At 46.3% G+C, this 90,159-nt stretch carries 82 protein-coding genes and 1 tRNA gene; 35 read left to right on the top strand and 48 right to left on the bottom strand.

Annotation, left to right across the window (positions count from 1 at the left end):
* Positions 1–195 precede the first annotated feature (195 nt).
* The 7 genes from T538_RS0107315 to T538_RS0107285 form a co-directional block, all read right to left on the bottom strand.
* Positions 196–849 carry a hypothetical protein gene (locus tag T538_RS0107315; RefSeq protein WP_031532951.1) on the bottom strand — a complete coding sequence of 218 codons (654 nt, stop codon included), beginning with the start codon at positions 847–849 and terminating at the stop codon, positions 196–198.
* Positions 850–1,290: 441 nt separating this feature from the next.
* The gene (locus T538_RS17095) at positions 1,291–1,713 is read right to left on the bottom strand and encodes an FMN-binding protein (protein ID WP_031532949.1); all 423 of its coding nucleotides are present in this window, start codon (positions 1,711–1,713) and stop codon (positions 1,291–1,293) included.
* Positions 1,714–1,752: 39 nt separating this feature from the next.
* The gene (locus tag T538_RS0107305) at positions 1,753–4,605 is read right to left on the bottom strand and encodes a M16 family metallopeptidase (RefSeq protein ID WP_031532947.1); all 2,853 of its coding nucleotides are present in this window, start codon (positions 4,603–4,605) and stop codon (positions 1,753–1,755) included.
* 2 nt (positions 4,606–4,607) lie between these two features.
* Positions 4,608–6,350, bottom strand: a complete 1,743-nt coding sequence (locus T538_RS0107300) for a hypothetical protein (RefSeq protein WP_031532946.1) — start codon at positions 6,348–6,350, stop codon at positions 4,608–4,610.
* 34 nt (positions 6,351–6,384) lie between these two features.
* Entirely contained in the window at positions 6,385–7,929 is a 1,545-nt protein-coding gene (locus T538_RS0107295) for a DUF6850 family outer membrane beta-barrel protein (RefSeq protein ID WP_031532945.1), read from the bottom strand.
* 7 nt (positions 7,930–7,936) lie between these two features.
* The gene (locus T538_RS0107290) at positions 7,937–9,244 is read right to left on the bottom strand and encodes a DUF4876 domain-containing protein (RefSeq protein ID WP_031532944.1); all 1,308 of its coding nucleotides are present in this window, start codon (positions 9,242–9,244) and stop codon (positions 7,937–7,939) included.
* A 6-nt stretch (positions 9,245–9,250) separates the two neighbouring features.
* Positions 9,251–11,989, bottom strand: a complete 2,739-nt coding sequence (locus tag T538_RS0107285) for a TonB-dependent receptor (RefSeq protein WP_231497080.1) — start codon at positions 11,987–11,989, stop codon at positions 9,251–9,253.
* Between the two features lie 423 nt (positions 11,990–12,412).
* On the opposite strand from T538_RS0107285, the gene T538_RS0107280 reads away from it, so the two are divergent.
* Positions 12,413–13,498 carry an acyltransferase family protein gene (locus T538_RS0107280; protein ID WP_155993053.1) on the top strand — a complete coding sequence of 362 codons (1,086 nt, stop codon included), beginning with the start codon at positions 12,413–12,415 and terminating at the stop codon, positions 13,496–13,498.
* Here the strand turns inward: T538_RS0107280 and T538_RS0107275 are convergent.
* The gene (locus T538_RS0107275; RefSeq protein WP_031532938.1) at positions 13,495–13,992 is read right to left on the bottom strand and encodes a 3'-5' exonuclease; all 498 of its coding nucleotides are present in this window, start codon (positions 13,990–13,992) and stop codon (positions 13,495–13,497) included. The genes T538_RS0107280 and T538_RS0107275 overlap by 4 nt on opposite strands.
* A 170-nt stretch (positions 13,993–14,162) precedes the next feature.
* On the opposite strand from T538_RS0107275, the gene T538_RS0107270 reads away from it, so the two are divergent.
* The 10 genes from T538_RS0107270 (at position 14,163) to T538_RS0107225 (ending at position 19,549) form a co-directional block, all read left to right on the top strand.
* Positions 14,163–14,762, top strand: coding sequence for an outer membrane beta-barrel protein (locus tag T538_RS0107270; RefSeq protein WP_031532937.1), 600 nt, complete (start codon positions 14,163–14,165; stop codon positions 14,760–14,762).
* Positions 14,763–14,902: 140 nt separating this feature from the next.
* Positions 14,903–15,976: an acyltransferase gene (locus T538_RS0107265; protein ID WP_031532936.1), complete on the top strand. Its 1,074-nt coding sequence runs from the start codon at positions 14,903–14,905 to the stop codon at positions 15,974–15,976.
* 82 nt (positions 15,977–16,058) lie between these two features.
* Positions 16,059–16,526, top strand: a complete 468-nt coding sequence (locus tag T538_RS0107260) for a PaaI family thioesterase (RefSeq protein ID WP_031532935.1) — start codon at positions 16,059–16,061, stop codon at positions 16,524–16,526.
* 6 nt (positions 16,527–16,532) lie between these two features.
* Entirely contained in the window at positions 16,533–16,892 is a 360-nt protein-coding gene (crcB, locus tag T538_RS0107255; RefSeq protein ID WP_197025762.1) for a fluoride efflux transporter CrcB, read from the top strand.
* A gap of 10 nt (positions 16,893–16,902) precedes the next feature.
* Positions 16,903–17,406, top strand: a complete 504-nt coding sequence (locus T538_RS0107250; RefSeq protein ID WP_031532933.1) for a hypothetical protein — start codon at positions 16,903–16,905, stop codon at positions 17,404–17,406.
* A gap of 3 nt (positions 17,407–17,409) precedes the next feature.
* Positions 17,410–17,718 (top strand): TIGR04076 family protein, encoded by a 309-nt coding sequence (locus tag T538_RS0107245; RefSeq protein ID WP_031532931.1) that lies wholly within the window; start codon positions 17,410–17,412, stop codon positions 17,716–17,718.
* 7 nt (positions 17,719–17,725) lie between these two features.
* Positions 17,726–18,130 carry a pyridoxamine 5'-phosphate oxidase family protein gene (locus T538_RS0107240; RefSeq protein WP_031532929.1) on the top strand — a complete coding sequence of 135 codons (405 nt, stop codon included), beginning with the start codon at positions 17,726–17,728 and terminating at the stop codon, positions 18,128–18,130.
* The gene (locus T538_RS0107235; RefSeq protein WP_031532927.1) at positions 18,130–18,855 is read left to right on the top strand and encodes a DUF5131 family protein; all 726 of its coding nucleotides are present in this window, start codon (positions 18,130–18,132) and stop codon (positions 18,853–18,855) included. The genes T538_RS0107240 and T538_RS0107235 overlap by 1 nt, the downstream gene beginning before the upstream one ends.
* Before the next feature lie 3 nt (positions 18,856–18,858).
* Complete coding sequence (locus tag T538_RS0107230) at positions 18,859–19,197, top strand: MmcQ/YjbR family DNA-binding protein (protein ID WP_031532926.1); 339 nt, start codon at positions 18,859–18,861, stop codon at positions 19,195–19,197.
* A 43-nt stretch (positions 19,198–19,240) separates the two neighbouring features.
* The gene (locus tag T538_RS0107225) at positions 19,241–19,549 is read left to right on the top strand and encodes a nitrous oxide-stimulated promoter family protein (RefSeq protein ID WP_031532925.1); all 309 of its coding nucleotides are present in this window, start codon (positions 19,241–19,243) and stop codon (positions 19,547–19,549) included.
* 243 nt (positions 19,550–19,792) lie between these two features.
* On the opposite strand, the gene T538_RS0107220 is transcribed toward T538_RS0107225, so the two are convergent.
* The 3 genes from T538_RS0107220 to T538_RS0107210 all read right to left on the bottom strand — a co-directional run bounded on the left by T538_RS0107220 (position 19,793) and on the right by T538_RS0107210 (position 23,935).
* Complete coding sequence (locus T538_RS0107220; protein WP_031532923.1) at positions 19,793–22,054, bottom strand: TerD family protein; 2,262 nt, start codon at positions 22,052–22,054, stop codon at positions 19,793–19,795.
* Positions 22,055–22,532: 478 nt separating this feature from the next.
* Positions 22,533–22,605, bottom strand: a tRNA-Phe gene (locus T538_RS0107215).
* 157 nt (positions 22,606–22,762) lie between these two features.
* Complete coding sequence (locus tag T538_RS0107210) at positions 22,763–23,935, bottom strand: RtcB family protein (RefSeq protein WP_031532922.1); 1,173 nt, start codon at positions 23,933–23,935, stop codon at positions 22,763–22,765.
* A 706-nt stretch (positions 23,936–24,641) separates the two neighbouring features.
* Between T538_RS0107210 and T538_RS0107205 the strand changes: the two genes are divergently transcribed.
* The 6 genes from T538_RS0107205 to T538_RS0107180 all read left to right on the top strand — a co-directional run bounded on the left by T538_RS0107205 (position 24,642) and on the right by T538_RS0107180 (position 30,151).
* Positions 24,642–25,685 carry a helix-turn-helix transcriptional regulator gene (locus T538_RS0107205; protein WP_031532920.1) on the top strand — a complete coding sequence of 348 codons (1,044 nt, stop codon included), beginning with the start codon at positions 24,642–24,644 and terminating at the stop codon, positions 25,683–25,685.
* 10 nt (positions 25,686–25,695) lie between these two features.
* On the top strand, positions 25,696–26,523 hold the full coding sequence (locus T538_RS0107200; RefSeq protein ID WP_231497079.1) for a hypothetical protein: 828 nt from the start codon (positions 25,696–25,698) through the stop codon (positions 26,521–26,523).
* A 99-nt stretch (positions 26,524–26,622) separates the two neighbouring features.
* Entirely contained in the window at positions 26,623–27,570 is a 948-nt protein-coding gene (locus T538_RS0107195; RefSeq protein ID WP_031532917.1) for a helix-turn-helix transcriptional regulator, read from the top strand.
* Positions 27,571–27,705: 135 nt separating this feature from the next.
* The gene (locus T538_RS0107190) at positions 27,706–28,209 is read left to right on the top strand and encodes a hypothetical protein (protein ID WP_051655942.1); all 504 of its coding nucleotides are present in this window, start codon (positions 27,706–27,708) and stop codon (positions 28,207–28,209) included.
* 113 nt (positions 28,210–28,322) lie between these two features.
* Entirely contained in the window at positions 28,323–29,495 is a 1,173-nt protein-coding gene (locus T538_RS0107185; protein ID WP_197025761.1) for a serpin family protein, read from the top strand.
* A gap of 83 nt (positions 29,496–29,578) precedes the next feature.
* On the top strand, positions 29,579–30,151 hold the full coding sequence (locus tag T538_RS0107180) for a flavin reductase family protein (protein WP_031532913.1): 573 nt from the start codon (positions 29,579–29,581) through the stop codon (positions 30,149–30,151).
* A gap of 56 nt (positions 30,152–30,207) precedes the next feature.
* Here the strand turns inward: T538_RS0107180 and T538_RS0107175 are convergent, their stop codons facing one another.
* The gene (locus T538_RS0107175) at positions 30,208–30,945 is read right to left on the bottom strand and encodes an MBL fold metallo-hydrolase (protein ID WP_034538934.1); all 738 of its coding nucleotides are present in this window, start codon (positions 30,943–30,945) and stop codon (positions 30,208–30,210) included.
* 461 nt (positions 30,946–31,406) lie between these two features.
* Between T538_RS0107175 and T538_RS0107170 the strand changes: the two genes are divergently transcribed.
* The 3 genes from T538_RS0107170 to T538_RS0107160 all read left to right on the top strand — a co-directional run bounded on the left by T538_RS0107170 (position 31,407) and on the right by T538_RS0107160 (position 32,850).
* Positions 31,407–31,871, top strand: coding sequence for a hypothetical protein (locus T538_RS0107170; RefSeq protein WP_031532911.1), 465 nt, complete (start codon positions 31,407–31,409; stop codon positions 31,869–31,871).
* 22 nt (positions 31,872–31,893) lie between these two features.
* Complete coding sequence (locus T538_RS0107165) at positions 31,894–32,118, top strand: hypothetical protein (protein WP_031532910.1); 225 nt, start codon at positions 31,894–31,896, stop codon at positions 32,116–32,118.
* 75 nt (positions 32,119–32,193) lie between these two features.
* Complete coding sequence (locus tag T538_RS0107160) at positions 32,194–32,850, top strand: hypothetical protein (protein ID WP_031532909.1); 657 nt, start codon at positions 32,194–32,196, stop codon at positions 32,848–32,850.
* A 335-nt stretch (positions 32,851–33,185) separates the two neighbouring features.
* On the opposite strand, the gene T538_RS0107155 is transcribed toward T538_RS0107160, so the two are convergent.
* From T538_RS0107155 to T538_RS0107135, 5 genes are all read right to left on the bottom strand, one after another.
* Complete coding sequence (locus tag T538_RS0107155) at positions 33,186–36,617, bottom strand: DUF5107 domain-containing protein (RefSeq protein ID WP_031532907.1); 3,432 nt, start codon at positions 36,615–36,617, stop codon at positions 33,186–33,188.
* A gap of 13 nt (positions 36,618–36,630) precedes the next feature.
* The gene (locus T538_RS0107150) at positions 36,631–37,926 is read right to left on the bottom strand and encodes a sugar porter family MFS transporter (protein WP_031532905.1); all 1,296 of its coding nucleotides are present in this window, start codon (positions 37,924–37,926) and stop codon (positions 36,631–36,633) included.
* Between the two features lie 134 nt (positions 37,927–38,060).
* Entirely contained in the window at positions 38,061–38,969 is a 909-nt protein-coding gene (locus T538_RS0107145; RefSeq protein ID WP_031532904.1) for an AraC family transcriptional regulator, read from the bottom strand.
* 21 nt (positions 38,970–38,990) lie between these two features.
* The gene (greA, locus tag T538_RS0107140; RefSeq protein ID WP_031532902.1) at positions 38,991–39,455 is read right to left on the bottom strand and encodes a transcription elongation factor GreA; all 465 of its coding nucleotides are present in this window, start codon (positions 39,453–39,455) and stop codon (positions 38,991–38,993) included.
* Positions 39,456–39,570: 115 nt separating this feature from the next.
* Positions 39,571–40,383, bottom strand: a complete 813-nt coding sequence (locus T538_RS0107135; protein ID WP_031540948.1) for a hypothetical protein — start codon at positions 40,381–40,383, stop codon at positions 39,571–39,573.
* A 172-nt stretch (positions 40,384–40,555) separates the two neighbouring features.
* Here T538_RS0107135 and T538_RS0107130 point away from each other — a divergent pair, with 172 nt between their 5' ends.
* Both T538_RS0107130 and T538_RS0107125 read left to right on the top strand, forming a co-directional pair.
* The gene (locus T538_RS0107130) at positions 40,556–41,104 is read left to right on the top strand and encodes an NADPH-dependent FMN reductase (protein WP_031532899.1); all 549 of its coding nucleotides are present in this window, start codon (positions 40,556–40,558) and stop codon (positions 41,102–41,104) included.
* An 11-nt stretch (positions 41,105–41,115) separates the two neighbouring features.
* The gene (locus T538_RS0107125; RefSeq protein WP_051655940.1) at positions 41,116–42,462 is read left to right on the top strand and encodes a glycoside hydrolase family 5 protein; all 1,347 of its coding nucleotides are present in this window, start codon (positions 41,116–41,118) and stop codon (positions 42,460–42,462) included.
* Between the two features lie 91 nt (positions 42,463–42,553).
* Here the strand turns inward: T538_RS0107125 and T538_RS17670 are convergent, their stop codons facing one another.
* From T538_RS17670 to T538_RS0107050, 15 genes are all read right to left on the bottom strand, one after another.
* On the bottom strand, positions 42,554–43,462 hold the full coding sequence (locus T538_RS17670) for a YqhA family protein (RefSeq protein WP_051655939.1): 909 nt from the start codon (positions 43,460–43,462) through the stop codon (positions 42,554–42,556).
* 63 nt (positions 43,463–43,525) lie between these two features.
* A complete protein-coding gene (locus tag T538_RS0107115) occupies positions 43,526–46,612 on the bottom strand; it encodes a cation-translocating P-type ATPase (protein WP_031532894.1) in 3,087 nt (1,028 codons plus the stop codon).
* A 17-nt stretch (positions 46,613–46,629) separates the two neighbouring features.
* Positions 46,630–47,661 (bottom strand): PrsW family glutamic-type intramembrane protease, encoded by a 1,032-nt coding sequence (locus T538_RS0107110; protein WP_031532892.1) that lies wholly within the window; start codon positions 47,659–47,661, stop codon positions 46,630–46,632.
* A 46-nt stretch (positions 47,662–47,707) separates the two neighbouring features.
* Positions 47,708–49,192, bottom strand: coding sequence for a helix-hairpin-helix domain-containing protein (locus T538_RS0107105; RefSeq protein ID WP_031532891.1), 1,485 nt, complete (start codon positions 49,190–49,192; stop codon positions 47,708–47,710).
* Between the two features lie 17 nt (positions 49,193–49,209).
* On the bottom strand, positions 49,210–50,676 hold the full coding sequence (locus tag T538_RS0107100) for a PP2C family serine/threonine-protein phosphatase (protein WP_031532889.1): 1,467 nt from the start codon (positions 50,674–50,676) through the stop codon (positions 49,210–49,212).
* Positions 50,677–50,680: 4 nt separating this feature from the next.
* A complete protein-coding gene (locus tag T538_RS0107095; protein ID WP_031532888.1) occupies positions 50,681–51,727 on the bottom strand; it encodes a TerY-C metal binding domain-containing protein in 1,047 nt (348 codons plus the stop codon).
* Positions 51,728–51,766: 39 nt separating this feature from the next.
* Positions 51,767–52,336, bottom strand: coding sequence for a VWA domain-containing protein (locus tag T538_RS18030; protein ID WP_197025760.1), 570 nt, complete (start codon positions 52,334–52,336; stop codon positions 51,767–51,769).
* Positions 52,309–52,992 (bottom strand): AIM24 family protein, encoded by a 684-nt coding sequence (locus T538_RS0107085; RefSeq protein ID WP_031532886.1) that lies wholly within the window; start codon positions 52,990–52,992, stop codon positions 52,309–52,311. Before T538_RS0107085 ends, T538_RS18030 begins: the two co-directional genes overlap by 28 nt.
* Positions 52,993–53,001: 9 nt before the next feature.
* Positions 53,002–53,370, bottom strand: a complete 369-nt coding sequence (locus T538_RS0107080) for a hypothetical protein (protein WP_051655938.1) — start codon at positions 53,368–53,370, stop codon at positions 53,002–53,004.
* A 22-nt stretch (positions 53,371–53,392) separates the two neighbouring features.
* The gene (locus T538_RS0107075; protein WP_031532884.1) at positions 53,393–54,031 is read right to left on the bottom strand and encodes a vWA domain-containing protein; all 639 of its coding nucleotides are present in this window, start codon (positions 54,029–54,031) and stop codon (positions 53,393–53,395) included.
* Between the two features lie 106 nt (positions 54,032–54,137).
* The gene (locus T538_RS0107070; protein ID WP_031532883.1) at positions 54,138–54,776 is read right to left on the bottom strand and encodes a vWA domain-containing protein; all 639 of its coding nucleotides are present in this window, start codon (positions 54,774–54,776) and stop codon (positions 54,138–54,140) included.
* Positions 54,777–54,830: 54 nt separating this feature from the next.
* A complete protein-coding gene (locus T538_RS0107065) occupies positions 54,831–55,553 on the bottom strand; it encodes a TerD family protein (RefSeq protein WP_031532882.1) in 723 nt (240 codons plus the stop codon).
* Between the two features lie 18 nt (positions 55,554–55,571).
* The gene (locus tag T538_RS0107060) at positions 55,572–56,177 is read right to left on the bottom strand and encodes a stress protein (protein ID WP_031532880.1); all 606 of its coding nucleotides are present in this window, start codon (positions 56,175–56,177) and stop codon (positions 55,572–55,574) included.
* Position 56,178: 1 nt separating this feature from the next.
* The gene (locus tag T538_RS0107055) at positions 56,179–56,868 is read right to left on the bottom strand and encodes a TerD family protein (RefSeq protein ID WP_031532878.1); all 690 of its coding nucleotides are present in this window, start codon (positions 56,866–56,868) and stop codon (positions 56,179–56,181) included.
* A gap of 2 nt (positions 56,869–56,870) precedes the next feature.
* Positions 56,871–57,443: a TerD family protein gene (locus T538_RS0107050; RefSeq protein WP_031532877.1), complete on the bottom strand. Its 573-nt coding sequence runs from the start codon at positions 57,441–57,443 to the stop codon at positions 56,871–56,873.
* 543 nt (positions 57,444–57,986) lie between these two features.
* Between T538_RS0107050 and T538_RS0107040 the strand changes: the two genes are divergently transcribed.
* The 4 genes from T538_RS0107040 to T538_RS0107025 all read left to right on the top strand — a co-directional run bounded on the left by T538_RS0107040 (position 57,987) and on the right by T538_RS0107025 (position 64,276).
* On the top strand, positions 57,987–59,195 hold the full coding sequence (locus T538_RS0107040) for an esterase (protein ID WP_031532876.1): 1,209 nt from the start codon (positions 57,987–57,989) through the stop codon (positions 59,193–59,195).
* A gap of 6 nt (positions 59,196–59,201) precedes the next feature.
* Positions 59,202–61,562: a beta-glucosidase gene (locus T538_RS0107035; protein ID WP_031532874.1), complete on the top strand. Its 2,361-nt coding sequence runs from the start codon at positions 59,202–59,204 to the stop codon at positions 61,560–61,562.
* A gap of 4 nt (positions 61,563–61,566) precedes the next feature.
* Positions 61,567–62,808 carry an esterase gene (locus T538_RS0107030; RefSeq protein ID WP_051655937.1) on the top strand — a complete coding sequence of 414 codons (1,242 nt, stop codon included), beginning with the start codon at positions 61,567–61,569 and terminating at the stop codon, positions 62,806–62,808.
* Between the two features lie 277 nt (positions 62,809–63,085).
* Complete coding sequence (locus T538_RS0107025; protein ID WP_031532869.1) at positions 63,086–64,276, top strand: PD-(D/E)XK nuclease family protein; 1,191 nt, start codon at positions 63,086–63,088, stop codon at positions 64,274–64,276.
* Between the two features lie 82 nt (positions 64,277–64,358).
* On the opposite strand, the gene T538_RS0107020 is transcribed toward T538_RS0107025, so the two are convergent.
* The 4 genes from T538_RS0107020 to T538_RS0107005 form a co-directional block, all read right to left on the bottom strand.
* Positions 64,359–65,489 (bottom strand): type II toxin-antitoxin system HipA family toxin, encoded by a 1,131-nt coding sequence (locus T538_RS0107020; protein ID WP_031532867.1) that lies wholly within the window; start codon positions 65,487–65,489, stop codon positions 64,359–64,361.
* Positions 65,490–65,500: 11 nt separating this feature from the next.
* Positions 65,501–65,836, bottom strand: coding sequence for a helix-turn-helix domain-containing protein (locus T538_RS0107015; RefSeq protein WP_031532866.1), 336 nt, complete (start codon positions 65,834–65,836; stop codon positions 65,501–65,503).
* Between the two features lie 231 nt (positions 65,837–66,067).
* Positions 66,068–67,459 (bottom strand): tRNA uridine-5-carboxymethylaminomethyl(34) synthesis GTPase MnmE, encoded by a 1,392-nt coding sequence (gene mnmE / locus T538_RS0107010; RefSeq protein WP_031532864.1) that lies wholly within the window; start codon positions 67,457–67,459, stop codon positions 66,068–66,070.
* Between the two features lie 21 nt (positions 67,460–67,480).
* Positions 67,481–68,239, bottom strand: a complete 759-nt coding sequence (locus T538_RS0107005; protein WP_031532862.1) for a PP-loop family protein — start codon at positions 68,237–68,239, stop codon at positions 67,481–67,483.
* A 156-nt stretch (positions 68,240–68,395) separates the two neighbouring features.
* Between T538_RS0107005 and T538_RS0107000 the strand changes: the two genes are divergently transcribed.
* The 7 genes from T538_RS0107000 to T538_RS0106965 all read left to right on the top strand — a co-directional run bounded on the left by T538_RS0107000 (position 68,396) and on the right by T538_RS0106965 (position 74,876).
* Positions 68,396–69,475, top strand: coding sequence for a bifunctional hydroxymethylpyrimidine kinase/phosphomethylpyrimidine kinase (locus T538_RS0107000; RefSeq protein WP_031532860.1), 1,080 nt, complete (start codon positions 68,396–68,398; stop codon positions 69,473–69,475).
* Positions 69,476–69,644: 169 nt separating this feature from the next.
* Positions 69,645–70,517 carry a pyridoxal 5'-phosphate synthase lyase subunit PdxS gene (gene pdxS / locus T538_RS0106990; protein WP_031532859.1) on the top strand — a complete coding sequence of 291 codons (873 nt, stop codon included), beginning with the start codon at positions 69,645–69,647 and terminating at the stop codon, positions 70,515–70,517.
* 1 nt (position 70,518) lies between these two features.
* Positions 70,519–71,121 carry a pyridoxal 5'-phosphate synthase glutaminase subunit PdxT gene (gene pdxT / locus T538_RS0106985; RefSeq protein ID WP_031532857.1) on the top strand — a complete coding sequence of 201 codons (603 nt, stop codon included), beginning with the start codon at positions 70,519–70,521 and terminating at the stop codon, positions 71,119–71,121.
* Positions 71,122–71,413: 292 nt separating this feature from the next.
* Positions 71,414–72,421, top strand: a complete 1,008-nt coding sequence (locus T538_RS17665; RefSeq protein WP_051655936.1) for a TlpA disulfide reductase family protein — start codon at positions 71,414–71,416, stop codon at positions 72,419–72,421.
* Between the two features lie 161 nt (positions 72,422–72,582).
* Positions 72,583–73,899, top strand: a complete 1,317-nt coding sequence (locus tag T538_RS0106975) for a hypothetical protein (RefSeq protein ID WP_031540946.1) — start codon at positions 72,583–72,585, stop codon at positions 73,897–73,899.
* Between the two features lie 18 nt (positions 73,900–73,917).
* Complete coding sequence (locus T538_RS0106970; protein WP_031532853.1) at positions 73,918–74,463, top strand: hypothetical protein; 546 nt, start codon at positions 73,918–73,920, stop codon at positions 74,461–74,463.
* Positions 74,460–74,876: an FKBP-type peptidyl-prolyl cis-trans isomerase gene (locus tag T538_RS0106965; protein ID WP_031532852.1), complete on the top strand. Its 417-nt coding sequence runs from the start codon at positions 74,460–74,462 to the stop codon at positions 74,874–74,876. Before T538_RS0106970 ends, T538_RS0106965 begins: the two co-directional genes overlap by 4 nt.
* A gap of 46 nt (positions 74,877–74,922) precedes the next feature.
* Here the strand turns inward: T538_RS0106965 and T538_RS0106960 are convergent, their stop codons facing one another.
* Both T538_RS0106960 and T538_RS0106955 read right to left on the bottom strand, forming a co-directional pair.
* Positions 74,923–75,945 carry a threonine aldolase family protein gene (locus T538_RS0106960; protein ID WP_031532851.1) on the bottom strand — a complete coding sequence of 341 codons (1,023 nt, stop codon included), beginning with the start codon at positions 75,943–75,945 and terminating at the stop codon, positions 74,923–74,925.
* Between the two features lie 24 nt (positions 75,946–75,969).
* Entirely contained in the window at positions 75,970–76,323 is a 354-nt protein-coding gene (locus tag T538_RS0106955; RefSeq protein ID WP_051655935.1) for a cupin domain-containing protein, read from the bottom strand.
* Positions 76,324–76,761: 438 nt separating this feature from the next.
* Here T538_RS0106955 and T538_RS0106950 point away from each other — a divergent pair, with 438 nt between their 5' ends.
* The gene (locus tag T538_RS0106950; RefSeq protein WP_031532848.1) at positions 76,762–77,661 is read left to right on the top strand and encodes an Abi family protein; all 900 of its coding nucleotides are present in this window, start codon (positions 76,762–76,764) and stop codon (positions 77,659–77,661) included.
* A 274-nt stretch (positions 77,662–77,935) separates the two neighbouring features.
* On the opposite strand, the gene T538_RS0106945 is transcribed toward T538_RS0106950, so the two are convergent.
* The 5 genes from T538_RS0106945 to T538_RS0106925 form a co-directional block, all read right to left on the bottom strand.
* Positions 77,936–78,871: a M14 family metallopeptidase gene (locus T538_RS0106945; RefSeq protein ID WP_031532846.1), complete on the bottom strand. Its 936-nt coding sequence runs from the start codon at positions 78,869–78,871 to the stop codon at positions 77,936–77,938.
* On the bottom strand, positions 78,868–79,800 hold the full coding sequence (locus T538_RS0106940; protein ID WP_031532845.1) for a M14 family metallopeptidase: 933 nt from the start codon (positions 79,798–79,800) through the stop codon (positions 78,868–78,870). Before T538_RS0106940 ends, T538_RS0106945 begins: the two co-directional genes overlap by 4 nt.
* Positions 79,797–80,570 (bottom strand): transglutaminase family protein, encoded by a 774-nt coding sequence (locus T538_RS0106935; RefSeq protein ID WP_031532843.1) that lies wholly within the window; start codon positions 80,568–80,570, stop codon positions 79,797–79,799. Before T538_RS0106935 ends, T538_RS0106940 begins: the two co-directional genes overlap by 4 nt.
* A 3-nt stretch (positions 80,571–80,573) precedes the next feature.
* Complete coding sequence (locus T538_RS0106930; protein ID WP_031532842.1) at positions 80,574–81,272, bottom strand: alpha-E domain-containing protein; 699 nt, start codon at positions 81,270–81,272, stop codon at positions 80,574–80,576.
* Positions 81,273–81,457: 185 nt separating this feature from the next.
* Positions 81,458–82,786 (bottom strand): circularly permuted type 2 ATP-grasp protein, encoded by a 1,329-nt coding sequence (locus T538_RS0106925; RefSeq protein WP_031532841.1) that lies wholly within the window; start codon positions 82,784–82,786, stop codon positions 81,458–81,460.
* 676 nt (positions 82,787–83,462) lie between these two features.
* Here T538_RS0106925 and T538_RS0106920 point away from each other — a divergent pair.
* Positions 83,463–84,848 carry a hypothetical protein gene (locus tag T538_RS0106920; RefSeq protein WP_031532840.1) on the top strand — a complete coding sequence of 462 codons (1,386 nt, stop codon included), beginning with the start codon at positions 83,463–83,465 and terminating at the stop codon, positions 84,846–84,848.
* 81 nt (positions 84,849–84,929) lie between these two features.
* Here the strand turns inward: T538_RS0106920 and T538_RS0106915 are convergent, their stop codons facing one another.
* The 5 genes from T538_RS0106915 to T538_RS17660 all read right to left on the bottom strand — a co-directional run bounded on the left by T538_RS0106915 (position 84,930) and on the right by T538_RS17660 (position 89,970).
* On the bottom strand, positions 84,930–85,337 hold the full coding sequence (locus tag T538_RS0106915) for a hypothetical protein (RefSeq protein ID WP_031540944.1): 408 nt from the start codon (positions 85,335–85,337) through the stop codon (positions 84,930–84,932).
* Positions 85,338–85,349: 12 nt separating this feature from the next.
* Positions 85,350–86,255, bottom strand: coding sequence for a DUF445 domain-containing protein (locus tag T538_RS0106910; RefSeq protein ID WP_031532838.1), 906 nt, complete (start codon positions 86,253–86,255; stop codon positions 85,350–85,352).
* 9 nt (positions 86,256–86,264) lie between these two features.
* Complete coding sequence (gene tuf / locus T538_RS0106905; RefSeq protein WP_231497078.1) at positions 86,265–87,587, bottom strand: elongation factor Tu; 1,323 nt, start codon at positions 87,585–87,587, stop codon at positions 86,265–86,267.
* Positions 87,588–87,766: 179 nt separating this feature from the next.
* Positions 87,767–89,101, bottom strand: a complete 1,335-nt coding sequence (tuf, locus tag T538_RS0106900; protein WP_081834894.1) for an elongation factor Tu — start codon at positions 89,099–89,101, stop codon at positions 87,767–87,769.
* Positions 89,044–89,970 (bottom strand): MORN repeat-containing protein, encoded by a 927-nt coding sequence (locus tag T538_RS17660; protein WP_051655934.1) that lies wholly within the window; start codon positions 89,968–89,970, stop codon positions 89,044–89,046. Before T538_RS17660 ends, tuf (T538_RS0106900) begins: the two co-directional genes overlap by 58 nt.
* Between the last annotated feature and the right edge of the window lie 189 nt (positions 89,971–90,159).

Genomic DNA, 90,159 nt, shown 5'->3' with positions numbered 1-90,159 from the left:
CATCAAGAAAATGGCTGCCGTGATGAGAAAACAGGCACAGAACGGTCTCTCAAAGGCTGTTTTTATACCAATATACCGACTATATAACGCAAAATGCGGCTTCGTGGGTGCTTGTGACAGATTTTACATCAAAAAAGCGGCATAGAAAGAATCTTTCCACGCCGTGCCTGTAAAAAAACAAATAAGAGGATGTGCCTATTTTGACACACCCTCAAGGACATCCGTGTCCTGAAAATTTCCGGCTGCTCCTATGTTTATATCAACACCTCCCTTTTCTGTAAATGTATTGGCACATTCCACGGGGTCAAACTCTGTTCCTTCAAGGTCTTTTTCCGACATGGCATAGCGCTTTTCCAACTCTTCTGTGTCTTTGCCATACGATACGCTCTTTGAAAAATCCTTAGCGTATCTTTCGGCTCTGTCTGAATGAAAATTGTTTATTCCGCCATAATAACTCCATAGTTCATTGGCCTTTTCGGCTGTGGCAATACGGGCATATTTTTCATAAATATTCAGAATTGTCTGGGCATACATCTGTGCATGAAATCTGTCATGCTCTTCGGGATTAAGTTTGCAAAAATCATAGTCGATACAAGCTTCGGTGCCTGTGTAATAATATTTTACGCCTTTTACTTTTTTGCATCTCTCATGGGATGAAAACATGGAGGAAACTACTATGCTGGCAGTATCGGATTTTGGCTTGCCGCCCATGAAACGGTCGAGGTCGACATCGCCTTGACTCCATCCGGCAATATTATTATGATACTTGCTTTGCCAATTTTGGGCACAAACGTAGTTTGATGCAGTTAACATACCAAAGCCAAGGGCAAATGAAAAAATTTTGTTCATACAGTTAAGTTTTTCCACCCTTTCGGGCGGTAATTTATATTTTGATTTAAAATTATTTTAACGATAGCAAAGTTATACATAATTCGTGAGACATACAATATTATTTGTCAAAAAAACTGGCTGGATGCTATTCTGAAATTTTCAAATTATCTTCGCAAAAAAATGATACATGACATTTCAAGTTTCAAAAACTTCCCGAACGCATCCCGAAGGAATCCCGAACCTATCTCGATGCTATCGGCTTGCTACCCACTTTCATCATACTTCGGATATAATACATTGAAAGTTGCTATTGGGACTTTTTTCGGCATAAAGATTTACCTTTTTTGCTTATTATTACGGACTGATGCCGAACTTGCGTATTTATTTTAGTTGTATAAAAAAAACGGCAGCGCAAAAAAGCACTGCCGTCGATGTTCCTTTTCAAATTAAAGTGTTATCCTATTTCTTTCTTTTTCCTTTGCTATTCTTAGCGTTCTTTGTGTAATAGTCGAGAGCCGCTGCGATGTTCTGCTGCGTTGCGTTGGCGCTATAAGTAGCACCCGTAACGCCGTCGAGTTCGTCAACGCCGGCATTAGCGAGTTTCTTGGCTGCGCCCACCTTCTGACCGGCATACTGCGGTAGAAGTTTCTTCTTTATTCTCTCGAAGTAGCCCTTGCTCTCTTTGTTTGGCAGAGCCTCAATCTTTACAACCGTTCCGTTCTCGATATATACGAGCAGCGGCGTTGTAGCCTTGTAGCCCTTGGCAGAGCATAGTTCGGTTGTGTTAATGATGTATGTTTTGCCCTCGCGTTTCATTATGTCGTCGGCACTTGCGCAGAGCACAAAGAGCGAGAGGCATAGCGTAATTACTGTTTTTTTCATTTTTATTTTGTTTTTGAATGTAACGTACGAGGCGGTTTTTTATTGCCTCATTGTAACCTGAATTCTATTTTTTTGCGACAGCAGGAGCTTGCAGAAATCCTGTATATCGCTGCAAGTGATGTCGTTAACCTTCTTCTCGTAATCTTTTCCGAAGTCGATATTTTCTGCCAAGACATGGTAGCACAGATATTCCCACCAGCCGTTTGTCTCTACGGCACGCTTGTAATTCTTTATCTCGTACTCCTTTACTTTGTTGAGTTGCTCCTCGGTAGGGCCGTTCTGAGCCATCTTTTCGAGTTGCTCGTCGATGATTGGCAGAAGTTCGTCGAACTTGTTAGGGTCGCAGCGGAAGTTTACCGTCATCGAGATGCCCTCGGTTGGCAGTTTCCAGCCTTGGCTGCTAACCGAAACGCCGTATGTTCCGCCTTTCTCCTCGCGTACGGTCTCAGTGTAGATGCTGCGCATAATCTGAGCAAGGAAGTCGGCCTTGAGGTCGTTGTCGGCATTGTAAGCCTCGCCGTTGCTTGTGTACGAGTAGATGATGTTGGTGATTGCCGAAGGCGTCTTCTGCTTGTATGTGAACACATTCTTGTGGTCGCCGCGCTTTATGTCGAGCAGATATTTTCCGCAGCGAGGCTCGTTCTTCTTGCTTGCCTTGCCCGGAAGCGATGCAACATACTGGCAAAGAAGTTCCTCGAACTCGTCGGTGCGGATGTCGCCCGTGACGATGAGATTCATGCCTGCCATGTTTGCAAAACGCTCCTTGTAAATCTGATAGATGCGGTCGTTTGAAACGCTGTCGAGACACTCGAGCGTGATAGGCATGCTGCGCTGGGTGTTGTCATAGAGCGTTGTGCGGATTGAGTCGTTGAACACTACGTTTGGCGATGCCTCGCGGTTCTTCAGTATTGAGCGCTGACGCTCGATGATGCTGTTGAAAATCTTGTCGTCGCGGCGAGGCTGGGTGATGTAGAGATGTGCAATCTGAAGCCATGTCTTGAAGTCGGATGCGGCACAAACGCCCTTCACGCCTTCCTCCTCGCTGTCGATGAACGGAATTACGCGCAGAGCCTTTCCGGCGCGCTTCTTCTCGAGTGTGAGGAAATCGAAATCGGCTGCGCCCGATGTTCTTACAACCGTCTGCAACATTCGCAACGATGGAACATCGCTGTCGGGGTAGAGCGACTGACCGCCGGCTCTGAACATCTTTATCGTGAGGCGGTTAGGCTCAATGTCCGATGCTCTGCCATAGACTTTCATTCCGTTAGACAGAACGTATTCGGTATATCCGTTAGAGAAACTGTTCTTGGCAAGAATCTTGCCCTTTTTCGGCAGTTTCTTCATAAAAGTGCGGTCTACCGCCTTGTATTCCTTGTTTTCGTAGTCGCGCTTTTCGGCATTGGCAACCCATTGCTCAAACTGCTTTTCGGTTGGCATAACGAAAGGCTTCTTGTTCCATATCGTTGGACCGTAAACCGTAATCACTCTGTTTGATGGAGCGGTGCTTTCTGGAGCAAGAACGATTTCTTTCAGGGCATTGTTCACATCGTCGAGCGTTACGCTTTCCATCAGCGAATGTTCAATCTCAGCCTCATCTTCGATTGACATAAGGTGAGTGGCGTTGCAGAAATGGTTTATAATCTGACCAACGTATTCGCGGTTGCGCTCCTTGTCCTTGTTGTCTACGCGATGTTCGAGATTTACGTTGTGCTGAAGTTTTGCGTGTTCCAGTTCAGCCTCGGTGAAGCCGTGCTTGCGCGCATTCTCTACAACCGAGAAAACCTCGTTTATGCCCTCCTGAATACGGTCGGGGAAGAGTCCGATGTTGAGCGAGAAGGCATCTTTCTCGTCGGTGATGAAGAAACTTCCGTCGCGGCACGATGCCGAGAGCACGAGCGGATGCTCTGCCATTGTGAGGTCGGACAGTCGCTGGCGAAGAATGAACATGGCGAGGCGCGACTTGTAATCGTCGGCAAACGCCTCGCGAGTGGCTCTCTGGCTTCGCGGCGAACTGTTGCGCTTCATGTACATGCTGAAGTTGAGCGTAGGCTGCTCCTCGTCTGTCACGACATACGAAATTGTCTTCTGATTGTCGGGAACGGGGTAGTAGATGCGCTCGGCGGCATCGGGTGCGGCTGCCGGGATGTTGCCGAAAAATTTCTTGATTTTTCTTTCAACGTCGGCAACGTCGATATCGCCCACAACGATTACTGCCTGCAAGTCGGGGCGATACCATTTGCGGTAATATCGCCTTAAATCCTCGTGGCGGAAGGTGTCGACAACCTCGATGCTTCCGATTGGAAGACAATCGGCATATTTCGAGCCTTGATACATCGTTGGCATGGCATCTTCCATTAGTCGCTGAATTGCACGGTTGGCGCGTCGCGTACGCCATTCTTCGTGAATAACGCCTCGCTCTTGGTCTATTTCGTTGTCGCGCAGCAGAAGTGCATGACTCCAGTCGCTCAGGATAAGGAGGCATGTGTCTGTTACGCCCTCTTTGTTTACAGGTGCGTTGGCTATGTTGTAGAGCGTGCGCTCGATGGCTGTAGATGCGTTGAGGTCGGCTCCGAACTTTATGCCGTTGCGCTCGCACCAGTTTCGTATCGAGTTCTTTCCGCCGTTGCCGTCGGGAAAATGCTCTGTTCCGTTGAATGCCATGTGCTCGAGGAAGTGAGCGAGGCCGCGTTGCTCAGGCTCTTCGAGAATTGAGCCTACGCGGTTGGCGATGTAGAAATCGGCCTGTCCCGGAGTCTGGCTGTTGTGGCGTATGAAGTATGTCATGCCGTTGGCAAGTCTGCCTTCGGTAACCGCCTTGTCTTTAGGCAACGGCTGCGCCTGTGCCGACAGAGTCAGCGCAAGCGCAGCTATTGCAGTTACTATTTTAATCATTTTTATTTGTTCAGATATTTGCGTCCGTTAATAATCGTTATGCCCTTAGATGCTGGATTTACGCGCTGTCCGGCGATATTGTATGCCTTTGCGCTTTCGGTGTCGGCTACGGCAGTCTTTTCAATTCCGGTTGTGCCGAAGTTGAATGCGTAACTCATGTAAACAACGCCCCAGTACGACTTGCTTCCAACGGCAAGAGGACTGGTTTCGCTGCCGTTAAGAATTGTGGCTGTCTCGCCCTTTCCGCGGTTGCCCACAACGAATGTGTTGCCGTCTTGCAAAGGTGTTGCAATCATTGCAATAGAGCCGAATGTGTTGCAGACTGATATTGTCTCTTCTTTTGCGAGTGTTTCCTTGTTCAATACGGTAAACACATGGCCTACTGCTGCGTTCATGTCGTATCCGGTAGCAACAATCTTATCGCCAATCCAAGTGCCGTAGTATGCGCTGACCGACTTAGAATCGGCAAAGCAATATGATGCCTCGATGTCGCCGGTTGTTGCATCTGCCTTAAGCACGAAGCCCTTCAGCAATGTTCCGTTATTTGATGTAAAGGCTTCGCTCTTGCCATCCTCAGCAAATCCGCCGTTTACAGAACCTGTGAAGTACAACTTTCCGTCGGCAAACTTAAGGTTCTTATTCTGGATAACAAATGAGCCCTTGCTGTTTGCAACCGATGCAAGAGTCTTGATGTAGTCGACTGTCATGTCGGCTGTGCTTGCTGCGCCGTAGAACATAGTCTGGAGCGATGCGCTTGCGTTGATGGTCTTGCCGTCGAGGCTCAGAACATCGGCATCGGTAGTCTTCTTTGCATGACCGCTGAAATAGATTTTTCCGCCAGCGTATGTCATGTTATCAATGTAAGACAGTTCGCTTTTTCCGCTTGTAAGAAGTGACTTCTCGAAGAAACCGTTCTTGTTCAGTTTAACGATGAAAAGTTCGCCGGTAGCAGTCTGGGTATCTCCGCTCCACTCAGCCGTATTGCCGCAAACAAGGGTCTCTGTTGTGTTGTCGGCCTTAGGGATGTAGAGTTCTGAACGATAGTTTCCGGCAATGTAGATGTTGCCGTCTTCGTCTGTTGCCAGAGTGTTGAGGCTTGTGTTTGTAAGGCTTGGCGAGTTTGTGCGGTCTGTCAGAACCTTGCTGCGCAGAACTCTGCTCCACTCAATGCTGCCGTTGGCATCGAACTTAAGAATAACGTTTGCCGCCTCGGTGTTTGATGAACCGACGTAAAGTTCGGTGTCGAAAGCAATGTCGTAGTTATTGCCATCAGCCTGAACAACAGAGAGCAGTTTCTTGTTGTTGAAATCCTTGGCAGGAACGAGGGCACGCGCCTCGAATGTTGCAACAAATCCGCCGTCGGCAGTTGGCGACACGTGTGAGCAGCCAGAGTTGATGTATCCGTAGTTGCTGTAAACAGTCCAGAGAACGCTGCCATCGGCAGGCGATGTTTTCTGTATGAGTGCGTTTGCGCAATAACTGTTGCCTGTGTATTCGCCGCCCTTGAATGATGTTGCGGCGTTGTCGAAGTGCAGATATTCTGCACCGGCATCGGACTTAGACCCCCATTCGCTGAACACGATGTAGTTGCCGTCGGCAAGTTTGTTAATGCTGATTGGGCTGTTACCAGAAGTTGTCTGTCCTTGAACCGAGTGTGCCCAATTGAGTGTTGCTGCAAGTTGTGCGCTTGCGCTGATGCTGAGAGCCAAAAGAGCTCCGACTAAAATAGTAAATTTTCTTTTCATTGTTATTTTGTTTTGTTCTTATTTTTCTGTCCTTTCAGAAGTGGCATCCAACCGAAACAGTTATTATGTCTTGGTGATGCAACTTTCTGTAATGCTGATAATTATATTGCACTGCCGTGTATATCGAAACCTTCCTGTTGGTGTCGTATTCGACTGATGCCTCGGCACTTATTTCGCGACGGCTGTTGCCCAGATATTCGGTTCGCCAGAGCCATGCGCCGTATATCTCGTCGTTGTTGAAGTCCTGCTTTTCTCCTTCGATTTCGTTCTTCAAACCCGACAGAAATCTGGCTTCTGCGCCGATGCTGTACATCATTCTGCCACGGATGTGGTTTCCGCCAACGGCGAGGCGAGTCGACAGCATATCGGCGTTGAACCGTCGGCTTGGCGATGATTCGTATTTCTCTTCTTTGGCGATGTTGCCGATGTCTACCGATGCGTAGAGCGACCCTTTGCTGTAGCGGTGCTGAACGGTCGCGCTCAGATTTGTTTCGAACGTGAAATCGCCGTACATCTGCTGTTGTGCAATCTGCGGATAGATGTTGTCCTGTGCGCTTCCGAATATGTTTTCCGTGCCTTTGGTGTTCTTTATCTTGGCAGATGCCGCCACGCCCCACTCGGTGCGCTCGTCTCGGGTCGTGAAGCCGACTTTTGCGTTTGCCTCGGCGTTTTTTTTCTTCGCAAGCGGTAGTTGGTTTAGCGATGTAATAATCTTTTCTACATCAGAAAAGGCCGCGCCAGCCGATGCAAACAGCCCTATGTTGTCTTTCCGTCCCCAAGTCAGGGTTGCGCCAATGTTCTTGCCATTGTAGTACGAACTTGTGTTGTCGCCACGGAAGCGGTAGTAGTCGTTTCCTGCGCCCGTGAGATGGAAGAACGTAGGCGTTGATACTTGGTCGTAAGTCTTTATGCTGCTCGTCTGCTTGTACTTGCCAAGTGCTATGTCGATGGCATAGAAATACTTTTCTTTTATCAGCCCGAGTCCGAAGCCGATTTTGAAGTCGCTCGACAGATTATTCGGGCGTGGGTCGATGGTTCGGTATGCCAGCCGTGCCGAATATTCGCCCTCGATGGCGTATGTCATTTCAGAGTTTAGTTTCTCGCTGAACTTTGTGTAGCTTGCACCGCCCTTGAATTTGTAAAGTTCCGATTTCAACCAACCGCCAATGCAGTCTGCCGTGATGTAAGGGTAGACGATGTCCGCATCGTTTGTTTCGGCAAAGCGGATGTCTTCGGTCTTGCTGTGCTCGTAACTTGCGCCTCCCCAAAGGGTTGTTGAACTCAGGTTGACATTCATGTTCTTGATGTACGAATCTATGCCTATGCCAGCCGTTTTTTCGCCGTCGCCAGCCTCGGGAACGGTGCCAGACGACGCGCTTCGGTGCGAATATCCGGCGCGAATGTCGTTGAGCGATTTGTTGCTGCGCAGCACCTGAAGCGATGGCGCATCGAACAGATAGCTGCGCATCTGCCTTACGCGGTTATCGTGCTCGGCAATGTTAAGCAGCAGACTGCTTTCCTGAGCCGAGATGTGCGTGCTGCACGCCGTGAGTAATATGTAGAGTAACTTTCTGAGCATGATGATGTTAGTTGACTGAAGTTGCGCCGTCGAGAGTCGTTATCTCAGCCTTTGTGCCGTCGGTGGCAATTACTGATTTCTGAAGTTCGATAACCGATGGAATGCAGTCAGCATTGAAATCGTCGGTCGAGTTGTTCGTATCCTTCAGATGGCGCGTGCCGTCGTTGTTGATGTATTGAACCTTTCGTCGCACCGACTTGAAGAAGCGCGTCTTGTCGTTGTCGGTCGTTCCGCAATGCGTCCATCCTGCATCGACCGAGGGTGGAAGTACGTTCCATAGGCGTGCAGCCTCAACGCTAAGATTCACTCCGTCGAGAATCCAGTTGTTTGGCATCTTGAACGCCTGCTGCTGCATCGGAAATGCGCCTGCCGCGGTGTATACGGTATAGTCGTACGAGTACCAGAAATCTTTCAGATACGTCTGCTTGTCAATCGGAACCCTTACGAGCGCGATTGATGTGAATCCGCGGTTGTGAAGGGTGTAGAACGACTCGGTGTAGCAGTACCATTTGTCGAGGTTCGGCACGGTTTCGCTGTCAATGTCGAGCGTAGACGGATTTTGCGACACGTCGTACCACTCAAAGTCTGCCGCGCTTAGGTCGAACGAGTTCGGATTGGCATTGCGATGGTCTATGCCCGTGTCGCAAAGCAGCAGCGACTGTCCCGGAAGAACGGGATGGTCGTGCCCCGAACCGGGAATGATGTAGAGCGACTGAATCGTCATCGTGTCCTTGCGGATGTCGGGCGAATATTCGGTGTTGGCGGTCGATTTGAATTTCGACTCGCAGAAACCCACGCCATCGGCATAGAGCACATGGTCGGTATTGTTGAAGATTTTTATGTATCCGTCGCCGTAATATGCCGAGCCCGAAGGACGGAGCGTTCCGGTGAAGAAAATCTCCTCGATGATGAAGTCGTCGTTCTCTGCGCTTAGGAACGTCTCGATGTTCACGTTGCACGGACTTTGCGTTATGTTTACGTTTTCAGCCTTTCCCGACAGAGTGCCTTTCATGGTGCTCGTCTCCGTTCCGTTTGATGACGAGAATCGGACTTCGGCAGAGTAGATGAAATCGTACAGTCCGCTAACGATGTCAATCTTGCTTTTCGATGGCAAAATCTGTGTCTGTCCGGTCGAAAGATTAACCGCCTTAATCTCCTCGCTTACGATTGTCAGCCCTTCGGCATCGGCGGGGTACGAGATGCTCACCTCAGTCTGAGTGCGGCTGATTTCGTTGTCGGAGCACGAACAGAGCAGAGCCACAACCAACGCCGTGGCAATGCCTGTCGATTCTATGTATTTAAAAATTCTGTTCATCTTTTTTTACAAATAAATATTCGCCTCCATGCCGAAGTAAGGGCTTGCGCTGCGGCGGATAATCCTGCCGTTGGCGGTGTATGTTGGCAGATAGTCGAGTATCTTGTTGGCAAACATCGACAGCTTAAGATTCTTGCCGATTGATTTTGTAACCTTCAGATTGACTAATGTTGACATCGGCACGGTGAATGTCTTGAACAAATCGGCATTGTAAGTCTTTACAAGTTGCTGAAGATAAGCATCTTTTGCACTCTGCTCGTCAAACTCGTGCATCTTGCCGTCTGCTGCGCTGATGTAGGCCACCGGTGTTCCGTTCTTCCACATCGTCTTGGTGCTGATAAACCAGACTGTCTGTACCGAGGTTGTGAATATCAGACTGAATTTTGGAATCTGCGTGTCGAACGTGATGTTGGTGTTGGCGCGCTGGTTTATCTTGCCGTCGTTCCAGTCGTAAAGACCTACGAACTGCGAGCTGATAGTCGTGTCGTCAATCACTCCCGAAACCGATTCGAACATCGGCTGCGAGTTCAGGTATTGTGTTCTGAACCACGCTCCGGTTACGTTTACCGCCGTCTGGATAGCCTTTATTCGGCCGAAGTTCAGCGTAAGTTCAACGCCTTGCTTTATAATCTTGCTGCCGTTTGTAACCTGCGTGTATCCGTCGAGCGTGCGAAGTTCATTGTAGTCGGTCATCGACTTGTCTGAATACTTGTTGTAGCTGTAAGCGTTGTACACGTTGCTGTATCTGAAACCGTCGTTCATCTTCTCGTAGAAGAGCTTTACGGTGGCATTTCCGCCGTTTCCGTAGTAGGCGGCGAGCGACAGTTCCCACTTCTGGTTGCGTGCCGGCTTAAGATTGTAGTTTGTTGGGTCTTGTACGAAGGTTGTTACAATGAATTTCGAGTTCTCCGTCGGATTTTCTTGGTCGTAGTAAACCAACGAGTTGAAGTTGCTGTAACTCTTGTCGGGATACAGATAGTTGAGTGTCGGCATCTTTGTTGTAAGCCCGAAGCCGGCATTCACAATCAGTTTAACATCGCCGATTTCTTTGGCCTGAAACGAGAGATTTACTCGCGGATCGGCATAAAATTTTCCTGCCATGTCGAACTTCGAGTTCAGCCCCGGCAGAGTGTTCAGACGCACGCCGGCTGTTAGTTTGAACGTGTTTTTCTTTATCGGAAACTCACGGTTCAGTTCGGCATAGGCAGATAGATTCTGCAATGCCGGAATGTCCGAATATTTGCGCGGACGCGATGCCCAGCCCGTAAGCGAAAGCGGGCGTTCCATGTCGTAAACCTGTCCGTCACCGAAGTTCTTGGCATAGTCCCACTGCGTGCCGAACATTATGTAGTTGTTGTCGTTGTGCGTAATTGTTCGCTTTGCCTTTGTAGATATGCTTGCGCTGAAGGGTTTTCCGTCGCACAGGTAAGATGCCACATATTCGCCGAAAACCGCGTGAGCCTCTTGCTCGCCTTCGTCATATCCCGTAGGCACGATGCCGTATCGCTGCGGAGCCACGAGGCGCGTCTGCTTCAGTCTGTCAAACTGAATCGAAGCCGAGGTGTTCACGTCGAAACTCCATCTTTCGAATTTCTTAAGGTGCAGGTTGTTCGTCAGCATCACGCGGCTGTAGTTCGACTGATAGTCGTCGATTCTGCCGTAGTTCAGGTTTGGGTCGGTCTTCGACTTGTCGAAAGTGCCCGTGTAGTCGATTGCCGACTGGAATTTGTTTCTGTCCTTCTGCCTTGTGTATCGGGCTGATGCAGTTATGCGCTTGTAGTTCTCCAGATTGTTCGTCGGGTCGACTTTAGAGTCCAGCCATCCGAGGTCGATATTCAGAATATGGCTGTTGTAGTGAGTGTTACGCTTGCTCAGGTCGATGCCTTTCCCGATTCCGAAGAGTTTGCTATATCCATCAGCCTTCAGTCTTACAATTACCGGTGTGGCTCGTCTGATCTTCTTTATCAGTACCATTCCGCTCGTAAGGTTTCCATATTCAGCCGAAGGAATTCCTTGAACAACTTCAACGTTCTCGATGTCGTCGGTGCCGATACTTCGCATATCCACGCCGCGATTCGTCGTGTTTCGGCTGTCCTCGGCAGATGTGCCGGTTGTTGCGCTCTGTGTTGACGATAGGGGAGAATATTGCATGTTGGCATCGGTGCTTATCGGCGCACCATCGACCACAAATAGAGTGCCCAGAGCCGATGTGCCGTAATTGTTGTTCGTCGCGCTCTGCCCATAGGCATTCATTGCGCCAGTCTCGCGCATGGCAATGGTGTTGGCGGCTCCCATGTTAGGGTCTTTTGCAAATCCGCCGGGCAGAAGTTCGGTAAGGTCGGCAATGCTTGTTGGCTGAAGATGCTCCATCGCGCTGCGCACAATAGATTCGTGCTTTGTGTTGGTCTGTGCGGCGGTAACGACCACTTCGTTAATCTCGGCATTGTTTTGCAGGATGAAGTCTATTTTCTGCTCCTTAATGCCTCTTTCTGTTATTTTTACGCTTTTTTTGTAGCCTATTCTCGACACCGTGATGCGATAGAGCGATGTATCGGGCAGACTCACGGCATATCCATTGTTGTTTGTGGCGGTAATGGGCAGTCCCGAAGGTTTGGAGTGTGCACCTCTAACAGGTTCGAAAACGACGGTTGCATCGGTCAAAACTTCTCCGTTGTTGTTTGTAACCGTTCCCGTGAATCGAATCTGCGTGTTCTGTGCATATATTACGTTTGTTGCAAATGCCATTATTAAAAGCATCGCAAAAAAATATAAACCTCTACTTTTCATCGCCGCCGTGCGAAAAATGATGTTTGCAAAAAAGTTATTCTATAATATTTCTTTAAGCCTTATCCCCGTGTGTTAGTTGGGTTCGTATATAGATTTTAACTAATTCTGCAAATATAAATCATTTCCGAATGTTATACAAAATTTCTTTGCAAAATTATGCAGTTTTCTTTAGTCATGCAATCACTAATATTAGTGAATGATATGTTCAGAGTATAGCCAAAATTAGTGATTTTTGCTGCTGGTTGGATTTTTATTCAGAAATAAACTTGAAGTTTGTAGATTGAGATAGTGGATATTTGTGTACATTTGCACTCGCATTATTACGGATTCACCTCTACTGAAGTGCAGTCGTTAAATGCAAAATCTGTTCAGACTAAAAAAATGAAAATCGAAAATACTAATACACCACAGCAATCTTCGGCAATGTCGCCTTACTTCTCAGACAAACTGAAGGTGGTTTCTTTTTTCGCCATAATTATGGTTCTGTACATGCATGCCGGGTATCCCGAAGATACTGGGGTGGATATGACCATTCCGATGTTTGTACGCAACTGCATTCCCGAGACCTTTGGCTATTGTGCGGTGCCTATGTTCTATGCCATTTCGGGCTATCTCTTCTTTCTGAATGTAGAAAGCATCGGCAATGTGTTCAGAAAAATGAAGAAAAGGGTGAGAACCGTGCTTGTGCCTTTCATTATAGCCGCCGTGCTGTTTCCGCTGTTCTTCGTGGTGCTTGAGCATATTCCCGGAGCATCGGCGTATATAAACAGCAAGTCGTACACCGAAATGTTTGTTACTCAGCCTTTGTGGGATATTCTTGTGGCATTATTCTATAATTGCGGAAACGGTTTGCCTTGCGCCTTTCATTTGTGGTTCTTGGCAGATTTGATTGTGATAATCTTTCTGAGTCCGCTGATTTTTTATCTGCGAAAGTATGCCAAATCGTGGTCGGTAGGAGTTATGGTTCTGCTGTTTTTTCTGTTGCCCGACGTTAAGTTTATTTATGCTATGTACTGGTTTGTTACTGGCAGCGTGGTGCTCGACAAACTCGACCGCATTCCGCGAGGTATAGTCTTGCTGATGTTTGCTGCATTCGTCGGAATGGCGGTTTTCCGTCAGGTAGGTGACGTGAGATATTGGGATTTTCACCGAATTGCAGAACACACGTTGGGCGTTTTCTCAATGTGGTGCATCTACGACTATCAGGTTTCCAGGGATTTCCGCCTAAAGAATTCTGCCGTATTGAGTCTTGCTTGCCAGTTTACATTCTTTCTGTATCTCTATCATGAGCCGATGTTCAATATAATTGTCAAGGTAATTCCGATGGTTTTGGGAAAGAATTGGTTTGGCTACACAATGTCGTTTCTTGTTTCTCCGTTTGTTTTTGCACCTATTGGCTTTTGTGTCGGCATTTTCCTCCGACGCTATGCCAGCGGAATCTACAGAATATTGGTTGGCGGACGTTAGTCGTCGATAATCTGCCGTGCTATCCATGCGCAGGCTTCGGCATCGGCAAGGGCGTTGTGATGGTTGGTTAGCTGATATCCGCAGGCGGTGGCAACTGTGTGCAGCTGATGGTTAGGCAACTTCGGAAGCTTGCGGCGCGATGCGTACAGAGTGTCGAAGAAAATATAGTCGGGATAGTCCATCTGATATGTTCTGAAAACGGCCTTCAGACAGCCTTCGTCGAAGGCTTTGTTGTGTGCCACAAGCGGAAGCCCTTTAATCAGAGGTTCAATCTGTGCCCATACCTTTGGAAATACGGGCGCATTGTCGGTGTCCTTTCGGCAGAGTCCGTGAACCATCGAGCAACGGTAGTTGTAGTAGTTTGGCTCGGGTTGGATAAGCGAGTAGAACGAATCGGTAATCTCGCCGTGGCGAACTACAACGATGCCAACCGAGCAGACCGATGTTCGTTCGTAGTTTGCCGTCTCAAAATCTATGGCTGCAAAGTCTTTCATCTCATTTCTTCTGAAAAAATCACGTAAAATTAGTCATTTTTTTGTCTTAAAAAGACAAAATTATAATTTTTTATTAAATTTGCGGCGATTTTTTCAGTTTAGAGTATTAAAAAGAAGAAACTATCTCGAAGAGGCTCTGGCTTCTTTGCAAAAACAAAATTTAAAAGATTATGAAGAAACTATTGTTAAGTATCGCCCTCGTCTTGGGCATGAACAGCGTCGCTCAGGCGCAGACAAAGAAATTCGAACACAACATCTATTTGTCTGCTGGAATGGTTACAGAAGCTTGTCATTACGGAAGTACAAACGGGTATTCATTCCGTATTGGTTACGGACTGAACTATTATTTCAGCGAGAAATTCTCTCTGATGCCGTGTATCACGCTTCGCCAAGAATCAGAAACATTGTCTTCTCCAGAAGTTGGTGGCGATCCTTTTAGCTATGGTTTTGTAGATGTTCCTGTGATGGCGCAGTTTCATCTTCCGGCAGGCAAATGCAAATGGGTGTTTGGTGTAGGACCGATGTTTTCTTATTGCATCGGAAAAGATTCGTACTATATCGATGCCGTCCCCGATCATTGGCTAAACGGCAAAGAAAAGCTCAACGATTTCTCCGTAGGAGTGCAGCCAAGCATCATGTTTGAGTTCTGGAAAATGCGCATTGGTGTTGAGGGCAACATCGGACTCACAAATGTACGCAAAAAGTACGATCCAAGTTTTGAAAATACTTATATCCACGGTATTGTAGGCACGGTGAATTTCCATTTCTAACATTATAAAGTGTAAAGAAATATGCTGAAATTGTCGAAAAATATGTAAAAATGGATTTTTCTCTGGCTGATTTTACTAAAAAAACGAAAAAAGTATTTTCTTTGCGCCGCAGATTAAAATTCATTCGTAAAAAATAAAGTATGATTGGTAAGAAAGAGAGAGATTTTTCTCTTGATGTATTGAGGGTTTTAGCATGTTTTTTGGTCATCTTGTTGCATGTTGGTGTTTTCTATTATCAGACAAAAGATGATAGCAATCATGTGGTAATTGTAAGAGACAGCTCAGCTTATGTGGTTGGATATATGGTAAGTTGGTGTCGTACGTCAGTTCCATTGTTCTTTTTGATGTCTGGATATTTATTGTTGCCAGTGAAAATGTCTCTTGGCGATTTCTTCCACCGTCGTTTTTCCAGAATATTGTATCCGTTTTTGTTTTGGTGCGTGGCGTATGCCGTGGGCTATGCTGTGATAAAGGGCAGTAGTCTGACTCAGTTCCTTACAAATATTATGATGATTCCTGTAGACTATGGAACCAGAATAGGACATTTGTGGTATGTTTACACACTGTCGGGACTGTATTTGCTTGCGCCAATCATTTCGCCATGGCTCGAAAATGTCAGCAAAAAGGTTTTGCAGGCTTATCTCGGATTTTGGTTTATTTCAACATTTGTGCCATACGCGCATCATTTTTGGCCAAGCATCTGGGGCGAGACTTTCTGGAACGAAAATCCTATGCATTATTACTTTTCTGGCTTTATAGGATATTTTGTGCTGGGCTTCTATTTCAAGAAATACGGTGCTCCTTCGCTAAAATATTCCTTGCCGATGTTTATTGCAGGATATGCAGTAACAGCGTATCTGTTTAACATGCGCATACCAACGGCAACGTCTGTTCCCGATTTGGAACTTGGCTGGTTGCCATGCACTCCAAATGTTGCAATTATGACAATTGGACTTTTCGGACTTGTACGTTCTGTAAATTGGAATGGTAAAGGTCTTTTCGGTCGTATCGTTTCGGAATTTGCCGCAAAGAGTTATGCTGTCTTCATGGTGCACATGATGGTTGTGCGTGGAATTATGTTAGTGGCAGGCAGTTATATTTCGTCGGCAATTGTTGGAATTCTTGTTTATTCTGCAATTTCAATTCTAATATCGTACATCGTGGTTGTAATTCTGGCTCGTTTGCCTAAGAGCAATAAATGGCTTGGAGCATAGAAAAAAACGTTCCGAATATTTTGTCGAAATCACTTTATTCTGTGTATTTTTGTACGCTGAATGAAGTGATTTTTTTATGGATATGAAGAAAATTATAAATCCGTGGTGCGATCATCCGCAGTACAACTGCTTTGGTTGCAGCCCAAAGAATCCGTTCGGACTGCACATGGAGTTCTACGAGGACGGCGATTATATTGTTAGCAAGTGGCATCCCGAACGCAATTTTCAGGGCTGGGTAGATACGATGCACGGCGGAATACTGAGCACGCTCATCGACGAGACTTGCGGCTGGGTGGTTACGCGAAAGATGCAGACAAGCGGATTCACCGCCAATCTAAGCGTTAAGTTCCGCAAGGCTGTGGCTACAACCGAGCCTCAGTTAACCATTCGTGCCAACATTGTTAAGCAGATGCGAAACCTCTTGTTCATCCATGCCGAGATAACAAACTCGCAGGGCGAGGTCTGCACCGAGGGCGAGGCAACTTATTTTATGATGAACAAGGAAAAGGCCGAGGAGATGGGCTTCAGACGTTGTGAGGTTGAAGAATAGAAGGCGATGATAAAGGATTTGTTGCTCGTAGGGGCAGGAAGTTGCCTTGGCGGAATGGCTCGCTACATGGTGGCGCAGTTCATAAAAAGTTCGGATTTTCCGTGGGCTACCATGACCGCCAACATTGCCGGCTGTCTGCTCATCGGAATGTTGTGGGCTGGGTTGCAGCGTCTTAGTGCGCCTGTTCAGTTGAATCTGTTTCTCGTAACAGGCTTTTGCGGCGGATTCACTACGTTTTCAACCTTCTCTAAAGAGAGTCTTGCGCTGTTGCAGTCGGGCTGTTATCAGTCGTTCTGCCTCTATGCCGCAGGCAGCGTGTTACTCGGCATTTCTGCCGTATTTGTTGGATTCTTTATAATGAAATAACTGAAAAAATATGGAAGACATTAAAATTTTCAAGTCTCAGAAGCAGAACATTGTTTTTCTTTTGTGTAGTTACGTTTTGTATAACGTTTGTCTTGCAGCCTATCGCAACGGCCGAGTTGTTGGTTGGCTAAACGATTTGTATAGCATCGGCTTAATATTGTTTGGCATCTGTATGTTTGTTTTTCTTTTCTTGTTTCTGAAAAGCAAGATTCTGCAGAAACCCTATGCCGTTTTGTCATCTGGCGAAGTCGTGATTGAAAACGGAAATGTGACTGTTCAATATGCGTATGTCGATAGTTTCTCGACAGATGGCGGTAATATTGTCGTGAATTTCAAATCAGCCGAAGAGTTGAACCGAATACTCGAAAGCGGAGGCTGCGTTACTCGCGAGAAGATAAAGGAACTTGCCGACGGGCAGATTTCGTTCTCTGCCAAAGGGCTGACGGTTAGTCCCGAAGTGCTCTGCAATCTTCTTTGCGGAAGGCTTGCCATTTTTCAACTCTCGCAAAAATAATTGATGAAGAAAGTACGAATAACTGCTGTCCGCCAGAGCGTTTATCCCGACCTCATGGCGCGGTTTGAGAATCCGATAGAGCATACATGCGATGTTTGTGAAGGTCAGCAATGGATTTCTTCGGAAGGCAAGTGCCCCGAAGGATTGTGTCCTTCGGCATGGCAGTCTATGCGCCCGTTTGTAGAGTCGCTGTCGCAAGGCAAGGGCAACTTTTTCGACGGCTGGATGCAGAATCCGATGAGTGCCATGATTAGTTGCAACGACGGCTTTCGTCCCTTCAGTTTTTATATCGAGGTTATTGAAGAAAATTAGGAAAACAATGAAAAAGGCATTACAATTTTTGCAGAGTCATGTAGACGTGGCATTTGCAACGTGCTCGGACAATCTTCCGAAGCTGCGCGTGTTCAGAATAATGAAGCAGGACGACAGCGTGCTGTACTTCGCCACGTCGGCGCAGAAAGCCGTCTATCGCGAACTGAAGCAGAATCCGCATGTCGAACTTCTGGCAAGCGAGGGCGACATCTCCGTTCGCTGTTCCGGAACGGTCTGTTTCGATGTCGATGAAGCCACAAAACGCTGGATTTACGAGCACAACGACGTCTTGTCGCGTCTTTACGACAGTTACGACAAAATGGAATATTTCTGCATGCCGATTGCCGAGATGGACTATTACGACCTTGCGCCCACACCGCCGCTGATTCAGCATTTCGACCTCAGAAAGTGATGGACGGCGTTGTGTGGAACTTGTGGCACGGATGCCACAAAAAGAGCGAAGGCTGCCAACATTGCTACGTTTACCGTCGCGATGCCGAGTTCGACAAAAATCCCGATGAGGTGCGCCGTACTTCTTTGTTTAATCTGCCCGTAAGACGAACGCGGCAGGGCGAATGGAAGATTCCGCCCGGAACGATGATGTGGACGTGTTTCACCTCCGATTTCTTTATCGAAGAGGCCGACGAATGGCGCGCCGAGGCATGGCAGATGATGAGGCTTCGCAGCGACCTTAGCTTCTTCATCGTGACGAAGCGTCCCGAACGGATTCTTCAGTCGCTGCCCGACGATTGGGGTGACGGTTACGAGAACGTAACTATCTGTTGCACAATGGAGAATCAACGCCGTGTAGACGAGCGATTGCCTTTGTTCCGTTCGCTGCCAATATGCCACAAATCAGTAATCTGCGAGCCGTTGCTCGAGCCGGTCGATTTTCGTGGAGAACTTTCTGGCTGGTGCGAACAGGTAACCGTCGGCGGAGAGTCGGGCAACGATGCGCGCATGTGCGACTACGATTGGGTTCTCGACATCCGCCGTCAATGCGTGGAGTCGGGCGTTTCGTTCTTCTTCAAGCAGACTGGCGCACGTTTCCGCAAAGATGGCAGAATCTACAACATTCCACGACGTTTGCAGATGAGACAGGCAAAGAAATCGGGCATAAGTTTTAAGTTAGAATAGATTATGAATATTGAGGAATATCGCGAATTCTGCCTCTCGCTGGGCGATGATGTAGAAGAAAAGATGCCTTTTACGGCATTCCCCCGTGCCGGTTCGGTGCTTGTGTTCTATGTGCATGGACACATGTTCTCTTTCTTCGACTGTGACAAGTTCGAGGTCATCACGCTAAAACATCAGCCCGAGAATATAGACGAGTTGCGAGCCGAGCACGATTGCGTTGTAAAGCCCTTCAATATGTCGCCGAGATATTGGATAGGCGTCGCCACAGCCGATGCTCCTGATGAACTTTTGCGCAGTCTTACGCGCAATTCTTATGAGATTGTGAAGTCAAAATACTCTTAATATAGCTGTGGCGTTTCGTAAAATAAAAAACTCAACAAGAAAAATGAGCAGAATTGAAAATGAAAAGCAGATTGTCCGCAAGATGATTGGCTTGTATTGCCGTCATCGGTTGCATCAAGATACGTTGTCCGAAGAGTATCAGCATCTGGCAGATTTTGCCTGCCGTCGCCTTGACCATTGTCGATATGGTGAGAAGAAAACGGCGTGCAAGGATTGTCCTACACATTGTTACGCTCCAAAAGAACGTGCCCAGATTCGCGAGGTTATGCGCTGGGTAGGGCCGAGAATGATTTTCTACTCGCCAAAAGATGCCGTTGTGCACATCTTTCAGAAGGTAATGACGAAGTTTTAGTCGTTTTGCCGTTGGTTGCACAAAGTCCCGATTTCTTTCAGAATAAATCAAAAAAAGCGCGTTGCCTAAAAAGTTCAAAAAAGCAACGCGCCTTGCATCAGTTATTCATATTGGATAGTGTAAGTTTTTGTCAGAAAAAAGAAAATGCAAGACTGTCGGATTCTAACCGACGTATGGGGTAAATCCCAGCTTGAACTTATCGCGCCTCCTTTAAACACTTGGGTAAGTCTTGCATTTTTTTGTTTATATATTCAGAAGTTTCGACACATCGGCTGGATTTAAAGCCCATTCGTAGTTGTAAACCTCGTCGGCTTCTTCGTACTTTTCTGTTCTGACGATATTCTGAGCCTTTGCTTTCATTTCAATAAGTTCGCCAACTGTAAGCTTTGCTTCTAGTTTTCTGAGCAAAGACTCTATCGATTCATTGTCTGCTCCGCGCAGAGTCTGTGCCGTGAAAGGCATCTCAAGCCATACAATTTCGCGTCTTGCTACATCGAGGATACCAAAGACAAGTCCTTTTGACAGATTTCCTTCGCTAATCCTGACCATGTGTTGCACGCACGATGGGTCGTATGCTACACCGTTCTTTTCTGAAATCTTCATTTCGTAGGCAGATTTCATCCAGCCCACAACGAGGTTTGGCGATAGTGAGCCGCACGAGTAAGCGTTGCAGGTGAATGTGACGTATTTTGCTCCAGCTGCATCAAGTTCAGGCAGTGACAACTCTATGTATTCGGCTGTGCCAACCATTTCGGGAATATGCTGGATGTCGCCCGAATGTTTTGCTCCGACGCAGTTCAGACTGTAAAAGGCGCACTCGGCAGTTTTGTTGTTTGGTAGCGCGATGCGACAACTCAAATCCATGTCGAGCCATTGTGCGTGCAAGCCTTTTCCCCATTGCAGAAACAGACGCACGGCATCGCCTTCTACAGGGAATCGCGTACCCATTAAGGCGCACGATGTGTCTTGAATTGTTGTCGACCGGTTGCCCACATTTACTGGAATGCTGAACAGTTTAGGGTCGATGAAAACACTTTTTGCATCGTTTTTTTGCTTAGCAAAGCGACGCTCCATTGACGCTTTGTAGATGTTGTTCACATCCTCAACCATCTTTCGACGCGAATTTTCGTCGTATAGATTGAGCAGTTTGTTCGGCTCAATTTTGTATGTCACACCAGTTATTGGATGCGCCAATCGGGTTTGGTTAATGTCGAAATACGATTCTGCTGCATTGCCGAGCGATAAGAGCAGACGTGCTGGAAGATTGTCTGCAACGTTATCGAAGGCTTCAAGAACTTTGTCGCTGCCGAAGCGCAGCATTGATGCAAACAGACTGCGTGCGAAAAGCCCCGGACGCTCCTTGAGCAGTGCTAGAGTCTTGTCGGCATTGTTTTCCTTGCGAGCCTTGTCTACAGTTCCCTGCCATGTTTCGTAGTCGTTTTTGTAGAACACATCGAGTATTTCAGACAAATGCTCCATTCCTTTCTTTCGTGAATATTCTCCTAATCGTAGGGCGCGAATCATTCTGACCCACATTCCTCGCTTCGGATTCATATTCTCTGCGGCTTGCTTTGCCGTCATCGGAATGGCATTGAGCCATCGGGCTACGCAAAGGCAGGTCTTTCTGTCGTATTTCAGCATCAGTTTTTGTTTCATTACCTTTGCGGCATCGGCACTTTTGTCGAATGGTCCGAACATGTGATGGTACATTTTCTTCGAGTGTGTCATCAGTGTTTTCGGCTCAATAATCTGCACGAATCCGGTTTTCTTGTACCAGAGGTATCGAAGCACGTCGGTTGGTGTTTTAAAGAACCTTGTCGCTTCATCACCTTTACTTTTCTCTATCATCGCTTCAATTATGAGCATTGTTGTTTCCTTCATGCCGATGTTTGTATCTTCTGAAAGCGGAAACTCGTTGAGCATCAGTTTGAGGGAATCTTTCTGTGTCTCGTCGAGTGGGGTGACAGATGAAAGAAGAGAGTCGAAAATTTTCTTCAAGTCGTGTCGTGTGAACAATCTGAGTTCTTTCTGTTTGCTTGTCTGACCTTTATACACAAAATTGCTCGTCTCGAACGGAGTTCCACAGAACGGACAGCCGTTGTATCTCTCCAACGGAAATATTCCTTCGGGAATGAAGCAGCCGCACGGAAGTGTTGTTCCTTTGAATAAGTTTTCCATACCGAAAATGTTGGCAATCCATGTAATCAGATGGTCGGTGTTCGTCTCTTTTGTAGGCTTGTCCCAGCCTTTTACGAGCGATGCCCAGTTAAGATTTACGCCCATAATATTGTTTATGCACTCAACAGTATCGGCAAGTGTGTCGGTAGAAACCATGTCGAGTGCATGAAGCAGTTCTTCGCTCAAACTGAAGCCGTTTTCCATAAGACGAGCGGCGAATGCTCTTGTCATTACTGATGTGTTTGACTTCATGTCGATGTCCTCTCGCTTGATGTCGAGGAACAGTGCGCGATAGCGCAGGGCTACTTTTGTCAGATTCTTGTTCATTGTTTTAAAATCATAAAAGGTAATTAGCTGGCATCGGCAGGGTCGCATAGTCTGCCTCAGAGAAGGAGCGAGAAGTATGCCGGCTTTTGACCTTGTTAATAATCAGAAAGATGAGGTAATTGAACTGCTAAACGAGTTTCTTGTATAAACTATGGAAGTAAGCTGTTCTTGACCTTATCTTCTTTTAGAGGCGCGGGGCAGAATCGAACTGCCGACAAATGAGGTGAAGTATGTGCCGATTGTCCTTGCTTTTTTTTAATATTAGAAAAATCACTTAATCAGTTCCACTGGAACTACAGTCCAATTTACGCTAATCGGATTCTCTGTATGGAAGAAAATTTCTGCACAAAATTCATCGCTCTACCAGCTGAGCTACCGCGCCGTTTTTTGAAAGACGGAAAGTACGAAATCTATCTAAAAAGCCCGTAAAGGTTTTGAGCCAATCAGTAGTAAGACTTGTTTTGTCCGTCTTTCTTAGTGGAACTTCGTGGATTCGAACCACGTTCTCTGGATTTTCAGTCCTGCGCATACACCAAGTCTGCCAAAGTTCCAAAAATGGTCTCGTGGAGGAGGGATTTGATCCTTCTCATCTGTGTCTGAAAAACCACCGTTTTGCTATCGTGTATCTGCTGCGAGACCATTATTAAGATATCTGTTTGCAAATTTCGAGGTGTCTTGTTTCAAATCATGGGACAACATCGAAAATTTTTATCCCTTAATTACTGCCACCGGAAGCAGTCGTGTTCTGATTTTTACCAAGTCGAGTTCGTTAGCAATAACTTCTTCAATGTTCTTGTATGCTCCCGATGCCTCTTGCATATCGTCCTGACAATGAATGGCATGAACGATGCCTTTGGCTTCGAGCCGCGCAACTTCTTCAGCCATGCTGAGCGACTGTATGGCAGCCTTGCGCGACAGCACTCTGCCTGCGCCGTGAGAGCATGAGCAGAACGATTCGGCATTGCCAAGTCCCTCGACAATATACGATGCCGTGCCCTGTGAGCCGGGAATTATGCGCGTAACTCCCTTTCGGGCAAGTGTTGCGCCTTTGCGATGAACGAAAACGTCGTGCCCGAAGTGATTCTCGAAGGCGGCATAGTTGTGCGCGATGTTTATCATCGGCTCAAATTCTATGCCTTTAAGCGAGTCTGCAAGGACTTCTTCGATGCGCATCATCATAAGGCGGCGGTTGCAGAGGGCGAAGTCTACGCTGTACTTCATTTCTTCCCAGTACATTCCGAACTCCCTGGTGTCGCGCGGCAGAAAAGCCAGATTGATGTCGGGCGACACAGCCGAGTGCCATTGGGTGTTTAGCTTGGCGGCGATGTTGTTGTAGTAGTCGCCCACCTGTTTGCCCAGATTTCGCGAGCCCGAGTGAATCATTATCCACAGATTGTCCTCCTCGTCCTTTTGCAGCTCAATGAAGTGGTTTCCGCTGCCAAGCGTGCCAATCTCATGCAATGCCGAGTGTTGTCGGGCCTTTACAACCGTCATCTTGTCGATGTCGTAGCCTTGCGGCAGATATCTGGCGTCTTGTGCCTCTTCGTGGTGGCTCATTCCCAGCGGAATGCGTTGGCGGATGCCGTTCATTATCTCGTTTTTCAGAATGTCCGACGGAATGTCACTCACCTTCCAGTTTGTCTTTACGGCGCACATTCCGCAGCCGATGTCAACTCCCACGGCATTGGGAACAACGGCGTCTTTGCATGCCAGAACTCCGCCTATTGGCATTCCCTTTCCAGCGTGCACATCGGGCATTATGGCAAGGTGGTGGAAGAGGAACGGCAAGGTGGTGAGGTTCTCAATCTGCTGCATTGCCGATGCCTCAACATTATCCGTCCAAATCTTTACTATTCGATTATTTATAGTCTTAATTTCCATAATTTCGTTTTGTTTCTGAATTGTGGTTGCAAAATAAAGATACTACTGCGCAGTCTTTTTGCGTAGCAGGATTTTTTTATGAATAATGCGATTTTTTTCAGAAATGCTTGGCCTATACCTATTTATACGCGAGTTCGGCATGAATAATTCTGCTATACAAACTTGAAAGTTGAGAATTCTTTTTAATTGACAATGAACAAAGTTAAAACTTGAAAAACTTTCTGAATTGTGAATTGTTCCGTTTTTTTCAAGCAAGCCGATAGTAAGGAGGTAGCAAGGGGATAGTAAGCCGGAAGTAAGCCGCAAGGTTCGGGCAAGGTACGTTGTAGGTACGTTGTAGGTACGGGGTAGGAACGGAGTAGCTACGGGGAAGGTTCGGGGAAGATACGGACGATATTTAATTGAAACTTGAAAGTTGAAAGTCGAAAATTTAAAGTTGAAACTTGAAATTTCGACAGAATCGGCTCAAAAAATAAAACTGACGAATATATCCGTGGAGATTGCAAATCTCCAGCTCGCTCGGATTCCCACCTCTGTAGAGATTGTCAAGACAAGGCTATTCAGAATCTCCGAGATTTATTTCGGTTCCTTTGTTTCGCCATACGGCATATAAATTTTGTTTTGAGTTTTTTTATGTCCGCAAACCAATTGCGCAGAAAAATGTGTATTTTTGTATCGGTTTAATTATTTGAAAAATGTAAATAAAATGCCAGCAAACAAAAACGCGCTTATCCGTTATAAGACGATAGACAACTGCCTGCGCAACAGATATCGCCGTTGGACGCTCGATGACCTTGTAGAGGCTTGCTGCGATGCCATTTACGACATGGAGGGCATAAGCAAGGGCGTGTCGGTCCGTACCGTGCAGGGTGATATTCAGATTATGCGTTCGGACAAGCTGGGCTACAATGCGCCCATCGAGGTGTACGACCACAAATTCTATCGCTATTCCGACCCCGACTATTCGATAACCAACATGCCAATGTCGCAAAACGACTACGAGGTTTTGCAAGAGGCGATAGACATGCTCCGCCAACTCGAAGATTTTGAGCAGTTTGCCGAGATGACCGATGTCGTCCGCCGTCTGCAAGACAAACTCGCCATAAGCAAGAACCAGCGCAAGCCGATAGTCCACTTCGACAGCGTGCCCGACCTAAAAGGACTCAAACTGCTCAATCCGCTCTATGGTTACATCGTGCGCCGGCAGACGGTAAGGCTGTTGTATCAGTCGTTCAACGCCTCGTCTCCAACCGAATATGTTCTGTTTCCTTATCTTCTGAAAGAATTTCGCAACCGCTGGTTTCTGTTTGGCGGCCGCTCGTCGGACATGCAGATTTTCAACCTTCCGTTAGACCGTATCGTGAGCATTGAGCCTTCGGATGTTCCATTCCGAGAGAATCCCGAATTCAACTCGGAGCATTTCTTCGACGATGTTATAGGCGTGAGCAAGAATATAAAAAGTACGCCGCGACGAATAAAGTTCTGGGCATCAGCCGAGCAGAGCAAATACATCAAAACCAAACCCATACACCATTCGCAGAAACTGAAGAGCGAAAATCCCGACGACGGCAGTTGCATCTTCCAGATAGAGGTGGTCATCAACTTCGAGATGTATTCAGTTTTTATGAGTTACGGTCCGGGAGTGCGTATTATCTATCCTCGCAACGTAGTGGCATATATGCGAGACATGCTTCGCAGGGCTGCTGACTCGTACGATGAGGCTGACATTGAAGAATCTTCTGAACTTTAATTTGAAAAATATGCGGAAAAGCGGATTTTTTATTGTCTTCTTTTTGATGGCAAACGTCGTTTGCGTGATGGCACAATGCAACATGCTGATAAAATATTCGTTGGATGAAAAATTGACGGATGTACGCGCAAGGTTGAGCCTTGTCTCGCCCGACGGCATGAGTTGCGTTCTGCTTAACGATACCGCAAGGCGCGTTGAGAAAAACTACCGTCTGGAACAACTTGGAGAATATCGTTTAGCGGCATCTTTTAATAGTGACAGATATGGTTGTGACTCGTTGGAGAGACAGTTCAAACTTACGGGCAAGGAATTAGATGTTGTGGCGGATTTAAATTTTAGTCGTGATACAAAAAATCATTCGGATAGGAAATGTCACGACTCCGTTAATTCGTGCACTTTTAGAATAGAAAGACGCTACAAGGCTTCTCCGCAGGTGAAAATAAACTACTTGCCCAACATGAAAGGCGAAAACGGAGCACCATGTTTTTGTATTAAGAACGAAAGTCGCGACACGTTGTATGGCGAGTGGCTTCCGGGCTATTTCTGGGGCACACTGTCGTATAATGTGAATGGGAAGTATGTTGGAAATTACATGGGGCAGATTTGCACAAGTTGGGCGCCTGCTCCTCCGCTGTATCCCGATTCTGTTAAGTCTGCATGGGTAAGCAGTTTCAGAACGTTGCAGCTAAAGTCTGGCAAGTTCCGTTTTAATGTGTGGTATTCTACAACCGAGAAAATGAGAAATTCTGTACCTCTTGCTTGCGAAAGAGAAAAGTTCAGGTGGTGGAGCAAGGTGCAAGACTGGTATCTGCTTCAATGCGATTTCGAAGTTAAATAGGGTGTAAAATATATGCCATAAATATTTTTCGTCCAAAAGAATTCTGTAAAAAATGTTTAACTTTGCAAAATAACATAACCTCAATATCAAGAAGAAACTATGACAGTACCGTCGCTTTTCAGAGAATACATCTGGCTCGTAAACACTATTAAGCGGGCTGGCAGAATATCGTTTGCCGAGATTCAGAAAAAATGGCTCGAAACCGAACTGAGCGAGGGCGTAGAACTTGCCCGTTCAACCTTTAACCGCCACAAGGATGCCATCGAAGATATATTCGGCATATACATAGACTGCGACCGCAAGGGAGGATACAAGTATTTTATTGGCAACGAGCGCGTTCTGCACGAGGATACGGTTCAGAACTGGGTAATCTCAACGCTCTCGGTAAACGGGATTATTGCCGAAAGCAAGTCGCTGCACGAGCGCATCTTGTTGCAGCAGATTCCTTGCGACGACTATCTGCAAAAGGTTATCGATGCCATGAAGAAGAAGGTACGCGTGGCGGTGAAATACCGCCGTTATGGCAGCGATGCCGTGTCGGACGTGGATTTTGAGCCTTATTGCCTGAAACTCTTCGACCAGCGATGGTATGTTCTGGCTCATTTTCATCGCGATGCCGCTCCGGGCAAGGACGAGCGCGACTATTTTGCCGTCTATTCGTTCGACCGTATTCAGGAGATGAGGCTTACCGACATTAAGTTCGAGGTGCGCCCCGACTTCGATGCCAAGGAATATTTTGGCGAGTGCTTCGGCGTTGTTGCAGGCGACGGCACTCCGGCAGAGCGCGTGAGGCTACGCGTCTATGGCAATCAGCGGTATTATCTGAGCGACTTGCCCCTGCATCACAGTCAGAAGGTGGTGGGGCAGGGCGACGACTGGATTGACTTCGAACTGTATCTGCGCCCAACCTACGACTTCTGCGGGCATCTGCTGAGCCTTTCAAACCAAGTAAAGGTGCTCGAACCGCTTTGGCTTGCCGATAAACTATGCCAGATGATGGCTGAATCGCTTAAAAGTTACGGATTCGACATAAAACTTGAAAAATAGTGCAGGCTTGTACCACGATTCGGGACAGCCGTTTGCTTTCTTTGCATCCCGAATATCCCTGTCAGCCGGTGTCTCTCGGCTTTGGCAGAAGGATTTCAGCAAGAATGTTTAATCAAAACTAATTTTCTCAGGTTTATGAAATTTAAGTTCGAAATTCCGCTGACTATCGGTTTGTATATCGATACGTCCGACAACAACGGTCCGGTAACTCAGGACACAATTGAACAATGTATCAGAATTGCGTCGAAGGCTCTCGACGGAAAGCGCGACCTCGACGGAAACGCCGCAATCCTTCATTCTCTGACGGTTGGAATGATGGGCATTACTGATACCGAAAAATGCGTAGGATTTCTGCACGATGTGATTGAGGACGGCGACATGTCTCTTAACGAATTGCATTTCGAGAATATCCCGGAAGAAATTCTTGAGGCGGTAGATTTGTGTACCCACGACTGTTCTCTTTCCTACGACGAGTACATTCAGCGCATAATAGACTCGGGCAACACCGCAGCCATAAATGTAAAGCTGAACGACCTCCGCCATAATCTGGCGCGTGCAAAGGCTGGCAGTCACCTCGATTTGGTCGAGAAATACGAGTCTGCTCTGGCAAAAATAGAAAAATCTCTGCCCGAGAGATAAAAAAACTTTGGCTTGTACCACGATTCGGGACAACTAACGGATTTCTTTGCATCATAAATTGAAGTAAACCCTTTAAAATCAATAGAATTATGGATGCAAAGAAATTCTTTTATATGGAAAGCCAAGAAGGCGGTCGCAATCTGCCGCAGAAGTCTTATGCCGAGGTTGCCTCTGCCTTCAACTACAAACTTCTCTCTGTCATTGCCGCAAACAATGGCGGAGAAAAGGACAACATCTTTGTTTCGCCTTGCCGATTGCAGGCATTGCTCGTTCTGCTCAGCAACTGGGCTGGCGGCAGCGTTCGCAACAAGATTCAGCAGGCAATATGCTGCGACGACATTGATTGCCGCGAACTAAACAGAATGTTTGCCGACGAGCGCTTCCTCATTCCGAATGTAGACAGAAAGGATTTGGAAGAGTATCTCGTCCCAACCATCGACCTGTCTACAATGATGCTGTATCAGAAGGAGTTAGCCGTAAATAAGCACACCATCGCCGACACCAAGGATTTTTTCGATGTTCACTACCGTAGTGTAGATTTCTCTGTTCCGTCGCTGTCTGCCGAGATTTCGAGAGAAGTAGAGAAGGCATCGCACGGCATGATTGCGAACCTTCGGATAGATGTGAACGAGGCTGTTCGTGCCCTCCTGCTCGATGTCTTCTATTTTAAGGCTTGTTGGGTAAACTATTTCGACGAGGAGCAGACTCGGCGCAGCAGTTTCTATCATAACGACGGCGTTTCTGAGGTCGATATGATGAGCGTTACCGATGTTATGCGCTATCACGAGAACGATGTCTTCCAGTCCGTTTGCTTGGACTATTGGGCGTATATGCTTACAAAACGCTACTCAATGTGGATTCATCTGCCAAAGAAGGGGCACGGCATCGACGAAGTTCTGTCTCTTCTTGCCGATGAAGACGTGTATTCCAAGTACGAAGATGCAGAAGTTCATCTCAATCTGCCTCGCTTTGAGATTGAGAAGCGCACAAACCTCACTGATGTCCTCAGACAGATGGGTATGGACGAATTATTCTCAGCCACCGACGGCATTCCTAATCTTATTCCCGGCGTTTCTTTTGCCGATGTTATTCAGCAAGGCAAGATAAAGGTCGATGAATACGGCGCAGAGTCAGCCGTTACAACATATTGTGCTTTCGCTACGAGCTGTTGTCCCGACGAAGAGTCAGAGCCGATAGAGATGAACGTAAACCGCAACTTCGTCTTCGAGATTGTAGAGACCAGCAGCGGCAGCCGCCTCTTTTCGGGTGTGGTTAATAAGTTGTAGTTTTCTCGCAGAAAAGGTTGTACCTCTACAACCTTTTTTGTATTTTTGCTTAATTGAAAACCATACTTAAAAACAAGTAAAATATGAAAAGTTTCAAACCGAATCCGTGGATTCTTCCTCAGCCAGTGCTGGTTATCGGCACATACGACAAAAACGGCAAGCCCAATGCCATGAACGCCGCTTGGGGCGGCCAGTGGGATGCGCACGAGATAATGATTTCGCTCGGTTCACATGCCACTACCGATAATCTTGCCGCTTGTCCCGAGTTTACCGTTGCCTTTGCAACCGTCGAGACAATGGTTGCAGCCGACTTTGTTGGCATTGTGAGCGGACGTAATATGCCCGACAAAATCAAGAAGACTGGCTGGACGGCTGAGAAAGCCGCCAATGTTAATGCGCCTGTATTCAAAGAGTTCCCGATGACGCTCGAATGTAGGGTAAAGCAGAAGATAGACGAGAGTGAGACTGGTTATTACTTGGTTGCCGAAATCGTAAACATTCTGTGCGATGAGAAGTATCTGTCGGCTGACGGCAAGCCCGATGTAAAGAAGATGAACCTCATCACCTACAATCCAATAAACCATACATACATTGCGCTCGGCAAGACCGTCGGCAAGGCTTTTTCCGACGGCAAGAGCCTCGGCACGGCCGAATAGAAAGAATGTGGCGAAAAGAAGTCCGAAACGCTCTTTTCGCCACACTCATGCAAGGCTTATTCGTAGTGCCTTATTCTAACATCAATTTTCTCGCCTTTAAGTAGCGACGGAATTACGCTCACGTCGGTCTGCCCGTAGTGGTACGGAAACAGCACCTTTGGCTTTATTGTCTTTGCGGCACGCGCAAGTTGCTCGGGCGTCATGGTGTAAGGCTGGTTGCATGGCAGAAAGGCGATGTCGATATTCTTTATTTTCTTCAACTCCTCAATATCCTCCGTGTCGCCTGCAATGTATATGCGCAAGCCGTCGATTGTCAGAATATAGCCGTTGTCGCGCCCCTTTGGATGGTATTGCAGATGCCCCTCGGTTGTGTTGTAGGCTGGCACGGCTTCGATGGTTATGTCGTTAGAAAGCTTCATCTTGTCGCCGTTTTTCATTGCCTTGCCCGAACCATACTTCTCAATACACCTCTGGTTCATAATTAGTTGCGTCTTTTCGGCTGAGAGCAGTTTGAGCGTAGGCGCATCGTAGTGGTCGCCGTGCTCGTGGGTAACCAGAATGTAGTCGGCCTTTGGCATTGCGGTATAGTCAACCGTTTTGTTGCCAAGTTTAGAGCACGGGTCAATCTCTATCTCCTTGCCGTCGTACTCAATGCGTATGCTGGCGTGCATAAGCGCGTGCATCTTAACGGTCTTGCCGCTTTTTGTCTTGAACTCGTCGGTCTCGTAATTGCCTTGTGCGCAGACTGTTGTCAGTCCGATGATAGCCAGAAGGCATGCGATGATTTTTTTCATGTTTATTAAGTCTTTGGTTTGTATAATCTTAATTTTGTGTTTCGGTCTGCAAAATAGCAGAAAAACTTCTAAAAGAGTACGTCTTCCGTCAGATTTTTCAAAGCTAAAGCCTCGTAAAGGACAATTATGATATGAAATATTCTTTTGGTAAATACAAAGTGGTGGGTAGGAAGAAGGTAGGAAGAAGGAAGGAAGAAGGAAGATAGATTCAAGGTACGTCGTAGGAACGTCCAAAGTACGCCTAAGGAACATCCAAGGTATAGGGAAGCTATATGCAAGGTATATGATGGATATATGAAGTGTATATGAGAGGGGAGTGACGAAATATGGACGACCGCATCAAAATTGCGTTTATCGGCGGCGAAAATCGGTACGCTTCGTAAATAAAGAACAGAAATATTGCGTTTTGAAAACTTTTTCTTAATTTTACGGCGGTATATTGCAAAATTTAGGATAAGACTATGAGAACGATGTTCATACTACTGATGTGCTTGCTGGCACAGATTGCTTATTCTCAAGACTGTAATCTGATGACAAGCGATTTGGAGATAAGGATTAAGCATATTCCCGGACGCAATTATGATGATTTTCTTGGTGCATATACAATAGTTTCTGTGTGTTCTGATAAAATTGAAATCAGAACACACAGAAAAAAGTTTTTTGTTATCACGGATAAGGATTCTGTTGCTACGGTAAGAAGTATTATTTCTGATTTGTTTATCGAAAAAAATACGCCTGTGATATTGTCGAAGATTGAAAGAGACGAAAACTGGAAAATTGCCGATTATTATCCTACGGGATTTTCTATATATGTACCTAAGAGCAAGACACAGAGTCTGAATGTTATAGCTGCGTATTCGTACGATACATGGAGGTATGTTTATAGTGAGAAGTTCAGAACTCTAATGAGTCTGCTGGATAAGTAAAAAGTTGTATTCTTGTCAAAATATGAAAGCATTACAAATAGAGGAAGCTGTACAGATGCTCAACAGCACCAATGTTGTTTATTCAAGAGCTGGAGGTGGCGCTGGTAGCATCTTATTAGTAAAAACGGATAATTACAATTCAATTTTTCTATTGCGCAAGAGTAAAAAAGTTGTTATTTTTGCCGATTGTTTACAAAAAAGGATTGCAACAAATTTTATGCTGCCAAATTCTTGCTCCCTTCGGTAGCAAGAGCGACCATAGGTCGAGCGCGGAAATTCGGCAGAACGAGGTAAAAATATATTCATTATATGATAATTCGCAATGAAGAAAGAATTATTTAAGACAATCGTTTCAGATATTTTATTAGATGATTTCTTTTCTGATTATAAATTCATAAAATCAGAAAGCACTCTGTTCTTTCATAATGGCAATGATGCTTTTTCTGTTATTTTAGACCATTGGAGGGATTATGAGGATGAAGCATGTGTAATTCGCCCAATATATGGACGGCATTTTGATGTTCTTGCTAAGTGGTTCGAGAAATATAGTTTTCTGCCACTTAAGATGCAAAGATTAGACCCGCAAATAATGCAGTATAGTTTTTCTGAAGAGGAACAGGAGATTTCTTTTAAATATGATTTTTCTGATTACGATAAAAAAATTCAGTTGCTGTGTTCTATAATAAAAAAGAATACGGCTGAGATATATGTAAAATATTCAAACCTGAATAATTTTTATAATGGAATTGTAGCTCCGATAGTAAAGGAAGATAAAGAATTACCAGAATCTGGAGTAGACTGGATTTTTGTGTATCTTACTTTAGGCTATTTGGTTGACAGAGATAACTATCCCACACTTAAGAAAAAAGTACTTGAACGTGCAGAATGGTTGCTTCATCATCATGAACTTAATGTTGCTAAGTATTATGACAGACTGGACGAGATTATTTCATATATGGAAAACAATGTGAAATTATAAGTATGCTTTTTCCACATCTCATCTCTTTAGGATGTAAAGGAATCTACTATTCCATTCTGCCAAATTCTTGCGTCCCTTTGGTAGCAAGCAACTACATGTCGAGCGCGGAAATTTGGCAAACAGGTATAAGCAATCCGAGCGGAAAAAGAGAAGAATCAAACTCTTTCGGTTTTCCGCCCTTGTTTTTGTTCTCCTGATTTCGGGATGTTTGTCTGCGATTAAGAAAAACGGCCGTCGCAAGGGAGATGCGACGACCGTTAACAAAAAGAAAGTCGAGTTGAAATATAATTCGTTTTACGTTATATTTAACCTTTCATCTTTGAGAATAAATTCGTTTATATCAGTCCGCTTTTTAGCAGCGTGCGCAAAGCCTGAACACCCTGATGGTTGATGTCGAGCCCCTCCACCTCGCGCAGATAACGCTCTCCGTGCTCTCTGTCGCCCAAGCCGAAGTAGCCGAGGGCGAGCATGTAGAGGCAGTGGATGCGGTTCTTCGTGTCGAGCGAGTCGTCCCAGATGAGAAGGTCGGGCAGCGATACGGCAAAATAGTCCATCGTTACATGGTCGAACAGATGCTGTTTGCCGTAGTTCACGAGTTTGAAGAACAGACCGCGCGCCTTGTCCTCCTTGCCTAACTTGCGATAGCAAAGGGCGGCATAGAAAATCTTGTCGGGCTTGGCATCGTTGTAGTACATGGCTGCGGCAGGCTCTGTTGGTCCGGCTGTACCTTCGTCGTAACGCTCAAGGAAGTAGAGGAAGTCGTTGTCCTGCGCGCCGTACAGCTTGCCTTCGCCCAAGTGACTTGGGAATACCAGACATTCTTCGAGCAGACGCTTCGCTTCCGCCTTTTCCGAACCGCCCGTGAGCATCTTCTTAGCCAGTTCCAGACGGCAAATCTGGTATTGACTGCTAACCTTGCCTTCGCCTCCCTCCCAAGGGTGGAAGATGTGGCTGTCGAGTTTCTGCATTGCCTCTTCGTATCGTCCAAGCTGATTCAGCAAGGTTATCTCTTCCAGAACGAGGTCGTCGCGTCGCTGTATAAGCTGCGGATATTTCTGAAGGAAGGCGAGACGCTCGTCATGCGGTTTCTGCAGACGCTTGTAGAGCTGGTCGAGCTCCATCAGAATGCGCTCGTCGTCCTCGTTGAGACGGAAGGCGCGCTCCATGTATTCCAACGCCTCTTGCTGTCGGTTCTGCTTGTTGAAGCGCGCAAGGGCGAGGTTGCGCCACACGGTTGGAAAGTCGGGATTTGCTTTTGCCGACTGTTCCCAGTTCTCGATGGCAAGGTCGTACTGACGCGCGGCGTAGTAGAGACAGCCGAGGTAGTAAGGTGCTTTTGATAATTGACAATTGACAGTTGACAATTGTTTTTTTTCAGATGATAACGGCTGACTGTTCTTGGCTGCGTTGAGGGCGATGACATCTTCGGCGCGGTTTGGGAAACAGTATGCGCTGTCGGCTTGTTCGGCTTTCATTAGCGCATCAGCCTCGCCGCAGAAGGCAAACAGATAGTACCATGTCATTGGCGAAACGGCATCCTCGCCGATGGCGATGTGCCAGATGTCGCGAGCCTCGTCTGTCAGACCGGCGGCGCAGTAGTCGAGTGCTATTTCGTCGTAGTTCTGAGCCGAGCGGCGCATCATCTGCTTCATCTCTGCCAGAACCTTATCGTCTTTCTCTAACAGATATTTCTCGTAGCGGCATCCGTAGTTAAACTGATCGTATTCAAGCGATTCGCCTATGAGACTGATGGCTTCGGAATGCTTTCCGAATTTGCGGAGGATGGCAGCCTTCAGCGCGCGTGCCTTGTGGTTGTGCCAGTTGTTGTTCAGACAGCGGTCCACCTCGTCGAGAGCGTCCTCGAATCTGCCTTGCATTGTGCTTATCTTTGCCGCCTCGAAATATCCGGCATCAGCCCAAGCCTTGTTCCAAGTGGCTTTCCAGAACAGTTCGTAAGCCTCTGCTGTTTTGCCCTGATATTTCAGCGCGAGAGCGAGATTGTAAATAGGCTCGCCGTCGTAAGGGTTAGGGTTGCGCTTCTGCGACAGTCTGACAGCCTTGCGCAGATAATCCTCGGCTTTGGCAAAACGCCCCTTGCGTATGTACCACAGACCGAGCGCGTTAAGACAACGGATGTCGTTAGGGTCGCGGCGTAGAGCCTCCTCGTAGTAGTCTGTTGCCTGCCAAGTGGCGTGGCGGTACTGCTCCAAGTGCAGACCGGTGAGGTAGAGCTGCTCGTTAGTCTTAATCTGTTCGGGCAGAAGGGCTGCCTCTGCGCTGTCTGGGATAGGACGAATCTCATCGTCTTCGGCATGCCAGCTGAGAACCGTGCGCTTGCCATAGACGAATGTCTTTACAGCCTCGAATGTTATCTCGCCGAACTTCGCGCCCTTAACATCGACGGTCTCGACAAGCACATTCTCGGGCGACAGAGTGACATCTTTTGCGTAGTAAACCTCGCCGTTGTCGTTGCGCAGAATCAGACTGACATTCTGCTTGTTCGTTGCAAATAGTTTGAACTCAACCTTTCCGCCATTAGTCTCGTTTATGTTGAAAATGAGGTCTTTTGAAGCCTCTTTTACAACGCCAAGCTCGCGATACGGCATAAAGTACTGCGTGAACGTCTTCTCCTCGTAAGGCATGAGCCATGCAAAGTCAGGCTGATTCTCGGTATAGACGCCAGCCATCAGTTCGATGTAAGGACGGAATCCCGGTCTGAGCTGCTCTTTTATGGCAGAAAAACTGAATTCATCGCCCTCGCTGTCCGAGGCCGCCTCATTGTTAACTGTCAGTTGTGAATTGTGAATTGCCAACTGCCCATTGTCCATTGTCCATTGTGAATTGTCAATTATCTCATCCGTCAGATTTCTGTCCCATGCGCGACCGAAATCGCCGTTACCCCATGTCCATTGCTTCTTTCCCGGCGAGAAGTGATGCGACGCAACGTGCAACATTCCAGCCTGCGTGTCATTCTCGTATCCGCCTTCGAAGTTGAAGCGCGAGTTTACGCCCATGTACGATGTTGGCACATAGATATTCTTGTAGTTCGAAATGTCAACACCGGCCGAATAGTCCATCTTGTAGTACGTTCCGGTGGCGATTGGGAAACTGCTTACAGCACGCTTTCCGTGGTCGAAAACCGCGTTTATGTCAGGCGGAAATACGCTCTGGTAGGCATCGTTCACCTCTACGGCAGGGTTTGCCCACCAAAGGAAAGTCTGAGGCACGTCGGTGCGGTTGTATAGTCTTCCCTTTATCTCCAGATAGGCGCATCCCGGACGCAGCGTAAAGCCAGCCATTCCCTTCTGATGGAACATCTTTTCCATCTCGCTAACCCAAACCGTAACGCTGCCGTCGTCGCCATCTTCTATGCAAGTATCTACGGGCATGAAGGTGGTAGGGCGGTGATGCTGAGGCCAGTTGAACTCAATGCCGCCGCTAATCCACGGACCAGCCAAGCCCACGAGAGCCGGCTTTACAACGTGGTTGTAGTAGATGAAGTGACGCTTCTTAATCTTGTCGTATGCCATCTGCACGCGACCGCCAAGCTCGGGCAGAACCATCACCTTAATGTATTCATTTTCGAGCCAGATAGCCAGATAGTCCTTGTCGGTCTTCTCGTCGCTTATCGACTCGATGACGGGGTAGGGATATACCACTCCGCTCGAACCCTGATAGACTCGTTTTTCCAAGAACATAGGATTCTTCTCGGGCTTTCCAACCTCGTATGTAGGAATTGTTATGATATCTCTCCAGACTTTTACCATGATAGTATCTTAATTATTTGTTTATCAATTTGTTTTCGAGTTCTTCCAGACTCTGACCCTTTGTCTCGGGACATCTCCTCAGAAGGAAGATGAAGGCGCAGAGACAGATGCCGCTGTAAATCCAGAATGTGCCGCTGCTGCCAAGTGCCGCGTTCATCGACGGGAACGAGAAGGTGAGCGTGCAGCAGCCCACCCAGAGCGCGAAGGTGCATGTAGCCATAGCCACGCCGCGTATGCGGTTAGGGAATATCTCAGCCAGAAGCGTCCATGTAACAGGTCCGAGCGTCATGGCATATACCGATATTGCCATCACCACCAGCGCCACCATCATAAAGCCCTTTACCTCGAAGAAGTAGCACGTTCCGAGCGTGAGGTAGATGAGTCCCAATCCGCTTGCGCCGATAAGAATGAGCGTGCGACGTCCCCACTTCTCGATGGTGTAGAGAGCCACCACGGTAAACACCACGTTGGCAATGCCCGTTATGACTATGTTGATGAACATTCCGTCGACATCAAAGCCAGCCCCGGCAAAAATCTCCTGAGCGTAGTTGAAGATAACGTTCGTGCCGCACCATTGCTGAAACACGGCTATGACAAGTCCGAGCAGCAGAACCTTCCAGTATTTGCGCTGGAATACCTCGCTCAGCCCAGCCTCTTTCTCGTGCGTTTCCGACTTCTCGGTCTTCATCCTCAGAAACACCGGACTCTCGGTAATAAACAGACTCATGGCGAGGAACAGAGCCGCCGGAACGGTTTCTGCCCAGAACATCCATCGCCAGCCCCATTCAATGTTCCAAGTCTGATTTTCAGCAACAGATGTATCTCTTGCCAGAAGCATATTAACCACCTGTGCGCCAAGGATTCCGAGCACGATGGTCATCTGGTTTAGCGACACCATTCTGCCGCGAATCGGTGCCGGGCTGACCTCGGCTATGTAGACAGGCGACAATGCCGATGCCACGCCAATTCCCACGCCGCCGATGAAGCGCGCAATGTTAAACAGCGTGAAGTCGTTGAACAGTCCTGTTCCTATTGCCGACACGGTAAACAGCACCGCCGATGTGGTGAGCAGAGGCTTTCTGCCGTAGCGGTCGGCAAGAGCACCGGCAACCATTGCTCCGGCAAGGCATCCAATCAACGCCGTTGTCATGGCAACGCCTTGCATAACAGGCGATTCGGCTATGCCAAAATACAACTCGTAGAAAGGCTTTGCACCGCCAATCACCACCCAGTCGTAGCCAAAGAGCAGTCCGCCCATAGCCGACACCATACAGACAAAATACAGAAAAGTATTACTATCTTTATTCATGTTAACACGGTAATTAAAGGTTATAATATTGTTGCAAATATAAATTATCTGCACAAATAAAAATATGTACTTTTCAGTCAAAGAATATGGACTATTTTATCATTGCAAGTTTTAGGCTGAATTATGTAAGAGTGCTATTTTATGATGCTGTTCTTCTTTCTGTATTCCAGCGGCGACATGCCTGCGATTTTCGAGAACAGTCGCGAGAAGTAGAGCGGGTCGTCGATGCCCACCTTGTAGCATATCATGTTGATTTTCATAGTGGTAGAAATAAGCAGATGGCATGCCCGCTCAACCTTCATCTTGTTGATGAAAGCCAGCGGACTCAGCCCTGTCTTCTTCTTGAATTCTCTTGAAAAATGGCTTTGCGAATAGCCCACATAGCGCAGTACATCGTTTATGCTGATGCGATTCTCGATATTCTCGCTCATAAAGTGAATGGCAAGTTCTACGATGTCGAAGCCCTCTTTTGAGCCGGTGGCAGGGGCAGATTTCCGTCGGAACTGCGACAGATACCGCATAGATGCCAGAAAATAGTGTAGCAGACTGCTGGCATAGCGGAGGTCGTCTATTCCGTTGGCAAGGTGCAGGGTAGACATTATCTCCTCGAAGATGTTTATGCGGTCGCCTATGCGCGAGTTCATCGTAACGTCTACCGACTGCGGCGTGGCTGCCCCTTCGGCAAAGATGTGGGCGCACGTTCCGCGAAAGTGCAGCCAGTAGATAGTCCAGTAGCCGTCGGCATTCTCGGCAGCCCCATACTCGTGTGGCTTGCCTATGGGCAGCACGAAGAACTGGTTCTTCTCCACCTCGTGACGCTTGCCGTCTACCGCAAAGAATCCGTTGCCGTCAACGCAATAGATAAGCACGTATTGGTCGGCTCCCTGCTGCCTTGCGCGGTGATGGTGCTCTGCGCGAGGGTAGTAGCCTATGTCGGTGATGAACAGACTCTGGCACAGTTCGTCGTCTTCTTCCATCCCGACGAGTGCCGGCGGCAGAATAACGCTGCGTTCGCCCTGAAATCCGTCTTTCTTCCAAATCATAGTGCTACATTCATTGTGCTGTTACAACTTTATGTCGTCTATTCGCAGTTGCATTGTTCCGGCAGGGACTTTAACCTCTACCACGTCGCCCACTTTCTTTCCTAAGAGAGCCTGGGCGATAGGCGATTTTATCGAAATCTTCTTTTCCTGAATATTTGCCTCGTGAGGGCTTACGATGGTGTAACTAATCTTGCCGTTGTTTCCGAGATTGGTGATATCTACGGTGTTAAGCAGTCCTACGGTGTCGGAATTCAGTTTCTGCGAGTCTAAGACTCTGGCATGTTCAAGCACTCTCTGCTTAAAGCGGATACGGCTTATCAGCTTTGCCTGCTCTCGCTTTGCGGCATGATACTCGAAATTCTCGCTAAGGTCTCCCTTCTCGCGAGCCTCAACGAGTGCTTCCTTTACCTTTGGGTATTCAACGTGTTCTAATTGGTATAGTTCGGCTACAAGTTTGTCGTAGCCTTCTTGTGACATATATTCCATTACTGATGTTTTTTGTCTGCAAATTTAAGGATAAAATTTTTAAGAAGCCATTTCGGGTGGGGATAAAAACGACAGTTTTGGGAAGAAATCTGTTTTTTTCTGTGTTGTGGATGTATTATGATTTATGCGAATTGATGATGTCGCTGAAGTCATCGTATACAACCTCTACGAAATCTTCGTCGTCTAACTTTGTTTCGTTTCTGAAAAACGATGCGAACGTGATTTGTTTTGCATGTTTTTCCCATCTTTCTTTGTCTGATGTTGTCTGCCAACTTTCGTTTTTCATATATTGGCGCGAACGTGCATATTTCAACAAATCGTCTGCCGAAAGCTCCAAATTGTTGTAAATTTGTTCGGTAGGACCTTGGTCTGAGCAGATTATCACTTCGTTGCAGCCAAACAGTCTTGCCCGTTCGTATATCTGCATGCGGTAATTTCGCAACCATTCAGTACATTCGTCAAGCATATTTATCGGATGAAATGCGTTTCTCCACGCGTTCCATCTTCCAACAACGAAAACGTCAAGGTCAACGTTTTCGTTGTAAACGCTAATCTGAAGTTCTTCGTCTTCAATATCGTAACGATGGTAGTCAAGATCGCGGAGCAGTGATTTTGCCGAATCGCTGTACTGCGACAGCTTGCGTACTTTCTCAATGCCCAACGTGTCGGCAATTTGTTTTGCCTTGTAATTTGAATCCATCATCTGCAGATAGTCAGACGAGTTGTTCACTTTTATTTCTCCAAGTTCAATAAGGTCGTAATCGAAGTCATGTCGGACAATGTTATTAGACTTGTCGAGTTCGAAATCATTCCAACAAACGAGCCTGATATTTCGGTTCATTCTCTTTGCAACCTCGTTCGCCATCTCGAAAGGCTCGTCTATCGGCAAATTGTGCCTTAATCCTATTTGTACAACATCCCATCCCATAATTATTGTTTTTTTTTGATGCGTAAAATTAGACAATTTTTGTAAAATACGACTCTTTCATTGCCGAAAAAAAACGAATAATATCATCTGCAAATTTGAAATATCTCGATAAAAAGTATATATTTGCAGCGAGATGAATTACTGATATTAAACTATTAAAAATCTACTCATTATGAAAAAAGTGTTATTTGTTGTCGGCTCGTTGCGAAAGCAGAGTTTCAACCGGCAGGTGAGCGAGTTTGTAAAGACTTTGCTCGACGGAAAAGTGCAGGTCTCTGAACTCGACTACGCCGACATTCCCTTTGTGAATCAGGATATTGAGTTCCCTACACCGCCATCGGTTGACCGCGTGCGTAAGCAGATAACGGAGGCTGATGCCATCTGGGTTTTCACGCCCGAGTACAACTACAGCTATCCTTCGGTGGTGAAGAATCTCTTCGACTGGCTTTCTCGTCCTATGACTCAGGAGCGCGACAGTGCCACAGCCATTCGCGGCAGCAAGATTGCCGTAACCGGAATTGGCGGAAAGAACAAGACGAAAGACTGCCGCGAGAAACTTACCTCGCTCCTTCAGTTCATCGGGGCAGAGGTGATGGAGAATCAAGTGGGATTGGCTGTCAATGTAGAGGCATGGACATCGGACAAGGTTATTCTCGACGATTCGCAGAAGGCAGAGTTGCAGCAGCAAGTGGCTGATTTCTTGAATTTTGTTAACAGATAATTCTAACAGAGATGAGAAAATCACTGATACTGATAGGCTTGCTGCTGACGATGACATCGGCAAAGGCACAGGACGGACTCGACAAGACTGCTACCGAAATAGCATCGGAGATGATGCCGGGCTGGAATCTGGGCAACACAATGGAGGCTGCCGTTACTTGGGGAGACAATCCGGTGACGACGTTCAGCAATGCTGGTGGTCTGGATTCCGAAACGGCATGGCAGGGAACAACCACAACGCAGGAGATAATAGACTATGTGAAATCGTGCGGATTCCGCTCTGTCAGAATACCGTGCGCATGGGTTTACGGACACATTAGCGAAGCCTCGACATACACCATCGACCCCGAATGGATGGCGAGGGTGAAGGAGGTCGTTGATTATTGCATAAACGATGGACTCTACGTTGTTCTTAACGACCATTGGGACGGCGGCTGGCTCGAAGAAAATATTACGGCAACGGGCGCAGACAAGGAGAAGAACAAGGCTGTGCTCGATGCCATCTGGACGCAGATTGCCAACACGTTCAAGGACTACGACGAGCATCTGGTCTTTGCCGGACTAAACGAGCCGTCTGTGGAAAATTCGTCGCAGATGACTAATCTAATTGAGTATGAACAGGTTTTTATCGATGCAGTACGAGTAACTGGCGGAAACAACGCTCGCAGACTGTTGGTTGTTCAAGGTCCTTCGACCGATGCCGAGAAGACTTGCAACTGGATGACAGACAATATGCCGTCTGACCCCGTTGGCAACAAACTTGCCGTTGAGATTCACTTCTACTATCCGTGGAATTTCTGGGGAATGACCGAAGATGCCAGCTGGGGCAATATGTTCTACTACTGGGGTAGCGAGAATCATGTTAGCGGCTCGAAGTATAACGCCACTTGGGGCGAGGAAGCAGCCATGACAACGATTGCCAACCAGCTAAAGCAGTCGTTCGTAGACAAAGGTATCCCGGTAATAAACGGCGAATACGGAGTAATCTGGCGAAAAATAACGGGCAGTGGCGAGAGTCAGGACAAGCACAACGCCTCGATACGCTACTACTACAAGTTTATGAACAAACTCTGCATGGAGCACGGCATCGTGCCTTTTGCATGGGACACCAACAGTCTTGACGAAAACTCCATGACCATCATAAACCGTGCAAACCTGACAATCTACAACTCGTACATGATGGACGGAATCCGCGATGCCATAAGCGAATTGCAGTCAACTGCGGTAGAAAGCCCTGTGCTGCACGACGATGCCACATCGCCAGCCATCTATCGTCTTGACGGTAAGAAGGTTGATGGCAGAAATCTTCAGCCCGGAATATATATAAGCAACGGAAAGAAATTTGTTGTAGGCAGATAATTTCAGAAACGTGCAGTTTATTTATAACAATGGTGCATCTTTAAGTCATAAGACTTAGGGATGCACCTATTGTTTTTGGGGATGGTTTTATTTATTCTTCCTCCTTTTTCTCATTGTGTGCCTCTGGCTTATGAGACAGGTGGGTGAGATACAACGACAAAGCTACGAGAACCACGCCTATAGCAAGATACAATATGTCTCGTGCCGTGTTGAACTGTGTCTTTAGTGAATATTCAAAGACAGATACGATAAGAACCATTAAGATAACGCTTCCGAGCGATGATTTCAGGCTGTCGATGTTGTGAACTCTCAGCCATGAAGGTCGTGAGGCAAGATTCTGCTCTGTTGGGTCGACCTTGCTAATGAACAGTTCGTAGACTCCAATTCCGAAGATTATGAGTACAAGGGCAAACAGGTAAGCATCTATCGATTCGACGAAAATCTGTGTCAAATCCTGTATCTTGCCTTCTGTGTCGGAAAGGAATACGACAAGTCCTTCGTACACAACTATCGAACTCTTTATAAACAGAGCCAATGCCGAAATGAGTGAGCCGACAACAGCGATGGCTGCGAGATATTTGGTTCGGTAAAGCCATTTCTCGACGAAAAGTTCAATTTTGTTCTTGGTAATCAGAATGGCAGGGAAGTTCATTGAACGAAGTCTGAGTTCTTCGAGTAGTTTCAGTTCGATGTCGTCAACGATTCCGTCTCTCTTTATCTGTGCGCGTAGCCATCTTGCTTCGCTGTCGTCAATCTCGCTTGGTGTATCTTCGTCTTCGAGTAGCAGTCCGCAAATGACATCAATGAAGAGGGTTGCAAAACTTGCCGGAATGTGTCCTTGGCGACGCAATTCATTCTTGATGTCGAAAAGCAGAGTGCCTTTCTTCAGGTCAACGCCTTCACCCTCGTAGAGGGCAGTCTCAATGTCGTGTACATCTTGTTCGCTGCAAGACTTTTTTTCTATTATTTGTCTTTTAATCTGTCTTAAATCTGTGCTCATAATAATGAAATATAAAAGTTAAAAGCTGTCCGCAACGTTTTTTATGCGGACAGCCTGTTTGTATTATTTTCTGAATAGTCTGATGATTTCACCAACCCATAGTACCAAAGATGTTGCACCGACGATAATCAGCCAGTCTATAACCTTGATACCGCCTCTGGCAACATTGAACATCTCTTGCAGACCCGGCATCTCGGTTATCAGAACCTGACCTGCAAATATAACGATGGCAATGATGATGAACCATTTTGTGTTACTCCATGATATGCCTTTGAAGGCCGAGTCGCTTGTCATGAATGCCTTTGCATTGAATAGATTCCAGAATTGGAGCATTACGAAAATAGTGAAGAACAGTCCAAGTTCGTATGACGACAATCCGTTGTTCTCGCCCCATGCGGCATTACCGTTGAAGATGTCGGCAAGGCAAACAATATCGGTGTGCTGGAAGTAAATGCAGATTCCGAGCAAGACAGCAGTAAATAAGCCGCCAACGCCAAGAATTCCGGTTCCCATGCCGTTAAGGATATGCTCGTAAACAGAGCGTGGCTTGTCTTCCATCACCTTCTTTGTCGGAGGCAGAGACGCCAATGCTAGTGCTGCAAACGTATCCATAATCAGGTTTACCCAAAGCATCTGAGTAACTGTAAGAGGCGATTCTTCTCCGATGAATGCTCCGATGGCAACGATGAGACATGCTGCAACGTTTACTGTCATCTGGAACAAGATGAAACGCTTGATGTTTTTGTAGAGCGAACGTCCCCACATCACGGCATTTGCAATTGTGCTGAATGAGTTGTCGATGATAGTCATATCGCTTGCCTCTTTTGCTACGGCTGTACCGTCGCCCATAGACAGACCAACGTTGGCAGCGTTAAGGGCAGGAGCGTCGTTTGTACCGTCTCCTGTAACGGCTACGATATAATTCAGTTCTTTCAGAATGCGTACCGCACGCTCTTTGTCGTTTGGTCGGGCGCGTGAGATAATCTTAACCTTAGGAAGACGGTTTTTCAGTTCCTCGTCAGACATAGATGCGAGGTCTGTACCGATAAGAATGTTCTCGTCGGTATCTTCAGGCTTCCACAGTTTGAGCTGACGGCCAATCTCCTTGGCTGTTCCTGGAGCATCACCAGTTACAATCTTTACTTGTATTCCTGCATTCAGACAGTCGGCGATGGCTGCTGGCACATCTGTGCGTACAGGGTCTTCAATGCCCACAATGCCCATCATGTTCAAGTCGTTGATGTTCAGTCTGCCGTTTGTAAAGATGTCGTCAGTATCGTTCAACTCCTTGTATGCAAAAGCAAGGGTTCTGTTGGCATGACTCTGATATTCAGCCAGTTTTTCGTTGTAGTTCTTTATCTCGTCATCTGTTATGTTGCAGAGGCTCATAAGGATATCCGGAGCACCCTTGACGTAAACAACGCGCTTTCCGGTAACTTCTGATTTAACGATTGTTGCCATATATTTCAGTTCGGTAGTGAACTGCAAACGGTCTATGACAGAAAGCGATTCGCGAATGTCGAGATAGTTAACTCCGTGGTTGTTCAGCCACAGAAGAAGAGCACCTTCGGTTGGGTTACCGATAGCCTTAATTTTGCTTGTGTCGGCAAAGTCGAGGTTGGCTGTCGTGTTTATGGCGATACACTCTTTCAGGAGTGAAGAGAATTTATCGTCGGTTAGTTCCTGATTGTTCAGCTCAGGGAACGTTGTGCCAACAACCTTCATCTGGTTTTGTGTAAGAGTTCCTGTTTTATCAGAGCAGATAACAGAAACGGCACCCATCGTTTCGCAAGCGTGCATGGTGCGAGGCAGAGTGTTCTGTTTCATCAGTCTCTTCATACTGAATGCCAGACTTAGCGTAACAGCCATCGGCAATCCTTCAGGAACGGCAACCACGATAAGAGTAACTGCAATCATTACGGTGTCTAAGGCATATTGTATGAATACAGGCCAGTTCATGTCGCCAGAGGCTTCGGTAGCAAAGTAGATAAAGATTCCGATTATTGGAATAATCATGAATGCAAGAACCTGCCACAATTCCACTTTCTCTTCATTGTCTTCGTTCTTCTTTTTGTTAAGACCGAAGTAAACAGCGGCTGCAATAGCCAATGAGCCTACAAGGTATCCGGCTAAGGTAAGGAAGTTTGTTCCCGGAAGCATGATGGCATGGCGTACAAGTCTGCCAAGCACGATGAGTATTGCCAGACCGTAACTTGTTTTGGTGATGAGACCTGCAAGTTCGTCAAGTTTTTCGCTAAGAGGAGTAGCCTCTCCGTCCTTCACCTGAGCCGCCTCAAATACCTTGCCGCAGGCAGTAGCATCGCCAACGGCAAAGACTTTGGCAACACAGTCGCCTTCCATAACCGTACAGCCTTTCATGATGTGGTTTGAAGGGTAGGTAGCGTCCTTGTCAAAATCCTCAGGATTTGTGGTCTTGGCACATAGAGGCTCACCTGTCAGCGACGATTCGTTTACAGTGAGGTTCATACATTCGAGAAGTTCTGCATCTGCTGGAATCTCGGCACCTGTCTCAAGCAAAACGATATCACCAACAACGATGTCTTTTCTTGGCACATCGCATACGTTGTTGTTGCGTATTACGTGCACAAGAGTGTTGTCGTTGTCCTTGTTAAGACTCTTGAATGTTTTTTCGTTCTGCGATTCGAGGATGTGTGCTACCGTTGTTGCCAAAAGCACAGCCGCAGCAATACCAATCAGTTCAAGATATGGCCCCCAGCCTTCAACGCCTCCATAAACTCCGTTGTAGAAGGCAATAGAGCCTGAAAGAAGGAGCGCAAAAAGCAGAATGGTAAATAGCGAGTCGATTTCGAATTCTTCTTCGTCCTCGTTCCATTCGCCACCAAGATAAGCAACGAAATATGTAAGAATGAAAAGAATAAACGACAGGACTGGGGCAATCCATAGTCCTTCGTGGTTGTATATGCCTGCGAGAGGCAATACGGTGGCTGCAAGTGCCGTGATTACAAAAATCACGAGATACACTTTCAGCAGCCAGAAATGCATACAGTCTTTAATCTGTTGCCAGAAAGACGTCTCCTCTGGCGGAGTAAGTACGTTTGTTCCATACTTAGCGCGGCTTTCGAGCACCTGAGCGTCGGTTAAGCCTGTGTAATGATGATTTGTTGCCATATTTAATTTATTAGTATTTATTGTCTTAATTTTGACTGATAGTTAATGCTTTGCTTCAGATATATTGTCAGAAGCATAAGTCCGAAGAATACGATGACTAACGGAATTATAGGGAAGTTTGCAAAAGAGTCGTACAATCCGTGTATTATTGCCGGAATGGCAAGTGCAAGAACGCGTAATCCCCATCTGTATTTCGGATACAGACATGAAAACGAGAGAAAATATCCGGCTATTCCGCACCAGCAGGCATGTAGGAATGGCAGACTCGTGAGTCGGGCAATGTTTAGAAAGAACGAAACGTCGTACTCTTGCTCTGCATTCACGGTCATCTGATATTGCACGCCTTCGTAAACTCCGAACGCAATTCCTGACATCAGTCCGTAGTACACCAGAGTTTGAGGTACGAGCGGTTCTTTCGCCTTTTTCAGAATAACCAGCAGTGGAATTAGTTTTACCAGTTCTTCGGTAAGTCCAACACCGAGAGTGTATCCGATGATATTCACGGGGAAGAAAGTGTCGACAAATAGATAGAACGGGTTCAGATTCGGCAGGCCGAATAAATCCCACGCAATGAAGACAAAGGCTTGGGACAGAAAAAATACAAGTAATGTCGTTTTTAGTCTTACTTGCGGAGTATTGAAACTTGCGTAGAAGAACAATCCCCAAATTATTGAAAAATACAATGAAACCTCGTAGAAAATTAAGAAGCCGCCAAACGGAATCTGCATTATTACCATAGGAAGCAAGCCAACCAATGCCAGAATAAGAAAGCGTTGGTCTGAAATGAACTGCCTTGAGAATAGTGATGTCTTTGGAAATATAAGTTCGCTACCTATTGTGCTAAGTTGGGAGATTATGTTTCCTTTGTTTTCTCTGTTGATTCTCAGACCGGCTCTCTTCAGATAAAAGCCGACGGTTTGTGCTGTCGTTTCTCCTGTGGCAATGGCTTGGTCCTGAACGAGTATCTGTCCCGAATTTACATACGAGAGTAGAGTCTGTTCGTTGTATGGACCGTACATCTGATTATTCCTGATAACACTTATTTCCATGAACAAATAATTCTTTTTACTTGATGATTTTCGTTGAAAATGTCCGTCAGTTATTTACAAGTTGCACAATGACAAGGCGTCCTCCCTGACTCTTGTCGAGGAGAATCTGACGTCCGTCGGTTAGTGGCACAAACTGTCCGATAGGTATAGCCTTGCCTTCGGTTACGTCATATAAATCGGGCAGCCTTCTGTTAATCAGAATCCATTGTCCGTTGTGGAAATGGAAGTCTCCAACAGGTTTCTTGTCCTCTTCACTTGTCTTCTCGCTGATAGAGACAAGGTTGTTTGAATGCCACTTGTACAGCGTCTGTTTGTCGTACACCATTAAACGGTAATTTTCCGATATGTATTTGCCGTGTTGTGGTGCATAGTAAAAGTTGAGAATTGGCAACTGACCTTTGTACTCTGTGCCGCAGAAAGGACATCTTGGCTTTGTTGTATTGTCAAAGACGTACCAATGGTTTTCGCACCCTGGATTTTGGCATGGCTGAACCAAATCGGCTGTTTTTACAAGCGCGGCTTCCCATTCGGCTGCACTTGGCCTTGCTGCTGGATTATGCAATCCTGCAATGAAAGCCTTGTCGAACAGTTCTTTAAGATACGGGCCACAAATTGTATATGGCAATTTTGAAGGGTCTCCTTGCGGAAGCTGACTTGGAACGAGGTCGTCAATTTTAACTCTGTTGGTGTTGTCAGTTGGATGCTCGATAAACAGAGCCTTTTCTCCCATGCTCAGTTCCTCGTCTTTTGTAGGGTCCAAGTCCCAAACTTTGCCGCCTCTTAGCGGATGTCGGTTTAGCAGATACATATAGATAAGTACTGCCAAAGCGTGTCTGTCCGTTTCGATTCTCGGAACTTTCTTGTTCGGATCGTTTATCGGCAGACTTCGTGTTGCCATAACTTCTGGTGCAATAAAATCGGGCGTTCCGATAACTCCCGGAGGATATTTTCCGGGAACAACCAACTCGTCGGCATCGATGATACATGCGCTGCCTGATATCGGGTCGACCAGAACGTTCTTGTACGACAAGTCTGAGTGGGCAAGACCCGCTGCATGGAGTCGTCTTACGGCACGGGCCATTTTTATGCACATGTGCAGATTGGTAAGCCAGCTGCCTTTCTGGTCGGCAGGCAGGAACTTGTTCTTTAGTTTTGCCGATGCAAACCATTTGCCTTCTTTCTCCTTTCCGTCAAACGGACCGCCTTTGAAGAAGAATTTCTTGTTGTAGAATGGTATTGTTACGCCTATTTTGCCGTTCCATTCAACAATTCTGTCGGGAAGAACCAACGATTCTTTCCAATAATCTCCAACAGGTGTACCGTCGAAGATTCTTTTGTGGAAAACGTTCACGATGTTTTCAAGACGCACCTTGTCGTTTGCATCCAAACTCTTTCGGTAGAATGCAACGACGTATGTCTTGTCGCAACTGAAATATACATCTTTAACACCGCCTTGCGCTTTTATCTCGTCGTAAAATTCAACGGTGGTGCCGTCTTTAGCCTTCAGTGTTACTTTATTCTGACTTGCCATAGTTTAATCATCTCTTTTTAATAAAGTATTGCAATTGTCCTGTCGTCGTGATTTCCTGGTGACCAGAAGTCGAGCCAGTCGAGCAACTCGTTTTGTGCATTTTCGTTGTTGTCAGACAAATTTACCGGATGCTCCGTATTGTTCTGTAAATCGTTCCAAAGTTCGTCCCATTTGTCGGGATTGTTAAGATTGGCGTCTGTCTCAAATTTAGGGTCGCTTACGCCGTCTGTCATCAAGAAAAGAGCCGTGAAGTCTGGAACGATTTTGCATTTCAGTCGCTTGTAGAATTCTGTTGTATCGTTAAAGATGTCTGGCATTGTAAGGAATCTTGTCTGACCTGCATATTCGCCCTCGTCGGGAATTCCCAACAATGTAGAAGTGTGATTGTTACGGTCGTAAAGGCACATTGCACCATCACCTACCCAGAACGAGGCCACAAACCATCCGAAGTCAAATTTCTTGCAGATAGCCAGGAGTAGGGTGGTGGCGTATGCTTTTGTTGGGTTGCCTGTTGCTTTTGCCTCTTCTACAATGGCCTTGTGAGCCTTGTATGCTGCGTTTCCTACAATGCGGTAGATGTCGGCACTGATTAGCTTTCCTGCTTCTTCTGAACGCTGGTTCGCGTGCCACTGATTGATGTTTTCCTCAAAACTTTCGCTGTTAGAAAGCTCGGTTTTGCAGTGCTCAATCACGGTATCGCATGCAATGGTCGAGCCTTGGCGTGAGAATTTTGCAGAGCCAGCTCCGTCGGCAACAGCCATTACATACCAGTTTGTATTGTCATCGTGATACATCTTGAAGTGGTCGTCGCGTGGTTTTGCCTCTTGTGCGTGAGAGCGTCCGCGCTTGCTTGCAGCAACGATGTCTTTCTGAGGCGTTCCGTCGGGTAGTGCCTCGACCTTTATAAAGTCAGCCTGAGTATCCTCGTTGTAATATTTTGGCTCGGGCATATTTTGCCAGTCTACATCAAGATTCTTCCACAGTTTTCTTGGATCTTGATTTATCACGAACGGATATTTCTGCTCGTGGATATGTTGCTCGTCATCAGGAAAATCAATTCCGGTGAATTTGTAAACGATAGTAAGGTCGAAAGTCGATTCGGCAACGGTGCCGTCTTTTCTGAACGAATCTAACGACGGCGTTCCCGATATTCTGAACGCCTTTCCGTCTTCTGAAATATCAACAGAAAGACCGTGAGAGTTTTCGCTAATGCCTTTTATTTGTAGAATCTGCACGTCGATGCCTTCGAGAAGAGGATTCTTTAATGGCTTAATCGTTACCTCCTTCTCGTACGGAACGTTTTCTTTGGCATTTGGCAAATCAAGGCGCCAGCGACTAACCTCTTCCTTTCCAATAGTCTCTTTGTTCATGAGATATTCTGTATAGTATCCCCATAGTTTTTCCGAAAGAAATCTGACAAAGCCCTCGGCTTTCTTGTCGTCTTTCCCGTTTATTAGGAGATTGATTATTTTTTCTATTTCCATAATTTTATCCTCGACCTCTGTTTACGTCCATACCGCCCTTTTCAACCTCTCCGATTTCTCCTTCCATGCCGCACCAAGGGCATGAGGCTGTACGGCCGTCTGAGCATGAAATATTTCCGCATTCGCATATAACAACGCCAAGCTGATTGCCGCAGCAAGGGCATGTAGGGTTGCCGTATAACGACGTGGTGTTTATGTTTCTGTTGGATTTTCCTTCGCTCAGACTGTTGTATGTTTCTTCGTCTACTGGGTATGCGCCAACTAACTTGAAGTTCACGCCTCTGATGCCGTATCCTTTCAGTCCTTCAAGTTCGGCTATTCGCTTTGCGTACTTCACGAGATAAGTTTTCTTTGTTGTTGAACATTTGCCAAGCAGAACGGCAAAGTTCTCGTCAACTATGCAAGGCTTGTTTGTGTCTACTTTTTCAAGGCAGATGCCAGTTGTTGGAGCAAGTTTTATGTTGTCGTCGCCCATGTCGGAAACAGACACGCTGGTTGCCTTTATAGATGCCGTAACCCATTTGAAGAATGCCTTGAACGACATTTCGTCGGTTGAGTTAAGACGAAGAACATTCTCCGAAATCTGTCCTAATAGTTGTGTGTTCGCATTGTCACCTATTGATATTGCCACGATGTTTGCAGAACGTTTGTAGTTCTGGTTCCATTTTCTGATGGCAGGTGACGGATCGTCTGTTGGAGTGCCGTCTGTGAACAGAAAAACTATTGGCTTCCAGTCTCCCTTCTTTTCGAGAGTGGTTTTTACCAGAGTTCTGTCCATATCATCCATGAGAAAATTCAGTGCTGCGCCAAGCGACGTACCGCCTCCGATAGGAAAGGTTGGCGGATAGAACTTATACAGTTCGGTAAGGGGAGAGAGCAACTTTGCCTTGCCAGCAAAGACGATGACTGATATGTATGCAGTTTCGAGGGCGTAGGGGTCTGTGCGCAGTTCCTGCACGATAGCCCTCATGCCTTCCTGTACTTGTTGGATAGGTTCTCCAGTCATTGATTCTGATACATCAATGAGGAAATATATTGGTAATCTTCTCATAGGGTTCTTAATCTTTTTTTGATGTTGCTTTTGCAAGCATTAAATCTGAATGTCAATTACTTTTGGAAGGTCTTGGAGATAGGCACGGCCGTCTGCCGATGCAATTTCATTTCCTCCGAAGATGCTTTTTACAATCTCTTGCAGATTTACGTTTTCCCAAGGCAATATCTTGTCAGTCAGATTATTGTACGCATCACCCGATTTCTCGATATTGCCATGTAAAACAACAATATTGTTATTTGCGGTCTTGCATAGTCTTGCCTGTTCGTTGTATAACTGAACATCCGAAGGCTTTCCTTTGGTTATTATGAAAATAACCTTGTTTTCTTCTTGAGATTTGTTTACGAGGCTGAGAGCCAGTCCCAAGTTTTTCGGACCAGCACATTCCAGGTTTAAAGAATTAAATTGTATGGAAGTTAAGGAGGTCATCGAAACAACCTCCTTAATCTCCATGTTGTATGCAATAACAGACGCTTCGGATTGGCATGAGGCGGAATTGTTGCGCAATGCTTGCAGCAAACCTTCAACAAACGCTGATGCTTGCGATAAAGGAGTACCGCTCATCGAACCGGAGCAATCTACTAATATGTATACGTTGATTTTCTGCATGATGTATTTGGAATTATTGCCAACGGGCTCAGGTAAACCTTTCCTGGACCGGTGATATTCATAAGGCTCAGACCTTCTCCGCGCAGAACGTTTCCGATTGACCATCCTGCTTGAATCTGAGACGAACTGAATCCTTGGAGTGCGATGATGTGATTTTCATCTACCTCTATGGTTTCGCCACGACCAAGAATCTTCTCGAGCGGAGAGCCCAAGGAGTCGAGAAATACAGTCGCATTTCCTTCTATTTTCTGAAACAGACCAACTCCGCCAATTATTCCTTGCAGATTGATATTAAGGTTCAGGTTCACTTTGTTTGTCGATGCCACATAGTGTCCTCTTCTGCAAATCAGGTTTTCGCCCTCAAGTTTTATTGGTACAAGTGCGCAGCAACTTCCCGAGAGAACCATCTTTTTAATATCGTTTGTTGGGTTTGTGAATTTTATTATAAGAATGGATTCGCCAGACAGTGCAGACTTCAGCATTCCTCCGATTATGCTACCGAGACCTCCGCCTGAATTTTGTCCGTTTAGTTCAACATCGCGCTGCAATCCATCTTCCACATATACAATGCTGCCACGCTCGGCATAGAAAGTCTCACCGGGGGATAACTGAACCTCCAGTGTCTTGTATTCATATCCTATAATCTTACAATTCATACAGTTTTTTTAACTCATAAGTTTTTCTGTGTCGTATGTTGCAGGAGTACCAGACTGCATCTGAAGCATTGCGACATCCTTTATCTCCTCGGTAATGTTTTTGCCTGCAAACGCATACCATATAGACTGGATAGTGTAGATTGGTCCCCAAGGAATTCCCCACCAGCCAAGGAAGAAACTCAGGATAAGGAATGGCCATCCTTTGCCGATGGCATGCTCGTCAGACTTGATATAGTAAATATCGGTAGGTCTTCTTGTTGTAAATGCAATAAGTGAAATGGTGTATGTGTAGATAACAAATTTGCCGCCTCGGGCAATATCCATTTCAAGTTCGTTTATACTCCAATCCTTGATTTTCTCTAAATTTTTTATTTCCATGCTTAATTTTTTTATAGAGTTATTAAATTACCAGATTAACCTCAGGAGGTGGTGCTGGCAGTTCTGTCTGTTCGGTTATGCCCATTGTCTTTCCGCCTCCGATAACGTTTATAGAAACCCACTGGAAGAATTGCTTGAATGAGTTGCTATCCATTGTGTCGAGAGTAAAGACGTTGTGCGTAAGTTGTTTAAGAGGTTCGGTCTTTGCCTTAGGACCTGCGGCACATGCCACAATGTTTGTAAACTGATGTTGCTTTACTTTCTCAATTGCTTCGTTATAGGCTTGAAGATCGGACGGCTTTCCATCTGTAAGAATAAAAAGCAGTGGCATCCAGTCGCCCTTTTGTTCCTTTGTGCCGATGTTAACCTCGGCATCGTAACGCTCGCAGAGAAGTTGCAAGGCTGCACCCATAAACGTTGGACCTGAGTCTGGCACGTTTATTTCTGGCAACTGCAAGTTTTCGAGTTCGGTAAGCGGCAATATTTGTTTCACCTCCTTGTCGTACGTTATTATACTTATGCAGGCTGTTTCCAGAGCGTAGGGATCGAGTCTGAGAGACGCAATCATGTCTGCCAATCCAACTTTAACCGACTCTATCGGTTCGCCTTTCATCGAGCCCGATGTGTCAATCAAGATGTATACAGGTAATCTTCTTGCCATAAGTTAATTGTTTGTTGTTATAATGTTTGTTTTCGATACCGATTATTTTTGAAAGAGTCTCTGAATGACCGTTTGCCAGTCATTCAGAGAAAACTTTTTATTTAGTTTATACAACAATATTAACCTCAGGCGGTGGCGGTGGCAACTCGCTCATGGTTGTTGCCTCGCAGGCTGTGTCTTCTATTGATTTGCTGCTTGTGCTGATTGATGCAGAAACCCATTTGAAGAATGCCTTGATTGTTGCGCTGTCTGCTGTGTCAAGCTGAACAACATTCTCGGTAATCTGCTTCAGGGTGTTGGTGTTGGCTCCCTGACCGGCAGCGCAGGCAACCACCATTCCGCACTTGCGTTTCTTGAACTCTGCCAAACCTTGTGTAAGGCTGTCTGTTGGCTCTCCGTCGGTCATGATGAACACCAGTGGACGCCAGTCGCCTTTCACTTCGGCTGTAGTCTTGGTTATTTCAGAGTCGATTTTCTGTGCAAGCAGATTGAGTGCTTCGCCCAAGGCTGTGCATCCGCTGGCATCGATATTTGGCTGCTGAAATGCAGCAAGTTCGGTAAGCGGAGTAAGCTGTTGTGCCGAAGTGTTGAATGTAATGATGCTGATGTATGCCGTCTCTAATGCGTATGGATCGCTACGCAAAGTAGAGATCAGAGTCTGAACACCATTCTTAACAGCCTCGATAGGTTCGCCATACATCGAGCCAGATGTATCGAGCAGGAGATAGACTGGTAATCTTCGCATAAAAAATGTTTTTAGTTGTTTTTATAAAAAAAGAAAGATGGTACTTTCTTGCTCTTATTTAGCGTAAGAAGTCAGGATGCGCTTAATGGTAAGGCAAACATTCTGGTCGTCTGAAGCATCGCCGATGGCAGCAAACTTCCACTCTCCGTTTCGGCGGTATAGTTTTCCCATGATAAGAGCCTTCTTGCCTTTGTACTGAGCCTCGGCAGCAACATCGTACGATGCGAATATCTGCTTTGGTGCGCGGTCTGGTGTTCCTTCGAACATTCTGATTGTAGCGTAAGGAATCTGAGAGAAATCCTCGTTTCCGCAGTTGTTAAGGAAGAAGAATATCTGGTCAACGTTGCTGTTTACCTTGTCGAGGTCAACTGTTATGATTTCGTTGTCTAAGCCGTCATCTCCGTTGGCATCACCTTCGAGGTCGTCTCCTGTGTGGTGCAGTGCACGGTCTGATGAGTCGAGTTTTCCGGCAGGCATTCCGTACTGTGACAGGAAAGACGGACGGTATAGAGGAGAATAGATATGGTCGCATATCTTTCCGTTTGCATCTACCATAATGCAGCTAAGGTCAAGGTCGACATTAACCTTTTCTTTCTCGAAATGTGTCTTTCTGCCAATTCCGAGGAATCCGCTTTCGTCAACAACTTCAACGGTGCGTCCTGTTTCCATCATTCCCCAGTTGCAGCCTACACAGAATTTGGTCATTTTAGAGCCGTCGCCTTTGTCAAGGTTTATCTTCTGGCCCTTTTCAAGTTTCTTTTCTAAAATTATAGCCATAAAATATTATTTTAAAAGTTAATCTTTGCTTCCGACATTATACTTGAATCCCCAGTTGTACATGGCGTCGCAGTTGCTGTGGTTGTCGTGAAACGTTACAAGTTTCTTTACAGTGATTGAGCTGTCGCCTCCAAAATCGAGTTCGGCAATGGCGCAGAATCTTTTGTTGTCAGACTGTGCACCCATTTCTACAACCACTTCTTCCTGCCCTGGTACTTTGACTTTTACCACCGCGTTGGTTGCCGACCATCTTGTGGCACCAGCGAAGATGAACGTGTAGATTGTCATGCGCTTTATTTCGTTTATGCCCTTTGGATTCACGAGGATTGTTTCTCCCGAACCTCCAATGCGGTCGTCGCCTGTGTGCCAGATGTACGGATGGTGATTGTACGAGCCTTGGTTTGTCTTTTGTTCGCGGCTTCCGCCTCGTCCGTGCGAGAACTGAAGTCCGTCAATCAGTCGTTTTGTTCCGCTGCGCAGTTCGTAGAAGCATCCAAGGTCTAAGTCTATGGGATTGTCTTCGTCTTTGTTCCAGTCGAGGCTTATTATTATCTCGCCGTTTGTTGAACTGCCTTTTTCGAGGTTTATGCGATGCTTGTCTCCTGTTTTCTCAAGTATAATCATGCTATACGAATTTAGCAACTAATTCTTCGAGTCCGCCTTTGTGGCCTACGCCGAGTGCCTGAATCTTCCAGTCTCCGTCTTTTCTGTATATTCGGCAGAACTCAACAGAGGCGCAGGTTGAGAAGTCTTCGGACAAATCGTATATGTAATCGCCTTCGCCTTCGGCCTGTCCCGGCTTGTATAGTCTTACATAGGCTTTTTCTACCTGACCGAAATTCTGTCTTCTGTTGGCATAGTCGTGTATGCTTACGCAGATGACAATTTCCTTTATGTCGTCTCTGATTTTAGACAGGTTGATGTCCATTGTCTCGTCGTCACCGCCTTCAGAAGTAGAGCCGTCAGTATCGTCGATAGAGCCGATTACTGAGATTTCTGGGTCTACCGGTCGTGATTCCGATCTCATGGTATCGCACATATCTCCCCATAGTTTGTATGATACAATGTTGAGGGGCTGTACAAGTTCTCCTTTCTTAGGACCGTCTAAATAAACCTTCAGTCTGTTTTCTGAGTTGTAGAATACAAGGTATTCGTCGGCTGGAATTTTCTTTGTGTCGTTCAGCATGAATGCCGAAACATCGAGGTCAAAATCATCGTTCGAAGTGTTGTCTTCTCTTACGTCCCATCCTAATCCAACGTGAAAGTTGTTAAGGCTTAGCTTGGTGTTTTGACCTTTTTCGAGTCTGATAGCCATGTTTAGATAAATAGTTTAGCGTATTTGTTGCAAAGAGATTCGAGTCCGCCCTTGCTACCGTTTCCGATAGCCTCGAACTTCCATTCATCGCCACGGCGGTATAGGCGTCCAAACTCTACGGCTGTCTCGATAGAGAAGTCTTCGTCGAGGTCGTAGCGTGCAATTTCTTCGTTCTTTACGGTATCGAATATGCGGATGTACGAGTTGCGTACCTGTCCGAAGTTCTGCTTTCTCTCCTCGGCCTTGTGAATTGTGGCGGTGAAAATAATCTCCTGAATTTCGGTGTTTACCTTAGAAAGGTCTATGTTTAGGGTTTCGTCGTCTCCTTCGTTTGAGTTTCTGCCTGTTGTGTCGTCGCCTGTTGATTCAACAGAGCCGTCTGGCGATTTTGGGTTGTTGTAGAATACGAAATATTCCTGAGAAGGAATCTGTCCGTTGTATCCAACCATGAATGCTGCTGCATCCAAGTCGAAATCAAATCCTGTTCCTTCGTTTGGGTCCCAGCCCAAGCCAATCTTAACTAACGACAAGCCTTTGTCCATGCTTATGCGTTGTCCCTTTTCCAGATTAATCATAGTGGTGAAATTTATAAATTATACAACTTCTCGTTTTTCCTTTTGAGTAAAACATTGAACTGAAAATTGGAACAAAAGTAAATTTTATTTTGTTAAAAGACAACTAAAATGTGATTTTTTTTTTGAATGCCATGTGCAAGTTGTGTTTCTCAGCATTATTTGGAAACTTAGGCAGAAAAATACTTGAGTGAACATGTAGTCTGATAATTAGCCATATGAGTTGATTCCTTTAATCAGTCTGACTTTTTCACACAAAGTCGTATGGTTGGTCTTTATCTTGTCGTTTTTTGGACTTTCTGCATCCGCTCTGTTAAGGCAAACGAAAAAAATTTCCAATTTAGCTGTTCAATTTTTTTGTCTTTTTTATTCGTAGTACAGAAAAATATCGTAGCTTTGTCATTGGTGATTATTGCATATCTATATTGTAACCAACTTTTTTTCAACTATAACAATACAAATAGCGAGGTTTACCTTTTTTGAAATCTCTTGTGTTGCAGAACTCGCATTAAAATAAATTCAAACGTAAAAATATCAAACAAAACCATGAAAAAACTTTTAATATCGGCTGCCTTTTGCATAATGGTAATGGCAGCACAGGCTCAGCAGAACCTTAGCTGGGGACAAGGGCCGCAGGTGGCATCTCCGGATGTTCATGCCGACAATAGCGTTACGTTTAACATTATTGCTCCTGATGCGCAGAAGGTGCAGATTACGGGCGATATGCTGCCTGCAAAGAAGGTGGAATACCAAGGCAATACCTACGACATGCCGGGCGTGGTAGACCTTGTGAAGAATGACAAGGGTGTCTGGAGTTATACCACCGAGCCTCTGAAGCCTGAACTTTATACCTACAACATGATTGTTGACGGCGTGAAAATCATCGACCCGCTTAACGTCTATAATATCCGCGACATCAACAATCTCTTTAGTGTGCTGCTGATTGGAGGCGACAAGCGTGCCGACCTCTACAAGGTTAACAAAGTGCCTCACGGAACGGTGAGCAAGGTGTGGTACGATAGTCCTACGGCTGGCTTGACTCGTAGGCTGACTGTCTACACCCCGGCAGGCTACGAGACCAGTGGAAAGCAATATCCTGTGCTCTATCTGCTGCACGGAATTGGTGGTGATGAGAATGCTTGGAGCGAACTCGGCCGTGCTGCCCAGATTCTCGACAATCTTATTGCGCAGGGCAAGGCTAAGCCGATGCTTGTTGTTATGACCAACGGCAACATCTCGCAGGAGGCTTGTCCGGGCGAGACAAGCGAGGGCTTCCGCGTGCCTACAATGATGCTTCCGAAGACGATGGAGGGCAGTTTCGAAACTGCTTTCCCCGACGTTGTGAAGTTTATTGAGAAAAACTATCGAGTGAAGAAGGACAAAGGTAATCGCGCCATTGCCGGATTGTCGATGGGCGGTTTCCACAGCCTGTTCATCAGTATAAACAACCCTGATTTGTTCGACTATGTGGGATTGTTTTCTGCTGCCGTAGACCAGCAGCAACCCGACACGAACGGTCATCCCGAAATCTATGCCGACCGCAACGCGAAGATTGACGGCCTCTTTGCCAAGAAGCCTAAACTCTTCTGGATAGGCATAGGAAAGACCGACTTCCTCATCAAGAATAACAATGACTTGCGCGCATATCTCGATTCGAAGAAGCACAAGTACACTTATCTCGAGACCGACGGCGGTCACATCTGGCGCAACTGGCGCATCTATCTTTCAGAATTCACACCTTTATTGTTTAAATAATAGCTTATGAAGAAGATTATGTTTTTCGGGCTCGGCATGGCAGCCCTTATGGTGGGTTGTACATCTGCCGACAAGGTGAGTAAAAACACTATTAATCAGGAAGAAGTGATGGGCAAACTGTCGCTCGAGGACAAGGCTCACTTCGTTATTGGTACTGGCATGGCCGGTTTCTCTGGCGATAATGCCGTTATTGGTGCTACGCGTAATATTGTTCCCGGTGCTGCTGGTACGACTTATCCGCTCGATTCGTTGGGAATCCCTGCTGTTGTTTTGGCAGACGGTCCTGCCGGACTGCGCATCGATGCCAAGCGCGAGGGCGATTCAGCCACATATTACTGCACCCATTTCCCAATAGGAACTCTGCTTGCTTCTACATGGAACACAAAGTTGATAGGAGAGGTTGGTCTGGCCATTGGCGAGGAGGTTAAGGAATATGGTGCCGATGTTCTGCTTGCTCCAGCCCTTAACATCATGCGAAATCCGTTGTGTGGTCGAAATTTCGAGTACTATTCTGAAGACCCGGTTGTGGCAGGAAAGACCGCTGCTGCCTATATCGCAGGCGTTCAGAAGAACGATGTCGGAACAAGTATAAAGCACTTCGCTGCCAATAATCAGGAAACAAACCGTATGAATACCGATGCACGCATCTCGCAGCGAGCCTTGCGCGAAATCTATCTGAAGGGCTTCGAGATTGCCATAAAAGAGAGTAAGCCTTGGACGGTGATGACTTCATATAACTACATCAACGGAGTGTATTCTTCTGAAAGTAAAGACCTTGTAGAAACCATTCTGCGCGATGAATGGGGCTACGAAGGCACGGTGATGACCGACTGGTTTGGCGGAAAAGACGGCGCCAAGCAGATGTGGGCTGGAAACGATATGCTTCAGCCCGGAAAAAAAGAGCAGTTCGACAGTATCGTGGCTGGCGTGAAGAGCGGAAAACTTGCCGAGGCCGACCTCGACCGCAGCGTAAGTCGTATTCTGAATCTTGTTGAGAAAAGTCCTCGTTTCCAAGGATATCAGTTCAGCAACAAACCCGATTTGAAGGCTCATGCAGCCGTAACTCGCCAGTCTGCTGCCGAAGGTATGGTCTTGATGAAGAACGAGAAGGCTCTGCCATTCGCCAAGACTGTAAAGAATGTGGCTCTCTACGGAAATACATCTTACGATTTCATTGCCGGCGGAACAGGCTCTGGCAATGTTAATCACGCTTACGTCGTGTCGCTTCTCGATGGTTTGAATAACGGCGGCTACTCAGTTTCAGGAAGCCTGAAAAACGCTTATGAAACATATCTTGGCGATATCAAAAAGAAGACTGAGGCTGAAATCAAGGAACTTGAAAAGAGCGACCCTGACAAGGCTATGTATGTCAAATTTTTGCCACAGCCGCTGCCAGCAGAAAAGTTGTTCTCTGTCGACGAACTGAAAAAGCAGGCAGAGACTGCCGACATCGCCGTAATAACGCTTGGACGCTTGTCTGGCGAGTTCCTCGACCGCAAGGTTGCCGATTTCAATCTGAGCGCTTCGGAGCGTCAGTTGCTTCAGCAGGTGTGCGATGTCTATCATAAGGCAAACAAGAAGGTGGTTGTGCTTCTGAATATCGGCGGAGTAATAGAGACAGCATCGTGGAAGGACTTGCCAGATGCCATTCTCTGCGCTTGGCAGGCCGGTCAGGAAGGCGGAAACAGCGTTGTCGATGTACTCAGCGGCAAGCAGTCGCCATCAGGAAAATTCACCATGACATGGCCTGTGAAGTTCACCGATGCCTATTCTTCAAAGAATTTCCCAATAGACGAAGACCCTCGCATCGACATGCTTAATCAGGGCAAGAAGGGCAATGTGCGCAACGTTGACTTTACCGAATACGAGGAAGACATCTACGTTGGCTACCGCTATTTCGACTCGTTCAACGTTCCTGTAAGTTATCCGTTCGGCTTTGGTCTGAGTTATACTACTTTCGAGTATAGCGATGCAAAGATTGACAAGAAAAACGATGGCTACGAAGTGTCTGTAACAATCAAGAATACTGGCGAGCGAGAGGGCAAGGAGGTTGTAGAACTCTACATCTCTGCTCCAGATTCGAAGGCTGCCAACAAGCCAGCCAAGGAGTTGAAGGCTTATGCCAAGACAAAGAATCTGAAGCCGGGCGAGAGTGAGACTCTTACGCTTAGTGTTGCTGCTGCCGATTTGGTATCTTTCGATGAGGCTTCTTCGGCATGGGTTGTTGCCGAGGGCGAATATCAGTTCCTCGTAGCCGCTTCGGTTCAGGACATCAAGGCAACTCTGAAAGCATCAGTAAAGGGGCAGCAGACAAAGGTTCACGACGTGCTGAAACCAGAGGTGAAACTCAATCTGCTAAAGAGATAGATGTATGAGGACGATAATAACATTGGCACTTGCGGCCATGTGCAGTCTTTCCGTTCAGGCTCAGGAGAAACTGTTCAACAGCGCCAGCGTGCAGTCTCCGGTTGTAAACAAAGATGGCACGGTCACTTTCAACCTTTATGCTCCAAAGGCTGTAAAGGTTGAGGTGACAGGTGATTTTCTGCCAGCAAATCCTGTCGAGGTTCCCGGATATGGCACATACGATGCTCCCGGTGTTGCCCAACTTGTAGAGGGCAAGAATGGCGTGTGGAGTTACACATCGGGCAAACTGTCTCCCGAGATGTACTGTTATACTTTCAACATAGACGGAATGACGGGTGTGAAAGACCCTGCAAATATCTATGTCAATCGCGATATTGTATCGTTTACCAACATCTTTATTGTAAGCGCAGAAAAGGGTGACAAAGGCGATTTGTACAGAGTAAACGAAGTGCCTCACGGAAACCTCAGCAAGGTGTGGTACAACAGTCCTACGTTGAAGATGCAGCGACGCATGACAATCTATACTCCTCCCGGCTACGACAAGGGTGGAAAATATCCCGTCCTGTATCTGCTTCATGGTTCGGGTGGCGACGAGAATGCTTGGAGCGAACTTGGAAGAGCCGCCCAGATTCTCGACAACCTCATAGCCACGGGCAAGGCAAAGCCGATGATTGTGGTAATGCCGAACGGCAATCCAAACTGTCAGGCTGCTCCGGGCGAGTGGTCGTTTGGTATGTACACGCCGGGATTCCGTGGCGCAGGAACTGGACCGACCGAGCCGGCCGCAGCCACCATTCCTGCCAGTTTCATGGATATTGTAAAGTATGTCGATGCCAACTATCGGACGGTAAAGAACCGTGCCGGACGCGCCGTCTGCGGTCTGTCTATGGGCGGCGGACACACTTTCGCCATCAGTCTGCTTTATCCTACAACGTTCGACTATTACGGACTCTTCTCTGCCGGTCTGCATCTTGGCAAGGACTTCAATATGAATCAGCCATTTGCCGAGCAGATTAAGAGCGACCCTAACTTTGCGCAGCAGAGTGCCAAACTGTTCGGCAGCAAGCCAAAACTCTACTGGATGGGCATGGGCAAGACCGATTTCCTCTACCAAAGTACCGTAGACCTTCGCAACTACTGGGACAGCAAGGGGTACAAGTACGAATATGTCGAAACCGACGGCGGTCACATTTGGCGCAACTGGCGCATCTATCTAACTATGTTTGCCCAAAAGATTTTTAGGTAACACAATAATCCGCAGGCTCTTCAATGAGTTTGCGGATTATTTTTTTGTGTGGGAATTTGCTGATGCAGAATCTAATGTTTTTTCTAAAGGAAGGCTGAAGCCTTATTTTACTTGGCTTTGATGTTGAATTCGTTAAAAAACTATTTTGGGAAAATTATAAGGCAGTAAGATTTTTTGTGGAAATGGTGCGACGTTTATTGCATTATTATTAATTTTGCATCAAAATTACTCATTATGCAATTTGTGTCTTTTCGGACAGAATTTATATTGTAAACATATGATTGGTAATGACGTTCTTATCAGAATAGCTAAAGAACTTAATGTTCTCTATAAAAAGAAGATTGATGAACTTCCTTGTTTCATAAATGTCATCTCGGAACTTCACGCAAATGAAAATTCAAATTCACGGATATTAAAAGTATTGCTGCAATATTCACATGAAGGTGAATATCCGATTTTGGAGTCATTCATTTCATTGCTTGGTACTATCACCAAACGTAAAATGAACATATCTGTTAATCTTCCCGAACTGAGTAATGAGGAGAGTAGAATAGACTTGCTTGTAAAGGAAAAGAAATCATATGCAATCGTGATTGAAAACAAAATCTGGAATGCTCCAGATCAAAGTTCTCAGATAGAAAGATACATAGACTATGTTGAAGGATTGGCAATCCCTAAAAGAAAAATCTATGTTATATATCTCACGTTAGATGGCAAAAAAATAGTATCTGATATTAGTTTGACAGACAAAGCAAAACGGAATCTTGGATACTCAGATAGAGATAAAGGCCGTTTTATTTGTGTTAATTACAAATATAATATTTTGCCTTGGCTTGAAAAACTTGAAAAGGACGAATTTGTGCAAAACGAACCATTGTTGCATTCGGCGATCATTCAGTATGTTAGTTTTTTGAAAGATAAATTAAAAATAAGGGAAGAGGATATTATAATCAATAATGAATTAGGAAAACAGTTTATGAATACACTTCATATTGAAAAACTAAGTGAGATACTTCAGACTTGGGAGTCTGTTGATAAACTTCAGGATATTGTTAGCTCAACAGCTAATAATAAGATAAAAAGTATTTGTGAAAATAAAATTTGCAAAGTTCTTGAAAAGAAGAATTATAATATTAAATCTTATGACTTTAGGTATGATTATTTTGATTTGGAAGTGTCTATTCCCGAGTGGAAAAAATGTTGGTGGGCAATGGAAAGTGATAATATGATTCTTTTCTCTGGTGTTTGGCGTGCTCCAGAGAAAATTATTGCAAAAAAGTATTTGTCAAAGATGGAAGATGTTTATGAAAATCAAGGTGATAATTATATAGGATGGAACTGGCACGAAGAATATGAGTTAAATGATGATTTTTGGGTAAATATTGAAGCACATTCTACCAAGTTTGTAAATTTTATTGTTAACGAAATAGAGCGTGTTCGTGAAGCTACAAAAGAAATGAAACTGTAATATACGAATGTAGTCGACATTGAAGAAAGTATGTAATTGCCCACAATGCATTCATACTGCTTCTTCTGATAGAACTATCCATTCATCTGACCACAATTTGTTTGTACAGCAACAAATCTCCGCAGTTCTGATAAACCTCGTCAAAGATTTCTCGGCATCGTTTTTCATTCGTCTTGATTTTCGTACCGACTGCTATGAAATCTTGAAGAGTAGGGTAGCCTGTCTGATTGACTGACGTAGCATGTTGCCCGTTATATCCTTCCGTGCAGAGTGTTAGATCGTATGCAGGTGCAAGATGCCAAACATATTTGCCATTAGCATCTTTGCGGACAAGGAAACTGAAGTTCTTGCAATGGTCGTCCTTGTTGTCTGTGAGGTAATTGAAAACCATGCGACGATACATTTCCTCAACATATTTTGGGTTCTGGGTTAGATACCCTGTCAATGCCAACAGATTGCCATAATCGAGTACGGGTTCTGAGAGTGATAGACAGAGCAAACCTCCGGCTGTGGCAGTATGAATTCGTTCGCCATCCGCAGTCATGTCAAAACGGCGTGTAGCAAAGTATTTTCCGTTTACTAACTTAAAATCTGGAACATCAATGCCACACTTTCTTGCAACCTCGTTGTAGTGGTATTCTTGCTGTCCCATATCTTGAGGATCGTAAGTATGTCGGAACTTGACAAGCCAATGACCTTCATCGTCTGAAAAAATGGCTTTCGGACGGCATCCTCCGCTATTTCCACTGTTATAGAGCAAGAGACCAGCGTCTGAGTCCTGCTGCTCTTTTAGAACTTCCAAGGCTTTCTCTTGGAGTAGGTCAAAATCCTTTATTCCGTTTTCCTTTGTGATAATGGTCTCGGGTTCGTAAGTCAATGCGCCCATGCCGCTGTTGCCCACGATGCTGAGTCGGTCGATGGCAGAAAGATTTCTGTCGTCAACACCCTCGCGTAGCAGTGCCTTGTGCAGTAGGTAGCGCCCATAGCCATCTGGCAGACTGTCCTCAAAGATTCCGAAATTGCCGTATAGCGGTGTCGGCTTTGCAAGGAAGAGACCGCTTTTCAATGGCAACTCCAATGGAGAAATACTGAATCCTTCGGCAAGCCAGAGAGAATCATATTCAAAGGCAAGCCGCTTGTCGTCGGGAGTAAGAGAAATAACTCCGACAACATCATTGTGATACTTTACGGTCAGTCTGTCTATCTTTTTCATAATTCCAGTTCTTATTGTTGAGCCTTGTGCGCTCTGGTCTTACCCATGTTTTTGCGAATTTGTGTCAGTTCTTCCATGGTGGAATACTTTGGTTCTGCAAAGATGTTCTTCACTTCTGATGTGTAGTCCATTGCCATGGCAAGACCGATAAGGTTCTTCAGGGAAATGAGTCCTTTCTGCTCAAACCTCACGAGGTTGCTCAAAGCCACGCCCGATTTCTCTGCCACTTGCTCGCGTGTCAGATTCTTCTCTATACGTCGCTTGCGAAAGTCATCGGCAAGAGCCTTGGCTATATCATCGGCATTGTCAAGTGTATAGTTGTTTAATACTGATAATATATTATCCATAATGTGCGGTATCTTTTATTTAATGATAATATGTTATTAGTTGCAAATATACTAATTTCGACTTGAAACTCGATGTGTTTCAGAGGAAAAATGACTTGTTATGACAAAATTAGCCGAATTTGTAAGTTCGGCTATGCAAATGTAAACTATTGTGCTGATTTGGCTGATATATACATTTTTTTAGTTGCAGAATCTACTTTCCCACGCAGAATCTACTTTCCCACGCAAAATCTACTTTCCCACGCAGAAATTCTTGAAGATATTGCCAAGTACCTCGTCGTTTGAAATCTGGCCTGTTATTTCGCCGAGGATGTTGATTGTCTCGTTCAAGTCTTCGGCAACAAGGTCGCCGGGAATGTTGAGGTCGAGGGCGGTGCGCACCTTGGCGATGCTCTCGCCAGCCTTGCACAGCACCTCGTAGTGGCGCAGGTTTGTCACTATTATGTCGCTCTCGTTCACTTGCGGGATTGATGCCTTAGCCACCAGCCATTGCTTCAGTTCCTCTATGCCGCTGTTTTCGAGCGCGCTGATTGACATTATGTCGATGCCATCGCCAAGAGTGCGGCGTATTGTGTCGGCACATTGCGCAACGGCATTTTCTGTGGCTGAATCCGACTTGTTGAGCAGGACGGCAAGTTTCTTGTCCCTGCAATGGCGCGCGATGTCCCCCATCGCCTCGTTGTCTGTTCCGGCGAAAGTCGTAGAATCTATTAGCCAGAGCACGATTTCAGCCTTGTCCATCTTCTGAAAACTGCGCTCAATGCCTATGCGCTCAATCTCGTCGGTTGTCTGACGGATTCCGGCTGTGTCGATGAAGCGGAATATCGTTCCGTCGATATTCAGAGTTTCCTCTATCACGTCGCGCGTTGTTCCGTGAATGTTGCTCACGATGGCGCGTTCCTCGTTAAGCAGTCGGTTCAGAAGTGTGCTCTTGCCGGCATTCGTCTCACCGATGATTGCCACCGGAACGCCGTTCTTTATGGCATTTCCGAGTTTGAATGATGATGTAAGATAGCTGATGCGGTCCTCGATTGTTGCCGCCAGATTTCGAAGTTCGATGCGGTCGGCAAACTCAACATCCTCTTCGCTGAAGTCGAGTTCAAGTTCAAGCAACGACGTGATTTTCAAAAGTTTCTCGCGCAGCTGCGCAAGTTCTTTGCTGAATCCGCCGCGCATCTGGTTCAGAGCCAATCGGTGCGTGCTTGCCGACGATGAGGCTATGAGGTCGGCAACGGCTTCGGCCTGACTCAAGTCCATCTTTCCGCTCAGAAAGGCGCGTTTCGTGTATTCGCCAGCCTTGGCGGTGCGCGCTCCGTTGGCTATGAGGAGTTGTATCACGGTTTGCAGAATGTAGTCGCTTCCGTGGCACGAAATTTCAACCGAATCCTCGCCCGTGTAAGAGTGCGGCGCACGGAAGACGCTCACCAACACTTCATCGACGATATTCTGTTCGGCATCGACAATATTGCCGAATATAACGCTGTTCGCCTTTGTCTCAGCAAGCGTCTTTCTGCCTCTGAATATCTTGTCGGCAATGCTAATCGCCTCTGTTCCCGAAACTCTCACAACGCCTATGGCACCTCCGCGGGCGGTGGCAATGGCGCATATCGTATCTTCCGTAATCATAATCAAAAAAATGGGTGTTTAATTGTTTTTTGCCTGCGGTAGAAGTTCTGTCTGTATGTTGTTCATCGAGTTCCACAGACTGTATCTCGCCTCCGGATTCATCTGCTCTAACTGCGCAAAAATCTGCTTGATGTCAGAGCGGTGCGAATCGGTTTCGTAAGGACAGTTCTTTATCAGTTTCCGATAGCCGTGAAGTTCTGCGAGCCTTTTCAGGTCGGCTTCGTGAACGAGGCACATCGGACGGATAATCGTCATGTCGAATTTCCTCATCACAAGTTTCGGCGGCATGGTGCTGAATGCTCCTTGAAAGGTGATGTTCATCAGCATCGTTTGCAGAATGTCGTCCTGATGATGGCCGAGCGCTATCTTATTGCAGCCCAGTTCTTTTGCGAGCGTGAAGAGGGCTTTGCGTCGGTTCCACGAACAGAGAAAGCATGGCGACTTCCGATTGTCGGTTGTGGAGTCGAAAGATGTCTCCACGATGTGAAGTTTTACGCCGTGGCTCGCCGCAAACTCCTCAAGATATTTGTGGTCGCTTTCGTACTTTATGTTGGTCATCACAACGTGTGCCGCCTCTACCGTGAAGCGCGGTTTCAGAACCTTGCTGCGCTCGGCAAACAGTTCGAGCAGAGCCAGCGAGTCCTTTCCGCCCGAAAGCGCAATAAGTATCTTGTCGCCCTCGTCGATGAGCGAATATTGCACCAATCCTTTCTGAAAATGCGTGCGGATGCGCTTGGTGAGTTTGTACTCCTCCGACAATTTTTTCTGTTCGTCCATTTTATTCATAATAAGCAGGCAAAATTATGAAAAAAAGCGCACATAAGCCACGTGGATTCAGAAAAATGCTGAAAGGAAAGATTTTTCCGCAGTATATTTGTTAAAAACGGAACTCTTTTTTGGTGATGTGGCGCAAAAAAAATGTATCTTCGCGGAATGAAGCAGAATATACCAGTTATGAGCGTTACAGGCTCGGACAATACGGGCTTTGCCGGAGTTCAGGCAGACATACGCACAATCTCGGCTCTCGGAGCGCGTGCCGTCACGGCAATTACTTCGATAACCGTTCAGGATGCCTACGGGATTCAGAGCATCCACGACCTTCCGGCAAGCATGGTGGCTGGGCAGACAAAGGCGGTGTTCAACGATGTGCATCCGCGAGCCGTGAAGGTTGGAATGGTGCGCGATGCCGAGACTGTAAGGGTTTTGCGAAACGAGATTATCGGCTGCCGGAAGATTGTTCTCGTGCCGGGAATCTTGTCGTCGCATGGCGAGCGTCTGCTCAGCGATGCCGCCATCGAGGCATGGAAGTCGAACCTCATTCCCGAGGCTTCCCTGCTCATACTGAAGTGTAGCGAGGCAGAACTTCTTCTCGGCATGACCGTTGCCACAAACGACGATATGGTACGTGCCGCCGAGATGCTCGTCGAAATGGGTGCGCAAGCCGTGATGCTCCGTGGCGGACATCAGACCGAGGGAATGCTCACCGCCATTCTCTATGCCGAGGGGCAGAAGCGTTTCTTCTCGTCGCACAACACCGAAGGCTGGCAGAAGCACGGCGTTGCCGGAGTATTCTCTACGGCGGTGGCAACGCGCATGGCTATGGGCGACGATGTTTTTCAGGCGGTGGCAAATGCCCATGCCTATGTTCACAGTCAGGTGGTTTATTCGGTAACGGCAGAAAGTCGTCTGGCGCGTCCTGCCGACATCTACAACCGTTTTATGTCGATAATTGCCGAGAATTACAAGTCGGCTCACGATGTAGCTTTCTATGCCGGAAGACTCTCGATAACAACGCGTTACCTCTGTCAAGTTACGGATAAGGCTGTGGGCAAGTCGCCAAAGCAGATTATTGCCGAATATATAATGCACGAGGCTGTGACGCTTCTCGAAAACTCGCGCCTCACCATTCAGGAGATTTCCGACAACCTCGGCTTCTCGTCTCAGGCAATGTTCAGCAAGTTCTTCCGTAATAATTGCGGAAAATCGCCAACACAAGTCCGTAAAGACTACTGAAAATCTGACAAAAAGAAAGCATCTTGATTGTTTCTACGGAAATTTTCCAGATGTTTTTTTGTTTGTTTCGGCTTATTGTTTTCTCTTTTCGGAACAGAATTTTGTCGTTTTGCGCAAACGAATTTTATTTTGCACCACAAATTTCAAACAAAAGAAAATAAAACGCAAAATGGAAAACAGAGTAGAACTAAATCGTAATTTGGCGCAGATGCTCAAGGGCGGCGTCATCATGGATGTAACAACCCCAGAGCAGGCTCGCATTGCCGAGGAGGCTGGTGCTTGTGCAGTAATGGCATTGGAGCGTATTCCGGCAGATATTCGCGCAGCAGGCGGCGTTAGCCGTATGAGCGACCCTAAGATGATTAAGGGTATTCAAGAGGCTGTCTCAATCCCAGTCATGGCAAAGTGCCGTATCGGTCATTTTGTTGAGGCTCAGATTCTTGAGGCCATTGAGATTGACTATATCGACGAGAGCGAGGTGCTCAGTCCGGCAGATGATGTTTATCACATTGACAAGCGCAAGTTCAAAGTGCCTTTCGTTTGCGGTGCTAAGGATCTTGGCGAGGCATTGCGCCGAATCAACGAAGGTGCTACAATGATTCGTACAAAGGGCGAGCCGGGCACGGGCGATGTTATTCAGGCTGTTCGCCACATGCGCATGATGCAGAGCGAAATTCGTCGCCTTGTCTCAATGAGCGAGGACGAACTTTACGAGGCAGCAAAGCAACTCCGCGTGCCTTACGATTTGGTAGATTTCGTTCACAAGAACGGCAAGCTTCCAGTCGTAAACTTCGCAGCCGGCGGCGTTGCAACTCCAGCCGATGCGGCTCTGATGATGCAACTCGGTGCTGAGGGCGTTTTTGTTGGTAGCGGTATCTTCAAGAGCGGCGACCCGGTAAAGCGTGCTCAGGCAATCGTAAAGGCTGTTACAAACTACAACAATCCTAAGGTCATTGCCGAGTTGAGCGAGGATCTTGGCGAGGCTATGGTTGGCATCAACGAGAGTGAGATTGAGTTGCTGATGGCAGAAAGAGGTAAGTAATATGATTATTGCAATATTAGCATTACAGGGAGCATTTGCTGAACATCAGCAGATGCTCCAAAAATTAGGTGCCGACTCTATTCTTATTCGCAATCTGCCCGACTGGCAGGATTTTATCGGTCGCGACGAGCCGAAGGGACTCATCATTCCGGGCGGAGAGAGTACGGCAATGAAACGCATCATGCGCGATGAGAATCTTGTTGAGCCTATCCGCAGCGCAATTGCCGGCGGACTTCCTACTTTTGGAACATGCGCCGGAATGATTCTCTTGTCAAAGAAGATTGAGGGCAACGATTCTGAATCGTTTCTTGGTGATGCTGCCATGAACGTGGTTGTGCGCAGAAACGCCTACGGCCGTCAGCTCGGCAGTTTCTATACCGAAGAATCCTTCGGCGACATCTCATCTTCCGAAGATGAGAAAGTGCCGATGACATTCATCCGCGCTCCGTTTATCGTAGAGGTGGGCGAGGACGTAAAGGTGCTTGCGAAGGTCGATGGCAACATTGTGGCTGTTCGTCAGGGTAGTCTGCTTGCCACTTCGTTCCATCCCGAACTGAATGATGATTTGAGGGTTCACCGATATTTCCTTGGTATGATAGGTTAGGGTAAGGGCAAAAAAAAAGGTTGTCATCCCGACAACCCATCTTTTATAACCTTTAATCTAATACCATGAAAAACACGTTGCAAAGATACTGTAATTTTTATGTTATGCAACATATTTGTGCTAAATTTTTATCACAGTTAACATTTTTTAACATTTGTTATTTTGATATCGAATACTTTTTTGTTGTTTTATATCTAAAAGTATTACCGTTTTAATTTATAATCAGCCAAAAAGCATTGTTTTTCTCGACGGAAAAATATATCTTTGCATAATCATTTTAATACACAGAATAATGAACATGAAAATTAGAGGTAAAATGCTCGGCTTTGCACTAATGCTGAGTGTTGGTGCAATGGCACAAAACAGTTATACACTTAACGGAAAATGCGAATCTAACGTAAAGAAACTTTACGTAAACGATATGCTTGGCAACACGATTGACAGCGTTGCCGTAAAGTCTGGCGCGTTTACGCTCAAGTCAAAATCAACAGAGGCTAATCAGGTGCTTGTGCTGGCAACGCGCAAAAGCCGCCGAATGTCGGGCTACAAGTCGGCTATGTACATTGTTGATGGCGACAAAATCAGCATAGACCTTACAACCGGTGCAAGCAGCGGCACAAAACTCAACGACCTTCTGAAGAAGGAGAACGCCCTCCTCGGAAGCATTGCTGACAACGACGAGGCAAAATACGTCAAGACTCTGAAAGAAATTGTGAGCCGTAACCGCAACAACGTGGTTGCCGGAGTGTTTATGAACGAACTTTGCTATGAAGTTGAGTATGAGGAACTTTGTAAAATGCTCGACCCTTCGCTTCCTTATTTCGCAAACTCGGTTATGAGCCGTCCAAAGAAGGTTAAGGAGGCTTATGAGAAGTCGATGCCCGGAAAGAAGTTCATCGACCTTGAGATTCCCGATGCCAGCGGAAATGTTCATCGACTCAGCGAGTGGATAGGAAAGGGCAAGTATGTTCTTATCGACTTCTGGGCTTCGTGGTGCGGTCCGTGCCGAAGAGAGATGCCAAACGTGGTTGCCAACTACGAGAAGTACAATCCTAAAGGCTTGGAGATAATCGGAATCTCGTTCGACTCGAAGGCTGAGGCTTGGAAGGGTGCGGTTGAACGTCTTGGAATGAAATGGGTTCAGCTGTCCGACCTAAAGCAATGGAAGTGCGTGGCAGCCGAACCTTACGGCATCATGTCAATCCCTTCGAACGTACTTGTTGCTCCCGACGGAACAATTGTTGCAAAGAATCTGATGGGCGAGAAACTCGGCGAGAAACTTGCCGAAATCTACAAATAATTCTGGAAAACTCCGAAGCAAGAAAAGTTGGTTGCTCCGGAGTTTTTCATTTTCCAACTAAAACCGGGCATTCAGCCGCGACAAAAAACAATACTTGTGTATTTTTGCCGTTTACGTAAAAAAGTGTTAAATTTGTGCCGTTTTTCATAAATAGAATAGTGATGAAGATTATAAGATATGCTTTTCTTGCCGTTGCGATGCTCGTAGCCGGAAGCGCGTGGGCTCAGACGGCAGCACAGATAAACCTGCTGAAGAAGCAGGCGATGAAAGGAAACATCCAGTCGTGCGCCAAGTTGGCTGCCTATTATCGTGCCAACTGGATGCTCGACGATGCCGAGACTTATTACACCAAGCAGATAATTCTTCTGAACAAGAAGAAGCAGAGCAACGAGGCAATGGCTGTGGCTCGTCTGCGCGAGCAGGTGAGAAAACTGCGCGACAATCTGCCAAACACATCTAAGGTGCAGTTTATCGACAGTGTAGTGGTCGACAAGGAGGCTTTCCTAAGCGAGATAAAGATGGACAAGGAGAACGGAACCATCGACTCGTACCAGCATTTCTTCAACGTAGCCGATTCTACTGGCGCGATGATTTTCCTTAACGGATTCGGAACAAAACTCACATATTCGTATCGCAACGAAGCAGGACATCTTCAGCTTTTTACCTGCGACAAGGCGGGTGATGGTTGGACAGAATCGCACATCTGCCGTGGACTTCAGGAAGATTGCGATATCAATTATCCGTTTGTAAATTCCGAAGGAACAAAGATGTACTACTCGTCAAACAGTCGCGAAGGCATCGGAGGATACGACATTTACATGACTCGCGAGAACGGCGACGGTACGGGTTTTGTTGAGCCTGCCAACCTCGGTTATCCGTTCAATTCAGAGTTTAACGAATATCTTTATGTCGAAGACGACGTTAACCAGCTTGGATGGCTTGTCAGCGACCGATATCAGCCCGAGGGAAAGGTGTGCATCTACATCTTCATTCCCGAAGGATTGCGAACTTCTTACGACTACAACGATCCCGATGAGCGCAAGCAGTGCCAGAAGGTGGCAATGCTTCACAGTCTGAAGGATACTTGGACCGACAAGGACGCCGTTGATGAGGCTCTTGAGCGTCTTGCCTTCGTGCGCAACCAGAGTGAGGCGGCGAAGAACGTTATTCCGAAGAAGGAATTTACCTTTGTGGTAGACGACGACCATGTTTACTATTATCTGTCCGACTTCAAGAGCCCTTCAGCCTACACGTCGGTAAACAACTGGCTGGCTCGCAAGAAACACTTTGAGGATATGAGTGCGAAACTCGAGCAGCAGAGGCTTGTCTACGCATCGTCGTCGGTTGCCGAGAGACAGCGTATGGCAAATTCGCTTTATCAACTCGAAGAGCAGGTTTTCGAACTCGAGGATTTGGTTAAGCAGGTAGAGAAGAATCTTCGCAAGGAAGAACTGTCGGCACTTGGACTGCTCAGATAATTTTCAGGTACAGAAAGAATGGACAATCAGGAATATCTTGACAAGTATGAAGATGCGCTGATGCAGAAGATAGCGCAGATGTGCGTGGCTATGCAAGTTGCCGACAAGGTTCTTGCATCATCGCCCGATATAGACAACCGATGGGAGCAGATTGCTCTGCCATACATGGGCGATGCCGTTAAGGAGTTCGAAAAATATCCTACCGTCTCGCTTGGCTGGGCAATGTACGTTGGAATGGCTGTGGCACATTGCTGGGATGCCGAGTGGGAGAAATATTCGGGCTGTCAAAATCTGTACGAGACGTTTCGCGACGTGCGCGGATTCGACTGCATGGACGAACACATCCGCGAGGATATTTTGCAGATGGAGGGCGAGGAATACGACCGTTGCGAGGAACTTGTGCGCATCTGCTCCGAGAAATCTCTCGACACAATCAGGCACGAGCAGGTTGAGCCGGGAAGTCCGATGGCATTTCACGTCTATGTCCGAAGCATCAAGGTTCTTTACAAGGTAGGCGCAGCCGTCGAGCTGAAGCGTCTTGGCTATAAAATGGAAAAACAATGAACGAAAGAGACAAGAGATACAAGGAAGCAAACGCGCTTTTCCTAAAAACGAAGGAGGGAGAGGGCATCTACACAAAGCATCAGAGCGGAATGCTCTACCGCAAGATAAAGGAAGGTGCTGGCGGAACGGTCTTTCCGCGCACAAACAGCATTGTGTTTGTCCACTACACAGGCAAGTTGATTGACGGCAAGGTTATCGACACAACCGAGGACGGACATTCGTTGCCTGCCTGCTTTGTTGTTCGCGAACTGATAATGGGCTGGCAGATTGCTCTCACAAAGATGCGCGCCGGCGACCGCTTCGAGATAATCCTTCCGTACGACCTTGGCTATGGCAAGAAACGGTGCGACGACATTCCCGGTTACTCAACACTCATTTTCGAACTTGAACTGATAAAAGTAGAACAGAGATAAAAGAAAAGTTCCTAATCGCTAAACGGTTAGGAACTTTTTTATGCTTTTACAACTCTGCGATAAGTTGTTCAGCAGCCTCTTGCTTTGTTGCCCAGCTTGTTACGAAGCGCACGGTTGAGTGTGTCTTGCCTCGCGTGCCCCAAATCTCGAATGTCGATGTACGCATCAGTCTGTCAATCACCTCGTTTTGTAGAGTGAAGAACTGCTGGTTGGTAGGAGAGTCGATGAACGGCTTGTAGCCTTTCGCCTCGAAGCCTTTCTTCAGAATCATTGCCATGTCGATGGCGTGAGCCGATATCTTGTGGTAGAGATTGTCGGTAAACAGCGTTGCAAACTGAATGCCGAGCAGTCTGCCCTTGGCGAGCAGTGCGCCGTGCTGCTTTATCAGTGGGAAGAAGTGCTTTAGTAAGCCCTTGCGAGCAACCACGCACTCGCCAAACAGCGCGCCGACCTTTGTTCCGCCGATGTAGAAGATGTCGCAGAGGTCTTTCATGTCCTTCAGCGTGATGTCGGCCTCAGGGCAAGCCAAGCCGTAGCCGAGGCGTGCGCCGTCGATGTAAAGCGGAATATCGTGCTTCTGGCAGATGCCGTGCAGCTTAGTCAGCTCTTCTTTTGAATAGATTGTTCCGTACTCGGTTGGAAAGCTAATGTATAGCATTCCCGGAGCAACCATGTGCTCGTATGTCTCGTCGGCATAGAAGTTTGTTATGAAGTCCTCAACCTCGTCGGCATCGACCTTTCCGTCGTGTGACGGAAGGGTGAGGACCTTGTGTCCGCACGATTCAATTGCGCCCGATTCGTGTGCATTGATGTGTGCCGTTGTGGCTGCCAAAACGCCTTCGTGACGCGCCAGCAAGCCGTCAATCACGGTAGAGTTTGTCTGTGTTCCGCCCACCAATAGATGAACGTCGAGTTCATCGTTTCCGCAAGCCTCTCTGATTAGTTGCTTTGCCTTTGCCGTGTAGTCGTCGCTTCCGTATCCGGTGGTTTGCTCAAAATTTGTCTCGAGCAAGCGCTGCATCACAAGCGGATGTGCACCTTCCATGTAGTCGCTGTCGAAATGTTTCATTTTTTTACGTTTAATTTTTTTATCTCATTTTTGTGGATTTTTCCAATCGAGGGCAATGCCGATGCACATACATCTGCTCGTCTTTTCGAACTTGATGGAGTGCGACGTGTTGGCTGGAACGTAGATGTAATCACCCTTGGTGAATGGCACTTTCTCGTCGTTTATCGTGAAGAATCCTTCGCCTTCTTCCCAATAAAAATGCTCGTCGAGAGTGGGATGGACGTGCTCCTCGCACACATCGCCTGCGTTGAACGTGGCAACGCTAATCTGTCTGCAAGGCGTGTCGAAATCCTGGTAGTTGAACAATACCTTCTTCGTTCCGCTGTCGTGATTAAGTGGCTGTGTCTTAATATCGTCAATGCTTCTCTTAAAACTCATTTTCTGTGCTTGAATTTAGTGGCGACAAAAGTACAAAGTTTTTTCGGAATGAACGGTCTTTTGGCAAGCAAAACTTTGCGGAGGGAAATCTTGGAAAGTCACAATTCATAATTGTTTGCTTGTGAAAAAAGAGAAATGTGCTTACTTTTGTCGTAAAGGTATTTTTGTGTAGTTTTGCAGAGTATTTTTTTGATTTGTAGCTGAATGACAATGAACAAAAGTAAGGAGTTCTACCATCTTATTTCTTCACAGAAGATAGCGTATTTGTTGTGCTTGTTTCTGTTTTGTGGCTGTCGTTTTTTACTCATAGTTCGTGTAATAAATAAATTTTTCCTGAAATGTTTGCATTAGTGTAGGTTTCTTCTTATCTTTGCGGTGTTAGTTCCCGCCAAGCCTCTCGCTGATGCTCAAATGTGCGGGGCTTTTTTGTTTATAGATATGGCACGAATAAATTTTACCAAAACCTATTCAAATTCGGCAGATTTAGTAAAACTACTGAAGTCTCGTGGAATGGAAATCAACGATGAACATAAGGCTGAGGATTATCTGGAGAATATCGGATATTATCGTCTGTCGGCATATATGTACCCTCTATTGAAAAGCCCTAAGACTCAGCATCAGTACAAGATTGGAGCCTCGTTCAAAAAGGTTATGATGCTATACCGCTTTGACAAGAAATTGCGAATGCTTATGTTCAATGAGATTGAGAAAATAGAGATAGCTGTGAGAGAAGCTGTTATGAATATCACTGCTGAGATGTCCAAAGATGATTTCTGGTTGATGAATAGTGAACATTTTGCCAACCTACAAGTCTTTACCGATACGGCAAATCGTATCGGCATGGAGTACCGTAAATCAACAGAGGATTTTATACAGCATTTCAAGAACAAGTATACAAACCAATACCCTCCTGTTTGGATTCTTGGAGAGCTTCTTACTATGGGGACGATTAATATTGTGTACCGAAATCTAAAGGAGAATAGAATTAGAAAGGCTATATCTCACAAATTTGGACTCCAGCCAAAGGTATTTGAATCATGGATTACGACATTGACTCTTGTAAGGAACTCATGCTGCCATCATTCCAGAGTATGGAATAAAAAGAATATTATTCTGCCAATGATGCCAAGACGTATTCACCGACCTTGGATAACCCAACAGGTCGATCCTCAGAGAACATACTTTAATATTTGTATTATCAAGTATTTCTTGGATGTTATATCTCCTAATAACGATATGCTCACCAAGCTTCGTTGGTTGTTCGTTGATTTCACGGAGGTTGATTTGAAAGCTCTAGGATTCCCAAATGGATGGGAATTTGAACCTCTTTGGAAATAATATGAATACAGATGTTTGCAGACGCTGAAGGCGTCTCCTCTCGGTAACCGCAGGTTGGAACGACCTGCGGAAAAAGTCATCATAGCAAGCACTCTGAATGAGTGCCCCATCTGTCGCAATGGATTTTTGTAAATACGTTTGTTACATTCATGTATGGTGGGGTGTTTATCCGCAAAGCTATACATCATTCTAAGCAAATTCGAATCTCATTCAGAACAGATATTCAAGATAAAGCCTTCTGTAAAAAACGGTAATTTACAGAAGGCTTTATTCGTTATAAGTCTATTGCGTGAATCTTGAACAACAGGGCGTTTTGCAGCACCACAGGGCGGTTGTGGGCGAAGAAGACCGTACCTTCGACCGTCGATTTCACGTCACTCAGAATCTGCCCATTGTACGGGTGGATGATGTTTGCCAACGATTGCCCCCGATGCACGCGGCTTCCTGCGTTTACCTGCCGAAGCAGGATTCCAGCATGTTGCGCCTTGATGTGCATGAGCGTCGATTCGTCGATGGCTTCCGACTCGAAGGCTGCACCGCCAAAGCGGGTGGCGATGATATGGGTGCGGCTCATCATGCGCAGGATGGCATCTACATTCTCGTTTCCCGCGGTCTGGTCAACCTGAGCCGTTTTTCCGGCATAGACTGAGAAGGCTTTGGTGTTCCACAGCTGCCAGTTGTAGTTGAGCAGCGTCGTGTCGAACGGGCGCGGCTTGTAGGTCGTTACATAGCGCATTCCGAACAGACGCGCCGTCTCAACATCTTCGTAGCCAGTTTTCAGCATCCTGACGTGCGGAACGAAGTCTCCCGGAACGTAGTAGCTTGCCAGCTGTATGCCGTACTCAAACCCTTTCAGTGCATCGAAGACGGCGGCGGCTATGCGTTGCGTCGTCTCGCCGTTGTCGTAGCCCGGAAACATGCGGTTGATGTCGGTGTTGTCCATCGCCCAGAATCGTCGGCTCACGTTCATCGAAAAAGGGTTGCACGACGGAATTACCAAGACGCTTTTCCCTTTCACTATGCCGCCCTGCCGCTCGATGGTTGTCAGGCGGTTTACAAGTTGGGCGCAGATGTACTGCTGCTGCACCTCGTCGCCCCTCATCGCTCCGACAATGGCAATCGTCTTTGCCCCTTCGCCAAAGCGGTATCCACGGATGCGGAAGTTATCGCGGTACGACGATGTCATCTCAAATATCGTTTCTTCTCTCATACTTTTTCAGAATTAAAGATTCGTGCCATCAGCGAGCCTTCATAGACGATGGGGTAGGCTCGGATGGTAAACAGATATCCGTTGACCGGCGACTTTACCGTGCTGAGTACCTTGCCGCGCAGAGGGTCGACGATTTGTCCGATGGTCTGTCCTTCGGTCACGCCGACACCGCACTTCAGCTCCGTGAGGAACACGCCCGATGTCTCTGCATTCAGGAACGTCACGCGGTCGCCCTTGCAGACGATGGGGCTTGGCACATCGTCCAGAACATCGCCTCGCCACATGCCCATGTGCCGCATCAGGTTCAGAATGCCGCCGACCAGCCGCCGGCACATCTTGTGGTTGATGCGCTGGCCGACGCCCATCTCGACCACCAGACACGGCGTTCCGGTGCTGTTGAGCGAGTGTGCCAGCGTGGCCTCGAGCACCGTCGCGGCCTCGTGAACCCACACAAAGTCCATGCCCAGATGCTCGGCAAAAGGCACAAGCCATTCGGCATCCTGCACGTTGATGCGTACCTGTGGTGTCTCGCGCAGGAAAAGGTTGCTTGAGTGTATGTCGATGACCATGTCGGCCCCCTTGATGTCCTCGATGATGGCGTGCGCCGTCTGCTCTGCCATTGTGCCGTGCGGGTCGCCGGGGAAGATGCGGTTCATGTCGAGGTCGAAGTTAGGGATGCCACGCTGTATGGTGTCGATGCCCAACGGGTTGAGGGCAGGGAAGATTTCGAGCGTTCCGTTGAGCAAATCCTGATGTCCGCCCACGATGCGCGCCAGCTCGTAGCACACCATCTGACCCTCCAGCTCGTCGCCGTGAGTGCCTGTGACGATGCAGAACCGCAGTCCGTCCTTGCCGTTGTGTATCACGTTTTTGCGGATGCAGAACTGCTCGTCGATGGGCAGCTCTGTCGATACTATAGTCTTAATCATAGTTCTTGTAGTGTTACGTTGATTTGTGTCTGTTGCACCGCCTGTCCGCAGAACATTCCGCGGCTCACGGGACAGTCTGCTGAGTCGCGTCCGTGTGCCAGTTTAACGTAGCCCTGCTGAATCAGTTCGCAGTCGTGCGTAGGGTCGAAGCCTTGCCATACGTAGCCGTCGAACACCTCGACCCATGCGTGCGTCTGCCCCGTGCCTTCGAGAAATCCGTTCACGTAGCGCGCCGGAATGTCGTTGGCACGGCAGAAGGCAATCATCAGATGGGCATAGTCCTGACACACACCGCACTGTCTGGCAAACACTTCGCTCGCCGGTGTATCAACCGTGGTGGTTTCTGGCTGATATTTCATCATCTGGTACACACGGTGGCACAGTTCTTCAGCCTTCTCCAATGGCTTCATTTCTGGCTCTGTTGCTGCCGCAGCCTTCATCGCCTCGTTTATACCTGTCAGTCGCGACGGCTGGCGGTAGAGAAAGATGTTTCCGCCGCATTGCTTCTGCAAATATGTTTCCGTGGCGACGATTCCGGTGCTGACGTAGGCGAAAACCGTTTGTGGCTTTCTTGTGCTGCCGAAGAGGATGCGGTTGCCAAAGGCGTCGGTGCCCGTAGAAAGAACGTAGTCGGGCGATGCCACAACGTGTTCCTGCTCGATAGTCTGAAAATCGTTTACTGCAGGCTGGCATCGCAGCATTACGGCGTGTCTCGATACTGCTTCGCTGAATGTCACGATGGTCTGATAGTTGTACAGATATCGTTTCATCGTTTAAATTTTGGTCAGTTGGTTAAGCAGAGACAGCAGATTGTTTTTGTATTCCGTGTCGGCCGATTTTGTTCGTCTGCTTGCAATGAGGTCGTCAAGTTGGCACTCTATGTCTTCGTTGAGCAGTCCGGGCATGTGGCGGAGGTAACGCTTCAGCGAGTCGTATGCCAGAGCTATGCGCTCATGGTCGTAGTCGAACCGCAGCAGCATGTCAAGATTCTCCACGTTGCGTCCCATCATCATGATGTAGAGAGCCTCATGGTTGTGCAGACGCTGCTCTGCCGCGCCCCAGAAAGCGAGCGACCAGTCTATCACTGGTTGCAGATTGCAGAGGTTCATCTCCTGCTTGTTACGACATTCTTTCAGCAGAGCCACGCTCATTTCGAGGTAGCCGAGAGTTTCCGACATTATCTCCTCTCGCAGCAGAATGGCGTTGTCCATCGCCCTTGTCTGTGCCGACATTATTGATGACGGATTTGTTTCGTCGTACATCATGCCAACGGTAAACTCGTCGTTAGTCTGATAGTTGCCCGTCGAATCGAGCTTCTGCCAGATAGGCAGATAGTCATTCCGTTCACCGTCAATCATTTTGTCGCAGCATTTGCTCAGCTGATGCAGCGTAATGTAAACGCGTTCTTCGTAACGTCCCAGCCAAAACAGATTGTTAGCCTTGTGTGCCGATATTATTGTGCTTTTAACCATACTCTTAAAATTATAATGAAGGGTTATTAAAGTATAGAGGATATTTTTTTCAATCCCTCGTCTTTTTAATTAATTATGAAGGCAATTATGAATTTTGAATTCAGTTTTTTCAATTTTCAATTAAAATTGTGAATTGTGAACTGTGAATTGTGAACTGTGAATTGTGAATTGTGAATTGTGAACTGTCAATTCTCCACTACCCAAGTATCCTTGAAACCTCCGCCCTGCGACGAGTTCACCACGAACGAGTCGGGATTGCGCGAGAAGCGAGTCAGACCGCTGCGCCACACCCTCGTCTCCTTTCCGCTTATTACGAAGGCGCGCAAGTCGGCTTTGCGTTCCACAAATTCGTCGCCCTCCAGAATCTCCAAATCCTTGAAGTCGATGACCTCTTGTGCAATCCATCGGCGCGGCTGCTCTATGATGAGCGACTTCAGTTTCTCAAGCTCATCATCTTGCAAATCCTTGCCGAATACCACGCCGTAGCCGCCAGCCTCGCTCACATCCTTGACTACAAGCCTCCGTATGTTTTTCAGGACAAAATCATAGTCATCTTTGAAATAAGGCAGATAGGTTGGGGCATTCTGTAGTATAGGCTTTTCGTCAAGATAGTATTCAACCATCTTCGGCACGAAGTAGTAGATGCCCTTGTCGTCGGCCACGCCGTTGCCGATGGCATTTACGAGAGCCACGTTGCCAGCCTTGTAAGCCTGCATCACGTTTGGGATGCCAAGGAGCGACGAAGCCTCGAATATCATCGGGTCCATATATTCGTCGCTTACACGGCGGTAAATGCAGCCCACTCTGGTACGCTCTTTGTTTATGCCTGTGTAGTACACCATGTTGTCCTCAACAAAAAGCTCGCCGGGGTAGACAAGGGTTGCTCCAGTCTTCTCAGCCAGATACGAGTGCTCGAAGTAGGCTGAGTTGTAGCGACCCGGGGTGAGGATTACCGATATGCCGCGGTTGTCGTTCATCTCGTCCATCATGTCGCGCAGAAGGTCGGCATAGTCGCGGTTGTCGGCAACGGCAAGGGCTGTGAAGGTCGATGGTGCTACGCGGCGAGTAATCTTGCGCGCAATCATAGGGTAGCTTGCGCCGCTCGGAATGCGCAGATTATCTTCCAGAACGTACCATTGTCCGTCCTTGCCTTCAACGAGGTCGATGCCAGCGATGTGGGCATATACGCCGCCCGTCGGACTGATTCCCTCGCACTCAGGCAGATAGCCTTTCGATGAATAGACGAATTCCTCGGGCACGATACCGTCTTTTATTATTTTCTTCTCGTGATAGATGTCCCACAGAAAACGGTTCAGCGCCATTACTCTCTGTCTTAGTCCTTGCTCCAGATAGGCCCAGTCGCCCTTACCGATGATGCGTGGCACGGGGTCGAAAGGAAACAGTTGCTCGTTGAATACACCGTTCTTGTACACTCCGAAACGTACGCCATACCGTTCCATCCATTTGTTTACGGTGTCGCGACTTTCGGTCAGTTCTTTTATTCTTATGCTCATAGTTTTGTCTTTTTTTAGTTGTTGTGATTTGTGTTTATCTGCCTCTCTCTGTTTAAATGCTAAATTAAGTTAGGGTGTTGTAATTTTGTTGGTAAAATCGTATGAAAAATCGCTCTCTGTTGTTTGCAGAGAATCGGATAACCTATTGTTGGTTGGATATCAAACTTGTCATGTATATGGTCTTGTAAAATAGCATAATGAATAGTTTGTGTTGTGTTTATGTTGCAAAGATAAACTAAATTTTGAAAATATGAAACAAAATGTAAATAAAATATATTATTAGTGTTTCTTTTTGATTCAAATCAAAGAAAATGGGCGTCAAAAAGCAATGTTTTCTTCTGACAATTGCCTGTTAGTGATATGAAATGTTCTGCGCTTGTTTGGGGCTTACATTGTGCCGAATTTCAAAAATTGTCAGTATTATTATGATGTATTTGTTGCTCTAACTCCGTTCGCATGTATCGAAGGGACGCAAGAATTCCACCGCTGAAAAATGTTTCCATAAGTAAGATTTAATCTCTAATGCGTGTGCTTATTTGTTGCTTACTTGTTTGTATTAAGTCTTATGATACGAGATTTAAACAAAATTACGTTCAGATACCAAATAAATAGGCAATAAGTACGCGCTGCAAACGTAGTATTTGGTAATTTTGCAGCAACAGATAACGGTATAATTATGGCACAGAATTTATCAAAATACGAAGAATGGCTTACCGTAATAGCCAACACAAGACTTATTTTTAATACGATTGCAGAACTTGAGGACTGGCTTGACAACCATTCTATCCACAACAATGGTATAAAACGCAGTTTTAGCAGTCCGCAAAAAATACGTGCGGCTTTTGCCGACTTGCAAATGTATGTTTACTCATATAGCCACAATACAATTTTGCTCGACAATTTTATCGGGGAATACAAAAGGACATGGGATTTTTACCGTGCCAACCTTGCGCGCAGGTCTCAGCCGCAAAAGACAGTCGAAGAGATTCTGCGCTACATCTTTCTGCCGCCGTCCGACAATGGGGGAGGGACAAAGAAGACTGAAATATACCAGCAGATTAAGGAACAAAACATAAATGTGGCTATTCTTATAATGCTTATTCTGAAGGCGTTGCCCGGATATGAGTCTAAAGATGGTGACGTAGCAAACTTTGACGGCGTGTTTGATGAGGTGTTAAACATTCTCGACAATTTTGTCAACGGCGATGGGTCAAAAGTGCTATGCCCAATAGCAAGGGCGGCACACGAAGAAGAGGACAAGTCGAGAATGGCTTTGTATTGTTATGTTAGCGACATCCTCAATACCTACAGTAACTTCTCAAGTTATTCTAATTTAGCATCTTTAAAATTAGATTATGTGGAACTGGACATAGAGGGGTTTTGGAACGAGTGTGACGGAACGCTTAAAAATACACAGTTCTGGCAGATTGAATGTGCGGTAAATAGCGGAAGTTATTTTATGACGCATTGGAGCAAGGATGCCGAGAATCGTCTTAAAGGCTGTAGATACACATTGTTCGTATTTAAAGACGTAGACGACTCTCTTACTTTCTACATTCAAAACCCAAAGTCTATAGTGCGTGTATTGGAAGGACTTCCGCTCACCGACGAGGATGCCGCTTGGTACAGTACGGATGTGCCAGAACAGCATCCGCGCGTGTTGCCTCTGCATAAGTTTATTCCATCGTCGGTGTGGCAGAATAAGATAAACCTTACCAGATGTACCGACGAAGCCGTGACGTCGCAATACAACAAGTGGCTTGACAGTTGCAAGATTATAAAAACCTCCAAGCGTTACGAATATCTGTTCGTGCCCGGCTTGTATGCCGTAACCAAAGACTATCTGTATGTCGAATCAGAGAATGAAGGCGAATACTACAAAGTGCCAAAATCTGCACACGAAGGCTTCGACAAAATTCAGATGGACGATTTGGTGGGATGTTTGCAAATGAATGAAAGTGGCAAGGTTTACATCGCTTTCGACAAACTTTTGCTGTACATAGAGGTCACCGACGAAAATCTCGAGAAATACAATATTGAACGAGTCAGATGCATCGAATAGCATCTGACTCGTTCTTTTTCATTGTGCCTTAGAAACAGCAAACTAATGAGGCTCGAACCTCGTAGTAGTTTGCCGCCAATGTCATTTGAACTTTATGTCTGGCGGCACAATCCTGATGGTTGAGTGGTCGTCAGATTGGCGGGTCATCGGAATTTCGCCCGGCTGACACAGTTTGTACACTTCGTTGTTAATGTAGTCGCTCAAATCGGATATGTTGCCTTTGTTTGCTCCAAAGTTCAGAAGGTTGAGAAACGTGCGCGACGATGATTCAACCACCACCTTGCAAGTCTGGCTGCCCGTTGCAACAACCTTCATCTTTAAGTTTTCCGAGAATGGCGAAATCCATGCTCCATGCCGAGCCTCAACGATGAACAAGTCGTCGTTGTACTTTACGCTCGAAAACTTGGTGTGCTTCATCTCGAACAGATGCCTCACTGCCGTGTATGTAGCTCGGGCATTATGAGGAAATTCAAGTGTTAATGTCTGCATAAACAACCATATTTAAAAGATTAGGTTAGCACATCCTATAATTGTACCGAGACCTGCGCCAAACCACACTATAGCCTTCAGTTCCTTATTCATCACCTCGAGAATAATAGGCTCAATCTCATTCATATCCATCTCGTTAATGCGCTGTTCTACAATTTGGCTTATGTTTAACGTAGCAAGGATTCTCGGAAGATGCTCAAGTATAATAGTGCGGTAAACAGAAAGTATTGCCGTTTTTGCATTTTCTATCTGTTCTTCGTGCCCTAAAAAGAATTCGCACATCGGAGTGTTGATGAATTTCTCCCCCTGCTCATCTACCAGATTATGCATAATTGTAGAGGAATTATCCTTAATCATACTGTTGATTTCCTTTGCAAGACGAGGCTCGGCAACAGCTGCAATTGGTCCCAGCAACTTGTCTGCCCCAAAAGTGCCCCAGAAACTTCCGGCCACCTTTTCCAGCGCATGCTTTACCGCAATATGGGCTATATCATCGCCAAAATTTGAACTGGCCAGACTATCCGACAACAATCTCTCAAACTCAGTCTTCGTACTGCCAACCAACTGGTTTACATCCTCTTCGGAAAGATAACGAGAGACGAAAGCGCGCAGACTCTCCTTGTTCAGGCATTGTTTCTGACAAAACTGGTCAATGCTGCTCTTCATTTTCTGTATAAGTTCATCAGAAAGCAAAGTGCGTTCAAGCACGTCCTTGTTCATCAGGTTCTGACTAATGGCGTCGCCCATAGCCTTTGCTATGCGTCCTTTCTCCTTCGGAATAATTCCGGGAGTGAAGGGCACATGCACACCAAAGATATACTTAGCCTTGTGAGGGCGGAACAACATTCTGATAGCAATATCGTTGGTTATGTATCCAATAACACCACCCATGAGTGGCGGCAAAACAAGTGACAACATAGTTATTTTCTAATCGTAAACCTCTGTGATTTGACCAGAACCTACTATTCTACCACCCTCACGGATAGCGAAACGAAGACCTGTGTTCAAAGCTGTAGGGTAGTCCAACTCAACATAAATCTCAACGTTATCACCCGGATTTACCATCTCAATGCCTTCTGGCAAAGTAATCTCACCGGTAAAGTCCATTGTACGGAGATAGAACTGAGGACGATACTTGTTCTTGAATGGAGTATGACGACCACCCTCTTCCTTCTTCAATACGTAGATTGTAGCCTTGAAGCCCTTGTGTGGAGTGATAACTCCTGGGTGTGTGATAACCATACCACGCTTAATCTCAGTCTTCTCAATACCACGGAGCAACAAACCAACGTTATCACCAGCCTCACCTTCGTCAAGAAGCTTACGGAACATCTCAACACCAGTTACAACTGACTTCTTATCCTCACCAAGACCAAGGATCTGAACTTCATCACCTACCTTAACAACACCTGTCTCGATACGACCAGTAGCAACAGTACCACGACCAGTGATTGAGAATACATCCTCAACTGGCATCAAGAATGGCTTATCTGTAGCACGAACCGGCTCCTGAATCCAAGTATCGCAAGCGTCCATAAGCTCCATTACCTTGTCCTCCCACTCAGCAACACCAATAAGTGCACCAAGGGCAGAACCGCGGATTATTGGGGTATCCTCTTCGAAACCGTATGTCGTCAAAAGAGTCTTAATCTCCCTCTCCCTGCTCTCGAGCATCTCCTCATCGTCAACCATATCACACTTGTTCAAGAAAACAACCAAGCGAGGCATGTTTACCTGACGAGCCAAAAGGATCTGCTCGCGAGTCTGAGGCATAGGACCATCAGTAGCAGCAACTACGATGATAGCACCATCCATCTGAGTAGCACCAGTAACCATGTTCTTTACATAATCTGCGTGTTCCGGACAGTCTATGTGTGCATAGTGGCGCTTTTCGGTCTCATATTCGATGTGAGCGGTATAGAAAGTAACACCACGCTCTTTCAACTCAGGAGCGTTGTCAATCTGATCGAATGACTTGACTTCCTGATTACCGAAGCCATTCTTACTTAGAGTTGCAGAGATAGCTGCAGTCAAAGTAGTCTTGCCGTGGTCAATGTGACCGATAGTACCGATTGTTACATGCGGTTTGCTTCTTATAAAATCAAGGCGTTCGTCATCTTGAAGTGTTTGATTGTATCCAGATTGTATGGTTGTCGAAGAAGTGTAGTTTTCACGAACTTCTTCATTCAGCCTATTTTGCTTTAGCGCTTTCATTTCCATAAAAAGTCTGCGCTTTTCGTTTGCATCCATAATTTTTTGTAAAAAACTTTATAAATACTATCATTAAATATGGCTTGTAATGTAGTCTCTGAGCAACCTTGGTATTCGCCTTTAAGCCATCACCCTTTCTATTTTTTCCCCGTCTGCAGAATATAAAGTTTCTAGACCAGAGCAATTTCAATCTTCATCAAAGCCGTTTAAACTCTGTTTTAATACACCGCTGTGATTTGACCAAAGCCAACAGTTCTGCCGCCCTCACGGATAGCGAATTTAAGACCTGTATTTAAGGCAACAGGGTGTGTCAAGGTAACATAAATCTCAACGTTATCACCTGGCATTACCATCTCAACGCCTTCTGGCAAAGTAATCTCACCTGTACAGACTGCTGTGTGGAGATAGAACTGAGGACTATACCAGTCTCTGAATGGAGTGTGACGACCACCTTCTTCCTTCTTCAATACGTAGATTCTGGCTTTAAAGTTATCGTAGACTTTAGTACTGTTTGGCTTGCAAATAACCATGCCACGCTTAATTTCAGATTTCTTTATGCCACGAAGCAAAATGCCTGCGTTGTCGCCAGCTTCACCATGGTCAAGAGTTTTATGGAACATTTCAAGATCTGTTACATCCACATACTTGTCTATACCGAGACCCAAGATCTGAACCTCATCACCAACCCTAATAACACCTGTCTCAATTCGTCCTGTAACAACCGTACTATGATCGTTGATTGAGAAGGAATCCTCAATAGGCATAAAGAATGGTTTATTTGTTGCACGAACTGGCTTCTGAATCCAAATATCGCAAGCATACATAAGCTCCATAACCTTGTCCTCCCACTTTGGATCGCCCTTAAGCGCACCACGAGCAGAACCACGGATGATTGGAGTTTCCTCTTCGAACTCATATGTAGTCAAAAGATCCTTCATCTCCATCTCAACGAGATCAAGCATCTCCTCATCGTCAATCATATCACACTTGTTCAAGAAAACAACCAAGCGAGGTATGTTTGCTTGACGAGCCAAAAGGATGTGCTCGCGAGTCTGAGGCATAGGACCATCAGTAGCAGCAACTACGATGATAGCACCATCCATCTGAGCAGCACCAATGAACATGTTCTTTACATAGTCAGCGTGTCCCGGACAGTCAATGTGTGCGTAGTGACGCTTTGCTGTCTCATACTCGATGTGGGTGGTGTTGATAGTGATACCACGCTCTATCTCCTCAGGAGTGTTGTCAAGTTGGTCGAATGACTTGACTTCCTGATTACCGAAGCCCCTCTTACTTAGAGTTGCAGAGATAGCTGCAGTCAAAGTAGTCTTACCGTGACCAATGTGACCGATAGTACCGATTGTTACATGCGGTTTGCTTCTTATAAAATCAAGGCGTTCGTCATCTTGAAGTGTTTGATTATATCCAGACTGTGTCGTTGCCGAAGAAGTGTAGTCTTCACGAGTTTTTACATCTGCAGAGTGCCTGTTTCCTTCTACTGGCTTGTCTGCTTTCCATAGACCACTGCGTATTTCTCCATTTGCATAATACATTGTACCTTGACCAGACCTTTGCCATTCTTCATCAAAGTCACCTTCATATCTGTCTCCATTTGTATAGTAGTAGGTTCCATGTACTGGATTGCCTTCTTTCCACAGAGCTTCAAGTCTATCCCCATTAGAACAATAGAATGTACCTTGCCCAGACCTATCCAAATATAAATGTTCATCAAAGTCTCCTTCGTATCTGGCTCCATTTGTATAGTAGTAGGTTCCATGTACTGGATTGTCTTGGCCCCTGTGTTTGAAAAATAGGATGTACCTTGCCCAGACCTTTTCCAGTCATCGTCAAAGTCTCCTTCGTATCTGTCTCCATTGGCATAGTAGTAGGTTCCATGTACTGGATTGCCTTCTTTCCACAGAGCTTCAATTCTTTCCCCATCTGCAAAATACGCAGTTCCTTGCCCAGACCATTTCCCTTCATCAAGGTCACCTTCGTATCTGGCTCCATTTGTATAGTAGTAGGTTCCATGTACTGGATTGCCTTCTTTCCATGTGCCTTCTAGTTTTTCTCCATCTTCAAAATAGTATGTTCCTTGACCTGAATATCGCAAGTTTTCGTCAAAGCCTCCTTCGTATTTGCCTCCATCACAGAATTCTGTGCCATGTACAGGCTTGCCTGCTTTCCACAGGGCTTCTATTCTATCCCCAAAAGAAAAATAGTATGTACCTTTGCCCGAAGGCTCTCCGTTAAAGTCAAGATAACCTACATACTTATCACCATTGTCATATTGAATCGTTTCAATAGAACCTGACTGTGTATCTACAGAAGAAGTGTAATCTTCACGAACTTCTTCATTCAGCCTATTTTGCTTTAGCGCTTTCATTTCCATAAAAAGTCTGCGCTTTTCGTTTGCATCCATAGAGTTCCTAATTATTTTAGTTTCTAAAACGTTATATATACAGTCTGTTGTATTATTTATTTGTTACATCACCTAGGTATTTGTCTTTAAGCCATTGACCTTTTAGAATTTTTCCGTTTGAAAAATAGTATGTACCTTGCCCAGACATTTTCCAGTCATCGTCAAAGTCTCCTTCGTATCTGTCTCCAT

Source organism: Bacteroides sp. Ga6A2 (assembly GCF_000702225.1).
Taxonomy (GTDB): Bacteria; Bacteroidota; Bacteroidia; order Bacteroidales; family Bacteroidaceae; genus Ga6A1.
The sequence above is the reverse complement of the archived record's forward strand: the minus strand, read 5'-3'. Positions and strand labels throughout refer to the sequence as shown.

What these genes read in the sequence shown, in the direction of transcription:
- T538_RS0107105 (WP_031532891.1), bottom strand. Translation starts at nt 49,192, where the DNA reads ATGGCAAGTCAGAATAAAGTAACACTGAAGGCTAAAGACGGCACCACC.
- T538_RS0106910 (WP_031532838.1), bottom strand. Translation starts at nt 86,255, where the DNA reads ATGTTGTCACTTGTTTTGCCGCCACTCATGGGTGGTGTTATTGGATAC.
- T538_RS0106920 (WP_031532840.1), top strand. Translation starts at nt 83,463, where the DNA reads ATGGCACAGAATTTATCAAAATACGAAGAATGGCTTACCGTAATAGCC.
- greA (WP_031532902.1), bottom strand. Translation starts at nt 39,455, where the DNA reads ATGGAATATATGTCACAAGAAGGCTACGACAAACTTGTAGCCGAACTA.
- T538_RS0107020 (WP_031532867.1), bottom strand. Translation starts at nt 65,489, where the DNA reads ATGAAAAAGATAGACAGACTGACCGTAAAGTATCACAATGATGTTGTC.
- T538_RS0107055 (WP_031532878.1), bottom strand. Translation starts at nt 56,868, where the DNA reads ATGGCTATCAGACTCGAAAAAGGTCAAAACACCAAGCTAAGCCTTAAC.
- T538_RS0106935 (WP_031532843.1), bottom strand. Translation starts at nt 80,570, where the DNA reads ATGAAACGATATCTGTACAACTATCAGACCATCGTGACATTCAGCGAA.
- T538_RS0107210 (WP_031532922.1), bottom strand. Translation starts at nt 23,935, where the DNA reads ATGGAAATTAAGACTATAAATAATCGAATAGTAAAGATTTGGACGGAT.
- T538_RS0107220 (WP_031532923.1), bottom strand. Translation starts at nt 22,054, where the DNA reads ATGAACAAGAATCTGACAAAAGTAGCCCTGCGCTATCGCGCACTGTTC.
- T538_RS0107075 (WP_031532884.1), bottom strand. Translation starts at nt 54,031, where the DNA reads ATGGCAAGAAGATTACCTGTATACATCTTGATTGACACATCGGGCTCG.
- T538_RS0107110 (WP_031532892.1), bottom strand. Translation starts at nt 47,661, where the DNA reads ATGGAAATAAGTGTTATCAGGAATAATCAGATGTACGGTCCATACAAC.
- T538_RS0107015 (WP_031532866.1), bottom strand. Translation starts at nt 65,836, where the DNA reads ATGGATAATATATTATCAGTATTAAACAACTATACACTTGACAATGCC.
- T538_RS0106925 (WP_031532841.1), bottom strand. Translation starts at nt 82,786, where the DNA reads ATGAGCATAAGAATAAAAGAACTGACCGAAAGTCGCGACACCGTAAAC.
- T538_RS0107025 (WP_031532869.1), top strand. Translation starts at nt 63,086, where the DNA reads ATGATTGGTAATGACGTTCTTATCAGAATAGCTAAAGAACTTAATGTT.
- T538_RS0107260 (WP_031532935.1), top strand. Translation starts at nt 16,059, where the DNA reads ATGAAGAAAATTATAAATCCGTGGTGCGATCATCCGCAGTACAACTGC.
- T538_RS0107290 (WP_031532944.1), bottom strand. Translation starts at nt 9,244, where the DNA reads ATGAACAGAATTTTTAAATACATAGAATCGACAGGCATTGCCACGGCG.
- T538_RS0107235 (WP_031532927.1), top strand. Translation starts at nt 18,130, where the DNA reads ATGGACGGCGTTGTGTGGAACTTGTGGCACGGATGCCACAAAAAGAGC.
- T538_RS0106975 (WP_031540946.1), top strand. Translation starts at nt 72,583, where the DNA reads ATGAAGATTATAAGATATGCTTTTCTTGCCGTTGCGATGCTCGTAGCC.
- T538_RS0106960 (WP_031532851.1), bottom strand. Translation starts at nt 75,945, where the DNA reads ATGAAACATTTCGACAGCGACTACATGGAAGGTGCACATCCGCTTGTG.
- T538_RS0107005 (WP_031532862.1), bottom strand. Translation starts at nt 68,239, where the DNA reads ATGGACGAACAGAAAAAATTGTCGGAGGAGTACAAACTCACCAAGCGC.
- T538_RS0106955 (WP_051655935.1), bottom strand. Translation starts at nt 76,323, where the DNA reads ATGAGTTTTAAGAGAAGCATTGACGATATTAAGACACAGCCACTTAAT.
- T538_RS17095 (WP_031532949.1), bottom strand. Translation starts at nt 1,713, where the DNA reads ATGAAAAAAACAGTAATTACGCTATGCCTCTCGCTCTTTGTGCTCTGC.
- T538_RS0107165 (WP_031532910.1), top strand. Translation starts at nt 31,894, where the DNA reads ATGAAAGCATTACAAATAGAGGAAGCTGTACAGATGCTCAACAGCACC.
- T538_RS0107315 (WP_031532951.1), bottom strand. Translation starts at nt 849, where the DNA reads ATGAACAAAATTTTTTCATTTGCCCTTGGCTTTGGTATGTTAACTGCA.
- T538_RS0107170 (WP_031532911.1), top strand. Translation starts at nt 31,407, where the DNA reads ATGAGAACGATGTTCATACTACTGATGTGCTTGCTGGCACAGATTGCT.
- T538_RS0107155 (WP_031532907.1), bottom strand. Translation starts at nt 36,617, where the DNA reads ATGGTAAAAGTCTGGAGAGATATCATAACAATTCCTACATACGAGGTT.
- T538_RS0106945 (WP_031532846.1), bottom strand. Translation starts at nt 78,871, where the DNA reads ATGAGAGAAGAAACGATATTTGAGATGACATCGTCGTACCGCGATAAC.
- T538_RS0107225 (WP_031532925.1), top strand. Translation starts at nt 19,241, where the DNA reads ATGAGCAGAATTGAAAATGAAAAGCAGATTGTCCGCAAGATGATTGGC.
- T538_RS0107080 (WP_051655938.1), bottom strand. Translation starts at nt 53,370, where the DNA reads ATGGAAATAAAAAATTTAGAGAAAATCAAGGATTGGAGTATAAACGAA.
- T538_RS0107275 (WP_031532938.1), bottom strand. Translation starts at nt 13,992, where the DNA reads ATGAAAGACTTTGCAGCCATAGATTTTGAGACGGCAAACTACGAACGA.
- pdxT (WP_031532857.1), top strand. Translation starts at nt 70,519, where the DNA reads ATGATTATTGCAATATTAGCATTACAGGGAGCATTTGCTGAACATCAG.
- T538_RS0107125 (WP_051655940.1), top strand. Translation starts at nt 41,116, where the DNA reads ATGAGAAAATCACTGATACTGATAGGCTTGCTGCTGACGATGACATCG.
- T538_RS17665 (WP_051655936.1), top strand. Translation starts at nt 71,414, where the DNA reads ATGAACATGAAAATTAGAGGTAAAATGCTCGGCTTTGCACTAATGCTG.
- tuf (WP_081834894.1), bottom strand. Translation starts at nt 89,101, where the DNA reads ATGTATTATGCAAATGGAGAAATACGCAGTGGTCTATGGAAAGCAGAC.
- T538_RS0107230 (WP_031532926.1), top strand. Translation starts at nt 18,859, where the DNA reads ATGAATATTGAGGAATATCGCGAATTCTGCCTCTCGCTGGGCGATGAT.
- T538_RS0107280 (WP_155993053.1), top strand. Translation starts at nt 12,413, where the DNA reads ATGAAAATCGAAAATACTAATACACCACAGCAATCTTCGGCAATGTCG.
- T538_RS0107100 (WP_031532889.1), bottom strand. Translation starts at nt 50,676, where the DNA reads ATGGAAATAGAAAAAATAATCAATCTCCTAATAAACGGGAAAGACGAC.
- T538_RS0107160 (WP_031532909.1), top strand. Translation starts at nt 32,194, where the DNA reads ATGAAGAAAGAATTATTTAAGACAATCGTTTCAGATATTTTATTAGAT.
- T538_RS0106970 (WP_031532853.1), top strand. Translation starts at nt 73,918, where the DNA reads ATGGACAATCAGGAATATCTTGACAAGTATGAAGATGCGCTGATGCAG.
- T538_RS18030 (WP_197025760.1), bottom strand. Translation starts at nt 52,336, where the DNA reads ATGCAGAAAATCAACGTATACATATTAGTAGATTGCTCCGGTTCGATG.
- T538_RS0107065 (WP_031532882.1), bottom strand. Translation starts at nt 55,553, where the DNA reads ATGGCTATAATTTTAGAAAAGAAACTTGAAAAGGGCCAGAAGATAAAC.
- T538_RS0107035 (WP_031532874.1), top strand. Translation starts at nt 59,202, where the DNA reads ATGAAGAAGATTATGTTTTTCGGGCTCGGCATGGCAGCCCTTATGGTG.
- T538_RS0107085 (WP_031532886.1), bottom strand. Translation starts at nt 52,992, where the DNA reads ATGAATTGTAAGATTATAGGATATGAATACAAGACACTGGAGGTTCAG.
- tuf (WP_231497078.1), bottom strand. Translation starts at nt 87,587, where the DNA reads ATGGATGCAAACGAAAAGCGCAGACTTTTTATGGAAATGAAAGCGCTA.
- T538_RS0107305 (WP_031532947.1), bottom strand. Translation starts at nt 4,605, where the DNA reads ATGATTAAAATAGTAACTGCAATAGCTGCGCTTGCGCTGACTCTGTCG.
- T538_RS0107185 (WP_197025761.1), top strand. Translation starts at nt 28,323, where the DNA reads ATGGAAAGCCAAGAAGGCGGTCGCAATCTGCCGCAGAAGTCTTATGCC.
- T538_RS0107145 (WP_031532904.1), bottom strand. Translation starts at nt 38,969, where the DNA reads ATGATTTGGAAGAAAGACGGATTTCAGGGCGAACGCAGCGTTATTCTG.
- T538_RS0107240 (WP_031532929.1), top strand. Translation starts at nt 17,726, where the DNA reads ATGAAAAAGGCATTACAATTTTTGCAGAGTCATGTAGACGTGGCATTT.
- T538_RS0107150 (WP_031532905.1), bottom strand. Translation starts at nt 37,926, where the DNA reads ATGAATAAAGATAGTAATACTTTTCTGTATTTTGTCTGTATGGTGTCG.
- T538_RS0107115 (WP_031532894.1), bottom strand. Translation starts at nt 46,612, where the DNA reads ATGGCAACAAATCATCATTACACAGGCTTAACCGACGCTCAGGTGCTC.
- T538_RS0107205 (WP_031532920.1), top strand. Translation starts at nt 24,642, where the DNA reads ATGCCAGCAAACAAAAACGCGCTTATCCGTTATAAGACGATAGACAAC.
- T538_RS0106950 (WP_031532848.1), top strand. Translation starts at nt 76,762, where the DNA reads ATGGCACGAATAAATTTTACCAAAACCTATTCAAATTCGGCAGATTTA.
- T538_RS0106965 (WP_031532852.1), top strand. Translation starts at nt 74,460, where the DNA reads ATGAACGAAAGAGACAAGAGATACAAGGAAGCAAACGCGCTTTTCCTA.
- T538_RS0106915 (WP_031540944.1), bottom strand. Translation starts at nt 85,337, where the DNA reads ATGCAGACATTAACACTTGAATTTCCTCATAATGCCCGAGCTACATAC.
- T538_RS0107285 (WP_231497080.1), bottom strand. Translation starts at nt 11,989, where the DNA reads ATGGCATTTGCAACAAACGTAATATATGCACAGAACACGCAGATTCGA.
- T538_RS0107175 (WP_034538934.1), bottom strand. Translation starts at nt 30,945, where the DNA reads ATGAAAAAAATCATCGCATGCCTTCTGGCTATCATCGGACTGACAACA.
- T538_RS0107030 (WP_051655937.1), top strand. Translation starts at nt 61,567, where the DNA reads ATGAGGACGATAATAACATTGGCACTTGCGGCCATGTGCAGTCTTTCC.
- T538_RS0107070 (WP_031532883.1), bottom strand. Translation starts at nt 54,776, where the DNA reads ATGCGAAGATTACCAGTCTATCTCCTGCTCGATACATCTGGCTCGATG.
- T538_RS0107050 (WP_031532877.1), bottom strand. Translation starts at nt 57,443, where the DNA reads ATGATTAATCTGGAAAAGGGACAACGCATAAGCATGGACAAAGGCTTG.
- T538_RS0107200 (WP_231497079.1), top strand. Translation starts at nt 25,696, where the DNA reads ATGCGGAAAAGCGGATTTTTTATTGTCTTCTTTTTGATGGCAAACGTC.
- T538_RS0107195 (WP_031532917.1), top strand. Translation starts at nt 26,623, where the DNA reads ATGACAGTACCGTCGCTTTTCAGAGAATACATCTGGCTCGTAAACACT.
- T538_RS0107190 (WP_051655942.1), top strand. Translation starts at nt 27,706, where the DNA reads ATGAAATTTAAGTTCGAAATTCCGCTGACTATCGGTTTGTATATCGAT.
- T538_RS0107265 (WP_031532936.1), top strand. Translation starts at nt 14,903, where the DNA reads ATGATTGGTAAGAAAGAGAGAGATTTTTCTCTTGATGTATTGAGGGTT.
- T538_RS0107060 (WP_031532880.1), bottom strand. Translation starts at nt 56,177, where the DNA reads ATGATTATACTTGAGAAAACAGGAGACAAGCATCGCATAAACCTCGAA.
- T538_RS0106930 (WP_031532842.1), bottom strand. Translation starts at nt 81,272, where the DNA reads ATGGTTAAAAGCACAATAATATCGGCACACAAGGCTAACAATCTGTTT.
- T538_RS0106940 (WP_031532845.1), bottom strand. Translation starts at nt 79,800, where the DNA reads ATGATTAAGACTATAGTATCGACAGAGCTGCCCATCGACGAGCAGTTC.
- T538_RS0107000 (WP_031532860.1), top strand. Translation starts at nt 68,396, where the DNA reads ATGAAGCAGAATATACCAGTTATGAGCGTTACAGGCTCGGACAATACG.
- crcB (WP_197025762.1), top strand. Translation starts at nt 16,533, where the DNA reads ATGATAAAGGATTTGTTGCTCGTAGGGGCAGGAAGTTGCCTTGGCGGA.
- T538_RS0107270 (WP_031532937.1), top strand. Translation starts at nt 14,163, where the DNA reads ATGAAGAAACTATTGTTAAGTATCGCCCTCGTCTTGGGCATGAACAGC.
- T538_RS0107250 (WP_031532933.1), top strand. Translation starts at nt 16,903, where the DNA reads ATGGAAGACATTAAAATTTTCAAGTCTCAGAAGCAGAACATTGTTTTT.
- T538_RS0107135 (WP_031540948.1), bottom strand. Translation starts at nt 40,383, where the DNA reads ATGGGATGGGATGTTGTACAAATAGGATTAAGGCACAATTTGCCGATA.
- T538_RS17660 (WP_051655934.1), bottom strand. Translation starts at nt 89,970, where the DNA reads ATGGATGCAAACGAAAAGCGCAGACTTTTTATGGAAATGAAAGCGCTA.
- T538_RS0107130 (WP_031532899.1), top strand. Translation starts at nt 40,556, where the DNA reads ATGAAAAAAGTGTTATTTGTTGTCGGCTCGTTGCGAAAGCAGAGTTTC.
- T538_RS0107095 (WP_031532888.1), bottom strand. Translation starts at nt 51,727, where the DNA reads ATGAGAAGATTACCAATATATTTCCTCATTGATGTATCAGAATCAATG.
- T538_RS0107245 (WP_031532931.1), top strand. Translation starts at nt 17,410, where the DNA reads ATGAAGAAAGTACGAATAACTGCTGTCCGCCAGAGCGTTTATCCCGAC.
- T538_RS0107295 (WP_031532945.1), bottom strand. Translation starts at nt 7,929, where the DNA reads ATGCTCAGAAAGTTACTCTACATATTACTCACGGCGTGCAGCACGCAC.
- pdxS (WP_031532859.1), top strand. Translation starts at nt 69,645, where the DNA reads ATGGAAAACAGAGTAGAACTAAATCGTAATTTGGCGCAGATGCTCAAG.
- T538_RS0107040 (WP_031532876.1), top strand. Translation starts at nt 57,987, where the DNA reads ATGAAAAAACTTTTAATATCGGCTGCCTTTTGCATAATGGTAATGGCA.
- T538_RS0107180 (WP_031532913.1), top strand. Translation starts at nt 29,579, where the DNA reads ATGAAAAGTTTCAAACCGAATCCGTGGATTCTTCCTCAGCCAGTGCTG.
- T538_RS17670 (WP_051655939.1), bottom strand. Translation starts at nt 43,462, where the DNA reads ATGAGCACAGATTTAAGACAGATTAAAAGACAAATAATAGAAAAAAAG.
- T538_RS0107300 (WP_031532946.1), bottom strand. Translation starts at nt 6,350, where the DNA reads ATGAAAAGAAAATTTACTATTTTAGTCGGAGCTCTTTTGGCTCTCAGC.